Origin of the sequence: Enterobacter sp. HK169, from assembly GCF_001719105.1 — a bacterium.
GTDB lineage: Bacteria > Pseudomonadota > Gammaproteobacteria > Enterobacterales > Enterobacteriaceae > Enterobacter > Enterobacter asburiae_B.
Genome location: NZ_CP017087.1, coordinates 1,768,693 through 1,882,277, shown reverse-complemented (window position 1 = coordinate 1,882,277; position 113,585 = coordinate 1,768,693). Strand labels below are relative to the sequence as shown.

General features: G+C 53.5%; 107 protein-coding genes, 1 tRNA gene, 3 rRNA genes, 1 other RNA gene, 1 pseudogene and 1 other annotated feature (2 of these 114 only partly in view). Of the genes and pseudogenes, 62 read left to right on the top strand and 51 right to left on the bottom strand.

What is annotated here, in order from left to right:
* Positions 1-371 carry the 3' portion of a hypothetical protein gene (locus tag EnteroDNA1_RS08895; protein ID WP_223226960.1) on the top strand. 85 nt of this gene lie to the left of the window's left edge, so only the last 371 of its 456 coding nucleotides appear in the window; the start codon falls outside the window, past its left edge; the stop codon is at positions 369-371.
* Positions 372-450: 79 nt separating this feature from the next.
* Here the strand turns inward: EnteroDNA1_RS08895 and EnteroDNA1_RS08890 are convergent, their stop codons facing one another.
* From EnteroDNA1_RS08890 to EnteroDNA1_RS08835, 13 genes are all read right to left on the bottom strand, one after another.
* On the bottom strand, positions 451-825 hold the full coding sequence (locus EnteroDNA1_RS08890; protein WP_047058005.1) for a TA system toxin CbtA family protein: 375 nt from the start codon (positions 823-825) through the stop codon (positions 451-453).
* Between the two features lie 38 nt (positions 826-863).
* A complete protein-coding gene (locus tag EnteroDNA1_RS08885; protein ID WP_047058006.1) occupies positions 864-1,223 on the bottom strand; it encodes a type IV toxin-antitoxin system YeeU family antitoxin in 360 nt (119 codons plus the stop codon).
* Positions 1,224-1,245: 22 nt separating this feature from the next.
* Positions 1,246-1,467 carry a DUF987 domain-containing protein gene (locus tag EnteroDNA1_RS08880; RefSeq protein ID WP_032938028.1) on the bottom strand — a complete coding sequence of 74 codons (222 nt, stop codon included), beginning with the start codon at positions 1,465-1,467 and terminating at the stop codon, positions 1,246-1,248.
* A 13-nt stretch (positions 1,468-1,480) separates the two neighbouring features.
* Positions 1,481-1,963 carry a RadC family protein gene (gene radC / locus EnteroDNA1_RS08875; protein ID WP_047058008.1) on the bottom strand — a complete coding sequence of 161 codons (483 nt, stop codon included), beginning with the start codon at positions 1,961-1,963 and terminating at the stop codon, positions 1,481-1,483.
* 89 nt (positions 1,964-2,052) lie between these two features.
* The gene (locus tag EnteroDNA1_RS22570) at positions 2,053-2,193 is read right to left on the bottom strand and encodes a hypothetical protein (protein ID WP_226863590.1); all 141 of its coding nucleotides are present in this window, start codon (positions 2,191-2,193) and stop codon (positions 2,053-2,055) included.
* A gap of 10 nt (positions 2,194-2,203) precedes the next feature.
* Positions 2,204-2,683, bottom strand: a complete 480-nt coding sequence (locus tag EnteroDNA1_RS08870) for an antirestriction protein (protein WP_075206252.1) — start codon at positions 2,681-2,683, stop codon at positions 2,204-2,206.
* Positions 2,684-2,762: 79 nt separating this feature from the next.
* Positions 2,763-3,584: a DUF932 domain-containing protein gene (locus EnteroDNA1_RS08865; protein ID WP_069303200.1), complete on the bottom strand. Its 822-nt coding sequence runs from the start codon at positions 3,582-3,584 to the stop codon at positions 2,763-2,765.
* Positions 3,585-3,690: 106 nt separating this feature from the next.
* Positions 3,691-3,903 carry a hypothetical protein gene (locus EnteroDNA1_RS08860; RefSeq protein WP_047058010.1) on the bottom strand — a complete coding sequence of 71 codons (213 nt, stop codon included), beginning with the start codon at positions 3,901-3,903 and terminating at the stop codon, positions 3,691-3,693.
* 84 nt (positions 3,904-3,987) lie between these two features.
* Entirely contained in the window at positions 3,988-4,347 is a 360-nt protein-coding gene (locus EnteroDNA1_RS08855; protein ID WP_004136901.1) for a hypothetical protein, read from the bottom strand.
* Between the two features lie 54 nt (positions 4,348-4,401).
* The gene (locus tag EnteroDNA1_RS08850) at positions 4,402-4,866 is read right to left on the bottom strand and encodes a hypothetical protein (protein WP_004114621.1); all 465 of its coding nucleotides are present in this window, start codon (positions 4,864-4,866) and stop codon (positions 4,402-4,404) included.
* 277 nt (positions 4,867-5,143) lie between these two features.
* A complete protein-coding gene (locus EnteroDNA1_RS08845; RefSeq protein WP_224232852.1) occupies positions 5,144-6,364 on the bottom strand; it encodes a hypothetical protein in 1,221 nt (406 codons plus the stop codon).
* A 302-nt stretch (positions 6,365-6,666) separates the two neighbouring features.
* Positions 6,667-8,277: a YfjI family protein gene (locus tag EnteroDNA1_RS08840; protein WP_069303199.1), complete on the bottom strand. Its 1,611-nt coding sequence runs from the start codon at positions 8,275-8,277 to the stop codon at positions 6,667-6,669.
* A gap of 227 nt (positions 8,278-8,504) precedes the next feature.
* Positions 8,505-8,714, bottom strand: a complete 210-nt coding sequence (locus EnteroDNA1_RS08835) for a helix-turn-helix transcriptional regulator (RefSeq protein ID WP_032755279.1) — start codon at positions 8,712-8,714, stop codon at positions 8,505-8,507.
* Between the two features lie 277 nt (positions 8,715-8,991).
* On the opposite strand from EnteroDNA1_RS08835, the gene EnteroDNA1_RS08830 reads away from it, so the two are divergent.
* The 4 genes from EnteroDNA1_RS08830 (at position 8,992) to EnteroDNA1_RS08815 (ending at position 16,503) form a co-directional block, all read left to right on the top strand.
* Positions 8,992-9,753, top strand: coding sequence for a hypothetical protein (locus EnteroDNA1_RS08830; RefSeq protein WP_047058027.1), 762 nt, complete (start codon positions 8,992-8,994; stop codon positions 9,751-9,753).
* Positions 9,754-10,678: 925 nt separating this feature from the next.
* Positions 10,679-12,988 carry a tellurite resistance TerB family protein gene (locus EnteroDNA1_RS08825; protein WP_047058028.1) on the top strand — a complete coding sequence of 770 codons (2,310 nt, stop codon included), beginning with the start codon at positions 10,679-10,681 and terminating at the stop codon, positions 12,986-12,988.
* 3 nt (positions 12,989-12,991) lie between these two features.
* Positions 12,992-14,308: an ATP-binding protein gene (locus tag EnteroDNA1_RS08820; RefSeq protein ID WP_047058012.1), complete on the top strand. Its 1,317-nt coding sequence runs from the start codon at positions 12,992-12,994 to the stop codon at positions 14,306-14,308.
* A complete protein-coding gene (locus tag EnteroDNA1_RS08815) occupies positions 14,305-16,503 on the top strand; it encodes a DEAD/DEAH box helicase (protein ID WP_069303198.1) in 2,199 nt (732 codons plus the stop codon). The genes EnteroDNA1_RS08820 and EnteroDNA1_RS08815 overlap by 4 nt, the downstream gene beginning before the upstream one ends.
* 240 nt (positions 16,504-16,743) lie before the next feature.
* On the opposite strand, the pseudogene EnteroDNA1_RS22560 reads toward EnteroDNA1_RS08815, so the two are convergent.
* A pseudogene (locus EnteroDNA1_RS22560) lies at positions 16,744-17,103 on the bottom strand (integrase); the annotation flags it as partial.
* 508 nt (positions 17,104-17,611) lie between these two features.
* Here EnteroDNA1_RS22560 and EnteroDNA1_RS08810 point away from each other — a divergent pair.
* A complete protein-coding gene (locus tag EnteroDNA1_RS08810; RefSeq protein WP_005131814.1) occupies positions 17,612-18,061 on the top strand; it encodes a carboxymuconolactone decarboxylase family protein in 450 nt (149 codons plus the stop codon).
* A gap of 245 nt (positions 18,062-18,306) precedes the next feature.
* Here the strand turns inward: EnteroDNA1_RS08810 and EnteroDNA1_RS08805 are convergent, their stop codons facing one another.
* Genes EnteroDNA1_RS08805 through EnteroDNA1_RS08795 form a run of 3 tightly spaced genes read right to left on the bottom strand, consistent with a single transcriptional unit; the run spans position 18,307 to position 19,843 of the window.
* Complete coding sequence (locus EnteroDNA1_RS08805) at positions 18,307-18,786, bottom strand: carboxymuconolactone decarboxylase family protein (RefSeq protein WP_005131815.1); 480 nt, start codon at positions 18,784-18,786, stop codon at positions 18,307-18,309.
* A 15-nt stretch (positions 18,787-18,801) separates the two neighbouring features.
* Positions 18,802-19,410, bottom strand: coding sequence for an FMN-dependent NADH-azoreductase (locus tag EnteroDNA1_RS08800; RefSeq protein WP_231926991.1), 609 nt, complete (start codon positions 19,408-19,410; stop codon positions 18,802-18,804).
* Between the two features lie 7 nt (positions 19,411-19,417).
* Positions 19,418-19,843, bottom strand: a complete 426-nt coding sequence (locus EnteroDNA1_RS08795; protein WP_069303196.1) for a GNAT family N-acetyltransferase — start codon at positions 19,841-19,843, stop codon at positions 19,418-19,420.
* A 109-nt stretch (positions 19,844-19,952) separates the two neighbouring features.
* On the opposite strand from EnteroDNA1_RS08795, the gene pdxR reads away from it, so the two are divergent.
* On the top strand, positions 19,953-21,332 hold the full coding sequence (gene pdxR, locus EnteroDNA1_RS08790) for a MocR-like pyridoxine biosynthesis transcription factor PdxR (RefSeq protein ID WP_047058016.1): 1,380 nt from the start codon (positions 19,953-19,955) through the stop codon (positions 21,330-21,332).
* 253 nt (positions 21,333-21,585) lie between these two features.
* Here the strand turns inward: pdxR and EnteroDNA1_RS08785 are convergent, their stop codons facing one another.
* Both EnteroDNA1_RS08785 and EnteroDNA1_RS08780 read right to left on the bottom strand, forming a co-directional pair.
* Positions 21,586-22,614: an HlyD family secretion protein gene (locus tag EnteroDNA1_RS08785; RefSeq protein ID WP_020688231.1), complete on the bottom strand. Its 1,029-nt coding sequence runs from the start codon at positions 22,612-22,614 to the stop codon at positions 21,586-21,588.
* A gap of 18 nt (positions 22,615-22,632) precedes the next feature.
* The gene (locus tag EnteroDNA1_RS08780) at positions 22,633-24,216 is read right to left on the bottom strand and encodes an MFS transporter (RefSeq protein WP_047058017.1); all 1,584 of its coding nucleotides are present in this window, start codon (positions 24,214-24,216) and stop codon (positions 22,633-22,635) included.
* Positions 24,217-24,366: 150 nt separating this feature from the next.
* Here EnteroDNA1_RS08780 and EnteroDNA1_RS08775 point away from each other — a divergent pair, with 150 nt between their 5' ends.
* The gene (locus tag EnteroDNA1_RS08775; protein ID WP_020688229.1) at positions 24,367-25,152 is read left to right on the top strand and encodes an IclR family transcriptional regulator; all 786 of its coding nucleotides are present in this window, start codon (positions 24,367-24,369) and stop codon (positions 25,150-25,152) included.
* 574 nt (positions 25,153-25,726) lie between these two features.
* Here EnteroDNA1_RS08775 and EnteroDNA1_RS08765 read toward each other — a convergent pair.
* The 4 genes from EnteroDNA1_RS08765 to smpB all read right to left on the bottom strand — a co-directional run bounded on the left by EnteroDNA1_RS08765 (position 25,727) and on the right by smpB (position 31,876).
* Complete coding sequence (locus EnteroDNA1_RS08765) at positions 25,727-29,356, bottom strand: DEAD/DEAH box helicase (RefSeq protein ID WP_069303195.1); 3,630 nt, start codon at positions 29,354-29,356, stop codon at positions 25,727-25,729.
* Positions 29,357-29,494: 138 nt separating this feature from the next.
* A complete protein-coding gene (locus tag EnteroDNA1_RS08760; RefSeq protein WP_069303194.1) occupies positions 29,495-30,736 on the bottom strand; it encodes an integrase domain-containing protein in 1,242 nt (413 codons plus the stop codon).
* Positions 30,737-30,940: 204 nt separating this feature from the next.
* Positions 30,941-31,304, bottom strand: a transfer-messenger RNA (tmRNA) gene (ssrA, locus tag EnteroDNA1_RS08755).
* 89 nt (positions 31,305-31,393) lie between these two features.
* Positions 31,394-31,876 carry an SsrA-binding protein SmpB gene (smpB, locus tag EnteroDNA1_RS08750; protein ID WP_008502505.1) on the bottom strand — a complete coding sequence of 161 codons (483 nt, stop codon included), beginning with the start codon at positions 31,874-31,876 and terminating at the stop codon, positions 31,394-31,396.
* A gap of 156 nt (positions 31,877-32,032) precedes the next feature.
* Between smpB and EnteroDNA1_RS08745 the strand changes: the two genes are divergently transcribed.
* Both EnteroDNA1_RS08745 and EnteroDNA1_RS08740 read left to right on the top strand, forming a co-directional pair.
* Positions 32,033-32,470: a type II toxin-antitoxin system RatA family toxin gene (locus EnteroDNA1_RS08745; protein ID WP_024908332.1), complete on the top strand. Its 438-nt coding sequence runs from the start codon at positions 32,033-32,035 to the stop codon at positions 32,468-32,470.
* Positions 32,460-32,747, top strand: coding sequence for an RnfH family protein (locus EnteroDNA1_RS08740; RefSeq protein WP_064673557.1), 288 nt, complete (start codon positions 32,460-32,462; stop codon positions 32,745-32,747). Before EnteroDNA1_RS08745 ends, EnteroDNA1_RS08740 begins: the two co-directional genes overlap by 11 nt.
* Positions 32,748-32,850: 103 nt before the next feature.
* On the opposite strand, the gene bamE is transcribed toward EnteroDNA1_RS08740, so the two are convergent.
* From bamE to nadK, 3 genes are all read right to left on the bottom strand, one after another.
* Positions 32,851-33,189 (bottom strand): outer membrane protein assembly factor BamE, encoded by a 339-nt coding sequence (bamE, locus tag EnteroDNA1_RS08735; RefSeq protein WP_008502502.1) that lies wholly within the window; start codon positions 33,187-33,189, stop codon positions 32,851-32,853.
* A 138-nt stretch (positions 33,190-33,327) separates the two neighbouring features.
* Complete coding sequence (recN, locus tag EnteroDNA1_RS08730; protein ID WP_064673558.1) at positions 33,328-34,989, bottom strand: DNA repair protein RecN; 1,662 nt, start codon at positions 34,987-34,989, stop codon at positions 33,328-33,330.
* 85 nt (positions 34,990-35,074) lie between these two features.
* Positions 35,075-35,953 carry an NAD(+) kinase gene (gene nadK / locus EnteroDNA1_RS08725; protein ID WP_008502500.1) on the bottom strand — a complete coding sequence of 293 codons (879 nt, stop codon included), beginning with the start codon at positions 35,951-35,953 and terminating at the stop codon, positions 35,075-35,077.
* A gap of 122 nt (positions 35,954-36,075) precedes the next feature.
* Here nadK and grpE point away from each other — a divergent pair, with 122 nt between their 5' ends.
* Positions 36,076-36,669 (top strand): nucleotide exchange factor GrpE, encoded by a 594-nt coding sequence (gene grpE / locus EnteroDNA1_RS08715; protein ID WP_069303193.1) that lies wholly within the window; start codon positions 36,076-36,078, stop codon positions 36,667-36,669.
* 51 nt (positions 36,670-36,720) lie between these two features.
* Here grpE and EnteroDNA1_RS08710 read toward each other — a convergent pair whose 3' ends face one another.
* Together EnteroDNA1_RS08710 and EnteroDNA1_RS08705 are read right to left on the bottom strand one after the other, a co-directional pair.
* Positions 36,721-38,007 (bottom strand): HlyC/CorC family transporter, encoded by a 1,287-nt coding sequence (locus EnteroDNA1_RS08710; protein ID WP_025759264.1) that lies wholly within the window; start codon positions 38,005-38,007, stop codon positions 36,721-36,723.
* 19 nt (positions 38,008-38,026) lie between these two features.
* Positions 38,027-38,818 (bottom strand): cytochrome C assembly family protein, encoded by a 792-nt coding sequence (locus EnteroDNA1_RS08705; RefSeq protein ID WP_014884879.1) that lies wholly within the window; start codon positions 38,816-38,818, stop codon positions 38,027-38,029.
* A 166-nt stretch (positions 38,819-38,984) separates the two neighbouring features.
* Here EnteroDNA1_RS08705 and ffh point away from each other — a divergent pair, with 166 nt between their 5' ends.
* From ffh to EnteroDNA1_RS08670, 7 genes are all read left to right on the top strand, one after another.
* Positions 38,985-40,346, top strand: a complete 1,362-nt coding sequence (gene ffh / locus EnteroDNA1_RS08700) for a signal recognition particle protein (RefSeq protein WP_064673559.1) — start codon at positions 38,985-38,987, stop codon at positions 40,344-40,346.
* A gap of 116 nt (positions 40,347-40,462) precedes the next feature.
* Positions 40,463-40,711, top strand: a complete 249-nt coding sequence (rpsP, locus tag EnteroDNA1_RS08695; RefSeq protein WP_003863133.1) for a 30S ribosomal protein S16 — start codon at positions 40,463-40,465, stop codon at positions 40,709-40,711.
* A 15-nt stretch (positions 40,712-40,726) separates the two neighbouring features.
* The gene (gene rimM / locus EnteroDNA1_RS08690; RefSeq protein WP_029741020.1) at positions 40,727-41,266 is read left to right on the top strand and encodes a ribosome maturation factor RimM; all 540 of its coding nucleotides are present in this window, start codon (positions 40,727-40,729) and stop codon (positions 41,264-41,266) included.
* Positions 41,267-41,297: 31 nt separating this feature from the next.
* Positions 41,298-42,065 (top strand): tRNA (guanosine(37)-N1)-methyltransferase TrmD, encoded by a 768-nt coding sequence (trmD, locus tag EnteroDNA1_RS08685; protein ID WP_014832949.1) that lies wholly within the window; start codon positions 41,298-41,300, stop codon positions 42,063-42,065.
* A gap of 43 nt (positions 42,066-42,108) precedes the next feature.
* Entirely contained in the window at positions 42,109-42,456 is a 348-nt protein-coding gene (gene rplS / locus EnteroDNA1_RS08680; RefSeq protein WP_002914145.1) for a 50S ribosomal protein L19, read from the top strand.
* 132 nt (positions 42,457-42,588) lie between these two features.
* Positions 42,589-42,993 carry a DUF2946 domain-containing protein gene (locus tag EnteroDNA1_RS08675; RefSeq protein WP_064673560.1) on the top strand — a complete coding sequence of 135 codons (405 nt, stop codon included), beginning with the start codon at positions 42,589-42,591 and terminating at the stop codon, positions 42,991-42,993.
* Between the two features lie 38 nt (positions 42,994-43,031).
* Positions 43,032-44,402 (top strand): PepSY-associated TM helix domain-containing protein, encoded by a 1,371-nt coding sequence (locus EnteroDNA1_RS08670; protein WP_064673561.1) that lies wholly within the window; start codon positions 43,032-43,034, stop codon positions 44,400-44,402.
* Positions 44,403-44,404: 2 nt separating this feature from the next.
* Here EnteroDNA1_RS08670 and EnteroDNA1_RS08665 read toward each other — a convergent pair whose 3' ends face one another.
* The 4 genes from EnteroDNA1_RS08665 to EnteroDNA1_RS08650 form a co-directional block, all read right to left on the bottom strand.
* Complete coding sequence (locus EnteroDNA1_RS08665; protein WP_029741023.1) at positions 44,405-44,890, bottom strand: OmpA family protein; 486 nt, start codon at positions 44,888-44,890, stop codon at positions 44,405-44,407.
* Positions 44,891-44,902: 12 nt separating this feature from the next.
* Positions 44,903-46,123, bottom strand: coding sequence for a diguanylate cyclase DgcN (gene dgcN / locus EnteroDNA1_RS08660; protein ID WP_029741024.1), 1,221 nt, complete (start codon positions 46,121-46,123; stop codon positions 44,903-44,905).
* Entirely contained in the window at positions 46,116-46,652 is a 537-nt protein-coding gene (locus EnteroDNA1_RS08655) for a YfiR family protein (RefSeq protein WP_197506920.1), read from the bottom strand. The genes dgcN and EnteroDNA1_RS08655 overlap by 8 nt, the downstream gene beginning before the upstream one ends.
* Positions 46,653-46,804: 152 nt before the next feature.
* Positions 46,805-47,179 (bottom strand): DUF2799 domain-containing protein, encoded by a 375-nt coding sequence (locus EnteroDNA1_RS08650; protein ID WP_064673562.1) that lies wholly within the window; start codon positions 47,177-47,179, stop codon positions 46,805-46,807.
* Positions 47,180-47,393: 214 nt separating this feature from the next.
* Here EnteroDNA1_RS08650 and aroF point away from each other — a divergent pair, with 214 nt between their 5' ends.
* The 3 genes from aroF to EnteroDNA1_RS08635 are packed head-to-tail and all read left to right on the top strand — an operon-like array spanning position 47,394 to position 50,529.
* The gene (gene aroF, locus EnteroDNA1_RS08645) at positions 47,394-48,464 is read left to right on the top strand and encodes a 3-deoxy-7-phosphoheptulonate synthase AroF (protein ID WP_033146251.1); all 1,071 of its coding nucleotides are present in this window, start codon (positions 47,394-47,396) and stop codon (positions 48,462-48,464) included.
* Positions 48,465-48,474: 10 nt separating this feature from the next.
* Positions 48,475-49,596 (top strand): bifunctional chorismate mutase/prephenate dehydrogenase, encoded by a 1,122-nt coding sequence (tyrA, locus tag EnteroDNA1_RS08640; protein ID WP_069303191.1) that lies wholly within the window; start codon positions 48,475-48,477, stop codon positions 49,594-49,596.
* Between the two features lie 60 nt (positions 49,597-49,656).
* Positions 49,657-50,529, top strand: a complete 873-nt coding sequence (locus EnteroDNA1_RS08635; protein WP_064673563.1) for an SMP-30/gluconolactonase/LRE family protein — start codon at positions 49,657-49,659, stop codon at positions 50,527-50,529.
* Here the strand turns inward: EnteroDNA1_RS08635 and pheA are convergent.
* The 4 genes from pheA to bamD all read right to left on the bottom strand — a co-directional run bounded on the left by pheA (position 50,526) and on the right by bamD (position 53,300).
* Complete coding sequence (gene pheA / locus EnteroDNA1_RS08630) at positions 50,526-51,686, bottom strand: bifunctional chorismate mutase/prephenate dehydratase (protein ID WP_069303190.1); 1,161 nt, start codon at positions 51,684-51,686, stop codon at positions 50,526-50,528. The genes EnteroDNA1_RS08635 and pheA overlap by 4 nt on opposite strands.
* A 30-nt stretch (positions 51,687-51,716) precedes the next feature.
* Positions 51,717-51,842 (bottom strand) — a sequence feature (Phe leader region).
* Positions 51,794-51,841 (bottom strand): pheA operon leader peptide PheL, encoded by a 48-nt coding sequence (gene pheL, locus EnteroDNA1_RS22335; RefSeq protein WP_100249759.1) that lies wholly within the window; start codon positions 51,839-51,841, stop codon positions 51,794-51,796. (Overlaps the previous feature by 48 nt.)
* 110 nt (positions 51,843-51,952) lie before the next feature.
* Positions 51,953-52,294, bottom strand: coding sequence for a ribosome-associated translation inhibitor RaiA (raiA, locus tag EnteroDNA1_RS08625; protein WP_003863162.1), 342 nt, complete (start codon positions 52,292-52,294; stop codon positions 51,953-51,955).
* Positions 52,295-52,562: 268 nt separating this feature from the next.
* Entirely contained in the window at positions 52,563-53,300 is a 738-nt protein-coding gene (gene bamD / locus EnteroDNA1_RS08620) for an outer membrane protein assembly factor BamD (protein WP_023308867.1), read from the bottom strand.
* Positions 53,301-53,431: 131 nt separating this feature from the next.
* On the opposite strand from bamD, the gene rluD reads away from it, so the two are divergent.
* From rluD to EnteroDNA1_RS08575, 8 genes are all read left to right on the top strand, one after another.
* Positions 53,432-54,412 carry a 23S rRNA pseudouridine(1911/1915/1917) synthase RluD gene (gene rluD, locus EnteroDNA1_RS08615; protein WP_033146247.1) on the top strand — a complete coding sequence of 327 codons (981 nt, stop codon included), beginning with the start codon at positions 53,432-53,434 and terminating at the stop codon, positions 54,410-54,412.
* Positions 54,409-55,140, top strand: a complete 732-nt coding sequence (yfiH, locus tag EnteroDNA1_RS08610; RefSeq protein ID WP_069303189.1) for a purine nucleoside phosphorylase YfiH — start codon at positions 54,409-54,411, stop codon at positions 55,138-55,140. Before rluD ends, yfiH begins: the two co-directional genes overlap by 4 nt.
* 129 nt (positions 55,141-55,269) lie before the next feature.
* Positions 55,270-57,843, top strand: a complete 2,574-nt coding sequence (gene clpB, locus EnteroDNA1_RS08605) for an ATP-dependent chaperone ClpB (protein ID WP_023308864.1) — start codon at positions 55,270-55,272, stop codon at positions 57,841-57,843.
* A 428-nt stretch (positions 57,844-58,271) separates the two neighbouring features.
* Positions 58,272-59,811, top strand: a 16S ribosomal RNA gene (locus EnteroDNA1_RS08595).
* Between the two features lie 85 nt (positions 59,812-59,896).
* A tRNA-Glu gene (locus EnteroDNA1_RS08590) sits at positions 59,897-59,972 on the top strand.
* 183 nt (positions 59,973-60,155) lie between these two features.
* Positions 60,156-63,060, top strand: a 23S ribosomal RNA gene (locus EnteroDNA1_RS08585).
* A 67-nt stretch (positions 63,061-63,127) separates the two neighbouring features.
* Positions 63,128-63,243: ribosomal RNA gene (gene rrf, locus EnteroDNA1_RS08580) — 5S ribosomal RNA — on the top strand.
* The 16S, 23S and 5S rRNA genes sit together here with 1 tRNA gene alongside, the layout of an rRNA operon.
* Positions 63,244-63,452: 209 nt before the next feature.
* Entirely contained in the window at positions 63,453-64,748 is a 1,296-nt protein-coding gene (locus EnteroDNA1_RS08575) for an MFS transporter (RefSeq protein WP_029741120.1), read from the top strand.
* On the opposite strand, the gene EnteroDNA1_RS08570 is transcribed toward EnteroDNA1_RS08575, so the two are convergent.
* From EnteroDNA1_RS08570 to trxC, 5 genes are all read right to left on the bottom strand, one after another.
* Positions 64,745-65,068: a YfiM family lipoprotein gene (locus tag EnteroDNA1_RS08570; protein WP_033146245.1), complete on the bottom strand. Its 324-nt coding sequence runs from the start codon at positions 65,066-65,068 to the stop codon at positions 64,745-64,747. The genes EnteroDNA1_RS08575 and EnteroDNA1_RS08570 overlap by 4 nt on opposite strands.
* Before the next feature lie 44 nt (positions 65,069-65,112).
* On the bottom strand, positions 65,113-66,468 hold the full coding sequence (pssA, locus tag EnteroDNA1_RS08565) for a CDP-diacylglycerol--serine O-phosphatidyltransferase (RefSeq protein ID WP_023333068.1): 1,356 nt from the start codon (positions 66,466-66,468) through the stop codon (positions 65,113-65,115).
* Positions 66,469-66,578: 110 nt separating this feature from the next.
* Positions 66,579-69,242: a bifunctional acetate--CoA ligase family protein/GNAT family N-acetyltransferase gene (locus tag EnteroDNA1_RS08560; protein WP_069303188.1), complete on the bottom strand. Its 2,664-nt coding sequence runs from the start codon at positions 69,240-69,242 to the stop codon at positions 66,579-66,581.
* Positions 69,243-69,277: 35 nt separating this feature from the next.
* Complete coding sequence (locus tag EnteroDNA1_RS08555; protein ID WP_069303187.1) at positions 69,278-69,976, bottom strand: tRNA-uridine aminocarboxypropyltransferase; 699 nt, start codon at positions 69,974-69,976, stop codon at positions 69,278-69,280.
* 69 nt (positions 69,977-70,045) lie between these two features.
* A complete protein-coding gene (gene trxC, locus EnteroDNA1_RS08550; protein ID WP_023308858.1) occupies positions 70,046-70,465 on the bottom strand; it encodes a thioredoxin TrxC in 420 nt (139 codons plus the stop codon).
* 204 nt (positions 70,466-70,669) lie between these two features.
* Between trxC and EnteroDNA1_RS08545 the strand changes: the two genes are divergently transcribed.
* The gene (locus EnteroDNA1_RS08545) at positions 70,670-71,800 is read left to right on the top strand and encodes a tRNA/rRNA methyltransferase (protein ID WP_029741125.1); all 1,131 of its coding nucleotides are present in this window, start codon (positions 70,670-70,672) and stop codon (positions 71,798-71,800) included.
* 48 nt (positions 71,801-71,848) lie between these two features.
* Here EnteroDNA1_RS08545 and ung read toward each other — a convergent pair whose 3' ends face one another.
* The gene (gene ung, locus EnteroDNA1_RS08540; RefSeq protein ID WP_023308856.1) at positions 71,849-72,538 is read right to left on the bottom strand and encodes a uracil-DNA glycosylase; all 690 of its coding nucleotides are present in this window, start codon (positions 72,536-72,538) and stop codon (positions 71,849-71,851) included.
* A gap of 314 nt (positions 72,539-72,852) precedes the next feature.
* On the opposite strand from ung, the gene grcA reads away from it, so the two are divergent.
* Positions 72,853-73,236 (top strand): autonomous glycyl radical cofactor GrcA, encoded by a 384-nt coding sequence (gene grcA, locus EnteroDNA1_RS08535; RefSeq protein WP_029741127.1) that lies wholly within the window; start codon positions 72,853-72,855, stop codon positions 73,234-73,236.
* 49 nt (positions 73,237-73,285) lie between these two features.
* On the opposite strand, the gene srmB is transcribed toward grcA, so the two are convergent.
* Positions 73,286-74,614 carry an ATP-dependent RNA helicase SrmB gene (gene srmB / locus EnteroDNA1_RS08530; protein WP_023308854.1) on the bottom strand — a complete coding sequence of 443 codons (1,329 nt, stop codon included), beginning with the start codon at positions 74,612-74,614 and terminating at the stop codon, positions 73,286-73,288.
* A gap of 132 nt (positions 74,615-74,746) precedes the next feature.
* Between srmB and trmN the strand changes: the two genes are divergently transcribed.
* The gene (gene trmN, locus EnteroDNA1_RS08525; RefSeq protein ID WP_033146241.1) at positions 74,747-75,484 is read left to right on the top strand and encodes a tRNA(1)(Val) (adenine(37)-N(6))-methyltransferase TrmN; all 738 of its coding nucleotides are present in this window, start codon (positions 74,747-74,749) and stop codon (positions 75,482-75,484) included.
* On the opposite strand, the gene nadB is transcribed toward trmN, so the two are convergent.
* A complete protein-coding gene (gene nadB, locus EnteroDNA1_RS08520) occupies positions 75,469-77,088 on the bottom strand; it encodes an L-aspartate oxidase (RefSeq protein ID WP_033146240.1) in 1,620 nt (539 codons plus the stop codon). The genes trmN and nadB overlap by 16 nt on opposite strands.
* Positions 77,089-77,428: 340 nt before the next feature.
* On the opposite strand from nadB, the gene rseD reads away from it, so the two are divergent.
* The 12 genes from rseD (at position 77,429) to acpS (ending at position 86,887) form a co-directional block, all read left to right on the top strand.
* Positions 77,429-77,515, top strand: a complete 87-nt coding sequence (gene rseD / locus EnteroDNA1_RS22690; RefSeq protein ID WP_223862639.1) for a rpoE leader peptide RseD — start codon at positions 77,429-77,431, stop codon at positions 77,513-77,515.
* Positions 77,512-78,087 (top strand): RNA polymerase sigma factor RpoE, encoded by a 576-nt coding sequence (rpoE, locus tag EnteroDNA1_RS08515; protein WP_006176728.1) that lies wholly within the window; start codon positions 77,512-77,514, stop codon positions 78,085-78,087. The genes rseD and rpoE overlap by 4 nt, the downstream gene beginning before the upstream one ends.
* Positions 78,088-78,118: 31 nt before the next feature.
* Positions 78,119-78,769 carry an anti-sigma-E factor RseA gene (gene rseA / locus EnteroDNA1_RS08510; RefSeq protein ID WP_008502186.1) on the top strand — a complete coding sequence of 217 codons (651 nt, stop codon included), beginning with the start codon at positions 78,119-78,121 and terminating at the stop codon, positions 78,767-78,769.
* Positions 78,769-79,722, top strand: a complete 954-nt coding sequence (gene rseB, locus EnteroDNA1_RS08505) for a sigma-E factor regulatory protein RseB (RefSeq protein ID WP_033146239.1) — start codon at positions 78,769-78,771, stop codon at positions 79,720-79,722. Before rseA ends, rseB begins: the two co-directional genes overlap by 1 nt.
* On the top strand, positions 79,719-80,195 hold the full coding sequence (rseC, locus tag EnteroDNA1_RS08500) for a SoxR-reducing system protein RseC (protein ID WP_023308850.1): 477 nt from the start codon (positions 79,719-79,721) through the stop codon (positions 80,193-80,195). The genes rseB and rseC overlap by 4 nt, the downstream gene beginning before the upstream one ends.
* A gap of 185 nt (positions 80,196-80,380) precedes the next feature.
* Positions 80,381-82,180 carry a translation elongation factor 4 gene (gene lepA, locus EnteroDNA1_RS08495; protein WP_032659499.1) on the top strand — a complete coding sequence of 600 codons (1,800 nt, stop codon included), beginning with the start codon at positions 80,381-80,383 and terminating at the stop codon, positions 82,178-82,180.
* A gap of 15 nt (positions 82,181-82,195) precedes the next feature.
* Positions 82,196-83,170 carry a signal peptidase I gene (gene lepB / locus EnteroDNA1_RS08490; RefSeq protein ID WP_069303186.1) on the top strand — a complete coding sequence of 325 codons (975 nt, stop codon included), beginning with the start codon at positions 82,196-82,198 and terminating at the stop codon, positions 83,168-83,170.
* Between the two features lie 222 nt (positions 83,171-83,392).
* The gene (rnc, locus tag EnteroDNA1_RS08485) at positions 83,393-84,073 is read left to right on the top strand and encodes a ribonuclease III (RefSeq protein ID WP_003860711.1); all 681 of its coding nucleotides are present in this window, start codon (positions 83,393-83,395) and stop codon (positions 84,071-84,073) included.
* A complete protein-coding gene (gene era / locus EnteroDNA1_RS08480) occupies positions 84,070-84,975 on the top strand; it encodes a GTPase Era (RefSeq protein WP_006176722.1) in 906 nt (301 codons plus the stop codon). Before rnc ends, era begins: the two co-directional genes overlap by 4 nt.
* 17 nt (positions 84,976-84,992) lie before the next feature.
* Entirely contained in the window at positions 84,993-85,700 is a 708-nt protein-coding gene (recO, locus tag EnteroDNA1_RS08475; RefSeq protein WP_039263761.1) for a DNA repair protein RecO, read from the top strand.
* A gap of 75 nt (positions 85,701-85,775) precedes the next feature.
* Entirely contained in the window at positions 85,776-86,507 is a 732-nt protein-coding gene (pdxJ, locus tag EnteroDNA1_RS08470; protein ID WP_032659491.1) for a pyridoxine 5'-phosphate synthase, read from the top strand.
* Positions 86,507-86,887 (top strand): holo-ACP synthase, encoded by a 381-nt coding sequence (gene acpS / locus EnteroDNA1_RS08465; RefSeq protein ID WP_023294331.1) that lies wholly within the window; start codon positions 86,507-86,509, stop codon positions 86,885-86,887. The genes pdxJ and acpS overlap by 1 nt, the downstream gene beginning before the upstream one ends.
* Here acpS and EnteroDNA1_RS08460 read toward each other — a convergent pair.
* Entirely contained in the window at positions 86,884-87,144 is a 261-nt protein-coding gene (locus EnteroDNA1_RS08460; RefSeq protein WP_008502177.1) for a YfhL family 4Fe-4S dicluster ferredoxin, read from the bottom strand. The two genes, acpS and EnteroDNA1_RS08460, sit on opposite strands and share 4 nt — an antisense overlap.
* Positions 87,145-87,190: 46 nt before the next feature.
* A complete protein-coding gene (locus EnteroDNA1_RS08455; protein WP_023333056.1) occupies positions 87,191-88,039 on the bottom strand; it encodes a MurR/RpiR family transcriptional regulator in 849 nt (282 codons plus the stop codon).
* A gap of 117 nt (positions 88,040-88,156) precedes the next feature.
* On the opposite strand from EnteroDNA1_RS08455, the gene murQ reads away from it, so the two are divergent.
* The 4 genes from murQ to tadA are packed head-to-tail and all read left to right on the top strand — an operon-like array spanning position 88,157 to position 91,626.
* Positions 88,157-89,050 (top strand): N-acetylmuramic acid 6-phosphate etherase, encoded by an 894-nt coding sequence (gene murQ, locus EnteroDNA1_RS08450; RefSeq protein ID WP_069303185.1) that lies wholly within the window; start codon positions 88,157-88,159, stop codon positions 89,048-89,050.
* An 11-nt stretch (positions 89,051-89,061) separates the two neighbouring features.
* A complete protein-coding gene (locus EnteroDNA1_RS08445) occupies positions 89,062-90,423 on the top strand; it encodes a PTS transporter subunit EIIC (protein ID WP_069303184.1) in 1,362 nt (453 codons plus the stop codon).
* A 3-nt stretch (positions 90,424-90,426) separates the two neighbouring features.
* Positions 90,427-91,062 (top strand): phosphatidylglycerophosphatase C, encoded by a 636-nt coding sequence (gene yfhb, locus EnteroDNA1_RS08440; protein ID WP_039263757.1) that lies wholly within the window; start codon positions 90,427-90,429, stop codon positions 91,060-91,062.
* 24 nt (positions 91,063-91,086) lie between these two features.
* Complete coding sequence (gene tadA / locus EnteroDNA1_RS08435) at positions 91,087-91,626, top strand: tRNA adenosine(34) deaminase TadA (RefSeq protein ID WP_069303183.1); 540 nt, start codon at positions 91,087-91,089, stop codon at positions 91,624-91,626.
* Here tadA and mltF read toward each other — a convergent pair.
* Positions 91,514-93,064: a membrane-bound lytic murein transglycosylase MltF gene (gene mltF / locus EnteroDNA1_RS08430; RefSeq protein WP_069303182.1), complete on the bottom strand. Its 1,551-nt coding sequence runs from the start codon at positions 93,062-93,064 to the stop codon at positions 91,514-91,516. The genes tadA and mltF overlap by 113 nt on opposite strands.
* A 267-nt stretch (positions 93,065-93,331) precedes the next feature.
* Here mltF and purL point away from each other — a divergent pair, with 267 nt between their 5' ends.
* From purL to glnB, 5 genes are all read left to right on the top strand, one after another.
* Positions 93,332-97,219, top strand: coding sequence for a phosphoribosylformylglycinamidine synthase (gene purL, locus EnteroDNA1_RS08425; RefSeq protein WP_033146232.1), 3,888 nt, complete (start codon positions 93,332-93,334; stop codon positions 97,217-97,219).
* A gap of 534 nt (positions 97,220-97,753) precedes the next feature.
* The gene (gene qseE, locus EnteroDNA1_RS08420) at positions 97,754-99,181 is read left to right on the top strand and encodes a two component system sensor histidine kinase QseE/GlrK (RefSeq protein WP_069303181.1); all 1,428 of its coding nucleotides are present in this window, start codon (positions 97,754-97,756) and stop codon (positions 99,179-99,181) included.
* A gap of 1 nt (position 99,182) precedes the next feature.
* Positions 99,183-99,920 (top strand): two-component system QseEF-associated lipoprotein QseG, encoded by a 738-nt coding sequence (gene qseG / locus EnteroDNA1_RS08415; protein WP_033146230.1) that lies wholly within the window; start codon positions 99,183-99,185, stop codon positions 99,918-99,920.
* Entirely contained in the window at positions 99,907-101,244 is a 1,338-nt protein-coding gene (glrR, locus tag EnteroDNA1_RS08410; protein ID WP_023308835.1) for a two-component system response regulator GlrR, read from the top strand. The genes qseG and glrR overlap by 14 nt, the downstream gene beginning before the upstream one ends.
* Before the next feature lie 65 nt (positions 101,245-101,309).
* Complete coding sequence (gene glnB, locus EnteroDNA1_RS08405) at positions 101,310-101,648, top strand: nitrogen regulatory protein P-II (protein ID WP_003860685.1); 339 nt, start codon at positions 101,310-101,312, stop codon at positions 101,646-101,648.
* 78 nt (positions 101,649-101,726) lie between these two features.
* Here glnB and hmpA read toward each other — a convergent pair whose 3' ends face one another.
* Positions 101,727-102,917 carry an NO-inducible flavohemoprotein gene (gene hmpA, locus EnteroDNA1_RS08400; RefSeq protein WP_069303180.1) on the bottom strand — a complete coding sequence of 397 codons (1,191 nt, stop codon included), beginning with the start codon at positions 102,915-102,917 and terminating at the stop codon, positions 101,727-101,729.
* A gap of 304 nt (positions 102,918-103,221) precedes the next feature.
* On the opposite strand from hmpA, the gene glyA reads away from it, so the two are divergent.
* Positions 103,222-104,475: a serine hydroxymethyltransferase gene (glyA, locus tag EnteroDNA1_RS08395; RefSeq protein ID WP_008502165.1), complete on the top strand. Its 1,254-nt coding sequence runs from the start codon at positions 103,222-103,224 to the stop codon at positions 104,473-104,475.
* Positions 104,476-104,529: 54 nt separating this feature from the next.
* On the opposite strand, the gene EnteroDNA1_RS08390 is transcribed toward glyA, so the two are convergent.
* The gene (locus EnteroDNA1_RS08390; RefSeq protein ID WP_029741147.1) at positions 104,530-104,952 is read right to left on the bottom strand and encodes a DoxX family protein; all 423 of its coding nucleotides are present in this window, start codon (positions 104,950-104,952) and stop codon (positions 104,530-104,532) included.
* A gap of 173 nt (positions 104,953-105,125) precedes the next feature.
* On the opposite strand from EnteroDNA1_RS08390, the gene EnteroDNA1_RS08385 reads away from it, so the two are divergent.
* Positions 105,126-106,271 (top strand): 3-phenylpropionate MFS transporter, encoded by a 1,146-nt coding sequence (locus EnteroDNA1_RS08385; protein ID WP_069303179.1) that lies wholly within the window; start codon positions 105,126-105,128, stop codon positions 106,269-106,271.
* Here the strand turns inward: EnteroDNA1_RS08385 and csiE are convergent.
* Positions 106,266-107,543 carry a stationary phase inducible protein CsiE gene (csiE, locus tag EnteroDNA1_RS08380; protein ID WP_047173875.1) on the bottom strand — a complete coding sequence of 426 codons (1,278 nt, stop codon included), beginning with the start codon at positions 107,541-107,543 and terminating at the stop codon, positions 106,266-106,268. The two genes, EnteroDNA1_RS08385 and csiE, sit on opposite strands and share 6 nt — an antisense overlap.
* Positions 107,544-107,668: 125 nt before the next feature.
* Between csiE and EnteroDNA1_RS08375 the strand changes: the two genes are divergently transcribed.
* Complete coding sequence (locus EnteroDNA1_RS08375) at positions 107,669-108,307, top strand: DUF1007 family protein (RefSeq protein WP_033146226.1); 639 nt, start codon at positions 107,669-107,671, stop codon at positions 108,305-108,307.
* Positions 108,298-109,278 carry a nickel/cobalt transporter gene (locus EnteroDNA1_RS08370; RefSeq protein ID WP_069303178.1) on the top strand — a complete coding sequence of 327 codons (981 nt, stop codon included), beginning with the start codon at positions 108,298-108,300 and terminating at the stop codon, positions 109,276-109,278. Before EnteroDNA1_RS08375 ends, EnteroDNA1_RS08370 begins: the two co-directional genes overlap by 10 nt.
* 40 nt (positions 109,279-109,318) lie before the next feature.
* Here the strand turns inward: EnteroDNA1_RS08370 and suhB are convergent, their stop codons facing one another.
* Entirely contained in the window at positions 109,319-110,122 is an 804-nt protein-coding gene (suhB, locus tag EnteroDNA1_RS08365; protein ID WP_023308828.1) for an inositol-1-monophosphatase, read from the bottom strand.
* 131 nt (positions 110,123-110,253) lie between these two features.
* Between suhB and trmJ the strand changes: the two genes are divergently transcribed.
* The 5 genes from trmJ to iscA form a co-directional block, all read left to right on the top strand.
* Positions 110,254-110,979 carry a tRNA (cytosine(32)/uridine(32)-2'-O)-methyltransferase TrmJ gene (gene trmJ, locus EnteroDNA1_RS08360; protein ID WP_033146224.1) on the top strand — a complete coding sequence of 242 codons (726 nt, stop codon included), beginning with the start codon at positions 110,254-110,256 and terminating at the stop codon, positions 110,977-110,979.
* 215 nt (positions 110,980-111,194) lie between these two features.
* Positions 111,195-111,686 (top strand): Fe-S cluster assembly transcriptional regulator IscR, encoded by a 492-nt coding sequence (gene iscR / locus EnteroDNA1_RS08355; protein WP_023308826.1) that lies wholly within the window; start codon positions 111,195-111,197, stop codon positions 111,684-111,686.
* 117 nt (positions 111,687-111,803) lie between these two features.
* Complete coding sequence (iscS, locus tag EnteroDNA1_RS08350) at positions 111,804-113,018, top strand: cysteine desulfurase (protein WP_008502157.1); 1,215 nt, start codon at positions 111,804-111,806, stop codon at positions 113,016-113,018.
* Positions 113,019-113,042: 24 nt separating this feature from the next.
* On the top strand, positions 113,043-113,429 hold the full coding sequence (gene iscU, locus EnteroDNA1_RS08345; RefSeq protein WP_003860661.1) for a Fe-S cluster assembly scaffold IscU: 387 nt from the start codon (positions 113,043-113,045) through the stop codon (positions 113,427-113,429).
* A gap of 13 nt (positions 113,430-113,442) precedes the next feature.
* Positions 113,443-113,585, top strand: the 5' portion of a protein-coding gene (iscA, locus tag EnteroDNA1_RS08340) for an iron-sulfur cluster assembly protein IscA (RefSeq protein WP_003860659.1). Its footprint extends 181 nt past the window's final position; only the first 143 of its 324 coding nucleotides appear in the window; its start codon is at positions 113,443-113,445; the stop codon falls past the right edge of the window.

Here is a 113,585-nt window from a genome sequence, read left to right as displayed (position 1 = left end):
AACACTGGTATGATAAAGGCGGTGACCTCACCCGACGGACCCGACGGTTTATGCTGCGGGAATGCCTGTGGATAGCCGCACATTACCGGGACACTGAAACGGTACTCACCCGACAGTTTCGCCTGCTGGCCGTGTTACTGTATCTGGGCGGTTATTTTCCGAAAGGAAATGTCGACGGTATGCTCCCGGAGAAATGTTTCATTTTACTGAACGCCCCGGAATTAAGCCCCATCCTGACAGACGATACGGCCCCTGATGTTCTGGCGGCGTCCTGCCACACCCTCTTCTACCTCAGACGGATATCTCCGTTAAGGTGTTACCACCATACGCGCTGTCTGAGCGAACATCTTTTTCAACTAATGGAGATCTGATAAAAGCGCCAGTCTTTGTACTGGTACCTGAGGGGCTGATCGCTGACGGTGTTGGCGTCAACGATCAGGGCTAACGTCATTATTTCCCTCCGCTGAATCTGCCACCTGTGATGTCAGTAACGGTTTTATATCCCTTGCGGGTCATCAGCCCGGTAGCCTTCCGGTCTCGGAGCATATCAAGGCTGCCGATAAACGGAGACTGCTCTTTCACGCTGAAGCCGTGACGGTCAGTACGCACCAGGTCGTACTTTTCCACGATAAAATTCACAGCGTCACACAGTGAGATTCCCGCATCAATGTGTTTCTGGATCATACTGTCGTTGCCAAACGGTGTGTCGTTGAGGGTAAGGCCGTAGTGTTGCTCCAGCAGATACTCCAGTAATTTTTGCCAGATTTTGACTGATGACAGACGTGACGATGCCGCCCTTTGAGGGGGCAGGGATTGTATTTGCATGGTTTGCTCTCTTTTGACGAAGGAAAAGCGTCCGGGGTTTATGCGGTTGTTGCAGACGCCGGATAAATTACGATATACAAATAGCCACAGGAACCGAGCGTATCGGCCTTACATATCAGCCCTTTTGCATGGAGCGTGATGCAGCGCTGAATGCGGGGCATGAGTTCGCTGCTGGTCAGCATGAGCTCCATCTGCTTCATCAGTAACGGAAATGCCTGGTCCAGATGGCGTAAATCTGAGTCATTAAATGTCCCGGTGGTGCTGGCGCGGTCAGCAAGGTAATGCAGGCGGTTACCCTCCTGTACCAGCCGGGCACCAAAACATGGCGTGACGTTGCGTCTGAGGCCCCACCAGGGTTCCGCGATGTTATGGTTGATTACACGGGTTGCTTTCTGCATGTAAGTACTCCTTAACGGTGAGTTAATTCAGGGTGACGCTGCGCAGGATCACATACGGACCGTTGCGGTCCTGTCGACGTTCAGCAAACACGGCCAGTACACCCCGGATATCCTGCACTTCCCTGCCGTAGTAATGGCAGATACTGCCGGACCACTTATATTTCCCGGTACAGAAGCGAAACAGCCGGGACTCAGAATGCTGGCGGTATATCGCCATTGCCTGACGTTTGCTGATGATTTTCATCGTTATTCTCTCCCTAAAGCCAGCCACGCTCGGCAAACGAGACGATGTCCATGCCTCCCACTACCAGGTGGTCCAGCAGACAGATATCCACGAGTTTAAGTGCCTGCTTCAGATGGTCAGTAAGCAATCTGTCGGCATGGCTGGGTTCGGCATAACCTGACGGATGATTGTGTGAAAGCACGATGGCAGCCGCGTTGTATTTCAGTGCTGCCTTTATCACTTCACGGGGATGTACCTGCGTATGGTTGATGGTGCCGGTGAAGAGCGTTTCATGGGCAATAAGACGATGCTGGTTATCGAGGAAGAGCACCATGAATACTTCACGCTCCAGTGTGGCGAGCTGCAGGCGAAGCCAGTCGCGAACTGCATGGCTGGAGGTAAATGCCTCGCCGGGCTCGCGTAACTGGCGTTCCAGCAGGGTCAGAGCGCGTCTGATGGTGCGCTGCGCGGTGGGAGATATTCCCCCGCTGTCAGGGGGACACGTGGTGATATTCATTTGCTTTTCCTGTCTGTTGACGCGTTGGGAGGAGATGTGTTGTACAGTTTTTCGGCAACGACGAACTCGTCGTGCAGGGATTCAAACCATCACCAGATATGGAAGAGAGGGGTACCCGTCAGGAAATGCAGGAAGGGTTCGTCGGTCACAAGGTCACCGTCCTCATCCCTGACCGTTGTATTCCTCAGCGTATCCCACAGGGCATTAAGGTGAGACAGTTCATACGGCATGGCGGGATGCTCAGTCGATAATGCGCATGATGGCGCTGCATTCTGCGTGGTTCAGCGCATAGTCACGCAGACGCCAGTAATGTTCCGTCATGGAGTCGCATTCCGTGCGGCAAGCGTGATGACTGTAAGCGATAAGACAGACTGCAATCCCTGCAGCTTCGGCGCTCATGTCTGAGGCGTTGCCGTTCATGGCGTTGAACAGCGACCAGAAGACATCGTTGTCCGTTTCCGGAACCATGAAGGCCCCGCCGTTGCTGAGAGTATAAAAATTCCAGACACCGCCGCTGTAGTCAGCGCAGAACCGATCCATCCAAGCAAAGACCTGCGGTTCAAGGGTTATCCACTGCGGGATGTTGCCAAAGTGCTGCGGCCAGAACTCCACACGCTGTTCGTCTGGTACGGGCGCGGCTGTCAGAGCATGTGCAGAACCGTTATCGTCAGCCTGCAGAGGTAGCTGATTTTTATCGTTAATATTAATCATGTCGGTCATGTTAATTTTTCCTTATGCATGGAGATGTTGAATGGAAGACTCGGGCCGGGGATTGATTTCGGTGGCGGGGCGCGGGTTATTACCCGCCCAACAGGCCCATCATGTTTTCGGCCATCACCCAGATCGCACGGTTTAACTTAACGTCGCCATCAATCCCGTTTACTGCGCGGGTATGGGTACGTTTACCCTGCGCGGTACGGCCACTTAGCCCGCCTTTCAGCAGGTTTTCCTGAATGCGCTGGTAGGTAGTCCACAGGTCATCGCTCTCGTCCTGCCAGCGGCGAGGTGCAAGGATTTGCGATTCAGTCACTGGCTGGTACTCTTCCCCAAAACGGTAGGCCAGCGCCGCTTTAGCAAGTGCATGCTGTGCTGGTGACGGGAGTTGCAGGGACTGCATAGCGTCACGTTTCTCTTCCACCCGGTCAAAGACGCTGAGCACCTCATAGGCACCCTCAATCACCTTCCCGACGACATCCCCCCTGTGTGGCACGCGGATCTCGCCAAACGACTGTCCGCAGACGAGCGAATTAGTGCAGACACTTCGGAATATCCCCGGCAGTAACTGAAAACTCGACGCGCCATCGTGCGAATTCAGAATGATGATTTCCGGCACCTGCTGACCGTTTATCTGACCGGCACGACGCAGGCGCAGCATATGCTTTGTATGTTCCCGTCGGCTCTGGTCGCGCACTCGTGACTGACAGGCAAAGAATGGCCGGAACCCTTCGCGTTTAAGGTTCTCCAGCAGGGTGATCGTGGGTATGTAGGTGTACTTTTCGCTTCTGGAGTCGTGCTTGTCTTCCCCAAAGATGCTGGGGACATGCTGCATCAGTTCTTCGTGGGTTAAGGGACGGTCACGGCGAATCTGGTTCACCCGACCAAAACGGCTGGCTAATCGCATAGTTGATTCCTCATCTGGTTAATCTGAAGGCATAAAAGCAAAAGCCCCTGCTCCGTGAGGAGGCAGGGGCTGGATGTGTTGTTCTCAATGAACGGATAGGGCGGGATTACAGCGTATCCAGAATCTTCAGTATCTGCGCCATCAGGGCGGAGATAAGTGCAGTGACCAGCAACGTGACCGCTTCCCGGGCTGTATCAATGCAGTCGTCATCGTAACCGGCCTGACGAAAGCGGATTTCAATATACTGCCGGGCATGATGTCCGCCGCACCAGGTCAGCGCCTGGCTCAGGGCGGTCACCAGCATTTTCAGAAAGGTCATAGGATTTACTCTGGACTGCGCAGCGGCAGCCCGTTGGTCATGTGGCATTTTTTAGGTTGGGAAACGTTAATCAGGGGCGGGGACTCAGTGGTAAGTGTAACGCCATCCCCCCTTATCAGTAGTGACGACGACTTCTGAAGCCACGCAGTTATTATAAAAACTCACGCTGACGGACTGCCCGTAACGCAGGGTGGCAGGCAAAATAGTTTCTTTATTACTGGAGTACAGATATTTCTGGTTGGCAATGCGACAGTTTCCCCGGTTCACGTCAATATTTTCGACTTTCACGGTGTTATCCAGTGCAGTGACCACGACCGTGACGTAGCGTGTTCCGGCAGGGTGAACCTGATTACTGGTCTCCACTTTGATGGATGGCGTTGGCTCTGCCAGCGCCAGGGCTGATAGTGCAAACAGTGCGGGCACCAGCATGTGTTTAAATTTCATAAACTGTTCCTTTTAAAAATAACGTAATCAACAGGTATTAAATTCAGATGCAGGCTAGAGTGCATCTTTACCCACGCAGCCGTGGGTCCCGAATACTGGCAATACCTTTGCTGCCCCAGCCAGCGTGAATGTGGCATCCTTAACACCGTCTCCGGTTACTGAGACCTGTTTGCCATTACGTAGCTGAGCCCAGGCCAGCGCCAGGTTATTACCGCCCACTCGACTGCCAGATTCGCTGATGTCGATGGGGGCTCCACCGTCGATACTGACCTGAAGGCTTTTATCTTCATCCATACTGACCTGATGCCCGCTGGCGTCAGTGAATATGACCGTGGCCGGTTGCGAGCCGTAATCCTCACAGGTCAGAGACAGTTGCGATTGACTTTCCCCATTGATAACAAACTCTGATACTCCTTGGCCCCAGCCCCGGGTCCAGGTGGTTTGATTACCGAAGGCCATTGCCACTGCCGGTACCAGCGCACAGGTCAGTAGTAAAGGGTGAATCATTTTTCTGTTCATTTTTGTGCACCTCTGGTTTTCGTAAAACGCTACCCGGAAAGGGTATCTGCATGATTTTTAGTAGAAGACAGACAGTCATAAGCATCCCGTTGGGATTTTATAGCTGCAAAAAAGAAGGGGATAACGATGAAATTCGATCGAACCGATCGACAAAATTGATCGTGGTTCAGTAAATATATTTACCGTAAACCTCGCCCGAGTTTATCGATGGTCCGGTTTCACTTCAGAAGGGTGATATATATCTGAGATTTTATTGAACACAGGCTGAGGAAATGCATCACTGAGGCGGTATGGCGCAGACACCGTCCTCTGTGACAGGAGGAACACTAAAAAAGCGGTTATAGAAGAGATTACAGGCTCTGTGGTCGCTAGTGTCAATGTGAAAATATTTTGCCATGTACTGGCTGAGTATATGCTGAAATTCGTCGTAGATTTGTTGAGACCCCCGCTTGTGCTTCACCCTGATTTCATCAACTAAACGATAACATTGCTCCAGCAGGCGGTCGCCGTCGCCGTTCAGCAACGCATGAAACGCGGCAACGGCAAATAATTCATTCGCAGGCCCGGCATTAAGCCAGATGCTGACTTCGGTACAAACCAGCGTTTCCCATAGTGACATCAAATTCAGGCGTAAGGCTTCCTCTTTTAACAGACGGGTTAGTGGAGGAAATGCGTAAATATCAGTGTCAAATAGCCTGCGTGACAGACTTAAATCAGCAAAGGCAAGATGCTTAACTCCGTACAATGCTTCCTGTACAGCATCTGAACCGTATTTATCCGTTAACGCTTTCAGTAAGGTCGATTTAACCGGTTGAGGTGTTTCCATTGCTTTTATGCCACTCAGCACTCCTGACTGACAGCAGGGGATAAAATCCTTCATCATCCGGTTTATAGCAGCAGGTGCGATGATAATGTTTCTGGCGATATTTGCACCGCCCTTAGAGTTAGGGTAAATGTGGCATAGCTCAAGATCCAGCCAGGGGATTAACCTTTTTGGCGTATCAGCAACTCTGTGCCCGTTCAGCGTATTATACGTTTTCTGGTGGTCAGCTTTGCGCTGATATAACCGAATGAGGTCTGCAATATCCGTCGGACCGGTGATACTCCCCAGTCCAAGGGAATTATTTTTTAGCATAGCTTCCACATTGAGCCAGTAAGAGTGCTTAACCAGTCTTATAATAGCATCGTCATCGATTAACCTCCGGGCTTTATCCCGATGTTCCTTACAACAATAAAACTGATTGCGGGTTTCAGATATACTGATACCACAGGCGGGATACTGGCATATTAATGCTGCTCTTTCCGTTCGTCTGGCTGCATTTAACTGTCTGCCCTGATAATGTGCCTGGCATAGCCGTAATATCCGTTCGGCGGGTGAATGGCCGATCTGTGCCATGCAGTTATTTCTTTTACATACGGCCATAATTAAACTCTTATTTAATGTGGTAATATCTTTGCTTTTATTGTTAATAATAATGATGCTATTTTTATATGTCATTAAATATATTTATTGATCAATATTAATTAAATGTTAATGTATTTGTCTCAAATGAGTAAGAAATACACTAGCAAAACACATTGTGTTAAATTACATGTTTTGATGGCTGTTAATGGTTCATATCCACAGAGCTTTCCACCAGTCGTCATTATCTGTTTTTTAGCACTGTATTCTGAGAAAACCCCGCGCGGATTGCGACCAGTCACGACTGGCGCGGGGTTTTTGCCTCTGTGGCTGTTTTTCGAAGACATTTAACCGGTTTACGCTCTGGCCATTCGGGTCTCTGTAGTGAGGTGTCCCGATTAATATTCCAGCCTGTTAAAGTCAAAGTATTCAAAACCATACCTACCAGTAACATTCTCTGGCGATGCAATAATCGGATTATGTCCGTTCTCCAGGAATGCCGGTGGAATACACCATGAGTGGCGATCTTCCTGGGAAGGCATGGCAATATACACCGCAGAATGACGGCCCGGACGAATAAAACAAATCAGACCCAGTGCGATTAACTGCTCCAGAACAGATTGTGATTTACTGGCGTCACGCAACCGATTCGGGCCGTTCCGGTTTACCTCATTTTTCCTGAATGGATATCCCTTATCATCGAGAAATTTCTCCTTAAGCCACCTGAACATCTCGTAAACGTCTTCCATAAATGCATTCCGTTCAGAAGAAGGGAAAAAAAGCCTTTCCGCTTCTTCAAGATGCCATTCCACAATGTTGAAGGCGGCCTGGATTACCCCCCGCGAAATACATAAACTCTCAGGTGAATACATATATGTCAGGATGGCCGCAACCCTGAGGGCATTCGCCCCCGCTTTGGCTGCAATTTCACTGATATGTTCCATCTGTTGTCCGGGGGCTGCTTTACGGCTGAGCTCTGACTGTTTTTCTGCCCAGTAAGCGGTCGCATCATCAGATAACCTGAGCGTTTGTTTCTGCGAGTCGTTACTATAAAAACGCACCTTCTGCTTATCAAGTAACTGGTTAATTTTCTGGTGGAATACATTTAATGCTTCATCAGACTGAGCGTGACCTGTATTGGTGCGGCGACGACCCAGCGTGCTGATGGTATTGATGTAAAGAAACCGTGACAGAAAACCACTTCCCTTGCTGAGTTCACCGTGGTTGCGGCAGTAATTTTCAAAGACCGGAGGCTGAACCATTAATGCCAGGGTCAGACAGGCATTGATATCGTACTCTTCGCCGCCCGGGCGGTGGTATTCATAGGTCTCCCCGTCCCAGGCTTTATTCAGTAAACCGAGGTTGTTTTTCAGATACCCTTTAAAAAAGGTAATTGCCTCATCTGAGACCACCCCGGCTTCAGAGTACCGGCTCAGACCTTCCAGGAGCGCCTTTGCGGTGGTGTCATCATAAAGCATCGCCAGACGGGCTGGAGGCTGCTGCCGGGTTTCTGCATGCTCATCTAACAGCCGTTCTTCTTCCATCCCCTCATAACCGTTTTTGATGGCAGTGTACAGATTACTGGTCAGTGCTTTCTGGTGTATTTTCCAGATATTGTCAGCACGCAGGTGCGTCTTCATCAGACTGTCGTGCTGCTGCTTCATTTGCTCAGAGAACCGGTAAAAAGGTTTCATCACTTTTTTGCTGATACTGGTCTTACCTTCTCCTGAGACCGCCAGCGTCAGTAGATACAGTGCACAGTGCATCGGATCCGATGAGTGTGGTGGTACCACCTCAATATGAGCCTGACAGGCGAGGGAAGCGGCTGCCAGTACGGCCCCCGCTATCAGTTCCGCCGGGATACCCGTCTCGTTATAAAGAGCATCAATGACATCCCGCATCACCGGCGGGAACGCGAAGACAGGGTAACCCTCCGGGGTTCTGTTTTGTACGGGAATATAAGGCTCCGGCATTTTCGGAATGACAGTGTATGGCAGTAAATTCTGCATGTAATATTCTCCTTGGTTACTGTTTTCAGTAACGGGTTAGTTGTGAATATAATAAAATAGCCAAGCGTCAAAATTTATTTAAAGTAATAATCTTACCCAATAAATAATCGCATTCTGTTTCCTTGCAACTGGCAAAAATATGTCGCAGCGAGCGCATATTTAAATCAGAGACGTTGTTATATAACCTGCGTATCCTCCTTTAATTTTTACCAATACTATCTCATCGCTTATGATGGCTGCTGGCGTTCCAGCAGCCATGCATCTAGCTCTGACTCAAGCCAGCCGACGGACTGCATACCCAGCCTGCGCTGTTTCGGGAAGGTCGGGTCGTAACGCGGTGACTTCGGGTTAATCCAGTCATAGATGGTTGAGCGGGCGATGCCAGTTTTGTTAACAACGGCGCGTATGCGCAGTATCCTGATACCTTGTACAGACATATCTGTTAATTCCCCCTGTTCTTTCGATATGGACGCAATTGTATGGTGCCGGAACAGGTAATGGCACCCGCCTGGTGGCTGTAGCAAAAAAGGCATTTTATAACAACGAGATAGGGTTTTTTTTAGGGTTTTTTTCCATTTTTTGTTGGTGACAGAATGTTTTTTTTTCGAAAATGGTGTCGGAAGCGTCTGGCTAAGGGCAAGAATGAGTCGTTCCAGGTGTCAGGCAAGGAAATTTACTGGAGTATAGAAATTGTCATTCAAAAAGAGGGACTTCATGGCTGATTTAGACAGGGATTTTACCCCTGATGAGTTACTCATCGTATTTCGTAAAAAGAGGAAAGCGTTACGTTTTCATCTCGGGGTCAGACAGAAACATATCGCCAGGCAATGGCTGAATAAAGATACTGAAATTGTTATCGTGCTACAAACAGGGAGACAAACGAAGGATGAAGATTTAGCGCGGCGACTTGCTGATGAGCACGGAGAGAAAAAATGGCGGCGTTATCTGAAAATTTTCAGTCTTTCAGAATGGATGATAAAGGGGATCAGGAACGATATGTCTAAGGCTGAACAATACTGGGAGCAGGGAACATCGGCTCTCGAATCTGATCCAGATCATGCGGTGCAATTAATGCTGAGGGCTATCGCGTTGTTGGATCGCGGTCTGAAACGCAGTGAATCCGCAGCAGGTAAAAGAATCAAGGAACGGCATAAACTCAATTCTGCTTATGGCGGAAAGGTCAAAGCGACACGTTTTGATGGCGTTAAAGACGAAGTGATAAAACACCTGGAAGCGCAACCTGAGGGCTGGGAAACTAAAACCGATGCCATCAACGCAATTATTAAAGCGTTAAGGCCCTATATTGAGGAGCATGGATGGCCTTCCGCACAGGATAAAAACGACTCACGGGACGCGGCAATGGTGGAGGCAAGCCAGAGCAAGTTGTTGGCTGAATGGTCAGTCAAAGACAAAAGAGTGAAGGCGGCGTTCGCGAAGGCAGTACAAAAACGTATCGGGGTGTCGCAAAATCGATAGTCCGGTACCTTGAGAGCGCTACGTGATTCAATGTGACTGCCTTTTCTCAGATGTGGCTGTGCAGAAGAGCATAGAGCTGATAATAAGACGATACGAGCTCCCCTGAACATCATCATCTTTTTAGCGATACTGACAGGGTTGATAGCGATACAACTTTTTAATGAGTAATCTGTCGGGAGTACCTTGCACTTTTTAATGGTATGCCGGATCACACTGTCCAATCTGGCAATGGTATTCGTCGTGTAAAACCGCCTCTGCCGCTGGTACCCCAGATCATGGGTTAATGCTTTGTAGTCCTTCTAAGATACGAGCCGCAGGCTATTACGCACCATGTGAATGATACAGAACTTAATCCGCTCTCCGGATAAACTGCATTAATGGCGTCAGAGATGCTCTTCAGCTCATCAACGTAGGTGATGAGGATATCTTAACTTCGGCACAACTCAGCTCATAGCTTAATTAGTTGATAAAAATCAGCGTGGGGCCCCTCGCTATATCTGCTCATAGATCAGGTTTGACTTGACGCAGCTATTACACAAAACTAAACCAGCTACTCTTAAAATCCGAGAATGTACAGTCTCTAACGGCTTTCCAATAGTTACCGAAATTCTCAACGACTAGGTAAATGTCATCATACAGCGGTCAGTTCTGCATCCGAAGTATATTTGCTCGTATGTTAACCTAGCATTAGTACAACATCATTCTTAGGCGAATGGCCCAGCAGGCTTTTTACTCCTTAAAAATTCACTTCTGGTTAAGTAAATCATTCAATGATTTTTGTCATTTAAATCAATTGGTTAATTTTAATTGCGATTTGCTTTTAACCCTAGCGATTTAGACGTATTATTTTGAGATTAATCCACTTGCCATGAATTCCCTACCACATTTCAAATGTGAATGGAGAATGATTTTAAGGTTATATATCATGGAGTTATTGAGGTTTTTGGCGGCGATTTTAGTAATTTACTTGTTGTTTTTTAGAAAGAAAAAACGTAAATCTCCAAAGTCTTATGCTTCAAGCCCCGTGAAGGCACCGCCAAAAGAATGGCTCGCTGACATCAAGAAAAAAGAGGCGGTTGTGCGAAACGATGATAGTGAAGACGATAACCTTGCAACTTTTACATTGAGCGGTGGCCGGGGTGTTGAACTTCGGGTGACAACCAATCATTACCGGAACACCTCAAAGTCAGCAGGTGCACTAGCTCAATGGGTACTTCCGGGTGAGATGATAACTGTAGCTGGTGTAGCAATTAGCGGTGGCCACATATACTTGGGGCAACGTATGAAGCCCTCCGGTCAGGAATCAGGCGGCTATTATGACGATGGAAATGAGGCATCATTAATTGATGACACATGTAAGATAAAACCTACTTCTTATCTTTACGAGGACAGTTCATTAGGATACTGGCCCAGGTTTTCCTCTCTTTCCCCAGAAGCACGCGGTGCGTATGTCAGTTGGCTCGCCAGCGATAGGTCTGATCCATCGTGTCCTATCGGCTATGTTTTTATCTACCTCTACGGCCTGGAAAGAAAAGCGCTCATAGATTCCATTGACCCAAAATTCCCTGATGCTGAGTTCCGTAATCTGTTCAAAGAAGTCGCTCGGTTAAGAGCCGTATTCATTGAGAACCGCTCATTCCGTGGATATTCGGCCCAGTTACTCGAAGCCATGTCTATTCTGCGCCCGAACATGGGCTTAGCCACTGAGCTCGATAGCAATTCAGGTTTCAGCAACAGCATGCAATTTAAGCTGGCTCTGGCAAAAACTGTACATGAAGGAGTTCCTGTATCAGCTGAACTGGCGTTGAACTGGGTAATAAACCACACCGAGTATTCGCTGCGTACCCCGGCTCGCCGCTGTGCTAAAGAGTTTGCTGCGCTTTTCAAACGGCGTTACACCCTCAAATATGGTGAAGGAATGGTCGTTAAGGCGAATAAAACGCGCCTAAGGTTAGATTACACACCAGCAAGTCCTAGTTTGCGAGGTGTTCGACTCCCTGTTCCCGACCTGCCTGATCCAAGTGCGTTGAAGAGCCCTGTCCAGAAAATTATGGCTCTTGCCGAAATATGTACGGATGAACTTGATGCTTATAGTCGCTACCTTGGTAGGAAAGGTAAGTCAGTCAATGATACGGCTGCAATTATGTTGCTCCCTTCAGAGATCGTTAATGAAAGCGCAGAAAAAATATTAAGCTCATTCAAACGCTGGGCTGATGAGGCGATCCTCGTCAAGGAGGGGTTAGTCTCAGTTGCTGACTTTTGGGCACATATGAATGCCAGTTGCCCCAATAAGATCAATAAAAAAGAGGCCGATTTGATGCAGGCCTTTGCTCTGAAGATGGGTTACGGTCTGGCACCTGACCCGTATTATCACCATGTGAAGGCGGATGTTGATGGGACACTTGTTCTATTCCCTGCCGCCGAAGGTGGACGCTTCTCACCTTCTTCTGAATTTATCTCAGCAGTAATGACGCTCAGATTAGGGGCGATGGTCGCCTTGATTGACGATTCTCTTGATCAAGCTGAACAGAAAGTGCTTGAGAATGCCATCAACAACAATACTGGCTTCACCGATGATGAAAAACGCTCTCTACATGCGTATTTAACGTGGCAACTTCATACCCCAGCCAATATGACAGGAATGAAAAGCAGGATTGAGTTGATGGGGGCCGCGGAAAAAGCTGCTGTGGGTAAAGTTATCGTTAGTGTTGCCTGTTCGGATAGGACAATAGCGCCTGCCGAAATCAAACAGCTTGAGAAGATTTATTCAAGTTTGGGGCTGGATCCCTCATCTGTCTCGAGCAATATCCATCAGCATTCCGCAACTGAACATGATCTCGTCTCGTCTATACCAACTGATCAGCCAGCAGTAGGGTTCACACTGGATGCTAATGTACTTGCCCGCCACGAATCTGCCACGGATGATGTTCGTAAATTGCTGAACACAATTTTCACCGAAGAAGAACCGGAAGAGCCAGAAAGCGCTCCAGCCTCATTAACGGAGGCGGGGGGGCTAGACTCCGCACATAGCCAGCTTTATCGCAGTTTGCTGGAGAAAGAACAGTGGTCCCGGAAAGAGGCGACAGAATTGTGCGGAAATTTGAATTTGATGCTCGGCGGTGCGCTTGAGGTGATTAATGACTGGTCCTATGCGGAGGTTGATGCTCCGGTACTGGACGATGCCGATGATGATATCTGGGTTGACCTGGAAATTGCCAAAGAATTAGAGGGATAGTGAATGTCTGTAACACGTATAAGAGTGAAAGAACGCGACGCTATTATTCAGTCACTTAAGTCAGGTGTAACGCCAAGGATAGGCATTCAGCATATCCAGGTTGGCCGCGTGAATGAGATCACCGCTCTCCACCAGGATATTGAGAGGATTGCTGACGGTGGTGCAAGCTTCAGACTTATCATCGGTGAATATGGTTCTGGTAAAACGTTCTTTCTGAGTGTTGTGCGCTCTATTGCGCTAGAGAAGAAGCTGGTGTCAATCAGTGCAGACCTTTCTCCTGACAGGCGCATTCACTCATCGGGAGGTCAGGCTCGTAATCTCTATTCTGAGCTTATGAAAAACATGTCCACCAGAAACAAGCCGGATGGTAATGCGTTACTTAGCGTTGTTGAAAGATTCGTTACGGAGGCAAGGAAGGAAGCTGACACGAACGGCTCCGAGGTTTCATCAGTTATTCATAAACGCCTGGCAGCACTATCAGATATGGTCGGCGGATATGACTTTGCGAAGGTCATTGATGCATTCTGGCGCGGGCATGAGCAGGATAACGAAACACTAAAATCCAATGCTATTCGCTGGTTGCGGGGAGAGTACACCACTAAAACTGATGCCCGTAACGATCTCGACGTTCGGACTATTATCTCAGACGCTTCATTCTATGACTCTTTGAAGCTGATGAGCCTTTTTGTCCGCCAGGCAGGCTATGCCGGTCTTTTGGTCAGCCTCGACGAAATGGTGAACCTCTTTAAACTGAATAATACGCAAGCAAGAACAGCGAACTACGAACAGATTTTGCGGATCCTGAATGACTGCCTGCAAGGCTCAGCCGAGAATATTGGTTTTATCCTCGGGGGGACGCCAGAGTTCCTTTTCGATCCTCGCAAAGGTCTTTACAGCTATGAGGCGCTCCAATCACGTCTGGCGGAAAATCGGTTCGCGCAAAAAGCAGGAGTGATTGACTACTCGTCTCCCACTTTGCATCTTGCCAGCCTCACCCCTGAGGAACTGTATATTTTACTGAGAAATCTTCTTCATGTTTATGCAGGCGGAGATCCAGAGAATTATCTGGTTCCAGATGAGGCACTGACTGGATTTCTGCATCACTGTAGTAAAACCATTGGAGACGCTTACTTCCGTACCCCCCGTAATACCATAAAAGGTTTCCTGGACATGCTGGCCGTGCTGGAACAAAACAGAACGATGAACTGGCAAACACTAATCGAGGGTGTGGCGATTGAAGAGGACAGGCCCAGCGAAATGGATGACGCCATTATAGAGGAAAGCGATGACGACGACGGACTGGCTAACTTCAAATTATGAGCAGTGCCTATGATAGTCTCGATCCCCGCGTCCGCAAGTGGGTTTACAAGCAGGGGTGGTCTACATTAAGGCCCTTGCAGGAGAGTTCTATCCCGGCAATTTTAGCCCGTGATCGAGACGTGCTAATCAGTGCAGGCACAGCAGCGGGTAAAACAGAGGCTTTCTTTCTTCCTGCCTGTTCGGCAGTTGCAGATCTCACTAATGGATTTGGCATCGTCTATATCAGTCCGTTGAAGGCATTGATTAACGATCAGTACCGTCGTCTTGAGAGCCTTGGAGATGCATTGGAAATGCCAGTGACTCCTTGGCACGGGGATGTACCACAAAGCAAAAAGAAGAAGGCTCGGACAAACCCTGCTGGCATTTTACTGATTACACCTGAGTCACTTGAGTCTTTGCTCATAAATTCAATGGGCTGGCTCAAACAGGCGTTTTCGTCAGTCGCATACATCGTTATTGATGAGTTTCATGCTTTCATTGGCTCAGAGCGTGGTGTACAGCTGCTTTCTCTGCTTAATAGAATTGACCATGTGCTAGGACGCCAGTTAAATCCAGTTCCCCGTATCGCGTTGAGTGCCACGCTGGGAGAGCTGGAAAAAGTGCCAGAACTATTGCGCCCGGATAAGAGATTACCTTGTGAAACGGTAACAGACAGTAATAGCACAGCCACACTACAGGTTCAGGTTAAAGGTTATCTTGAGCGGGTGCCCGAAAAAGGAGAAGAGCTCCAGAGCTCTGCCGAACAGCTCGTCTGCGCGGATATTTTCAGGCTCTGCCGTGGCAATTCCCACTTGGTCTTTGCTAACAGTCGAAAGCGTACTGAAAGCATAGCGGCAACACTGAGCGACATGTGTGAGGCAAATGTCGTTCCTAACGAATTCTTTCCTCATCATGGTTCCCTGGCCAGGGAGTTACGTGAGACGCTTGAAGCCCGACTGCAGAAAGGGAATTTGCCCACAACCGCTGTTTGTACAATGACGCTAGAGCTGGGTATTGATATTGGTAAGGTGCAGTCGGTCATACAAGTTACACCTCCGCATTCTGTTTCCAGTCTGCGTCAGCGTATGGGACGTTCTGGGCGACGCGACTCCCCATCAGTTCTAAGAATGCTAATTACAGAAAATGAGCTCACTGTGACTAGCAGTATCGTTGACCACCTACGGCTGCATTTGGTCCAGTCGATGGCAATGATCAGATTGATGATCTCTAAACAATGGTTTGAGCCTGCCGATTCCCAGCAGATGCATTACTCCACGCTGCTACACCAGATTCTTGCTATTACCGCGCAATGGGGCGGAGTTCGTGCCGATCAACTCTGGTCACAGCTATGTCAAACAGGCCCATTCCGTAATGTGGATATAGGCGATTTCAAAAGCCTGCTTAAACATATGGGGGCATGTGGCCTGCTCACTCAACTCGCTAGTGGAGAAATGGTTGTTGGGGCTGAGGGAGAGAAACTGACTAACCATTATACGTTTTATGCCGTGTTCAACACACCAGAAGAGTTCCGCATTGTCACCGGAAACAGAACCCTTGGAACAGTGCCTGTGGACTCCCCACTGCTACCAGATCAACACATCATCTTCGGTGGGCGGCGCTGGAGAGTGACAGAGATCGAGACAGAGAAAAAAGTTATCTATGTAGAGGCGACCAAAGGCGGTCAGCCACCACAATTTAGTGGGGGGGGAATGTCTGTTCATGATGCCGTTCGTCAGGAAATGCTCGCTATCTATAGGGAAGGTGATTACCGCATAGCAATTGGTAGCAAGAGAGTAGATTATGCCGATTCTGCCGCCAGAAGCCTATTTGCGGAAGGCAGTCGTAACTTCCAGAGTTATAACCTGCAAAATGAGTATTTTCTTACGAGCGGCCAATACTGTTACATCCTCCCATGGATGGGAGATAAGGTTGTCAATACGATTACAGCCTTGCTCATACGTTGTGGCTTTAAAGCTAATTCATTGGCTGGAGTTATAGAAATTGACGGCTCAAGTATCACTTCTGTTCAACAGGCCCTTAAAGGCCTGCTGCTGTCAGGCTTGCCCTCAGCGTTTGATCTTGCTGTAAATGTTCCAGAAAAGTACTTAGATAAATATGATGAATATTTACCAGAGTTTCTGCTTGCGAAAGGATTTGGGGAAAAAGCGTATGACATTGAAGGCGCGTGTACCTGGCTGAAAGAACATCTTCAGTAAACTGGTTACATAAAAAGGGGGAGATGTTCCCCTTAAGCTTTAGGCCGATTGATGATATCAATTTTTGCTCTTGGCTCGGATCTGCCAGAAATCGAGGTCATAAGGTCTGCTTTGAGCGAACAGCGGAAGTTCGTAATTTATTCCACATCTGTTGACGCGTGTTAATAAACAGGGAGCAGGTCAACCAAGCTTTTCTACCCACCTATTAAAGATTCGGTTGTATTTTCGAGTTGATATTTACTGATTAGTTCTGGCCCGAGACCGGAACAAGAAGTCTTTACTGTGCAAATTGCCAAGCTTTATCAATGCAGCAACTATTTCTCTTGTTCCTTTGGTGGTCTCAAATTGCGCAGGACTACAGGTTTTCTGTTGCAATACCGTTGCTCTGCTTGAAACCAAGCTACCATCTGCCACATCAGATACTTTGCGTTTGACCAGATCAGAATCTCGAAGCTTACTGTCCAAGGTCATATTGAACAGAGCTAGATCGCGCCTTTTACCTTCCAATTCAAGCCGGATTCGGACCCTCCAGATATGAGATATCTGAACTGGTCTTTTTTGGCCTACGATACTGCCTATGTTCCACGATGAAGTGTTCATACTCAAATCTACTGTAATATGGGAGATTCGAGTATGATTGTCCCTTATGAGCGAGAGGTGGACGTACAGAACGAATTACATTACATATGAATTAAACATTTCTTCCCGGGGAACGTCGATTGTCGTTTGGGATAGCTAGGCTTTAGCCTGCTGGTAATCGTCAGTTCAGCCAGAAGAAAGAGTGTTCCGACAATGTATCCTGCACCTTTTTTATCATTATGATGAAGGCCTTCACCAAGTCACATTCTCAGGTGCCATTTCTGCATAAAGACTAAAACTGGCCATTCAAACAATCATCATTGTTGAATCAAAGTTAAACCCATACTAATTTCATGGCATTTCATTTTTATCATGTCCTATCCGTTTTGCTCTCCTTTGTGTCTTTTTTACATGTCAATTTTGATTATGATGACTTAACACTGAAGTATCCATCAGTAACCCTTCTGAAGAAGGTTAGGTATATTTCCGTAGATAAATCAATCAACTATCACTTTCTAAAGGAAAACACATGAAACGTCCAAATTGGTTCCAGGTATCTGCAGAAGGTTCAAAAGCACTGGGAACGCTGCATCATTTTGCCACAACAGGAACAAATCTCCCGGAAGAGTTAATACATTTGGTTTTTTTAAGAGTATCTCAGATTAATGGCTGCGCGCATTGTATTGATATTCACACCCGCGATCTTATGAAGTGTGGCATGTCAGTAGAGAAAATAGTTCTGATTCCCGTATGGGAGGAAGCTACATATTTATTCTCGGATCTGGAGCAAGCGGCACTGGCATGGGCTGAAGAAGTTACCCGAGTAAGTGAGACACATGCCTCGGATGAAGCGTATTCTGCAGCGCTTTCAGTATTTGGTGAAAAAGATTTGGTCGATCTGACCATCGTTATTGCAACAATGAATGCACTTAATCGTATGGGCGTCAGCTTTCGAATGAAGCCGCTGGCCAAGGCATAAATTACCATTCGTTTTCTTCTCGCGATTGGTTACTCATTTCCTCCAAAGTAAAAACCGCCGCAAGGCGGTTTTTACTTTTTTAACAGCTAGCGATGAATATAATCGATCTTAATATTCTTTTAAGCATGTATAATATTAGGTTAAAAATACACTATGAATACTATTTGTGGGTGATTATTACAACATATGTAAGCTAATAATAAAAAATAAAGCCGCCAACAAGAAGTGTTGTTGGCGGACATTTATTAATGTAATTCAGCACGATCCAGACCGTAAGCGCTATCCATCGATCCTGGTGACATCTGTGATAAAATCTGGAGACGATTCCAGGCGTTGATTACAGCAATGGTGAAAGTTAACTCTGATACTTCCACTTCAGAGAAATGTTCGCGTAATTCGCTGTAAAGCGCTTCGCTTACACCATTATCACCAATGCGTGTCAACGCTTCAGTCAGTGCCAGAGCAGCTTTCTCTTTGGCGCTGAACAGTGGCGATTCCCGCCAGATTGCAACGTGATAAAGACGCAGTTCACGCTCCCCATGCATTTTTGCTTCTTTAACGTGCATATCCAGACAAAACGCACAATGATTCATCTGTGAGGCACGGATATCCACTAAGTGCTTAAGTTTTTTATCCAGCGAGACTTTTCCTAATGCCATAGAGGCATCGGCTAGTGTTTTAGCCAGTGCGGGAATGGTTTTAAAATGATTCACACGTGACGACATATTGTAATCCTCTTTTTAAAATAAACGATCAATGGTTTGCAGTGCATGAGGTAACGCTGTAGTACGAGCGACGGGATCATGCGTACCGTCTAGCCGAATAAATTGCACGTCGGTAATGCCAATATATTCAAGCGCTACGCGAATGTATGGCGTAAACTGGTCATCCGCTACAAATGGACCGTGTGCAAATACGCTGCCGCTGGCGACAACGCAATACACCTTTTTGCCGCTGACGAGCCCTATTTTTTTGCCCTCTGGCGTAAAGGCGAAAGTTCGTCCGGCGCGGGTTATATGATCGAACCAGGCCTTTAACACAGAAGGCAGGCCGAGGTTCCACATCGGTGATGAGATAACCAGCGTGTCACAATCTAAAAGCTGATCTACCAGTTGTTCCGAAGTCTGAATAGCGGTGAGCTGAGCTTCACTGCGTAGGTCTGGTGGGGTAAAAAAACCAGCAATGGTAAATGCATCAAGATGTGGTAGCGGCCTTTTAGCCAGGTCCAGCACTGATTCTTGAAGCCCGGCATGATGCGCGCGTAATTTTTCTACCAGGCGCTCAGACGCCACACGGGATGTCGATCCTGATAAATCCGGGCTGACTTTAATGTGAAGCAGTTTCATCATTTTTTCCTCAAGTGAGATCGCGATAATAATGCAGGCCGAGGGCGGTATATCCGACACGCTGATAAAATGCCTGGGCTCCTGAATTACTAATGGCGGTATCAAGGACCATCTGACCACAACCGTATTCACGTGCGATGACCGCTAAGTGATTCAACAGCGTTGCACCCATCCCCTGACCGCGAGCCTCGTTCACTGTTACCAGATCGTCGACGTAACAGAATTGCCCGTGAATGAAATTTTCGAGCAGTCGATAACCGGCCAGCGCCATTGTTTTGCCATCCTGCTCCAGTCCTGCAAGCCGATAGCCTTGCGCCTGCTGGCGCTGTACCTGGGCGATAAATTGTTTCTCATTCGTTAGTTTGCTGCGTAGCTCCTGCATCAGCGCAAAGCAACGGGCAAGGTCAATGACGGTGTTGTAATGTACAATCTTCATGACGCCTCATAGTGAGTGGCTTAGTTAATAGCCATATCTTAATCTTGTATGTCTTGTTAAAAAGGGTCATTATTCGAATTAATTGATAGGACATTTAAAGGTGCATTTGATGGGGTACAAAGAGATTTATGCCCGCTATCGTCAGCAAATTCAGGACGGCCTTTTGAAACCGGGGGAGCGCGTTCCCTCAATTCGTTCGCTGGCGAGCGAGTTGCAGGTCGCGCGAAAAACGGTGGAAACCGCGTATGAAATTCTTACTGGAGAAGGCTATTTCGTAAGTCTGGGGGCGAAGGGGACCTATATAAATCCGGAGCTCCGGCTGACCTCAACGGTCAGAGAAGACAATTATGTATCGTCTCGTTCACTTGACACGCCGGTTACTGAAAGGAAGGGTGATCTCCGACTCGGCATTCCTGCACTGGATGAATTCCCCCATAAAAAATGGCTGTTGATATCGGGAAAAGCGGCGCGAAGTCTGCGTCCGGAAGAAATGCTCATGCCCCCGGTAGTGGGCTTTAAGCCACTACGTGAGGCCATTGCAAGTTATCTCACTATTTCAAGAGGACTGAATTGCCGACCAGAGCAAATCTTCGTTACCAGCGGCTATCGTGCCAATTTACGGTTTATTCTGTCGGTACTTGCACAACCTGATGATAAAGTGCTGTTTGAAGATCCTGGCTACTTTTATGGTCAGCAATTATTGAAGCGAATGGCATCCAAACTGCACTATATACCTGTTGATAGACAGGGCATGGATGTTGATTATCTTCAGCGCTATCACAACGATGCACGCTTCGCTATCGTTACACCCACTCATCAAAGTCCGCTCGCAGTTAGCCTTTCATTACCGCGTAAGCATCAGTTACTGTCCTGGGCACAGCAAAACAATAGCTGGATAATTGAAGATGATTACGACGGAGAGTTTCACTACACACGCAAAGTAATCCCGGCGTTGAAAAGCCTCGATACGCATGACCGGGTTATTTATACCGGTACATTTAGTAAAACGATAATGCCAGCTATGCGTATCGGATATATGGTAGTGCCACAGGAGACGGTAGCCCGTTTCAGTGAACTGGGTGAAATCCTTGAAACGGGTCTGCCATTACTACCGCAAAAAATCCTTGCACAGTTCCTTAGTGAAGGGCACTTCTACCGGCATATAAAAAAGATGCGTTTACTCTACCAGCAGCGGCGTCGCATGATGCTTGACGCAATTGAAACGACCTTTCCAGGTTTTTTTGAATTTGAGCTTACAGATGGCGGTATGCATATTGTTGCCTTCCTGCAACGTGGCATTGAAGATACTGCATTAGCTGCATTATGGACACAGCACGAGCTTTACGTCCGGCCACTCTCGAGCTGGTATGCGCAGACACGAAAACGTTATGGATTAGTCATTGGATACACCAATATTCGTTCAACCGAGGAGGCGCAGAAAATTTTGCAGCGTGTTAAGGAAAAAACACTGGCACTTATGCAGCATTAAGTATTTTGATAGCCAGGCGTGAAGAATAACCTATTATTTACCAGTATTGTGGACTGAAAAAATTTAGTCGATCACTCTCTGTAAATGAGGGCCGACTAAATATGATCGTGATCGCTCATGCGTTTTTGTAACATGAAGTTAGCTTGGTGTCAGTGCCCTTTATTTCCAACAGGAAATTATGTATAGATAACTGGAACGCCGTTTCTAAGCCAGACATTAAAAAATAGAGCGTTTTTTGAGTATATCTGGAATATTAGCGGATTTTAATTTCAGGAACGGCTGACATCCCGACGCGCAATAATTTTGCATCGGGTTGATTACCATCCAGCACTATTTTCACCGGTAAACGCTGGACGACTTTAGTAAAGTTACCCGTTGCATTGTCTGGCTGGATGGCTGAAAACGTTGCGCCGGTTGCAGGAGCGATACTATCGACATGTCCAGTAAACTTTTTGCCAGGCATGGCATCAATTTTAATTAAGACCTTCTGCCCCTGCTGAACATTTGCCAACTGTGTTTCAAGATAATTGGCAGTGATGTAAGTTTGATGTAGCGGAACCACGGCCAGCAGACGTGTCCCTGCGTTAACGTACGCTCCGAGGCGCACCGAACGCTGGCCTACCATCCCATCGACTGGTGCAACAATATGCGTATAAGAAAGGTTAAGCCTCGCCTGACTGACTTTTGCCTGCGCGACTGCAACATCGGCTTCCGCCTGACGTAATGCAGCCCTCAACACGCCTACCTGTTTCTCTGCTGAGGTCAGAGCAGCTTCGTTCTGACGAACGACTGCGGATGCAGAACGCTGTGTTGAATGGGCTTTTTGTTGATCGTCCGCAGCGACGGTACCTCTTTGATAAAGCTTATTAAAACGTTCAGCATTCTGACTGGCATACTGCGCCGATGCCTGACTGGCTAAAAGGGTCGCTTTTGTCTGAGCAATAATGGATTGTTGCTGCTCCAGTTGTGCAAGGCTGCTCAGGCGTTTTGCATCACTAAGCTGCAAATTAGCTTGCGCCATTTCAAGCGCTATTTTGTAGTCACGGTCATCCAGCGTGGCCAGTGTTTGCCCTGCTTTAACACGTTGGTTATCCGCAACATAGATATTTTTGATATAACCCGATACTTTTGGTGCTACCAGTGTGTAATCCGCATTCACATAGGCATCATTGGTACGGGTATCATTGTTCAGCATTGTCGACCAGACGAAAAATATCATCGTCATCATCAGGATTAATAATGCGCTGAGCAGAGTCGTTCTTCTCGATACCGAAAATTTCATTTAACCACCTCTATTTTGTCATTGCAGGTTGAAAAGTGTCTGGGGCGGCCAGACACGTTTTGGCAACCAGACAGTGAGTAATAACAGAAGGACGGCAAAGCCAGTCATCAGCAGATAGCTATCGGCCAGACTCAGAACAATTGCCTGATGTTTTAATAAGGTGATAAATCCAGCGATGTTCTCGGTGTTGCTGATGCTGCCGTCGTGTAATAAAGGAATGCTGCTGCTGGCCTGCTCGCTGACCGGTGTCGATATCAACCATGGGCGGTTGGCTACGTTATTGACCAGAACATTAGAATGAAATTGCTCTCTGTCATTTATAAACCATTCCACTAAAACGCCAGCTGCGATGCTTGAAAAACCCCGTACGGTATTGAACATAGCAGAGGCATAATGTCCTTCAGGGGGAGCCACAACGCTGGTTGCGCTCATAAGCAACGGTAAAATAATTGACGGTAATCCAATCGCCTGCAGAAGCTGTATTGCCCAGAAATTCTGGCGTGACCAATCGCTGGTTATCTGCATACCCATCAGGCTGGCAGAAATCATCAGAACAATCCCGAAAGCTATCAGCCAGCGACAATCAACCCAGCGCAGACTAAGCAATGCGGCAACAAGCGGGGTGATAATTAACTGCGGGAGCCCAATTATCAAAGCCAGCGGGGCAAACTGCACTGTTCGAAAGCCCTCTACTTTACCAAAGAAATTGGACGGCAAAGCAGAGCCAGCCAGTGCCAGTACCAACACTACAGCGAGCGCCATCAGGCCATATGAAAAGTTACTTCTCTCCAGCATCTGTAATTTGAACAAAGGGAGGGGATGAAACCATTCATTAATCAGGAAAATCGTCAGGCACACGAAGGCGCTGGATAACAGGCCATTAAATAAGGGCGATTCAAACCAGTCCAGACGTCCACCCTGAGTGATGGCGATTATCAAAAACGCCATTCCAGAACAGCCGGTAATCATACCGAACAGGTCGATCTGTTTAAATCGGTCGAGGTGAATCGGGTCCTGCGGCAAACCCCAGCCAATAAAGAGCATCGAAATCAAAATGGCGGGGACCACTTGCCAGAACATGAACATCCAGCTCACATCATCTGTCCAGAATGCCGCCAGTGAAGGGGCCACATTTGGACCAAAAGTCGCAGTCAGAGCATAAGCGCCAAGTCCATAAAGTTTTATCGATGGTGGCAGAAAACGTAGCGCCACAGTCATGAGTAAGGGAGGTAGGGCACCGCTAAACAGGCCCTGTATCGTTCGCAAGAGAATAAACAGCGGCGCATTCGGGAGCAAGGGTAAAAGTATGCCGCAAACCATAAAACCGCCAGCGCAAGTAAGCACGAATTTACGCAGCGAAAAAGTCACAGCAAACCATGGTGCGATCATCATCGCCACTACTTCTGCGGCCTGGTAGGCAGAGGTGAACCAACTGGCTTGATCATAAGTCACGCCAATTCCGGCACGCACATCCGCAAGCGCTATATCTATAACCCGACCATTAAGTCCGGAAGTTAAGGCTGCGATGAGTATCCCCACAAATCCCATTGCAAGGCGCCAGGTAAAGGGGGGCGAAGGTGGAGTAGAACGCTGTGCATTCATACAAAGTTCTCATGCATTATATCGATACGATGTACCACATTATGATACACATGTGACATCTTACATTGCGATAGCGTCCATTGCAATGTGATAATTAATACATGAACTGAGGTAACAGGCTGTCCGTGACCGGACAATAAGGAGCTCTATATGGCCGTAAATGTTTCAAGCTTTGAGGATGAAAAAACCGGCGGGATTCAGGTTATCGCCCGCGCAGCTGCAATTTTGAATGTGCTGGGAAAACACCCTGGCGGCATGAGTCTGGGAGAAATTGCGCAGGAGGTTGCTCTCCCTCGTTCAACGGTGCAGCGTATTGTCGCGGCTTTAGATAGCGCTCAACTTGTGCGTAGCAGCGGGGCCGGTGGCCTGCGTCTGGGACCTGCACTACTCAAACTTATTTCCAGTGTGCACAGCGATGTCGTGGATCTTGTACGTCCCTTCCTAGAGCAACTTTCGGCCAATATTAATGAAACAGTGACCCTGGCACGTGCCAGCGGTACACAGCTGGCAATCATCCACTACGTCGTAGCAACACGGGAATTACGTGTTGTACCTCGTATTGGACTTAATTTGCCGCTCTACAGCACTTCCGGCGGACGTGTGTTACTGGCTATGGAAAGTGATGAAGATGTCCGCATACTGGTAGGCGAAGCCTATGAAGATCTCACCGGAATGACAGTTAAAACTCTTCCACAGCTTCTGGAGCTGATCGCTGATGTTCGTGCCAAAGGGCTGGCTATAGATCTGGGGGAAACTCTTGAGGGTGTCTGCACTATAGCGGTAGCGCTGGACACACTTTTTGGTCGTTTTTCTATCTCATTATTAGTTCCAGCGCCACGTTTCCATAAACATGAAACCTTTTATCGGCAAGAACTCATGCAATGCAAGGAGGCAATAGTTAATGAAATTGGAAGAATAATTTCGGTAGGAGAATAACTAACAACATCAATAATTGTTCTCAACGAAATTTGTTAGGCCGCTTGCACGATCCGGCCTGACCTGCCCCCAGCATTAGATACAACGATCAGTTAGTAATAAGAGTTGACCAGCTTCCCGTTGTTCAACACTAAGCACTGTTAGCTACTTCCGCTTTTGGCACTAAACGGGCTAAAGCAGACTGATTTGATGAGATAAGGGTATAGATGAATTCTCCATACCCTTAAACGATTACTTCCCAGTTGATTTGCTTGGTTTCAGTCCTGGGGTATTGCCGGGTGTATCCTTATTATCACGTCTGCGTTGATCGGGTTTTCCTGTTGATTTTGCGATTGGTTTTGGACCAGGTTTAAGCCCCATAATCATACTCCTTAGCCATGTCCGAGGTTATTCCTCAGTGTGGATATAAGGGGAGCGGTAAGAATTATCAAGCTTGGATGGGCGGTGAAAAGTGACTGCTTGACTATTATGTGAGCAATGTCAGATTTTAACACATAGCGGCCAGCCCATTACTGAAGTTAGCCAAAAATGAGTCGCGATGAGCCCTCAATAATGAGGGCCACCTCGGAGATTGTTAGGCTGATTTCGCCAATTGCCGATGCAGGACCTGAAGGCTAGTTCCCGCCCCTGCCCATGCAGCAGCCGAGCCGACCACATACAGGTTTTGCTTGGCGCGTGAGACGGCTACATTGATTATGTTTGGTGGGCTTGCCGCCCACTGACGTGCCCTTTGCTGACTCGCTTTCGGCGCACCCAGCAACAGGATTACCGTGTCCGCCTCTCGGCCCTGGAACGTGTGGATTGTGCCTACACGATCACGGCACCATTCATCCAGCTTTACGCCGAACGTTCGCAGCAGATCAGTTTCACTGTCGAGACGCCGACGCATGTTCTGCTCTACGATCTTGAATGGTGTGATGATAAATACGTCCGGATTTGTAATGCCCGATGCTGCCAGCTCTTTGAGCATTCGCACAACCGCTTCGCCCTCGTCGGGACACCACTTCGTCTCAGCATCGCCATTGATATCCACCCAGTGAGATCTCCCCAAAGCCGAGCCGATAGATCCGGGTTTTTTAGGCCCGACAGCATGGACCATCTGCCCGGCATAGGCGATGGAGTTAGAAACATCAAACATTGGGTTCTGGCAACGCCTGTGAACGAGCAATGGCAGCCCGACTTCTCGATCACCTACGTCCATGACGAAGGTGGATTTGAAGCGCGATGCCTGATCAGCAAGGGTCTGCGTAGATGCTGCGGGGGCAGACCATTCGACTTGGTCAATGTCAAAGAACTTGCAGATTTCGGCGTTCAGCTTTTCAGGAAGTGAAACTACAGGTGGGATTTGCAACGGGTCACCTACCACGATGGAGCGCTTTGCCCGCATGATAGCTCCAACTGCTGCCTGAGGAACGGCTTGGCCCGCTTCATCTACCAGAAGCCAACCAATGCTCTCTGGTGGCAGATCCCCGAACATCGTCCGAACAGAGGCGAATGTCGTGGACACGGTCGGCACAACCACGAAAAGGCTTGACCAAAGGTCGGGGAGAAGTTCACGGTGAGCGGAAGACTGGAAGGCACCAGCTACCATGCCTGACATCAATAACCCAAGATTGTGTTGCAAGCGGCTGGCCGAAGCATCAATGAACGTTTTATGCACAGTCAGGGCAGCGGCGAAAAGATCCTCCCGCAGGCGATGAACCTCATCGGGAAGCCAGGGTGCAGTGAGGTGGATAGCCTCGTGCTCGCGCTCGAAGAACCTCTCATCAACGACCCTGTCTCCCATACGGTTTCGTGCCTGTGCCTCGGTTGCCTTCAATTTCGAGACAGCCTGACATTTGCTGGAAATTTCCTGGTCGAGTTGCTGTAACTGGGACTCAGTATTGCTCCACTCAGCCCTTGCAAGCTCTAGGGCACCGTCCGTCCCCTGCGCCCGTATGACTGATTGCTGCAAGGTCGCCGAGAGCTTCTGCAGTGTCGATCTCCACGACTTCCAGGCTGCAGTCGCAAACAAACGGGAGAAGAAACCTGGATGGCAAGCAAGATGGCTGTCGAGCATGATCTTGTCCTGCTCGATCTGCGATTTTGCCTTCTCATGCTCTCGTTGGCAGGATTCAGCAGTCTTGTGTGCCTCTTCGACGGCTTCATTCAGACTCGGTCGACGCTGTTCAGCTCTTTGAAGTTCGGTGATCGCTCCCTTGAGCGCCTGGATATCCCGTCGCATCTCTTCGATGCTGGCGATTTCGGCGTCTACCGTCTCCTTAAGTTTAAGAAAGGCGGTTCGCGCTTTCTGCCAGGCCGCAGCAGCATCCGCTTCGTTGGTGCTGGGCCGCTCATTGACAACCACGCTGGGCATCACGCGATCGATGGTTTCGCCAGTTCGCTCGTCCTTGATCTCACGCATGACATTTATGCCGCGAGCTGCTTTCAGGTAGGTAAGGAAACCACCGTCTTCATTCCACCAGAAACCTTGCTGAAACGCGCCTCGGTTGCTGCTCTTGCCGAGAGCTGCAGCGATCAACCCCCAGGTTTCGACAGTGTCGGAGGGGATGTCCCCCTCGGCCTCGGCTTCGAAATAGCCGGCGCGTTTGGGATTCGCAATCAGGTCGCTGATGGACCGGAAGTAGGCGATCTGTTCATGGCGACCATTGGCTACCTTGAGAGGAAGCTCTTTACTGACGTTTTCGACTGCTTTGTTATTGGAGGAGGCTACGACGATCTCATGGCCCTTCAAGGATGCATGTAACTTGTAGAAGTGCAGGAATGCATTGGAACCGAATGCCAGCTTCTCGCCAGTTGTGGAAAAGGCATCCTGCGGTTTGTTGAAGCCGGACATCGCCGTGGCCCGATCGAGAATGCATCCAACGACGATATCCCGGAGAAGAGTGGTCTTTCCGGTTCCCGGAGGCCCATTGACGCCGATGATACCTGGAGCATCATTCAGCTCAGCACGCGCCGCATTCACGGCAGCCTGTTGAAGCAGCACCAGTGGATGGCCACCTTTCGAAGGCCAACGAGCCTGCGGCATGAGCGACGGTGCGACGAACGGCTCAACTGCGGAAATGGGCGATAGCACGTCGATTTTCTGGTCAGGTCTTCCAATTCCCATGTAGCGGCGCAAACCGGTTCCGGCTTTGCCCGTCTCGAGCAATTTGGTTGCTTCACCGAGATCTTCAAGATAGAAGGAATTCAGTAACGAAGGTTCAGGCGGCGCCTTAGCCTTGAAATGATGAAACACCTTAATCGCGAATGTGGGTGGCTCAACCAAATGCTCGGGTACACTGAACTGCGATACAAGCCATTTATAAGCGTTATGAACAACATTCAGATCGATCGGTATGGGTTCTCCATCTTTGTTATGGTGGCGAACCATTCGAACCAGATGCTCGATAATGCGCGGCTCAACATTCGGCCAATTCCCTAAACTCCCAAGCTTCAGATCGAGAGCCGGCTTGAGTGCCCAGGCAAAACTGGACACGGCAACGCCTTTGTCCTCAAGCACAAAGCCTTCTTTGTCGATCAGGATCGAGCCGATGGCCGCTTTCTTACCGTCCGGGCGTGAACGCTCCTCATCCTCGCCAAAAACCTTGACCAGCTCGTCCGTCGCCTTGTCGAGAGCGATGGAGCCGAGGACGACCTCGAAATAAAGCTTATAACTGGGCTTGCTGCGGGCATTTGGTCCCCATGGAACACCTCGCTCCAATAGAGCAACCCTAGAGCGGTCGCCGGTTGCCATATCCTCTGGGCGTTTATAAGCTTGAGGCGACAGTGCTTCGAGGGCTGTCCATGCTGCCAGTATTGCTCGCGCATCATTCGCCTTACCTGATGGAGAAAAAGACGGGATCGGACCAAGGTCGATTTGGTCTTTGTCGAATTGCTCTCGTATGGCAGAGTCTGGGATGGCCTTCAGTTGAAGTTGCTCTTCCGCAGCAGGCGAATTGTGAGGCACAACTCGAGAAGATTGAATGGACACCGAATCGGGATGGTGTGTTGATGGGCTGGAAGCCGATATGGCGACCACGCTGTGGCCGCTAAGTGCAAATAGAGATTGCTCGATTTTAGCCGTCAGCGTCCGCGCCCTGGCAGTGTTGCGAAAGGTCAGCTCGCTCAACAACTGTTCAAGTTCGCTAGCATTGTTGCTGGACTGCTCGAAGATTGCTTCCAGATCGAAGATTGATTTTTGAGCATACTGCCGTGTCTTCATTTATTTCTGCGGCTCCATATCCCTTCAATTAAGAGATATTATGCTAATTAGCTTGATTTCTAAAACTATTAGCTTTCGCTTGAAATATAAATTCTCATCTGGCCCACTACTAAAGTGGGAACTGTCATTAATTATCCGTCATCCCGTTAAACGCTCTCCCCTCATACCTCCCACAATCATACTTCCGCGATCAGCAGCCATAACAAAATCAGCCCACCATTGCATCATCGGTCGCCGTTGCTCAAGGTAATCACTGCGGTTATAAGCGCGACGTACCTCATTTTTGTCAACATGAGCCAGTGCTGCTTCAATGACATCAGGCAGAAATCCTTCCTCATTGAGTGCCGTACTAGCGATAGAACGTAAACCATGTGATACGAGTATGCCTCCTAAGCCAGCACGCTTGAGTGCAGCATTCACTGTCTGGCTGTTCATCGGCTGGGTAGGCTTAATGCGACTGGGAAAGATAAATTCTCGATTACCACTTAACGGCTTCATCATCTCCAGTATCGCGATTGCTTCATCTGACAATGGAACAGTGTGGTCGCGGTTCATTTTCATGCGTGATGCAGGAATCTTCCATTCTCGTGCCTCCGTGTCTATCTCTTCCCAACGAGCCTCAGCCGCTTCGGCAGGGCGGGTTATGGTAAGAAGTTGCCACATGAACAGGCAGCGTGTGGAAAGGCTAATGCTGGCCGTTCGCATCGTCTGCATTAACTGAGGCATCTGATCCGGACGAATACTGGGCATGTTTTTCTTCTGCGGCTTCTCGAATGCCTTGCCAATATTGACACTGGGAACAGCATCAATCAGGCCCGTGTTTTGGGCATAGATCATGACCTCATTGATGCGTTGGCAAAGGCGACGAACAGTTTCCAGTGCACCTCTGGCCTGTACCGGTTGCACGGCCTGAACCAGCATATGAGCTTTGATATCTGTAACGCTGACGTCACCAATCGCTGGAAATACATCTCTTTCAAGAGAGCGCCATATGTCCTCTGCATAGTCCTCGGTAACACTGGCTTTCTTCACATTCCACCAACGTTCTGCCACTAGCTGGAAAGTATTAGTTTTGGCTTCAAGCAAACTACGCAGTTGTTCTTGCTGATGTTCCTGGGGATCGATTTGTTTCACAAGGAGAGAACGGGATTCTGCCCGATAGCTTCGAGCATCGGCAAGCGTAACTGACGGGTAGGGGCCAATGCTCTTTTTCGCTCGCTTCTTGGTCACGGGGCGAATGTAGCGAAATTGCCAGATTTTACTCCCGCTGGATTTGATCAGTAGCTCAAGGCCATCGCCATCATAGAGCACATAGTCCGCTTCCTTGGGTTTGGCAGATTCGATTTCCTTAACGGAGAGAGGTTTGGTTTGTCTTGCCATTGCCAGATTTCCATAGTTTTAGGCACCTCAAAAACAATATAGCTTTATGAGGTGCCTAACAAGGTGCCTAAAAGGTTCGGATTTAATTAGTTCTCTTCGGACTTCGCGGGACAAATTGAGGGCACAAAAAAGCCCGCAGGGCTTGCGCCGTGCGGGCTCTTAGGACTTCATCGGATGACTCTGGTAATCACCGATGGAGAATTTTGGTGGAGCTGGCGGGAGTTGAACCCGCGTCCGAAATTTCTACATCCTCGGTACTACATGCTTAGTTTGTCTTTACATTCGCACGCCAGCTGCGGACAGACACGCCACTAACGAACTAGCCTGATTAGTTTTAACGCTTCAACCCCAGGCAGGGCTTCCACGCGATCTCTTTTGGGTTTGACCTCTCTTTGATCCCCGTCTTAAGAGCGGAAGCTAGGGAGAGAGGGCTCAGAGCAGGTTATTAAGCTGCTAAAGCGTAGTTTTCGTCGTTTGCGACTATTTTTTTGCGGCTTTTAACGAGGCAAACCGCCCCTCGGCATGCACCTTGGGTTTCGCAAATCCCGTCGAATCCAGAATCAGCCCCAATAGTGTTGAACTTAGTATACCAGATTTCACTTCCTGGATACCAGCCCGGAACGCTAACTTATTGAATAGTACAATAAGTGTGCAGAATCAACGTCCTGCGTTTTTCATGATGCGCGCTTTATCAAGCTGCCACTCGCGCTCTTTCAGGTCAGTACGTTTGTCGTGCTGTTTTTTACCCTTCGCGACGCCAACTTTCACTTTGCACCAGGCGTTTTTCCAGTACAGCGACAGGGCGACCACGGTAAAACCTTCACGGTTGATGCGTCCGTAGAGGGATTCCAGCTCACGCTTGTTCAGCAGCAATTTACGCGTGCGCGTTGGGTCACACACGTAGTGTGAGGAGGCGACGGTCAGCGGCGTAAAGTTCGCGCCGAACAGGAAGGCTTCACCATCTTTCAGGATCACGTAGCTATCGCCGATGTTGGCTTTCCCGGCGCGCAGCGATTTTACTTCCCAGCCCTGCAACGCAAGGCCAGCTTCGAATTCTTCTTCAATGAAATACTCGTGGCGAGCACGCTTGTTGAGCGCAATGGTCGCCGAGCCTGGTTTATGTGCTTTTTTCTTCGTCATAAGTGTCGTAAAGCCGTCGGTAATCTGATTTCAAAAAGTCACCTCATTGCGTCCTGTGAGGTCTAACGCGCTATCTTAGCACGAGATGAGGCTTAGCGTTTTTTTAACAGGTGATAAATGTTATTATTTGTCCGTTGTGTGACCATGGGAAATGCTATGCCTCAGATTAGCCGTACTGCGCTTGTGCCTTACAGCGCGGAACAAATGTATCAGTTAGTGAACGACGTTCAGTCTTATCCAGAATTTATTCCGGGGTGCACCGGGAGCCGCGTTCTGGAGTCCGGCCCGACTCAGATGACTGCGGCGGTGGATGTCTCCAAAGCGGGGATCAGCAAGACGTTCACCACCCGCAATACGCTGACCAGCAATCAGAGTATTTTGATGCATCTGGTGGATGGTCCGTTTAAAACCCTGATGGGGGGCTGGAAGTTTACGCCGCTGAGCGCTGACGCCTGTCGCATCGAGTTCCAGCTGGACTTTGAATTTACCAATAAGCTGATTGAGCTGGCGTTTGGCCGCATCTTTAAAGAGCTGGCCTCGAATATGGTTCAGGCGTTCACCACCCGCGCCAAAGAGGTTTACAGTGTCGCATAAGATTGCTGTAGAAGTAGTGTATGCGCTGCCGGAGAAGCAGTATCTGCAGCGCGTGACGCTGGAAGAGGGGGCAACCGTTGAGGTGGCTATCCGCGCGTCCGGCATCCTCGAACTTCGCAGCGATATCGACCTGGCGAAAAATAAGGTCGGGATTTATAGCCGTCCGGTGAAGCTGGGTGATGTGCTGAAAGAGGGCGACCGGGTTGAGATTTATCGCCCGCTGATTGCTGACCCGAAAGAGCTGCGACGTCAGCGCGCGGAGAAATCGGGTAAGTAGCGTGTTTTCCCCTCACCCTGACCCTCTCCCCAAAGGGGCGAGGGGATAAAAGAAAAACAAAAAAGGTGCTCAATGAGCACCTTTTTGCATTTCTGACTTCTGATTATTTGGTCAGGGCAGGCTTGTTGTCGATGTTGGTCAACACACCGGCGCTGCTGAAGGTCAGCGTCAGGGTCTGCTGGGTCGCATCTTCGTGGCCCGGCTTCTGACGGAATACATAGAACCAGGTGTTAGTGCCGAACGGATCGGACATCATCGGGGTTCCCAGTGCATAAGCGACCTGCTGTTGTGTCATCCCCACACGGATTTTGGACACATCGTTAGGGGTAAGGTAGTTCCCCTGGTTGATGTCAGGACGGTAAACCACTTTCTCCAGAGTGGAACAGCCTGCGGTCAACATCAGAAGAACCGCTGCGGCAGCGGTCAGCATTTTACAACGCATAGTGATTTGATTCCTTTTCGGGCCCGAGCAGAACGCGGCTCATATGTAATATGCCGATGATAATAGACCTTGCCCCACTTTGAAACCGGTCTGGCGGCGTTTTTGTTGTTCTGTATGACCCTGAGATCCCGAAAAAGTTTATGCCGCCAGCAGTTCTTTCGCGTTCGCGAGCGTATTGCGGGTGACTTCGCTGCCGCCGAGCAGGCGAGCAAGCTCCTGCAGACGCGCACGTTTATCCAGCGGCTTCATATGCGTTTCGGTCATTTCACCGTCAGTTTCTTTGCTGACGATAAAGTGATGATGACCACAGCCTGCGACCTGCGGCAGGTGGGTGACACACATCACCTGCGTTGATTCGCCTAGCTGGCGCAGCAGTTTACCCACCACCGCCGCCGTTGGGCCGCTGATGCCGACATCCACTTCATCGAAAATCAGCGCCGGGGTTTCCATTTTACGCGCGGTAATCACCTGAATCGCCAGCGCAATACGCGACAGTTCACCGCCGGATGCCACTTTGGAGATAGCCTGCAGCGGCTGCCCCGGGTTGGTGGTGACGCGGAACTCGATGCGGTCCGCACCTTCTGCCGTCAGGTGGTTCTCTTCAAAGCGGACATCAATGGTGAAGATACCGTGCGGCATCGCCAGCGTGTGCATGCTGTCGGTGATGTGCTGGCTTAGCTCCTGGGCGTAATGCTGACGGATTTCATGCAGCTTTTGCGCTGTCGCCAGCGCCTGTTCATGATGCAGGTTCACCGCGAGAGAGAGGGTTTCCTGCGAGCCAGCCTGATCGTCAAGCTGCTGCTGTTCTTCCAGCAGAGACTGATAGAATCCTGGCAGCTCTTCCGGCGTGACGTGGTGCTTGCGCGCCAGTGAAATTTGACGGGAAATGCGCTGCTCCAGCTCAAACAGACGGTTCGGGTCGAGATCCAGACGTTCACAGTAGTGGCGCAGTTCGTCACTGGCTTCGGAGATCTGAATGGCCGCTTCTTCCAGCATATCCAGGACGCCAGAAAGCTTGCTGTCCATGCCAACCAGTTCGGTAATGAGCTGGCGGACGTTATACAGCTGGCTTTGCAGGTTCACGTCTTCGCCGTCCGCCAGCAGGTTGAGCGCATTCTGGCTGGTTGAGAGCAGGTGGCCGCTGTTCGCCAGACGTTTGTACTCTTCGTCGATTTGCTCAAACTCACCCGGCTGTGGGTTGAATTCGTTCAGCTCTTTAAGCTGGTACGCCAGCAGCTCCGCACGTGCGGCGCGCTCCTGGCTTTGCTGCTGGTGCTGGGCGAGCTCGCGGCAGCTCTGATGCCACTGGCGATAGTGCTCCGCCATAAGCTGAGTAAGCGCGTACTCACCCGCATAGCCATCCAGCAGCGCTTTCTGCTGTTCAGGTTTGACGAGTTGCTGGTGCGCGTGCTGACCGTGGATCTGGATAAGCAGCTGGCCGAGTTCGCGAAGCTGGGAGAGCGGAACCGCCGTACCGTTGATAAAGCCACGTGAACGACCGTCGCTGCTGATCACGCGGCGAAGTAAACACTCACGTCCATCTTCAAGCTGGTTCTGTTCCAGCCAGCGCTGGGCGGCAGGGGTGTCTTTCAGGGAGAAACGGGCGCACAGGTCGGCACGGTTTGCGCCCATGCGCACCATGTCGCCCTCTGCGCGGCCACCAAGGCACAAGCCGAGGGCATCAATGGCAATGGATTTACCTGCACCGGTTTCCCCGGTGATCGCCGTCATGCCGCTGTGGAAATCGATCTCAAGCTCACGAACAATGGCAAAGTTGCTGATGGTCAGTTGTGCCAGCATAATTGTTTTCCTGTATGAAAAACCATAACTGTGTTTTCATACAGTATAAACTGGTTTTTTATACAGTAAAGTACTGGATGCAAAATCAGAACAATTTTTTTGACCAGCCAAGCTTCGAGCTTAATGTGTTGAAATAGCTGTAATCTTTCGGGTGAATCAGATTCAGATGGTAATCACACCGACGAATAAGGACATCTTCACCTTCCTGGATCGGCAGCGCTATCTGGCTGTCGCAGCTGATCTCCAGGTCGTTACGGCGGTGCGAGAAGCGCAGACGTATCGTGCTGTCGCCGTTGATGACCAGCGGGCGGGCGGAGAGCGTGTGCGGGAACATCGGCACCAGGGTAATGGCATCCAGCGAGGGCGTCAGGATCGGGCCGCCGGCAGAAAGCGAGTAGGCGGTTGAGCCGGTCGGAGTGGAGATAATCAGCCCGTCGGAACGCTGGGAAAAAGCAAAGATTTCGTCGATATAAACTTCGAATTCAATCATGTGCGCCACTTTCCCGGGGTGAAGAACCACCTCGTTAATCGCGGTGCTGATGCGCTTCTGGCAGTCCTGCTGGCACACCTGCGCTTCCAGTAAAAAGCGTTTCTCACTGATATAGTGGCCTTCCAGCACGTCGGCCAGCTGCTGCTGCGCATTGTCCGGGTCGAGATCGGTTAAAAAGCCGAGATTGCCACGGTTGATGCCGATGACCTTAATGTCATAACGCGCCAGCGTGCGGGCTGCGCCGAGCATGTTGCCGTCGCCGCCCACCACCACGGCGAGATCGGCCTGTTGACCAATTTCCGCCAGCGTGCCGGTTTTGACGCTCTTCAGCTGCAGCTCCTGCGCAATCTGCTGCTCGACCATCACTTCATAGCCTTTGCTACACAACCAGCGATACAACATTTCATGTGTCGTTAGTGCGGTAGGGTGACGCGGATGCCCGACGATCCCAATACACCTGAAATGATTATTCATTTTCTGGAGGTCCTTGTGCCTGATGAATGATGACAATCTGTCTTGTTCCCTTGAATCCCGGAAACTGATCCCCATAATAAGCGAAGTTAGCGAGATGAATGCAGAAAAACGCGGAGAAATTCATGAGTAGTAAAGAACAGAAAACGCCTGAGGGGCAAGCCCCTGAAGAAATTATCACGGAACAGCACGATGAAGTTGAGGCTGTAGAGCCAGACGCATCTGCTGAGCAGGTGGACCCGCGCGATGAAAAAATTGCGAATCTGGAAGCCCAGCTGGTAGAAGCACAGAATCGCGAACGCGATGGTGTTCTGCGCATCAAGGCGGAAATGGAAAACCTGCGTCGTCGTACCGAGCAGGACGTTGAGAAGGCGCATAAATTTGCGCTGGAGAAATTCGTCAACGAACTGCTGCCGGTTATTGATAGCCTCGATCGCGCGCTGGAAGTGGCTGACAAAGCGAATCCGGACAACGCGGCGATGATCGAAGGTATTGAACTGACGCTGAAATCCATGCTCGACGTGGTACGTAAGTTTGGCGTGGAAGTGATTACCGATACCGACGTACCGCTGGATCCAAACGTTCACCAGGCGATTGCAATGGTGGAGTCCGAAGAGGTCGAAGCCGGTAAAGTGCTGGGCGTGATGCAGAAAGGTTACACCCTGAACGGCCGTACCATTCGCGCTGCGATGGTGACCGTGGCGAAAGCGAAAGCGTAATTTGCCATTCGTAGTGCCGGGTGGCGGTTTCGCCTTACCCGGCCTACAGCCTTACTCAGCGATACTTTCGCGCAGGGGTTTTACGGGCAGGACTTTCACCTGCTTAATCATATTGTCCTGCACGTCCAGGATATCAATATCGTACTGCTCAATGCGCACCCGCGTGCCCGCCGCCGGGATCTCTTCCAGCGCTTCCAGAATCATCCCGTTAATCGTGCGAGCCTCATCTTCCGGTAAATGCCAGTTAAAGGCTTTATTGAGTTCGCGAATGTTCGCGCTACCGTCAATCAGCACCGAGCCGTCGTTTTGCGGGGTGACCTCTTCCGCGAGGGAAGGTGACATTGACGTAGTAAAGTCCCCGACAATCTCTTCCAGAATATCTTCGACCGTCACCAGCCCCTGAATGTCGCCGTACTCGTTGACCACCAGGCCGACCTTCTTCTTGTTGCGCTGGAATTTCACCAGCTGCGTGCTGAGCGGGGTTCCTTCCGGCACGTAGTAAATCTCGTCGGCGGCGCGCAGCATCACCTCTTTGGTGAACTCTTTTTTCTCGGTCATCAGACGGTAGGCTTCGCGCACGCGCAGCATGCTGATGGCGTCATCCAGCGAATCGCGATACAGCACAATGCGCCCGTGCGGGGAGTGCGTCAGCTGGCGAACGATGGCTTTCCAGTCGTCATTGATGTCGATACCGACGATTTCGTTACGCGGCACCATGATGTCGTTGACGCTCACCTTTTCCAGATCCAGCACTGACAGGAGCATGTCCTGATTGCGCCGGGAGATCTGCGAGCGGGATTCATTCACGATGGTGCGCAGCTCCTCTTTGCTGAGCGCGCTGCTGATGGTGACATCGGCTTTGATTCCCACCATCCGCATCAGTACGCGCGTTACCATGTTCAGCAGCCAGACCAGGGGCATCATCAGGATCTGCAGCGGTGCCAGCAGGAAGCTGCTCGGGTAGGCGACTTTCTCCGGGTAAAGCGCGGCGATGGTTTTCGGCAGCACTTCGGCAAACACCAGCACCACGAACGTCAGCACGCCGGTGGCAATCGCCACCCCGGCGTTGCCGTACAGGCGCATCCCAACGATGGTGCCGAGGGCGGAGGCCAGAATGTTGACAAGGTTGTTGCCGATGAGCACCAGGCTTATCAGGCGATCCGGCTTGCGAAGCAGTTTTTCAACGCGACGAGCGGCACGGTTACCCTGTTTAGCACGATGACGTAACCGGTAGCGGTTTAAGGTCATCATGCCGGTTTCCGAGCCGGAGAAATAGGCGGAGATGACCACCATGACGATCAGGATAACGATCAGCGTGGTGGTAGAGATGTGTTCCAGGGGGAACTCCTTTTGTTACTTAGCCAGCAAATTGCTGTATGAAGCGGCTGCCAAAATAGGCAAGGGTGAGAATGCCCGCACCCGCGACGTTGAACCAGACCACGCGACGACCGCGCCAGCCTTCATGATAATGGCCCCATAACAGGACAATATAGACAAACCACGCGATGATGGAGAGCACTGCTTTATCGATATTCTCCACGCTAAACAGGTTCTTCATGTAGAACAGGCCCGTGCAGAGCGTCAGCGTCAGCAGCACCACGCCCACCTGGGTGATGTGGAACATCTTACGCTCAATGACCATCAGCGGCGGCATCTCATGGTTAAACGCCAGCTTTTTGTTTTTCAGCTGATAGTCAATCCAGGCGAGCTGCATGGCGTAAAGCGCGGCGATGATCAGCGTCGCGTAGGCAAAGAGCGACAGGCCGATATGCACCAGCATCCCCGGGGTGGCCTCCAGATGCGTAATAAATTCATTAGGCATAAAGGTGGCGAGGGCCAGATTGATCAGCGCGAAGGTATAGACAATCGGCAGCAGCAGCCAGCCGCGATTTTTAGACGCGACGATGGTCATTACCGTACAGATCATCAGGCTGACCAGCGAGCCGACGTTGAGGACGCTCAGGTTTTGCACGCTGCCGTCGCCGGGAATGATGCGTGATTCCAGCGCAAACGCGTGGCTGATCAGTGCGATCACCGCGGAAAGAATAGCCATGCGCCGCCAGCCGCTGTTTTTTTGCAGCAGTCCGGGAACGATCAGCGCGAGGCTGACAGAGTAGGCAACAAGGGCGATCAGTGCGAAAACAGGCATATAGGCATCGACAGTTGTCTTAATAAGAAAGAGAAGCAGTATAACGTTACGTGACGCCTGCTCCAACCGTTGCATAACAACAAAGGCGCCTTCATGTTATACTCCGGCAAAATTCTGTGTATGTGTCGCCCATGGCGGCCCAACGTTTCTACTCAGGCGAGAGACAATGTTTGATAATTTAACCGATCGTTTGTCGCGCACGCTGCGCAACATCAGCGGCCGCGGACGCCTTACTGAAGAGAACATCAAGGAAACGCTGCGCGAAGTGCGCATGGCGCTGCTGGAAGCAGACGTCGCGTTGCCGGTTGTTCGTGATTTTATCAACCGCGTTAAAGAGAAGGCGGTTGGTCATGAAGTTAACAAGAGCCTGACCCCGGGCCAGGAATTCGTCAAAATCGTTCGTAATGAACTGGTTTCGGCGATGGGCGAAGAGAACCAGGTGCTTAACCTGGCGGCTCAGCCGCCGGCCGTGGTGCTGATGGCGGGCCTGCAGGGTGCGGGTAAAACGACCAGCGTCGGTAAGCTGGGTAAATTCCTGCATGAAAAGCACAAGAAGAAAGTGCTGGTGGTTTCTGCGGACGTCTATCGCCCGGCGGCGATCAAACAGCTGGAAACTCTGGCCGAACAGGTCGGCGTAGATTTCTTCCCGTCCGACGTGGCGCAGAAGCCTGTCGACATCGTTAACGCGGCGCTGAAAGAAGCGAAGCTGAAATTCTACGACGTGCTGCTGGTGGATACCGCCGGTCGTCTACACGTTGACGAAGCGATGATGGACGAGATTAAGCAGGTGCATGCCTCTATCAACCCGGTAGAGACCCTGTTCGTTGTCGATGCCATGACCGGTCAGGATGCGGCGAATACCGCGAAAGCGTTTAACGAAGCGCTGCCGCTAACCGGCGTGGTGCTGACTAAAGTGGACGGTGACGCCCGCGGCGGTGCGGCGCTCTCGATTCGTCACATCACCGGTAAGCCGATTAAATTCCTCGGCGTGGGCGAGAAAACTGAAGCGCTCGAGCCGTTCCACCCGGATCGTATTGCCTCCCGTATCCTCGGCATGGGCGACGTGCTGTCGCTGATCGAAGATATCGAGAGCAAGGTTGACCGCGCGCAGGCCGAGAAGCTGGCCAGCAAGCTGAAAAAAGGTGACGGTTTCGATCTTACCGACTTCCTTGAGCAGCTGCGTCAGATGAAAAACATGGGCGGCATGGCCAGCCTGATGGGCAAACTGCCGGGCATGGGCCAGATCCCTGACAACGTGAAAGCGCAGATGGATGACAAGGTGCTGGTGCGTATGGAGGCGATCATTAACTCGATGACGCTGAAAGAGCGCGCTAACCCGGATATCATCAAAGGTTCCCGTAAACGCCGTATCGCAGCCGGTTGCGGCATGCAGGTGCAGGACGTTAACCGTCTTCTTAAACAGTTCGACGACATGCAGCGCATGATGAAGAAAATGAAGAAAGGCGGCATGGCGAAGATGATGCGCGGCATGAAAGGCATGATGCCCCCCGGTTTTCCAGGGCGTTAATCGCTTTTGAGATTGCTTTTTGCCCGAAAATGAGTAAAATTTTCGGGCTTTTAATATGACACCCGGGCTCCGTTCCTCGATGGGGCCCGGTTGTTTTATTCACACAAGAGGATGTTATGGTAACTATTCGTTTAGCTCGTCACGGCGCTAAAAAGCGTCCGTTCTACCAGGTTGTTGTGACTGACAGCCGTAATGCACGCAACGGTCGCTTCATCGAGCGCGTTGGTTTCTTCAACCCACTGGCCGCTGGCGCAGAAGAAGAAACTCGTCTGGATCTGGATCGTATCGCTCACTGGGTTGGCCAGGGCGCTACTGTTTCCGATCGCGTTGCTACGCTGATCAAAGCAGCAAACAAAGCAGCTTAATCTGTCACGGTGGTCATGATGAGCAATAAAGCACCTGTTGAACCGATCGTATTGGGAAAAATGGGTTCTTGCTACGGTATCCGTGGTTGGCTCAGAGTGTTTTCCTCCACTGAAGACGCTGATAGCATTTTTGATTACCAGCCCTGGTTTATCCAGAAAGGCGGTAAGTGGGAAGAGGTCGAGCTGGAAAGCTGGCGTCACCACAATCAGGACATCATCATCAAGCTGAAAGGCGTTGACGATCGTGATGCTGCGAATGCGCTGACTAATTGTGAAATTGTCGTGGATTCGTCGCAGTTGCCACAGCTGGAAGAGGGCGACTACTACTGGAAAGACCTTATGGGTTGCCAGGTAGTCACTACCGAAGGCTACAGCCTGGGGAAAGTCATCGATATGATGGAAACCGGGTCAAATGACGTTCTCGTCATTAAGGCAAACCTGAAAGATGCATTTGGCATCAAGGAGCGGTTGGTTCCGTTCCTCGATGGACAGGTTATCAAGAAAGTCGATCTCACTACTCAAACCATTGAAGTAGATTGGGATCCTGGTTTTTAAATTCTCCGGATAAACGGTAAAAGACGGCGCTATGTGGATTGGCATAATTAGCCTGTTTCCTGAAATGTTCCGCGCGATTACCGATTACGGGGTAACTGGCCGGGCAGTAAAGAATGGCCTGCTGAGCATCCAGAGCTGGAGTCCTCGTGACTTTACTCATGACCGGCACCGTACCGTGGACGATCGTCCTTACGGCGGCGGACCGGGGATGCTAATGATGGTGCAACCCTTACGGGACGCCATTCACACAGCAAAAGCCGCGGCAGGTGAAGGCGCAAAGGTGATTTATCTGTCACCTCAGGGACGCAAGCTTGATCAAGCGGGCGTGAGCGAACTGGCGACGAATCAAAAGCTGATTCTGGTCTGTGGGCGCTACGAAGGAATAGATGAGCGCGTAATTCAAACCGAGATTGACGAAGAATGGTCTATCGGCGATTACGTTCTCAGCGGTGGTGAGTTACCCGCAATGACGCTGATTGACTCCGTCGCCCGGTTCATTCCGGGGGTTCTGGGCCATGAAGCTTCGGCAACGGAAGATTCCTTTGCCGATGGGTTGCTGGACTGTCCACACTATACTCGTCCTGAAGTGTTAGAAGGGATGGAAGTACCGGCGGTGTTACTGTCTGGAAACCATGCCGAGATACGTCGCTGGCGTTTGAAGCAGTCGCTGGGCCGAACCTGGCTTAGAAGACCTGAACTTCTGGAAAACCTGGCTCTGACTGAAGAGCAAGCAAAGTTGCTGGCCGAGTTCAAAACTGAACACGCGCACCAGCAGCATGAACATGATGGGAATGCGTAATACGCTCCCGAATATCAGTTTACCCAGGATAAGAGATTAAATTATGAGCAACATTATTAAGCAACTTGAACAAGAGCAGATGAAGCAGGACGTACCTTCCTTCCGTCCAGGTGACACCGTGGAAGTGAAAGTATGGGTTGTTGAAGGTTCCAAAAAACGTCTGCAGGCATTCGAGGGCGTGGTTATCGCTATTCGTAACCGCGGTCTGCACTCTGCATTCACTGTTCGTAAAATTTCCAACGGCGAAGGCGTTGAGCGTGTCTTCCAGACTCACTCTCCGGTAGTTGACAGCATTGCTGTTAAACGTCGTGGTGCTGTACGTAAAGCTAAACTGTACTACCTGCGTGAGCGTACTGGTAAGTCTGCTCGTATTAAAGAGCGTCTGAACTAAGATTCGCTTAAGCGACATCCTGTTAGAAAGGGCTGGCCGAAAGGCTGGCCCTTTTTTTATCCCTGCGCATTTCTCACGTTAACCCTTTTGTCATAAATCATTTACAATGCTTGCCTCTTGAATGGAGGGGACGTGGATAACGTACTGCATCAGCCTGACCGGAAGCGCGTAGCGGCATTGACCGCGCTGTTTGCGATCCTGCTGATCGTGGTGGCGCCGCTTATCTCCGTCTCCTTGCAGAAAGATCCCATGAGCGCGATGCCGGGCATGCATCATGACATGAGCATGATGTCGATGGACGAGCATCAGGGCGATATGCCGCATACGATGCCTGTCGACCATGCGGAAGCGTGCGGCTACTGCGTGCTGTTAGCGCATGTCCCTGGCGTGATGCTGGCGCTGATCGTCCTGCTCAGCGCGGTATTACAGAGGCTTCGCATTAAGCCGCCGCGCCAGGCGGTCAGCCACTGGCACTTTTTCCCCTGGCTTTACCCTGATACCCGCGCGCCGCCGCGGCAGTCTGCTTTTTCCCTTTAAAACTAAATCGATAACTTTTTGCCTTAAAAAGGAAAAGTATGACTACCTGCACTCCGCGCGCGGCATGGGGAAACCTGCTGCGTCGCCTCCATTTCTACGTCGGGCTTTTTGTTGGTCCGTTTATCTTCTTTGCCGCGCTGACCGGTACGCTGTATGTGGCGACCCCGCAGCTGGAGAATGCGCTCTACCGGCACGCGCTCCACACGGATTCCGTGGGCGTGCCGCAGCCGCTGGCGGAGCAAATCGCCGTGGCGGAAAAAAACGTTGGATCAGATGTGCATTTGCACGCCGTGCGTCCCGGGCTGGCTGAAGGCGAAACCACCCGCGTGATGTTTGCCGACCCGACGCTTGGGCCATCGGAAAACCGGGCTATTTTTATTGATCCGGTAAGCCTGGCGGTGCTGGGAGATATGACGGTATACGGCACCAGCGGGATTTTACCGCTGCGTCAGACCATTGATTACCTGCATACCTCTCTGATGCTGGGCGACGTGGGGCGGCTCTACAGCGAGCTTGCCGCCTCCTGGATGTGGGTTGCCGCGCTGGGCGGTGCTGCCCTGTGGTTTTATACCCGACCCAAACGGCGAATCAATAATCGCTTCCAGAATCGTCGTCGGATGCACGTGACGCTGGGCTGGAGTCTGCTGGGCGGAATGCTGTTGTTCTCAGCAACCGGCCTGACCTGGTCCCAGTGGGCAGGCGGGAATGTTGATAAGCTGCGGGCAGAGATGAACTGGCTCACCCCGCAGGTGAACACGACGCTTTCCGGTCAACAGAAGATCGTGGATGAGCACGCCGAACACCGGGGCCATCACGGCGGCATGATGATGCCGGAAATGGCGATGGATCTGACGCAGTTTGACGGAGTATTAAGCGCGGCGCGTAACGCAGGAATTGATGCCAACAGGCTGGAGATCCGCCCGGCAAAAACGGCGGATAGCGCCTGGACCGTGACGGAAATCGATCGCAGCTGGCCGACTCAGGTGGACGCCGTTGCGGTTGATTCTTCAACGATGCAGATCCTGGACAGAACCCGATTCGAGGATTTCCCGTTAATGGCAAAACTGACCCGCTGGGGCGTGGATTTCCATATGGGGATCTTATTCGGGCTGGTGAATCAGCTGCTGCTGGTGGCGTTCGGCCTCACCCTGTGCGTGCTCATCGTCTGGGGTTACCGGATGTGGTGGATGCGTCGTCCGGCACGGTCGGCCGTGGATCCGGTGCAGACGCTTTGCCAGAGCTGGCTGGCGCTGTCAGGGTGGGGAAGAGGGATTACGGTGATAATCAGCATACTGCTGGGGCTGGCCTTGCCGGTCATGGGCGTGAGTCTGGCGCTGTTTGTTCTGGTGGACTGGCTGCGCTGGCGAGCGGCAACCAGGGTGACGCTCGCCGAATCATCCGCTAAATAACCCTATGGCGTGCTGATCACCACTGCGACGCGGCGGTTTTCAGCGCGCCCTTGCGGGGTACTGTTGCTCGCAACCGGATATTTTTGACCTAACCCCCGCGTGGTGAGATTGCTGCGCGGGATATTTGCACCCTTCGCCCAGGCATCGGCCACGGCATTGGCGCGTTTTAACGACAGCGCTTCGTTGTAGCTTTCTTCACCGTAGTTATCCGTGTGACCGTCCATTCGCGCGTGGTTCAGGCCGGTTTCCGCCAGGCGAGAGGCCATGGACTGGATCTGCGTTTCACTTTCCGGGCGCAGTCTGGCGTCATTTTTATCAAACAGGATGGTGTCCGACATGCCAAGTGACCAGTCACCGTTCAGTTCGTTAAAACCGTAAGACTTCATCGCCGAAATTTGCTCAGGAGTGAATTTGCCTTCCGGGGGCGACTGACAGCCTGCCAGAACCAGTGAGGCCAGAACTATCGGCGCGAAGTAACGTTTTAACATAGTGTATCCTTTCTAACTTGTTGTTTTCGTACGCTGGTTTTTCACCTGATACATGTTGCGGTCAGCCCTCTCCAGTAATGCTTCCACGGAAGCATTTTCCCACGCCAGAGCAAAGCCAATGCTGAGTGACATCGATGCTTTTTGTCCGTTATGAAGATCAAACGGACGGATAAACTGCTGCGATAGCGCAGCACAAATGTGTTGAACCTCGAGCTCAGAGTGTACGCCGTACAGCACCATGGCGAATTCGTCACCGCCAAGGCGGTAAGCCTGGTGACGTTTGTCGCCAAACTCCATCATCCTGCTGGCGACTTCTATCAGCACGCAGTCGCCTGCCGCGTGTCCCCAGGTGTCGTTAATAAACTTAAAATTATCACCGTCAAGGAAGAGCAGGGCCGAGTTTGTTTTAGCTGAAGGGTCGTTCATTAAGGCTGCAATGCTGTTACGAAACGCCGCGCGGTTGGCAAGACCGGTGAGCGGGTCGTGCATGGCGGTTCGCAGCAGCTGGGCGTTTTTCGCCTGAAGCTTCAGTTGCCACTCCTCCATCTCATCCAGAAGGCTGTTGAAGTCCTCACCAAACTGGTGAAACTCTTCGATACGGCCGTCTTTCACCCGGCGGGAGAAGTTGCGATTAGTACGAACGTCATGCACGACGTCAGTGATGTTTTGCAGGGCCGTGACCATCCCATGGTGCAAAGACTGGGTAATAGTGAGCGCGACGACGGTTGCAAAGAGAATGCAGCCGGTCAGAACGGCAAACGACATCCAGATGAAATGGCCGATCAGGCTGTCACGCGCGGTCAGGCGAATTTCGCCGATCGTTGCGCCGTTATGCATGATGGGCTGCGCAACCGGTACGGGGAAAAGCCAGCGGCTGACCAGTGCGCCCAGCGTGTCGTTGTTGTCCTCCGGGTTCCAGGACCAGTAGGCAAACCGCTTTTTATGCGCGTTAATGACCTCGGCCACGGCAAACTGCCCCTGTTTGCCCAGCGCAGCCAGCGTTTCGTTGGCCGCCAGCGAGTCGTTGAACACCAGCGAGGCTTCCAGGCTGTGGCTCATTGTTGCGCCGGTTAATTCGAGATTCTTTTGCGCGTATTGTTTTAACGTCACGACGGAAGCAAAACAGAGCAGCAGCCATATTAACGTCATCGTGATGATGACGCTTATCATGCTGTTTCGCCTCAACGTTCTTTTAAACGTCGGACGTGGCGTTGAAGTGAAATCTTTATCCATGCTGCTTATTCCGTGCAAGCATTAATACATCCGGATTGACTCTTACGCCACTGCGCGTCAATGCATCCAGATTGACGGCGAACCGTACCTGGCCGCGATCGATTATCAGGCAAAAGGCACTGCCAATTACACATTCCGGATTTTGCTCTGAGATTAATAGCAACGCTCTGCCCTGATATTGACTTATTAATTCAATTTGTTTTGCCGGTGATTCAGACCCGAAATAGATCGCATCGCACGTCGCGGCCAGGGCTTCCTGATCGTTACGTACAATAACGGGAGTATAAGGTAACTCGCTATGCCCCTCATCGCCGCTGAGGGCGTGCGTATAGTGCGAAGTGGCGTAGACGCAGAGTTTAGGCTGACCGGAAAGTGACGGCCATCGCGTATAGCTCACGATGCCTGAGACAATCGAGCGTACCGATTTATCCGTTTCCGTAAGCGTGCCTGCCGCCGCAGGGCCCACCATAAGGAACAGCATTATCACCAGAGTGAGTCGGAAAAAAGAGATCAAGAATAAATTTCTCACCAGAATCCGCCACATCGCTCTGGAAATAGATGTCCTTAAGAGTTGCGGGCAGAATACCATTGTTTATCAGGGCCGTCATTATGTCAGAAATAGCATGAGGCCGACCTAAGCTAAATCCTACTGTTGTTTATTTTCCGGTGGATAAAAATAGATTAATTCAGTCTGCTGGAGCGCATACTTTCATCCATCCCTTGCTGCCATGACGCACGCAGTTTTGCCGCGTTTTCGGCTGTATCGCAACTGGCAGGGAAAGATTTGCCTGCTAATCCCCAGGCGTGAATAAACCCTTCTTCGCAGATTTTCTTCTGACCATCAGCATAGCCGCGAAGATATTCACTACGATCAACGTGTGTGTCGTTAAAACTATCGGCCAGGGCCTGGTTATCTTTAACCGGCAGGCCATTCATGGCGTCTTCTTTACCTGCATCAAACCAGGATGGGCTGGTCCAGTCGGGCTGGAAGGTGTAAGGATTGATCTGACAGCCCGTTAAAAACAGCGACAACAGCGCGAGAGCAATTGAACGCATAGCCATTCTCCTTTTTTCTTCAGCATAGCCTGGCTAAAGAAAACCTGTCTGTAATTTAAAGTTTACGTTTTTATTGGCTGATTTTTGCAATAAATTGGTATGTGTAAAGTAATGTGTACGTATTTTGGATTGAAATGTTTACTTTTTATGGTATCGTGGTTTCACCTCATTGAGGAAAACAACTATCGCAAACGAGCTTTACAGGATCGCCATCATGCAAAAAGACGCGCTGAACAACGTACATATCACTGACGAACAGGTGTTAATCACTCCGGATCAACTGAAAGCGGAATTTCCGCTGAGCGTCGCGCAGGAGGCTCAGATCGAGCACTCTCGCCAGACCATTTCTGACATTATCGCCGGCCGCGATCCGCGCCTGCTGGTGGTATGCGGTCCTTGCTCCATTCACGATCCTGAAACCGCCATTGAATATGCTCGTCGATTTAAAGCGTTAGCGGAGGAGGTCAGCGATAGCCTCTATCTGGTGATGCGCGTCTATTTTGAGAAGCCACGTACGACCGTCGGCTGGAAAGGGTTGATTAACGATCCGCACATGGATGGCTCGTTTGATGTGGAAGCAGGCCTGAAGATTGCGCGTCGCCTGCTGGTGGAGCTGGTCAGCATGGGACTGCCGCTGGCAACCGAAGCGCTGGACCCGAACAGCCCGCAGTACCTGGGCGATCTGTTCAGCTGGTCGGCGATTGGCGCGCGTACCACGGAATCGCAAACCCACCGCGAGATGGCGTCTGGCCTGTCAATGCCGGTTGGCTTTAAAAACGGTACCGATGGCAGCCTGGCGACGGCGATCAACGCCATGCGCGCTGCTGCGATGCCGCACCGTTTCGTCGGTATCAACCAGGCGGGTCAGGTCTGCCTCCTGCAAACGCAGGGTAACCCGGACGGCCATGTGATCCTGCGCGGCGGGAAAGCACCTAACTACAGCCCGGCGGACGTGGCGCAGTGTGAAAAAGAGATGGAGCAGGCGGGACTGCGCCCGGCACTGATGGTAGATTGCAGTCATGGTAATTCAAATAAAGATTACCGTCGCCAGCCTGCGGTTGCGGAATCCGTGGTCGCACAGATCAAAGATGGCAACCGTTCGATTATCGGTCTGATGATTGAGAGCAATATTCATGAAGGCAATCAATCATCTGAACAACCGCGTAGCGCAATGAAGCACGGCGTCTCCGTGACGGATGCCTGCATCAGCTGGGAAACCACCGATGCGCTGCTGCGTGAGATCCACAAAGATTTGAAAGGCCAGCTGGCGACGCGTCTGGCTTAAGAGGTTAGTTATGGTTGCTGAATTGACCGCACTGCGCGATCAAATTGATGAAGTGGATAAGGCGCTGCTGGACCTGCTGGCGCGCCGCATGGCGCTGGTTGCCGAAGTCGGTGAGGTGAAAAGCAAATACGGCCTGCCGATTTACGTCCCGGAGCGCGAAGCCTCAATGCTGGCCTCTCGTCGCAAAGAGGCCCAGGCGCTGGGCGTTTCGCCGGATTTAATTGAAGATGTTCTGCGTCGCGTGATGCGGGAATCCTATTCCAGCGAAAACGACAAGGGCTTCAAAACCCTCTGTCCGTCCCTGAGGCCGGTGGTGATTGTCGGCGGGGCAGGACAGATGGGGCGTCTGTTTGAAAAAATGCTGACGCTTTCGGGCTATCAGGTGCGCATTCTGGAAAAAGAGGACTGGGCGCATGCTCCGGAACTCATGAATGATGCCGGGATGGTTATCGTCAGCGTGCCGATCCACGTGACGGAGCAGATCATCGGGAAGCTTCCTGCTTTACCGAAAGATTGTATCCTGGTGGATTTGGCCTCCGTCAAAAATGGTCCGCTGCAGGCGATGCTGGCTGCGCATACGGGCCCGGTGCTGGGTCTGCACCCGATGTTTGGCCCGGACAGCGGCAGCCTGGCTAAGCAGGTGGTGGTTTACTGCGACGGTCGTCAGCCGGAAGCCTATCAGTGGTTCCTGGAACAGATTCAGGTATGGGGCGCGCGATTGCACCGCATCAGCGCGGTCGAGCACGATCAGAACATGGCGTTCATTCAGGCGCTGCGCCACTTTGCGACGTTTGCCTACGGTCTGCATCTGGCGGAAGAGAACGTGCAGCTTGAACAGATTCTGGCGCTCTCTTCGCCTATCTATCGTCTGGAGCTGGCGATGGTCGGGCGCCTGTTTGCTCAGGATCCGCAGCTTTACGCGGACATTATTATGTCCTCCGAGAACAATCTGGCGCTCATCAAGCGCTACTATCAGCGCTTTGGCGAAGCCATTACGCTGCTGGAGCACGGAGACAAGCAGGCGTTTATCGACAGTTTCCGCAAGGTTGAGCACTGGTTTGGCGATTACGCGCAGCGTTTCCAGAGTGAGAGCCGGACGCTGTTGCGCCAGGCAAATGACAGTCGCCAGTAATGCGATGATGTATATACTGAAAGCCAGCAATGCTGGCTTTTTTTATTTTGGGGAACTGTCATGGCCGAACCGCAGCTGCTGTTGAATTACACCGGGCATCTGCCTGAATGCCCGACGTGGAGCGCAGAAGAGCGCGCGCTCTACTGGGCCGATATTCTGGAAGGGGAGATCCACCGCTACCATCTGCCGACGGCAGAACACACCGTACTCTCTTTCCATGAGGAGGTGGGCTGTTTCGCGCTGCGCGAGCAGGGTGGTTTTATCGTTGCGATGCGAACGGGTATCTGGCTGACCGATAAACACGGCCTGCTGCGCCGCAAGGTGTGCGATAACCCCTCTAACCCGCAGCTCGCACGCTTTAACGACGGCGGCACCGATTCTCTGGGACGATTCTACGCGGGCACGTTTTGGGGGCCGGGAGATTATAACGGTGCCCTGCTGATGCGCATCGACAACGACCTGACGCCGAAAGTGATCCAGTGTGATATTCACGGCCACAACGGCTTAGCGTTTAGCCCTGATAATCAATGGATGTTTACTTCAGATACGCCAAACGGCGTTATTTACCGAACGCAGCTTGATGAGAAGGGCGAACCCGGCAGGCGCGAGGTGTTTCGTCAGTTTAAAGAGGGCGAAGGGATACCGGACGGCGCGGCCATGGATGTGGAAGGCTGCTACTGGAGCGCGCTGTTTGGCGGCTGGCGTATTGCGCGTTTTTCTCCGCAAGGGGAGCAGCTGGAAGAATACCGCATGCCGGTGCGTTGCCCGACGATGGTCTGCTTTGGGGGCGATGACATGAAAACGCTGTTTATTACCACCACGCGGGAAAATATGGATGCGGACGAGGTGGCGAAGTATCCGCTCTCCGGCGCCATCTTCACCCTGCCGGTGAACGTGGCAGGGATGAAGAAAAGCCGGTTCATCGAACGTTAAGCCGGGTCAACCGGGACCACGTTTTCGCTCGGATAGCAGCCCAGCACCTTCATGGAACGCGTGATCTCGCCCAGTTCGCGCAGGGCCTTCTGCATGGAAGCAGATTCCAGGTTGGCCTGGATATCGAGGTAGAACATCTCTTCCCACGGGTTACCGTGGATTGGGCGTGATTCCAGCCTGGTCATGATCAGGTTGTGGTTACGCAGCACCAGCAGGGCTTCAACCAGCGCCCCGGCCTGTTGGCCGGTCGCCATCAGCAGCGTGGTTTTGGCCGGCACCTGGTCTGACACATTGATTGCCTTGCGTGCCAGCACCACGAAGCGGGTGATATTTTGCGTCTGGTTCGCCAGGTTGCGTTCCAGCACCTGTAAACCATACAGCGCCCCGCCTGCTTCGCTGCCGAGCGCGGCGACGGTTGGGGTGTTAGCCTGCGCCACTTTTTCCATCGCCGCCGAGGTGCTTTCGGTGTACTCAATTTTCCAGCTCGGATAGCGGTTCAGGAACTGGCTGCACTGCTGGAACGGCTGTGGATGACTGTAAACCGTTTCGATCTTGCTCAGGTCCGTTGAGCCGGCGACCAGCACGCAGTGATCGATTGGGATCGTCAGCTCGCCAACCAGCGACAGGCTGGTGTGCTGCAGCAAATCGTAGACGTCGTTGATGGCGCCGGAGCTGGTGTTTTCAATCGGTACGACGGCGTAATCCGCCTGGCCGGTCTCAACCTGGTTAAAAATGTCGGCAAACTTCGCGCAGCCGCTCTCAATAAATTCTTCGAAATGGCGTGCGGCATACTGACGTGCGGCCAGGTGAGAATAAGACCCCTTCGGACCGAGGAAGGCGATACGCGCAGAGTGTGGATTGGTTTTGTTCAGATGCTGCTGGAGCAGCGCTTGCTGGGTGAGAACGGAGTCTTCGATGATGAGCTGGAACAACCGGGTAATGTAGTGGGCATCGAGGTGATGCGCTTTGCCGAGCTGAATGAGACGTTCCAGCAGATCGCGCTCGCGGTCGATATCGCGTACCGGGCGATGGGAGTCCAGCTTGGCTTTGCCCACTTCAACGGCAAGCGCGCGGCGTTCGGCCAGCAGCGCCAGCAGTTTCTCATCCAGCGCGCTGATTTTTACTCGCAGATCCAGTAACGGGTTTTCCGGTGTCATAGTGTTGCCTGTCTCATTTTATCGTTATCAATAAAAAAGGCCCCCCGGTGTGGGAGGCCTTGTTGTTCGTCTTCGCATTCTTTATCACACGACGAAACGCCTCCCAGTCAGGGGAAGGTAAAAAAGAATGCGAAGAAGAACGGCGTAAGTTTCATAAAGTCATCCTGTGATTGATACCGTTAAAGTACCCGTACTGTTTTCACCCTGTCAATAAAAAACAAAAAACGCGCCCGAAGGCGCGTTGGCGGTACACTCAATTTAAAGGATTACTCTTCTTCAACTTCTTCCGCGAAGCTGGCGTCTTTCACCGATGTTGCGGCGCGACGGGCTTCACCTTTGTGTTGCACTTTATTGAGCTGCCGTTCCAGCTTGTTGATCAAATCGTTAATAGCTGTGTACATATCCTCGTGTTTTGCGCTGGCGACCAGATGGCCGTTTGGAGTATTGATAGTTGCGTCAGCGATGAAACCCTGCGGCTCCTTGGACAGGATGATATGTGGATTAATCAAATGAGTTTGCCATTTATCCAGTTTGGCGAGACGGTCTGCGACGTGCTGGCGGATTGCCGGAGTAATTTCCATTTGTTTACTGGTAATGTTCATTGTCATAAATTTTACCTCTTGTCTTTCCGTCTTGGTGATTCCAGCATACCCGACCTAATGTCAAAATGTGTGATTTAGATCACGTTATTTTGTCGGTTTTTGTCAGGGAATCTTTTTTGTGAGGCAGGGCAGGAAGAGGTGAGATTTACCTTGTCGAAGGCAAAAATTGGGGCCATAGTTGACTGGATGTGTTGAGGCTTAAGCGCTTCAGCGACGCGGTAAAATGAATAAAAAAACGGCAGCCTTCGGGCTGCCGTTTTGCATTGAGGCAATATCAGGTGTTGCTGCTGTTCGCGGCGATGATTTTCGCCACTTTTTCAGCCTGAGCGGTCATCTGCATCTGACGGTAAGCATTTTCCATCAGCTTCAGGCCGTCGCGCGTTGCCTGAGTATCCGGATAATCACGCAGCATACCTTCTACGCGGTTAACCACGGCAACCCATGCGCCACGGCGGGTATAGTATTCCGCTACGGAGTATTCATATTTCGCCAGACGATCTTTCAGGAACACCAGACGTTTGGTCGCGTCGGTCACGTACTGACTGTTCGGATAGCCGCGCACCAGCTTGGAGAAGTCATTGAAGGCATCACGCGCATGCTGCGGGTCACGGTCAGAACGATCCACGCCGAAGAAGCCCTGCAGCGCACTGTCGTCCAGCGCCATGTTGGTGAGGCCGCGCATGTACATCACATAGTCGATGTTAGGATGAGTCGGGTTCAGACGCATGAAACGATCGATAGTTGCCTGAGCCAGCGGCAGGTCGGCATTTTTATAGTATGCGTAGATGAGATCTAACTGTACCTGCTGCGAATATGGACCAAATGGATAGCGATTATCCAACGCTTCCAGTTGCGTTATCGCCTGTTTCCAGTTACCGTCCTGCAACTTTTGTTGTGCAGTCGCATAGATTTCATTCGGCGGATTGTCAGGGACCTGTTCATTTGAACCGGAGCAGCCCACCAAAGCCAGGCTCAACGTGGCCGCTGCCACCAGATATTTCATGCGCGTCATGACGTTTTGACTTTCCTCAAATGTTTGTCCGGGAGAAACTCTGTTCCTGCTCCCGATTAAGACCAGCTACAATAGCACACTATATTAAACGGCAAAGCCGTAAAACCCAACGTTAAACGAAGAAGCAGTTTATGGCACAACGAGTAGAACTCACCGCAACAGTCTCCGAAAATCAGCTCGGTCAACGCTTAGATCAGGCTTTGGCCGAATTGTTCCCTGATTATTCGCGTTCACGCATAAAAGAATGGATCCTTGACCAGCGCGTGCTGGTAAACGGCAAGATCTGGGACAAACCAAAAGAGAAAGTGTTAGGTGGGGAAGCTGTCGCCATCAATGCTGAAATCGAAGAGGAAATCCGCTTCGAGCCGCAGGATATCCCACTGGACATCATCTATGAAGATGATGACATTCTGGTGATCAACAAGCCGCGCGACCTGGTTGTTCATCCGGGCGCGGGGAACCCTGACGGTACGGTACTTAACGCACTTCTCCATTATTATCCGCCGATCGCGGATGTCCCGCGCGCGGGCATCGTGCACCGTCTGGATAAAGACACCACCGGTTTGATGGTGGTGGCGAAGACCGTTCCAGCTCAGACCCGTCTGGTGGAATCGCTGCAGCTGCGCGAAATCACCCGCGAGTATGAAGCGGTAGCCATTGGGCATATGACCTCTGGCGGAACGGTGGAAGAGCCAATCAGCCGTCACCCAACCAAACGTACCCATATGTCGGTGCATCCGATGGGTAAACCGGCGGTGACGCACTATCGCATTATGGAGCACTTCCGTATTCATACGCGCCTGCGTCTGCGTCTGGAAACCGGACGTACTCACCAGATCCGCGTGCATATGGCCCACATTACCCATCCGCTGGTCGGGGATCAGGTATACGGTGGCCGCCCGCGTCCACCTAAAGGCGCATCGGATGAGTTCATCAGCGTATTGCGTAAATTCGATCGTCAGGCGCTGCACGCGACCATGCTGCGTCTTTACCACCCTATCACCGGTATTCAGATGGAGTGGCATGCGCCTATCCCGCAGGATATGGTGGATCTTATCGACGCCATGCGTGCTGATTTCGAAGAACATAAGGATCAAGTGGACTGGTTATGACCAAACTGATTGTCCCGGAGTGGCCATTGCCTGCTGGCGTGGCTGCCTGCAGTTCAACCCGTATTGGCGGTGTTAGCCAGGGCGCGTGGGAGTCTTTGAACCTCGGTGCGCACTGTGGCGACAACCTGGAACATGTTGAAGAGAACCGCAGACGTCTGTTTGCTGCGGGGAACTTGCCGTCGAAACCGGTCTGGCTGGAACAGGTTCATGGTAACGCGGTGCTGAAGTTGACGGGAGAACCCTATGCTTCTAAACGCGCTGATGCCTCTTACAGTAATACTCCGGGAACCGTTTGTGCCGTGATGACCGCCGATTGTCTGCCGGTTCTGTTCTGTAACCGTGCAGGTACCGAGGTGGCTGCAGCACACGCGGGCTGGCGTGGTCTGTGTGAAGGCGTGCTCGAAGAAACTATCGCCTGCTTTAGCGATGAGCCAGCCAATATTATGGCCTGGCTTGGCCCGGCCATTGGTCCTCGCGCTTTCGAAGTGGGGCCAGAGGTTCGCGAAGCCTTTATGGAAAAAGATCCGCAAGCGGTTGAAGCCTTCCTGCCTTCGGGGGATAAATATCTGGCTGATATTTACCAGCTCGCCCGCCAGCGTCTAAATAACGTTGGCGTGATGCAGATCTTCGGCGGCGATCGCTGCACATTCACCGAAAAGGGTGATTTTTTCTCCTATCGTCGCGACAAGACCACGGGGCGTATGGCAAGTTTCATTTGGCTGATATAACCTAAAGAATCAAGACGATCCGGTACGTGCCGTTTTCTTTTCACATAATTCAGGTCATTAACCTTGAATAATTGAGGGATGACCTCATTTAATCTCCAGTAGCAAATTTGACCTGTTATGGGAGGAGTTATGCGTCTGGATCGTCTTACTAATAAATTCCAGCTTGCTCTCGCCGATGCCCAGTCCCTCGCACTGGGGCACGACAACCAGTTTATCGAACCTCTTCATTTAATGAGCGCCTTGCTGAATCAGGAAGGGGGATCGGTACGTCCTTTATTAACGTCCGCTGGCATTAATGCTGGCCAGTTACGCACCGCTATCGATCAGGCGCTGAGCCGTTTACCGCAGGTAGAAGGTACCGGCGGCGACGTTCAGCCGTCTCAGGATTTGGTGCGCGTGCTTAACCTTTGCGACAAGCTGGCGCAAAAACGTGGGGACAACTTTATTTCGTCAGAGCTGTTTGTTCTGGCGGCGCTTGAATCACGCGGTACCTTGACCGACCTGCTGAAATCTGCCGGTGCGACCACCGCCAATGTGACTCAGGCGATTGAGAAAATGCGCGGAGGTGAAAGCGTGAACGATCAGGGAGCCGAAGACCAACGTCAGGCTTTGAAGAAATTTACGGTCGATCTGACCGAGCGTGCTGAACAGGGCAAACTTGATCCGGTTATCGGCCGTGACGAAGAAATCCGCCGTACGATTCAGGTACTGCAGCGTCGTACCAAGAACAACCCGGTGCTGATTGGTGAACCGGGTGTCGGTAAAACCGCCATCGTTGAAGGGCTGGCGCAGCGTATCGTCAACGGCGAAGTGCCGGAAGGCCTGAAAGGCCGCCGCGTACTGGCGCTGGATATGGGCGCGCTGGTGGCCGGTGCGAAATACCGCGGTGAGTTTGAGGAGCGTCTGAAAGGCGTGCTTAACGACCTGGCGAAGCAGGAAGGGAACGTTATCCTGTTTATCGACGAACTGCACACTATGGTCGGTGCCGGTAAAGCGGACGGCGCGATGGATGCCGGGAACATGCTGAAACCTGCGCTGGCGCGCGGTGAACTTCACTGCGTCGGTGCCACCACGCTCGACGAGTACCGTCAGTACATTGAGAAAGATGCTGCGCTGGAACGTCGTTTCCAGAAAGTGTTTGTTGCTGAGCCAAGCGTTGAAGATACCATCGCGATCCTGCGTGGTTTGAAGGAGCGCTATGAACTGCACCACCACGTGCAGATCACTGACCCGGCTATCGTTGCGGCAGCGACGCTTTCACACCGTTACATTGCTGACCGCCAGCTGCCGGATAAAGCGATCGACCTTATTGATGAAGCGGCTTCGAGCATTCGTATGCAGATTGACTCGAAACCGGAAGAGCTGGATAGGCTCGACCGACGCATCATTCAGCTCAAGCTGGAACAGCAGGCGCTGAAGAAAGAGTCTGATGAAGCCAGTAAGAAACGCCTGGATATGCTCAATGAAGAACTGGACGATAAAGAGCGCCAGTATTCTGAGCTGGAAGAAGAGTGGAAAGCCGAGAAAGCATCCCTTTCCGGCACTCAGACCATTAAAGCTGAACTCGAACAGGCCAAAATTGCCATTGAGCAGGCTCGCCGTGTCGGCGATCTGGCGCGGATGTCTGAACTGCAGTACGGCAAAATTCCTGAGCTGGAAAAACAGCTTGAGATAGCGACGCAGTCAGAAGGGAAAACGATGCGTCTGTTACGTAATAAAGTGACGGATGCGGAAATCGCGGAAGTGCTTGCTCGCTGGACCGGTATTCCGGTGGCGCGCATGCTGGAAGGCGAGCGTGAAAAACTGCTGCGCATGGAGCAGGATCTCCACAATCGGGTGATTGGTCAGAACGAAGCGGTTGAGGCGGTTTCCAACGCCATTCGCCGTAGCCGCGCAGGGTTGTCCGATCCAAACCGTCCGATTGGTTCGTTCCTGTTCCTGGGGCCGACGGGGGTCGGTAAAACCGAGCTGTGTAAAGCGCTGGCTAACTTTATGTTCGACAGCGACGATGCGATGGTACGTATCGACATGTCCGAGTTTATGGAAAAACACTCCGTCTCACGTCTGGTCGGCGCGCCTCCGGGATACGTAGGTTATGAAGAAGGGGGGTACCTGACGGAAGCGGTTCGCCGTCGCCCTTATTCCGTCATCCTGCTGGATGAGGTGGAAAAAGCGCACCCTGATGTGTTCAACATCCTGCTTCAGGTGCTGGATGATGGCCGTCTGACCGACGGGCAGGGGAGAACGGTCGACTTCCGTAATACGGTTGTCATCATGACCTCGAACCTGGGTTCCGATTTGATTCAGGAACGTTTCGGTGAACTGGACTATAGCCATATGAAGGATCTGGTGCTCGGTGTCGTGAGCCATAACTTCCGTCCTGAGTTCATCAACCGTATTGATGAAGTGGTGGTATTCCATCCTCTGGGTGAGAAACACATTGCGTCGATTGCGCAGATCCAGCTGCAGCGTCTGTACAAACGTCTGGAAGAGCGTGGATATGAAATTCACATCTCCGACGAGGCCCTGAAGCTGCTGAGCGAGAATGGTTACGATCCGGTGTACGGTGCGCGTCCATTGAAACGTGCTATCCAGCAGCAGATCGAAAACCCGCTGGCGCAGCAGATCCTCTCCGGAGAGCTGATCCCTGGCAAAGTTATCCGTCTGGAAGCCAACGACGATCGCATTGTGGCAGTGCAGTAAGTCACAAAACGCAAAAACGAGCTGCTTGCGGCTCGTTTTTGTTTAAAAACCAGGCGAAAATTGAGGTCTGGAGTATGGTTTGCCTGGAAAGTGAGCAGTTAGTAAATAATTTTCACTTTACCCTTGCAGGTTCGGAATAACTCCCTATAATGCGCCTCCACTGACACGGAACAACGGCACACACGCCGCCGGGTCAGCAGAGAAAAGCGAAATTAATCACTTGACTCTGAAGCGGGAAAGCGTAATATGCACACCCCGCGCCGCTGCGAAAAGCGAAGCGGCACTGCTCTTTAACAATTTATCAGACAATCTGTGTGGGCACTCAAAGTGACATGGATTCTTAACGTCGCAAGACGAAAAATGAATGCCAAGTCTCTGAGTGAACATACGTAATTCATTACGAAGTTTAATTCACGAGCATCAAACTTAAATTGAAGAGTTTGATCATGGCTCAGATTGAACGCTGGCGGCAGGCCTAACACATGCAAGTCGAGCGGTAGCACAGAGAGCTTGCTCTCGGGTGACGAGCGGCGGACGGGTGAGTAATGTCTGGGAAACTGCCTGATGGAGGGGGATAACTACTGGAAACGGTAGCTAATACCGCATAACGTCGCAAGACCAAAGAGGGGGACCTTCGGGCCTCTTGCCATCAGATGTGCCCAGATGGGATTAGCTAGTAGGTGGGGTAACGGCTCACCTAGGCGACGATCCCTAGCTGGTCTGAGAGGATGACCAGCCACACTGGAACTGAGACACGGTCCAGACTCCTACGGGAGGCAGCAGTGGGGAATATTGCACAATGGGCGCAAGCCTGATGCAGCCATGCCGCGTGTATGAAGAAGGCCTTCGGGTTGTAAAGTACTTTCAGCGGGGAGGAAGGTGTTGAGGTTAATAACCTCAGCAATTGACGTTACCCGCAGAAGAAGCACCGGCTAACTCCGTGCCAGCAGCCGCGGTAATACGGAGGGTGCAAGCGTTAATCGGAATTACTGGGCGTAAAGCGCACGCAGGCGGTCTGTCAAGTCGGATGTGAAATCCCCGGGCTCAACCTGGGAACTGCATTCGAAACTGGCAGGCTAGAGTCTTGTAGAGGGGGGTAGAATTCCAGGTGTAGCGGTGAAATGCGTAGAGATCTGGAGGAATACCGGTGGCGAAGGCGGCCCCCTGGACAAAGACTGACGCTCAGGTGCGAAAGCGTGGGGAGCAAACAGGATTAGATACCCTGGTAGTCCACGCCGTAAACGATGTCGACTTGGAGGTTGTGCCCTTGAGGCGTGGCTTCCGGAGCTAACGCGTTAAGTCGACCGCCTGGGGAGTACGGCCGCAAGGTTAAAACTCAAATGAATTGACGGGGGCCCGCACAAGCGGTGGAGCATGTGGTTTAATTCGATGCAACGCGAAGAACCTTACCTACTCTTGACATCCAGAGAACTTTCCAGAGATGGATTGGTGCCTTCGGGAACTCTGAGACAGGTGCTGCATGGCTGTCGTCAGCTCGTGTTGTGAAATGTTGGGTTAAGTCCCGCAACGAGCGCAACCCTTATCCTTTGTTGCCAGCGGTTAGGCCGGGAACTCAAAGGAGACTGCCAGTGATAAACTGGAGGAAGGTGGGGATGACGTCAAGTCATCATGGCCCTTACGAGTAGGGCTACACACGTGCTACAATGGCGCATACAAAGAGAAGCGACCTCGCGAGAGCAAGCGGACCTCATAAAGTGCGTCGTAGTCCGGATTGGAGTCTGCAACTCGACTCCATGAAGTCGGAATCGCTAGTAATCGTAGATCAGAATGCTACGGTGAATACGTTCCCGGGCCTTGTACACACCGCCCGTCACACCATGGGAGTGGGTTGCAAAAGAAGTAGGTAGCTTAACCTTCGGGAGGGCGCTTACCACTTTGTGATTCATGACTGGGGTGAAGTCGTAACAAGGTAACCGTAGGGGAACCTGCGGTTGGATCACCTCCTTACCTTAAAGAACCTGCCTTTGTAGTGTCCACACAGATTGTCTGATGAAAAGTAAATAGCAAGGCGTCTTGCGATTGAGACTTACACGTCCCCTTCGTCTAGAGGCCCAGGACACCGCCCTTTCACGGCGGTAACAGGGGTTCGAATCCCCTAGGGGACGCCACTTGCTGGTTCGTGAGTGAAAGTCACCTGCCGTCATATCTCAAAACTCATCTTCGGGTGACGTTTGAGATATTTGCTCTTTAAAAATCTGGATCAAGCTGAAAATTGAAACGACACACATGTTATGTGTGTTCGAGTCTCTCAAATTTTCGCAATCATGAAGTGAAACATCTTCGGGTTGTGAGGTTAAGCGACTAAGCGTACACGGTGGATGCCCTGGCAGTCAGAGGCGATGAAGGACGTGCTAATCTGCGAAAAGCGCCGGCGAGGTGATATGAACCTTTGACCCGGCGATGTCCGAATGGGGAAACCCAGTGCAATTCGTTGCACTATCGTTAACTGAATACATAGGTTAACGAGGCGAACCGGGGGAACTGAAACATCTAAGTACCCCGAGGAAAAGAAATCAACCGAGATTCCCCCAGTAGCGGCGAGCGAACGGGGAGCAGCCCAGAGTCTGAATCAGCTTGTGTGTTAGTGGAAGCGTCTGGAAAGTCGCACGGTACAGGGTGACAGTCCCGTACACGAAAGCACACAGGTTGTGAACTCGAAGAGTAGGGCGGGACACGTGGTATCCTGTCTGAATATGGGGGGACCATCCTCCAAGGCTAAATACTCCTGACTGACCGATAGTGAACCAGTACCGTGAGGGAAAGGCGAAAAGAACCCCGGCGAGGGGAGTGAAAAAGAACCTGAAACCGTGTACGTACAAGCAGTGGGAGCACCTTCGTGGTGTGACTGCGTACCTTTTGTATAATGGGTCAGCGACTTATATTCTGTAGCAAGGTTAACCGTATAGGGGAGCCGAAGGGAAACCGAGTCTTAACTGGGCGTTAAGTTGCAGGGTATAGACCCGAAACCCGGTGATCTAGCCATGGGCAGGTTGAAGGTTGGGTAACACTAACTGGAGGACCGAACCGACTAATGTTGAAAAATTAGCGGATGACTTGTGGCTGGGGGTGAAAGGCCAATCAAACCGGGAGATAGCTGGTTCTCCCCGAAAGCTATTTAGGTAGCGCCTCGTGAACTCATCTTCGGGGGTAGAGCACTGTTTCGGCTAGGGGGCCATCCCGGCTTACCAACCCGATGCAAACTACGAATACCGAAGAATGTTATCACGGGAGACACACGGCGGGTGCTAACGTCCGTCGTGAAGAGGGAAACAACCCAGACCGCCAGCTAAGGTCCCAAAGTCATGGTTAAGTGGGAAACGATGTGGGAAGGCACAGACAGCCAGGATGTTGGCTTAGAAGCAGCCATCATTTAAAGAAAGCGTAATAGCTCACTGGTCGAGTCGGCCTGCGCGGAAGATGTAACGGGGCTAAACCATGCACCGAAGCTGCGGCAGCGACGCTTATGCGTTGTTGGGTAGGGGAGCGTTCTGTAAGCCGTTGAAGGTGTGCTGTGAGGCATGCTGGAGGTATCAGAAGTGCGAATGCTGACATAAGTAACGATAAAGCGGGTGAAAAGCCCGCTCGCCGGAAGACCAAGGGTTCCTGTCCAACGTTAATCGGGGCAGGGTGAGTCGACCCCTAAGGCGAGGCCGAAAGGCGTAGTCGATGGGAAACAGGTTAATATTCCTGTACTTGGTGTTACTGCGAAGGGGGGACGGAGAAGGCTATGTTAGCCGGGCGACGGTTGTCCCGGTTTAAGCATGTAGGCGGAGGTTCCAGGTAAATCCGGTACCTTTTAACGCTGAGGTGTGATGACGAGGCACTACGGTGCTGAAGTAACAAATGCCCTGCTTCCAGGAAAAGCCTCTAAGCATCAGGTAACACGAAATCGTACCCCAAACCGACACAGGTGGTCAGGTAGAGAATACCAAGGCGCTTGAGAGAACTCGGGTGAAGGAACTAGGCAAAATGGTGCCGTAACTTCGGGAGAAGGCACGCTGATATGTAGGTGAAGCCCCTGCGGGTGGAGCTGAAATCAGTCGAAGATACCAGCTGGCTGCAACTGTTTATTAAAAACACAGCACTGTGCAAACACGAAAGTGGACGTATACGGTGTGACGCCTGCCCGGTGCCGGAAGGTTAATTGATGGGGTTAGCGGCAACGCGAAGCTCTTGATCGAAGCCCCGGTAAACGGCGGCCGTAACTATAACGGTCCTAAGGTAGCGAAATTCCTTGTCGGGTAAGTTCCGACCTGCACGAATGGCGTAATGATGGCCAGGCTGTCTCCACCCGAGACTCAGTGAAATTGAACTCGCTGTGAAGATGCAGTGTACCCGCGGCAAGACGGAAAGACCCCGTGAACCTTTACTATAGCTTGACACTGAACACTGGTCCTTGATGTGTAGGATAGGTGGGAGGCTTTGAAGCGTGGACGCCAGTCTGCGTGGAGCCAACCTTGAAATACCACCCTTTAATGGCTGGTGTTCTAACGTAGACCCGTAATCCGGGTTGCGGACAGTGTCTGGTGGGTAGTTTGACTGGGGCGGTCTCCTCCCAAAGAGTAACGGAGGAGCACGAAGGTTAGCTAATCCTGGTCGGACATCAGGAGGTTAGTGCAATGGCATAAGCTAGCTTGACTGCGAGAGTGACGGCTCGAGCAGGTGCGAAAGCAGGTCATAGTGATCCGGTGGTTCTGAATGGAAGGGCCATCGCTCAACGGATAAAAGGTACTCCGGGGATAACAGGCTGATACCGCCCAAGAGTTCATATCGACGGCGGTGTTTGGCACCTCGATGTCGGCTCATCACATCCTGGGGCTGAAGTAGGTCCCAAGGGTATGGCTGTTCGCCATTTAAAGTGGTACGCGAGCTGGGTTTAGAACGTCGTGAGACAGTTCGGTCCCTATCTGCCGTGGGCGCTGGAGAATTGAGGGGGGCTGCTCCTAGTACGAGAGGACCGGAGTGGACGCATCACTGGTGTTCGGGTTGTCATGCCAATGGCACTGCCCGGTAGCTAAATGCGGAAAAGATAAGTGCTGAAAGCATCTAAGCACGAAACTTGCCCCGAGATGAGTTCTCCCTGACCCTTTAAGGGTCCTGAAGGAACGTTGAAGACTACGACGTTGATAGGTCGGGTGTGTAAGCGCAGCGATGCGTTGAGCTAACCGATACTAATGAACCGTGAGGCTTAACCTTACAACGCCGAAGCTGTTTCGGCGAAGACAGACACGATTTTCAGCCTGATACAGATTAACAGAATTTGCCTGGCGGCTTTAGCGCGGTGGTCCCACCTGACCCCATGCCGAACTCAGAAGTGAAACGCCGTAGCGCCGATGGTAGTGTGGGGTCTCCCCATGTGAGAGTAGGGAACTGCCAGGCATCGATTAGAAGAACCCCGTACCGTAAGGTGCGGGGTTTTTTGCTTTGTGCTTACCCTCTCTGGCCTTTCTCTTAATCCCTTATCCTGCTAATGGAATGTGTGATCCCTGTCGCAATGTCATTTATAACAAAATTATAACATTTCATTTACGAGGTAATTGAGTCTCCTGACTCAATACGCCGCTGTTTATGGCAGGAGCATAATCACAATGACAGAAAGCATTACATCAAACGGGACGCTGGCTAACAGTGATACCCGAAGAAGGGTATGGGCAATCGTCAGCGCCTCTTCAGGGAATCTGGTTGAATGGTTCGACTTTTACGTCTACTCATTCTGTTCACTCTACTTCGCACATATCTTCTTCCCATCCGGCAACACCACAACGCAGCTGCTACAAACGGCGGGGGTATTTGCCGCAGGGTTTTTAATGCGGCCCATCGGGGGCTGGCTGTTTGGCCGCATTGCGGATCGTCGCGGCCGTAAGGCTTCTATGCTGATCTCGGTGTGCATGATGTGCTTTGGTTCTCTGGTGATCGCCTGCTTACCGGGATATGAATCGATTGGCACCTGGGCACCGGCGCTACTTTTACTGGCCCGCTTATTCCAGGGATTATCGGTGGGTGGTGAGTACGGTACCAGCGCGACCTACATGAGTGAGATTGCACTGGAAGGCCGTAAAGGTTTTTACGCCTCATTCCAGTACGTCACGTTGATTGGTGGTCAACTGCTGGCCATCCTTGTGGTGGTGATCCTGCAGCAGATTCTGACGGACGAACAACTTCACGCCTGGGGATGGCGAATTCCTTTCGCGATGGGCGCAGTACTGGCGGTTGTCGCACTTTGGCTGCGCCGTCAGTTAGATGAAACCTCTCAGAAGGAAGTCAGAACGCTTAAGGAGGCGGGAACATTCAAAGGGTTATGGCGTAACCGCAAAGCTTTCCTTATGGTGCTGGGCTTTACTGCGGGCGGCTCTCTCAGTTTCTACACGTTCACCACCTATATGCAGAAGTACCTGGTGAACACCACCGGCATGCACGCAAACGTTGCCAGCGTAGTCATGACCGTGGCGCTGTTTGTCTTTATGCTCATACAACCTATTATCGGTGCGCTCTCGGATAAAATCGGTCGACGTACGTCGATGCTGATTTTTGGCGGCCTGTCGGCATTATGTACCGTACCTATTCTGTCTGCCCTTCAGCATGTGACTTCGCCGTATGCCGCGTTTGCGCTGGTTATGCTGGCGATGGTGATTGTCAGTTTCTATACCTCTATTAGCGGAATACTGAAAGCCGAAATGTTCCCGGCGCAGGTACGTGCTTTAGGGGTAGGGCTCTCTTATGCGGTAGCTAATGCGTTGTTTGGCGGCTCGGCGGAGTACGTTGCGTTGTCGCTTAAATCATGGGGAAGTGAAACGACATTCTTCTGGTACGTAACGATAATGGGCGCACTGGCCTTTATTGTTTCCCTGATGCTGCATCGCAAAGGGAAAGGCATTCGACTTTAATAGCGCGCCATCTGCCACACGGCATAGCCGGTCGTTGCGCCGGCGACATCCCAGGCGAAATCTTTCCAGCTCCAGCCGCTCCCTGCGGGGCGGCTATCCCACAGTTCTTTTGATGCTCCAAGACTGACTGAGAACATCAACCCTATCGCCGCGCTACGATCCCGGCTGTATCCCTGATGCTGCGCATATTCATTGCCGGCTGCGGACAACATCGCGGAAGCGAGGAAATGCTGGGCTTTATCCTGTCCGGACCAGTTATCGTTGGCCATATGGCTACAGCCAGTCAGAAAGAGGACGCTAAGTAACAGAGGAATACGCATCAACGGCTCCATAAAAAAGCCCTGCGGGTGGCAGGGCCTGGACATTACAGAATACGGCTGATAAGTCGGTCGATACGGATACGACGTAAGCGGCGGATAAGCTTGCGGACTTTTACCGGATAATCGGCAATGCTCTGCAGTTCGCGGTAATGATTAACCACAGTGGTATGCGTGCGAATCAGTTCCAGCTCACGTTCACGTTTTGCGGCTAACTCGTGCTGCGGGTCATGGATCAGGATAGCGTTTTCCAGATCCAGTCGCCACGCGCGTGGGTTCAGGTTATTACCGGTCAGCAGCATCCACTCATCGTCGACCCACATTCCTTTCAGATGGTAAGTGTTGTCTTCATCTTTCCAGAGACGCACAACCAGCTGGTCAGTGTTTACGTAATACTGTAAACGGCTCAGGAAACGGCGCAGGTTGATCTCATAGAGATAAGGCAGCGCACCGATGATTTTGAACGGCTGATCTTCAGGAATGAAAAAGTCGTTTGCGGTTTTATCACCAACGATGATTTCCACTTTTTTACCGTCGCGCAGCAGCTGAATGATATTACGCACCAGCACGGCAGGAAGGTTGAAGTACGGCGTACAGATGGTGAGTTTCTGCTCCGCGCACGGCATCAGATGGAATATCGTTTTGTTCAGCAGGCTTGATTTACCGAGCCCTACCAGCGGGGTAACGGATAACTCTTCGTTGTTCGCATCACCCTGGAAATGATAGACCGCATCACGCAGCTCCTGGCGGAAGGCGCGAACATCGTTTTTGATTTCCGGGCTTTTAGGACGCTCAGGATCGTCAAGGCGATTAACACCGCGGCCATGGACCAGATTTTTATCAACCCAGTTAAACATGATATCGGCCATCTGCGGATTACGGATCAGATGGTAGCGGTCGTAGCGATATTTATCGAGCTGATGAAGGTAAACATCATTCAGACTTGCGCCGCTGTAAAGCACGCTGTCATCAATGATGAAGCCCTTGAAATGAAGTACGCCGAGCGCTTCACGGGTATTAACCGGGACGCCATAAACAGGCACATCAACGCCAGGATTTTCCTGCGCCGTGCGGCAATACCAGTCGGCATTGGTGTTTGACGCGGCAGCGCCAATACGGCCACGCTGAGCGCGATGCCAGTCGACCAGCACGCGAACATCGAGTTCCGGGCGCTGACGTTTGGCTTCATAGAGCGCGTTCAGGATCGCGCGCCCGCCTTCATCCTGTTCAAGATAGAGCGCTACAATGCAAATGCGTCGCGTGGCGCTGGCAATCTTTTCCAGAAGCGTCTCCCGAAAATGAGCGGGAGCGTAAAAGAACTCTACATCATCAACTGACTGAGAAATCTTCGGTAGTTGAGCAAGGTGTTGTTGATGTTTATTACGCTTAAATTTTGACAACATCACAGTGCGTTTCTTCTCTGTTCATTGAAGGGTTGTCTGTACCATGCAAACAACATAAGCGGACAATGATACCACCAGTCCCGTCCAAAGTGGGTAACATTTCCAGTAGCTTACTCGCGTTTGTCTGCTGATCTCAGACTGAGGGACAAGGCCACAATACCTTCGTCCAGCTGAATATCAACGTCAAACCCAAGTTTTCGCGCCAGGGTCACCATACCGCGATTGTTAGGCATAGTAATGCCATTGAGGCGTAACAATCCGTGATCTCGCGTATAACTGATGAGTTTTTCCAGCAGCCGTCTGCCCAGACCCAGGCCTTTAAGATCGGAGCGCACCAGCACCGCAAACTCCGCATCCACGTTATCCGGGTCAGAAATCGCACGCGTGACGCCGAGGATCTCATCCCCCTTATCGGAGCGACGAACGGCAACAAACGCCATTTCTCGATCGTAGTCGATCTGGGTCATATTGGCTAAATCATCGTGGGTAAATTCGTTGATTTCGCTAAAATAGCGATAATAAAGATCCTCTTTCGTGACCTGAGAGATAAAGGTCCGCAGCTGGGGCTCATCTTCCGGCAGAATAGGGCGGAACAAGGCGCGTTCCCCATTCTTCATCTCAACCCACTCTTCCAGCTGCAGGGGATACGGGCGGATCGCCAGACGGCTCTCTCTGTCTCCTTCGAATGGCGCGATATCCAGGGTCACGTCCAGCGCCGTAAACTCATTGCCCGAGGCGAGCAGCGGATGAATGTCCAGCCGCTGGATTTCGGCACAATCCACAATCAGGTTAGACACCTGCACCAGGAACTGACTTAACCCGGCAATATCAAGCGGGCGCAGCGCACTCCGGCCACGGATCTTTTTACTTTTAATCGCCTGGATGATCAGATAACGCGCCAGGTTCATATTCAGCGGCGGTAACGCCACCACGGCCTGCTCCTCCGGACGCCACTCAACGCCCCCCTCTCCCAGCATGATGAGCGGGCCGAAGACGGGATCGTGTTCAACCACCACCCGTAATTCCTGAGCCCCTGCACGGTTTGCCATGCTTTGCACCAGCAATCCGTGGATCCTTGCCTGCGGCCAGGCCATTTTGACCCGATCAAAAATGGCATCAGCTGCCTGCTGCACCTCAGTCGCCGTACGCAGGTATAACATAACCCCCTGAACATCAGACTTATGCGGGATATCCGGGGAACGCAGCTTCAGGGCCACCGGATAGCCAATCTGTTCGGCTATATGCACGGCCTCTGCGCTGTCGCTGGCGATCCAGGTCGGCAGGGTTTGCATCCCGTAGCTGCCCAGAATGGGCTGGACCTCATGCGTATCAAGCGAGGTCGCGCCTTCTTCAATGGCCTGCTGCAACAGCCGGTGAACGTCGACGGTGTTCGCCGTCAGATTACCCGGCAAAGCCGGCGTCTCACGCAGCTGTTTCTGGTTGCGGCGATATTCCACCATATGCATAAACGCGGTGATGGTGCCTTCCGGCGTGCGGTAGGTTGGCAGCCCGGCCTCGCTGAACAAGCGCCGTGCCTCCTGAGAGGAAAACTCGCCGCACCAGTTGGTGAGCAGGGTAACGTATTTACCTCGCGGATGGTTGCGCACGGCGTCAATGAGCGCGCGCGCGCTTTCACTGCCCGGCGCGACCGCGCTGGGGGAGTGGATAATCATCAGCGCGTCGAAATCCTGGCTATCCAGCAAAATGGAGATCGCTCTGATGTAGCGGTCGCTGCTGGCGTCATCGCGCAAATCAAGCGGATTGCCGGGCGTCACGCTGGTCGGAAGCGCTTCTTTCAGGCGCTGCAGCGTCTCTTCACTCAGCGTTGCCAGCTTGCCGAAGCGCCGCCACAGCTCGTCCAGCGCGAGCGCTGCAGGGGCCGCACCGTTACTGACAATCATTAGCTTCTCACCGCGCAACGGGCGCATATGGCTTAACGTCTCAACGGCGGAAAAAAGCTCGTGCGTATCCTGTACCCGCAGCAACCCCGCGCGCTGAATGGCGGCGTCCCAGGCGGGATCCATGCCGGAATGCGAATGCAGAAGACGCTGTGCCGCAGGGCTGCGTCCGCTTTTGATCACCAGGATCGGCTTATTGCGCGAAGCGCTTCGCGCAGCCGAGACAAAACGACGCGCGTCGCTGAGGTGCTCAAGATAAAGCAGGATCGCGCTGGTTTTGCCGTCACGCGCCAGAAAATCCAGCAGCTCATCAACGTCGATATCCAGGCTGTCGCCCAGGGCAATGAAGTAGGAGAATCCCATTTCACGCTGCTGCGCCCAGTCGAGGATGGTGTTCGATACCGCAGCCGACTGCGAGATAAACGCCAGTTTGCCTTTGCGGATCGGGACCGGGGAGAAACTGGCATTCAGCCCCTGCCAGGGGGCGAGCAGGCCCAGACTGTTTGGCCCAAGAATGCGCATTTGATAGCGGCTGGCGCAGGCCAGAAGCTCGGCTTTCTGTTCAGGCGGAGACGAGAGAATTATGCAGGTTTTACACCCTTTCTTGCCGAGTGATTCCAGCAGTTCCGGGTTGCGCTTCGCGTTTGTACAGAGTACGGCAAGATCCGGCACGAAGGGCAGGCTTTGTACGTCAGGCCATGCAAGTACCCCCTGAACGGCCTTATAAGACGGCGTGACGGGCATGACGGGGCCATTAAATCCCCCGGCCAGCAGATTGCGCATCATCAGATAGCCAGCACGATCTGGCTTCATTGATGCGCCGATAACGGCAATGGATTTAGGACGAAGTAGCGCTTCTAACCCTCGCTGGCTCATGCAGGCCTCCTGTGAATGCAAGCGACCTGATGATTTTAAACGCTTTCTGGCTCGGGCGCTGTGACGCTGCCCTTATGAACGGTTTTTCCCGCCAGATAGCGCTCCCGGAAACATGAGAAATGTTTGCCCAGGGCACCAGCCGCAGCGGTATCTCCCGCTAAATCCAGAAGCGCAATGGCCACTTCGGCGGTGCAGTATTGCCCGTCAGCATGCGCTTCACGCAGGCGGTAGGCGGAGACGCGGGAAAGATCGACAGAAATCACCGGCAGCGCGTCGAGATACGGGCTTTTGCGAAACATTTTTCGCGCTTCGGTCCAGGTACCGTCCAGCATGATAAACAGCGGTGGTTTACCGGATGGCGGCGTTGAAAGCACCTGGCGCTCTGCGCCTGCATAAGACGCGGGGAAAACGACCATAGGCTGATAGTCGAGGCTGGCCACTAAATCAAGCAGGGCCTGAGGCGGCTCCGTACGGGACCACTGAAACGCGGCGGTATCCGGCAGAATATCGGCGATAAGACGCCCCGTATTGCTGGGTTTCATCGGCTCGGTATCGAACATGACCAGACAAAAACGGCTCTGTGCCGTACTCGGTGCCAGCGTCTCGCACAGACAAACCTTCAGCGGCAGCAGGCAGCGCTGACAGCGGCGAATACGGTTGCCTCGGGCGAGGAACGGTCGGGTGGCGCGCGCAAGGCGTTCGGCGCGTAATTTAAGAACGGCGTTATTAGTCATGGGCGAAATGCAGGAAAAACGCTATTTTCGCAGAGGCGGGAGCGGGGCACAAGACGTGCCCCGTGAATGTTACAGCGACTCGTTTAACCAGCTTTCAAAAGGTGCTTTTGGAACCGCACCGTTGAGCATATCGATCACTTCGCCATTTTTGAAAATCATAATGGTCGGGATGCTGCGAATACGAAAACGTGCGCTCAGTTCGGGTTCGGCTTCGGTATTGACCTTAACGAACCGCATTTTTCCGCTGCGCTCTTCGGCAACATCTTCGAAAATCGGCGCGAAGCTACGGCAAGGGCCGCACCATGGCGCCCAGAAATCAATCACGACAGGAAGATCGTCCTTGAGGAGTTTGTCCAGCGTAGCACCCGTCGCGTTAATGACATCGCCATCAAATAATTCATGGCCACAACGTCCGCATTTCGCACCATCTTCCATCCGATCGTCCGGAATGCGATTAAGAGCCTGACAGTTGGCACATACGGTATTCATAACTAACCTCTGATAGAGCCGTGGGACAGCGTCACAACGCCGATAATGTTTCTAATATGTTACATATTATCAATGAGCCTGTTTGAAACAACAATGCGTTTTATTCAATGAGAACAATAGTCACAGGCTTTTGTACGAAATTATGGCTATGCGCTGGCACATCGGGTAATCTGCGCGCTTCGCGCAGCGCTGGTGGAGAAAAGCATGAACGACGAAATGAAAAACAAAAGCGGCAAGGTCAAAGTGATGTATGTCCGCAGTGATGATGACTCTGATAAACGCACCCAAAATCCGCGTACCGGAAAAGGTGGCGGGCGTCCGGCGTCTTCTCGTGCAGACGGTGGCCGTCGCCCCGCCCGCGATGACAGAAATAACCGCGGTGATGACCGCAAACGTGACGATCGCAAACGCGATGACCGTCCGCGTTCCGACCGCCCACGCAGTGACCGTCCACGCGACGATCGTCCGCGTGATGACTTCTCACGTGATAACGCCTCACCGTGGCGCACCGTTTCTCGCGCCCCTGGCGATGAGACGCCGGAAAAAGCCGATCACGGCGGTATCAGCGGTAAAAGCTTTATCGACCCGGAAGTGCTGCGCCGTCAGCGTGCGGAAGAGACCCGCGTGTATGGCGAGAACGCCTGCCAGGCGCTGTTCCTGAGCCGTCCTGAGTGTATCGTCCGCGCCTGGTTTATCCAGAGCGTGACCCCGCGCTTCAAAGAAGCGCTGCGCTGGATGGCCGCGAACCGTAAAGCCTACCACGTGGTTGATGATGCCGAGCTGACCAAAGCGTCCGGCACTGAACACCACGGCGGCGTCTGCTTCCTGATCAAAAAGCGTAACGGCACGACCGTGCAGCAGTGGGTCAGCCAGGCGGATGCCGATGACTGCGTGCTGGCCCTGGAAGATGTGGGCAACCCGCACAACCTGGGCGCAATGATGCGTAGCTGCGCGCACTTTGGCGTGAAAGGCGTGCTGTTGCAGGATGCCGCGCTGCTGGAATCCGGTGCCGCGATCCGTACTGCGGAAGGCGGAGCCGAGCACGTACAGCCGATCACCGGCGACAGCGTTCTGGACGCACTCGAGCAGTTCCGTAAAGCGGGTTATTCCATCGTGACCACCTCAAGCCATGCCGGTACGCCGCTGTTTAAAGCGACGCTGCCGCGCAAAATGGTGCTGGTATTAGGTCAGGAACGTGATGGTCTGTCTGACGCGGCGCTCTCCAGTGCGGATCTGAGCGTCTCTATCGACGGAACAGGCAATGTGGAAAGTCTGAACGTATCCGTTGCGACCGGCGTACTGCTGGCCGAATGGTGGCGTCAGAACAAGGCATAAGCCATTATGCTTTTTGTATGCCCGGTGAGCCGGGCATACAAACTCAAACTACTCGCTCTCTGCCGGTAATACAGGCATCCAGTCAATCGGCTTTTCGCCACGTTTTTCCAGCCATTCATTCGCCAGAACAAAATGATTACTGCCAAAGAAACCGCGATGCGCAGACAGCGGTGACGGGTGCGGTGCTTTCAGCACGTGATGACGCTGACGGTCAATAATCGCCCCTTTCTTCTGCGCGTGAGAACCCCAGAGTAAAAACACCACCCCTTCACGATGCTCGTTGATAAGGCTGATGACTTTATCGGTAAACGTCTCCCAGCCCAGACTGGCGTGCGAGTGCGCCTGACCCGCCCGTACGGTAAGCACCGTATTCAGCAACAGCACGCCCTGGCGCGCCCAGCTTTCCAGGTAACCGTGGTTTGGCCGGGTAAAACCGGGCACGGTTGCTTCAAGCTCTTTATACATGTTGAGCAGAGAAGGGGGGATAGCCACGCCCGGACGAACGGAAAACGCCAGCCCATGCGCCTGCCCGGGGCCGTGATAGGGATCCTGGCCCAGAATGACCACTTTCACATCGCTCAGTTCGGTGTAGCGAAAGGCGTTGAACACGTCTTTTTGCGGCGGGTAAATCGTCTGTCCGGACTGACGCTCAGCGGCAACGGTGCTGAGCGTATTGATAAAATAAGGCTGCTGCTTTTCTTCTGCCAGCACGTCATGCCAGGTTAAAGGTGTCGTCATCTCGCTCTCCTGCGAATCTCAATCTCTGACTAGCTTACCTGTTTCACCCCGGTGAGCAAAATTACGCGCTGAAATACGTGCTAAGTGGCTAAATTTATTTTGAAAAGATACAGGGTAAGTTGAATTGGCAAGGCTGTTAAATTGATCTAAAACAATAAATTCAAACCACACTCTTTATGTGGTTGGTGCTTTTGTTGATTTAAATCAATAAATCGCCGGGGTGTGAATGTTATATATACACACAAGAAACAATGGTTTTACCAATTGGCCGCGAGAGGCCGACACGAGTTAATGTAGCCTAAGGGAGGCAACACATGATTACAGGTATCCAGATTACTAAAGCTGCAAATGACGATCTGCTCAATTCTTTCTGGCTGCTGGACAGCGAGAAGAACGAAGCGCGCTGCGTCGTTGCGAAAGCGGGTTTTGCTGAAGATGAAATCGTACCGGTAAACAAACTGGGCGAAATCGAATACCGTGAAGTTCCTATGGAAGTGCAGCCGGAAGTGCGCGTGGAAGGTGGTCAGCACCTGAACGTAAACGTGCTGCGCCGCGAAACGCTGATGGATGCCGTTGAGCATCCAGAAAAATACCCACAGCTGACCATCCGCGTGTCTGGCTATGCGGTTCGCTTTAACTCACTGACTCCAGAACAGCAGCGCGACGTTATCGCACGTACCTTTACTGAAAGCCTGTAACGGCTTCAGCAGGGGGGAATAAAAAAGCCGGGGATTTCCCCGGCTTTTTTTACTCTTCAGTTTTCGTCTCTGGTGCGGCAGAGCTTGGCTTACGGCGCTTACCAATGTTTTTGGTATCGCGGTGGCGCTGCTTCACGCGCGGTTTCTCTTTTTCTTTCTCTTTTCTCTCAGCACGTTTTGCGAGCGCTTTCTTGGACGGTTTACCCGTCATCTTTTCACTCGGCGCACGCGTGGTCGGGCGGAGTTCGTCAATAACGCGCGCTTTCAGCGGCTCATCAACATAGCGGCCAATTTTCTGCAGCAGCAGGTAGTCATGCGCTTCGACCAGTGAAATCGCAATCCCTTTGCGGCCCGCGCGGCCGGTACGACCAATACGGTGCAGGTAGGTATCTCCGCTGCGCGGCATATCGAAGTTAATGACGTGGCTGACGTCCGGGATGTCGATCCCGCGTGCGGCAACGTCAGTCGCAACCAGCACGTTAACGCGGCCATCGGTCAGGCGCTTAATGCCTTCGGTACGCTTGATCTGCGCCATCTCGCCTTCAAGATAGCAGTTGTTGATCCCGGCGTTACGCAGCATCTCAGCCAGCTCGTGCACGCGCTCGCGCTTACGCACAAACACGATTGTGCGCAGAGCATCTTCCTGCTTCAGCAGGTGTTTCAGCAATTCGACCTTGTGCTCAAGGTTATCCGCGCGGTAGTACCACTGGTGGATCTTCTTACGCTCACGGGTGGACGGCGTCGCCGAGACTTCCACCGGATCTTCCAGCAGACGCTCTGCGAAGTCTTTGATCGCTTCCCCTTCGAGGGTGGCAGAGAACAGCATCGTCTGGTTACGCCAGCGCGTTTCCCCTGCAATGTGCTCGATATCCTGTGCGAAGCCCATGTCCAGCATGCGGTCGGCTTCGTCGAGGATCAGCGTTTCAACCGCACGGCAGTCGAAATTCTCTTCTTTAATGTACTGCAGCAGGCGGCCCGTCGTCGCAACGACGATGTCCTGGTTTTCGCTGAACACTTCGGCGTGGTTCATGTACGCAACGCCGCCGGTGATGGTGGCGATATCCAGATGAGTATTTGCCGCGAGTTCACGCGCGTGATCGGCAACCTGCATTGCCAGTTCGCGCGTAGGCGTCAGGATCAAAATACGCGGCGGGCCAGATTTTTTACGCGGAAAGTCGAGCAGATGCTGCAACACAGGCAGCAAATAGGCTGCTGTCTTCCCCGTGCCGGTTGGCGCAGAACCGAGCACATCGCGGCCCTCAAGCGCAGGCGGAATGGCCGCTGCCTGAATGGCGGTCGGGCGTGTAAAGCCTTTGCTCTCAAGTGCATTGAGCAGGCTTTCATCGAGTTCAAGTTCGGAAAAAGTCGTTACAGTCATGTTCTACCTCTGTGTGGGGCGCTGATTATAGACGTTACGGCTGTAATCTTCATCTGTTTGTATGGATATCGCTTTTCGGCCACTTCGCTTTCCCCTATGCTACTCCAGTTTCACTTAGAAGGTTGCCCTGACATGTCTCAACTCAAAGCGCAGCTGCGCCGCGATGGTTTTACGTTTAAACAATTTTTTGTCGCTCACGATCGCTGTGCCATGAAGGTTGGTACAGACGGTATTTTACTGGGAGCGTGGGCGCCTGTCGCAGGTGTTAAGCGTATTCTTGATATCGGTACCGGCAGCGGGCTGGTGGCGCTGATGCTGGCGCAGCGTACGGAAGAACATGTCATCATTGATGCCGTCGAACTGGACGCGCAGGCCGCAGAGCAGGCGAGTGACAATATGGCCGAATCCCCCTGGGCAGTCCGAATGAAAGTGGAATGCGCAGACGTGCTCGCCTGGGCGCCTGAACAAACCGCGCGTTACGATCTGATCGTCAGCAACCCTCCCTACTACGAGCCCGGCGTTGAGTGCGGGACACCCGAGCGTGAACAGGCGCGTTATACCGGCTCCCTCGATCATAAAGCGCTGCTCACCAGCGCGGCAGAACTCATCTCCGAAGAGGGTTTTTTCTGTGTGGTCCTGCCAGAGAGTACCGGCAACACGTTCATCGGTATCGCGCAGGAGATCGGCTGGACGTTACGTCTGCGTACCGATATTTCGGATACGGAAGGTCGACTGCCGCACCGCGTACTGCTGGCTCTGTCGCCAAAAGAGGGTGAATGCTTTAATGACCGAATGGTGATCCGTGGGCCAGACCAGCGCTATTCCGAAGATTACACTGCCCTGACCCAGGCGTTTTATCTGTTTATGTAAACCTGCGGGGCGAGTATCGACGGGCCGGATTCAGCAAGCTGATCCGGGTAGTCCAGGGTATAGTGCAGCCCGCGGCTCTCTTTACGCATCATCGCGCAGCGAACAATCAGCTCGGCAACCTGCACCAGATTGCGCAGCTCAAGCAGATTATTGGATACGCGGAAATTAGCATAGTACTCATCAATTTCCTGCTGCAGCATGGTGATGCGGCGCAAGGCGCGTTCCAGGCGTTTCGTGGTGCGCACAATCCCTACGTAGTCCCACATAAACAGCCGTAGTTCATGCCAGTTGTGCTGGATCACGACCAGCTCGTCCGGATTATCCACGCGGCTTTCATCCCAGGCTGGCAGGCGCTCTGTCTCGCGGGCGTAAGGCATGCGCTTCGTAATGTCTTCCGCCGCCGACCAGCCGTACACCAGACACTCAAGCAGCGAGTTAGAGGCCATACGGTTCGCGCCGTGAAGTCCGGTATAGCTGACCTCACCGATAGCATACAGACCGTCTACGTCAGTACGTCCATGATCGTCAACCATTACGCCACCGCAGGTATAGTGGGCCGCTGGCACAATGGGCACCGGGTCGCGCGTTAAATCAATGCCAAGATTGAGCAGCTTTTCATAAATCATCGGGAAATGCTGGCGAATAAACTCTGCTGGCTTATGGCTGATATCGAGATACATGCAGTCTACGCCAAGGCGCTTCATTTCATGATCGATGGCGCGGGCAACGATGTCACGCGGGGCAAGTTCACCCCGGGCGTCAAAGTCGGGCATAAAGCGGGAGCCATCAGGGCGTTTCAGATAAGCGCCTTCACCGCGCAGGGCTTCCGTCAGCAGGAAGTTGCGTGCCTGAGGGTGGAACAAGGCGGTGGGGTGAAACTGATTAAACTCGAGGTTTGCCACCCGACAGCCTGCGCGCCAGGCCATTGCGATACCGTCTCCGGAGGCAATGTCAGGGTTCGTGGTGTACTGATACACCTTGGAGGCGCCGCCCGTCGCCAGTACCACAGCCTTCGCCCGGCAGGTTTCCACCTTCTCTTTATTTCGGTTCCAGACCCAGGCGCCCACCACGCGACGCGTGCCGGGCAGGCCAATCTTGTCAGAGATAATCAGGTCAACGGCATTGCTTCGCTCGAGAACCCGAATATTAGGATGGTTCAGCGCTTTACTGACCAGCGTGGTTTCCACTTCTTTTCCGGTGGCATCCGCTGCGTGCAGGATGCGGCGGTGACTATGGCCGCCTTCGCGAGTCAGGTGGTAGCTCTCTTCACCGTTGGGTTGAACCTGAGTATCGAATAAGACGCCCTGGTCGATGAGCCACTGAACGCAGTGCCGGGCATTGCTGGCGACAAACTCTGCGGCGTGTGCATCCACGATCCCTGCTCCGGCAATGAGCGTATCCTCGACATGGGATGCAATGCTGTCTGTCTCATCAAACACGGCGGCAATGCCGCCCTGGGCATAAAACGTGGAACCTTCACTTATCGGTCCTTTACTCAGAACGATAACGTTTTGATGCTCGGCCAGGCGCAGCGCCAGAGAGAGACCGGCAGCGCCGCTGCCGATGATCAGTACATCACAATGGAGTTCAGGTGTTGTGTTCATGATAGTTGTTTAATTTACTAAACAGTGTTGGGTCAGAATAGCACCTGAATGCGATATATCGCACGTATTTTTTTAGAGGCTGTCGCAATGGCTAAACGCGTAAGCGGAGGTAAACGGAGGGTAAATGAGTGAAATTATTTTGCGAAGCAGATCGTTAGCGTCAGATTTTGTGGTGAAATAAAGCCTGTGTTGCGTTACTCTTCTGGCGGGAAAAAGATGTTTCTTGTCATAAAGTGGTGCGTATCGTGAACAGACTTATAATGAGAGAAAATAAACGGTCTGCGGCGCGATGAACAAAAACAAAGGCGTTACGGAACTTATTGAAGATCAGACACTCTAAATGGTGCTTGCTCAAAGTGCGGTATTTTTAGAGTGGCGTTTCGATAACGCGTGGAATTTAGGTTTGGGGAGACATTACCTCGGATGAGCGAGCAGTTAACGGACCAGGTCCTGGTTGAACGGGTCCAGAAGGGAGATCAGAAAGCCTTTAACCTACTGGTGGTCCGCTACCAGCATAAGGTGGCGAGCCTGGTTTCCCGCTATGTACCATCAGGCGATGTGCCTGATGTGGTGCAAGAGTCTTTTATTAAGGCCTATCGCGCGCTGGATTCTTTCCGGGGAGATAGTGCTTTTTATACCTGGCTGTACCGTATTGCGGTCAATACGGCGAAGAATTATCTGGTCGCTCAGGGCCGTCGTCCGCCTTCAAGTGATGTGGACGCAATCGACGCCGAAAACTTTGAAAGCGGCGGCGCATTGAAAGAAATTTCGAACCCTGAGAACTTAATGTTGTCAGAAGAACTGAGACAAATCGTTTTTCGCACGATCGAGTCGCTCCCGGAAGATTTACGTATGGCAATTACGTTACGGGAGCTGGATGGTCTGAGCTATGAAGAGATAGCCGCGATCATGGATTGTCCGGTCGGCACGGTACGTTCACGAATTTTCCGTGCGCGAGAAGCTATTGATAATAAAGTTCAACCGCTTATCAGGCGTTGACGATAGCGGGATACTGGAAAAGGTATTAGGCATGCAGAAAGAAAAACTTTCCGCTTTAATGGATGGTGAAACGGTGGATAGTGAGCTGCTCAACGAGCTGTCTCATTCACCCGAAATGCAAGAGACCTGGGAGAGTTACCATCTCATCCGTGACACCCTTCGCGGTGACACCGGCGAGGTTCTCCATTTCGATATCTCAGCCCGCGTCATGGCGGCGATCGAGAATGAGCCTGTTCATCAGACCACTCCGCTGATTCCTGAAGCTCAACCCGCGCCTCACCAGTGGCAGAAAATGCCGTTCTGGCAAAAGGTGCGTCCGTGGGCCAGCCAGCTTACCCAAATGGGTGTGGCAGCATGCGTATCGCTTGCAGTTATTGTTGGCGTCCAGCACTATAATACTCAGTCTGAAACTAATCAGCAGCCAGAAGCGCCAGTGTTTAACACACTGCCGATGATGGGCAAAGCCAGCCCGGTAAGCCTGGGCGTACCGGCTGATGCATCCGCCAGCGGCGGTCAGCAACAGCAGGTTCAGGAGCAGCGCCGTCGCATTAATGCGATGTTGCAGGATTACGAGTTGCAGCGTCGTCTGCACTCTGAACAGCTTCAGTTTGAGCAGGCGCAGACCCAGCAAGCTGCTGTGCAGGTGCCCGGAAACCAAACTTTAGGAACGCAATCGCAGTAATGAAGCAACTTTGGTTCGCCATGTCTCTGATGGCGGGTAGCCTGTTCTTCTCTGCCAACGCCTCGGCTGATGTTTCATCCGGGGCGTTGTTGCAGCAAATGAATCTGGCCAGCCAGTCACTCAATTATGAGTTGGCATTTATCAGCATCAATAAGCAGGGCGTCGAGTCGTTACGCTATCGTCATGCCCGTCTTGATAAGCAGCCGCTCGCCCAGCTTTTACAGATGGATGGCCCGCGTCGGGAAGTGGTCCAACGTGGTAATGAAATCAGCTATTTCGAGCCAGGCCTGGAGCCTTTCACGCTGAATGGCGACTATATCGTTGATTCCCTGCCGTCACTCATTTACACCGACTTCAAACGGCTTGCCCCTTACTACGATTTTATTTCGGTAGGGCGTACCCGCATCGCGGACAGACTGTGCGAGGTAATTCGCGTTGTTGCCCGGGACGGAACGCGCTACAGCTATATCGTCTGGATTGATGCCGAAACCAAACTCCCCATGCGTGTTGACCTGCTCGACCGTGACGGTGAAACGCTGGAACAGTTCCGGGTTATCTCCTTCAGCGTGAACAATCAGGTTGGCAACAGCATGCAGAATCTGGCTAAGGCCAGCCTGCCACCGCTGCTTTCTGTTCCTGCCGGGGATTCCGTTAATTTCAACTGGGTACCTGCCTGGATCCCGCAAGGGTTTAGCGAAGTGTCCAGCAGCCGTCGTCAGCTGCCAACGATTGAAACGCCGGTAGAATCGCGCCTCTATTCGGATGGTTTGTTCAGCTTCTCGGTGAATATTAATCGCGCAACGGCAAACAGCGCTGAACAAATGCTGCGTACCGGGCGCCGTACGGTGAGTACAACGGTACGCGATAACGCAGAGATCACCATTGTGGGAGAACTCCCTCCGCAGACGGCGAAGCGCATCTCCGACAGCATTAAATTCAGGGCTGCACAATGATCAAAGAGTGGGCGACGGTTGTCTCCTGGCAAAACGGCATTGCGCTGGTGAGCTGCGATGTTAAAGCCTCATGTAATAGCTGCGCATCCCGCGCCGGCTGCGGCAGCCGCGTGTTGAATAAGCTTGGGCCACAAACATCGCACACGATTTCTGTGCCAAGCGAACAGCCGCTGATGGCGGGACAGAAGGTGGAACTGGGCATCGCGGAAGGCAGCCTGCTCAGCTCCGCTATGCTGGTGTATCTCTCTCCGCTGGTCGGCCTGTTTATCATGGGCGGCCTGTTTCAGATGCTGTTTGGTACCGATGTGGCCGCTATGTGCGGTGCCGCATTGGGTGGCGTGGGGGGATTCTGGCTTGCCAAAGGCCTCTCTCCGACGCTTGCCGCACGCGAGGAGTGGCAGCCTGTCATTCTCAGCGTTGGGCTGGCACCAGACCAGCTTCGTGTTGAAACGCTCTCTTCTGAGGCCCGGTGATCCATCGGGCTTTATCATTTTTTACACCCTAAAACAGAAAACGGCCTTTCTTCACGCTATACCTGCTTCTAAGTGCATTTCCAGGTAGCGAGGATGTAGTGTAGAATGCTGCGTTTTCGCACTGAAAAACGTCAGGCTAAGAACAGCGGCCTCCAGGAATTCGTAAGGCATAATTATTTAACTATATGAAGAACATACGTAACTTTTCGATCATTGCTCACATTGACCACGGTAAGTCGACGCTGTCTGACCGTATTATCCAGATTTGCGGTGGCCTGTCTGATCGTGAAATGGAAGCCCAGGTTCTGGACTCCATGGACCTGGAACGCGAACGCGGTATCACCATTAAAGCGCAGAGCGTTACGCTTGATTACAAAGCGGCTGATGGTGAAACCTATCAACTGAACTTTATCGACACCCCAGGCCACGTTGACTTCTCCTATGAGGTTTCACGCTCGCTCGCGGCCTGTGAAGGCGCGCTGCTGGTGGTGGATGCCGGGCAGGGCGTTGAAGCCCAGACCCTGGCAAACTGCTACACCGCGATGGAAATGGATCTCGAAGTTGTGCCGGTTCTGAACAAGATCGACCTGCCAGCCGCCGATCCTGAGCGCGTAGCGGAAGAGATTGAAGATATTGTCGGCATTGACGCGACCGATGCCGTGCGCTGCTCCGCGAAAACCGGTGTGGGCGTGACCGACGTGCTGGAACGCCTGGTACGTGACATTCCGGCCCCGGAAGGCGATCCGGATGGTCCGCTGCAGGCGCTGATTATCGACTCCTGGTTCGATAACTATCTGGGCGTTGTCTCTCTGGTGCGTATTAAAAACGGCACCATGCGTAAAGGCGACAAAATCAAGGTAATGAGTACCGGACAGGTCTACAACGCAGACCGTCTGGGCATCTTCACGCCAAAACAGGTTGACCGTACCGAGCTGAGATGCGGCGAGGTAGGCTGGCTGGTCTGCGCCATTAAAGACATCCTCGGCGCGCCGGTGGGCGATACCCTGACCGGTGCACGTAACCCGGCAGATAAAGCGCTGCCAGGCTTTAAAAAGGTGAAACCGCAGGTTTACGCGGGTCTGTTCCCGGTCAGCTCTGACGACTACGAAAACTTCCGTGACGCGCTCGGTAAACTGAGCCTGAACGATGCTTCCCTGTTCTACGAGCCAGAAAGCTCAACGGCGCTGGGCTTCGGCTTCCGCTGTGGCTTCCTCGGTCTGCTGCACATGGAGATCATTCAGGAACGTCTGGAGCGTGAATACGATCTGGATCTGATCACCACGGCGCCGACGGTAGTCTATGAAGTTGAAACCACCTCGAAAGAAGTGATCTACGTCGATAGCCCGTCCAAGCTGCCGCCGCTGAACAACATTCAGGAGCTGCGTGAGCCTATTGCAGAGTGTCACATGCTGCTGCCGCAGGAATTCCTGGGGAACGTCATTACGCTGTGTATTGAGAAGCGTGGCGTGCAGACCAACATGGTTTACCACGGTAACCAGGTGGCGCTGACCTATGAGATCCCGATGGCGGAAGTGGTACTCGACTTCTTCGACCGTCTGAAGTCGACCTCCCGTGGCTATGCGTCACTGGATTACAACTTCAAACGCTTCCAGGCCTCCAACATGGTGCGTGTGGACGTGCTGATCAACGGCGAGCGCGTGGATGCGCTGGCGCTGATCACCCACAACGACAATGCGCCGTACCGCGGTCGCGAGCTGGTTGAGAAGATGAAAGATCTGATCCCGCGTCAGCAGTTCGATATCGCGATTCAGGCGGCGATTGGCAACCACATTATCGCGCGTTCAACCGTGAAACAGCTGCGTAAAAACGTTCTGGCGAAGTGCTATGGCGGTGACGTCAGCCGTAAGAAAAAGCTGCTGCAGAAGCAGAAAGAAGGTAAGAAGCGTATGAAGCAGGTCGGTAACGTCGAGCTGCCGCAGGAAGCATTCCTTGCCATCCTTCATGTTGGTAAAGACGGCAAATAACCCTAAGGAGTTGGCATGGCGAACATGTTTGCCCTGATCCTGGTCATTGCTACCCTGGTAACAGGTCTGCTGTGGTGTCTGGATAAGTTTATCTTCGCCCCAAAACGTCGTGAACGTCAGGCTGCCGCTCAGGCAGCCACTGGAGATGGGATTGACGCGAAAACCCTGAAGAAAGTCGGCCCGAAACCGGGCTGGCTGGAAACGGGCGCCTCGGTATTTCCGGTGCTGGCGATTGTGCTGGTGGTACGTTCGTTTATTTACGAGCCGTTCCAAATCCCATCAGGTTCAATGATGCCAACGCTGCTGATTGGTGATTTTATTCTGGTAGAGAAGTTTGCCTACGGCATTAAAGATCCTATCTACCAGAAAACGCTGATCGAAACCGGTCATCCGAAACGTGGCGACATCGTGGTGTTTAAATATCCGGAAGATCCGCGCCTGGACTACATCAAGCGCGCGGTAGGTCTGCCGGGTGATAAAGTCACTTACGATCCGGTTGCGAAAGAAGTCACCGTTCAGCCGGGCTGCAGCTCCGGTACCGCCTGTGAAAACGCGCTGCCAATCACTTACTCAAACGTTGAGCCAAGTGACTTTGTGCAGACCTTTGCCCGTCGTAACGGCGGCGAAGCGACCAGCGGGTTCTTCCAGGTTTCGAAAGGTGAAACCAAAGAGGACGGCATCCGTCTGGTTGAGCGCAAAGAGACGCTGGGCGATGTGACGCACCGAATCCTCACCGTGCCAATCGCGCAGGATCAGCTGGGTATGTACTATCGCCAGCCTGGCCAGCAGCTGGCGAGCTGGATTGTACCGCCAGGACATTACTTCATGATGGGTGACAACCGCGATAACTCTGCGGACAGCCGTTACTGGGGCTTTGTGCCGGAAGCGAATCTGGTCGGTAAAGCCACCGCCATCTGGATGAGTTTTGAGAAGCAGGAAGGCGAATGGCCGACCGGTGTACGCCTGAATCGTATCGGCGGAATCCATTAATTCTCAATAAATGAACGCGTAGCCGCTTTAATTAGCGGCTACGTGAATTATTTCCACGATAAATCTCTTCGAACTAACGACATCCCCTGTCGTTGTGTATAGAATATTCCCCCGAAGTTTAAGGTTGGCCCTGCAAGGGTGCCACGGCACACGAAACCGCGTTGGTTTTCTCAGGTCGGTTTCGTGTGCTGCATTTTTGACGCATTCATTTATTGGTATCGCATGAACCCCATCGTAATTAATCGGCTTCAACGGAAGCTGGGCTACACTTTTCATCATCAGGAGTTGTTGCAACAGGCATTAACCCACCGCAGTGCCAGCAGCAAACATAATGAGCGTCTCGAGTTTTTAGGCGACTCTATTTTAAGTTTCGTGATTGCGAATGCGCTTTATCATCGTTTCCCGCGTGTGGACGAGGGTGATATGAGCCGCATGCGTGCCACGCTGGTTCGGGGTAATACCCTTGCGGAAATCGCGCGCGAATTTGAGCTGGGCGAATGTCTGCGTCTTGGACCGGGTGAACTGAAAAGCGGCGGCTTCCGTCGTGAATCTATTCTTGCCGATACGGTCGAAGCATTAATTGGTGGTGTGTTCCTGGACAGCGATATCCAGACCGTAGAAAAGCTGATCCTGAACTGGTATCAGACCCGTCTGGACGAAATCAGCCCGGGCGATAAACAAAAAGATCCAAAAACGCGTCTGCAGGAATATTTGCAGGGTCGTCATCTGCCGCTGCCGTCTTATCTGGTGGTGCAGGTGCGTGGCGAAGCGCACGATCAGGAATTTACCATCCATTGCCAGGTCAGTGGCCTGAGTGAACCGGTGGTGGGCACAGGTTCAAGCCGTCGTAAGGCTGAACAGGCTGCCGCCGAACAGGCGTTAAAAATGCTGGAGCTGGAATGAGCGAAGAGAAAACCTATTGCGGATTTATTGCCATCGTCGGACGTCCGAACGTTGGCAAATCCACCCTGCTGAATAATCTGCTTGGGCAGAAGATTTCAATCACCTCGCGTAAGGCGCAGACCACGCGTCACCGCATCGTCGGCATCCATACTGAAGGCGCGTATCAGGCGATCTACGTCGATACCCCGGGCCTGCACATGGAAGAGAAGCGTGCCATCAACCGCCTGATGAACAAGGCGGCGAGCAGCTCGATCGGCGACGTAGAGCTGGTGATTTTCGTTGTGGAAGGCACCCGCTGGACGCCGGACGACGAGATGGTGCTGAACAAGCTCCGTGACGGCAAAACGCCGGTTATCCTCGCGGTCAACAAAGTTGATAACGTGCAGGAAAAGGCCGACCTGCTGCCGCATCTGCAGTGGCTCGGTAGCCAGATGAACTTCCTTGATATCGTTCCGCTGTCTGCTGAGACCGGCCTGAACGTGGATACCATCGCGGGCATCGTGCGGAAGCATCTGCCGGAAGCGATTCATCACTTCCCGGAAGACTACATCACCGATCGCTCTCAGCGCTTTATGGCGTCTGAAATCATCCGTGAAAAGCTGATGCGTTTCCTGGGTGCTGAACTGCCTTACTCCGTAACGGTAGAGATCGAGCGTTTCCAGACCAACGAGCGCGGTGGCTACGATATCAACGGCCTGATCCTCGTTGAGCGCGAAGGGCAGAAGAAGATGGTTATCGGCAACAAAGGGGCCAAGATCAAAACCATCGGTATCGAAGCCCGTAAGGACATGATGGAAATGTTCGAAGCGCCGGTTCACCTCGAACTATGGGTGAAAGTGAAATCTGGCTGGGCCGATGATGAGCGTGCTCTGCGCAGCCTCGGTTACGGCGAAGACCAGTAACTTAAGACGACGAGCATATGGATGGATGGCAGCGCGCCTTTGTCCTGCATAGTCGTCCCTGGAGCGAAACCAGCCTCATGCTGGACGTCTTCACGGAAGAGTCGGGCCGCGTGCGCCTTGTTGCGAAAGGCGCACGTTCCAAACGTTCTAATCTGAAAGGCGCCCTACAGCCTTTCACGCCGCTGCTGGTACGCTTTGGTGGGCGAGGGGAAGTGAAAACCCTGCGCAGTGCTGAAGCCGTCTCCCTGGCGCTTCCTCTTTCCGGCATCACGCTCTACAGCGGTCTGTATGTCAACGAACTCATCTCACGCGTTCTTGAACATGAGACCCGCTTCTCTGAACTTTTCTTCGATTATCTGCACTGTATCCAGTCGCTGGCTGGCGCAACCGGCACGCCCGAACCCGCCTTGCGTCGTTTTGAACTGGCGCTGCTGGGCCACCTCGGATACGGCGTAGATTTTCTGCACTGCGCGGGCAGCGGTGATGAGATAGAAGACACTATGACCTACCGCTACCGCGAAGAAAAGGGCTTCATTGCCAGTATCGTGATAGACAACAGCACCTTTACCGGGCGCCAGCTCCGGGCGCTGTATGAGCGCGAGTTTCCCGATCTGGACACCCTGCGCGCAGCAAAACGCTTTACCCGGATTGCCCTCAAGCCGTATCTTGGCGGCAAGCCCTTAAAGAGCCGCGAATTATTCAGGCAGTTTGTGCCGAAACGTTAACGTTTTACCCCTCACCCCAGCCCTCTCCCGGAGGGAGAGGGGGAAGAGAAATGAACCAAAATACCGAGGATTGTCATGGCTGAATTACTGTTAGGCGTCAACATCGACCACATCGCCACGCTGCGTAATGCGCGCGGCACGGCGTATCCCGATCCGGTTCAGGCGGCGTTTATCGCTGAACAGGCTGGCGCTGACGGCATTACCGTTCACCTGCGTGAAGACCGTCGCCATATCACCGATCGCGACGTGCGCATTCTGCGCCAGACGCTGGACACCCGTATGAATCTGGAGATGGCGGTCACCGAAGAGATGCTGGCGATTGCCTGCGAGACCCAACCGCACTTCTGCTGCCTGGTGCCGGAAAAACGCCAGGAAGTAACCACCGAAGGCGGTCTGGACGTGGCCGGTCAGCTCGACAAAATGCGCGATGCCTGCAAGCGCCTGGCGGATGCCGGTATCCTGGTTTCTCTGTTTATCGACGCCGATTTCGCCCAGATTAAAGCGGCGGCCGACGTGGGCGCACCGTATATCGAAATCCACACCGGCTGCTATGCCGATGCCAAAAATGATGCCGAACAGGCCAAAGAGCTGGAGCGTATTGCCAAAGCGGCCACGTATGCCTCAAGCCTGGGACTGAAGGTTAATGCCGGTCACGGCCTGACCTACCACAACGTGAAGGCCATTGCCGCTCTGCCGGAAATGCACGAGCTGAACATCGGCCACGCCATCATTGGCCGTGCGGTGATGAGCGGCCTGAAAGAGGCGGTTTCAGAAATGAAACGCCTGATGCAGGAAGCGCGTCAGTAATGGCCATTCTGGGCTTAGGCACCGATATCGTTGAAATAGCCCGCATTGAAGCGGTGATCGCCCGTAGCGGCGATCGCCTCGCAAGACGCGTGCTGAGCGATAACGAGTGGGCCATCTGGGAAGCCCATCAGCAGCCGGTGCGTTTTCTGGCAAAGCGCTTTGCGGTAAAAGAGGCTGCGGCCAAAGCCTTCGGGACCGGCATTCGTAACGGCCTGGCGTTTAATCAGTTCGAAGTGTTTAACGATGAGCTGGGCAAACCGAGCCTGCGTCTGTGGGGAGAAGCGCAAAAGCTGGCGGAAAAGCTGGGGGTGAATCATATGCACGTGACGATCGCGGATGAACGTCACTATGCCAGCGCGACGGTGATCATCGAAAGTTAAAGTTTGTCCGCGTGGTGCATCAGGACAAACTTATCCCATAGCTGCTCTTCGCTCTCGACGTGGGCCGGATCCTTCAGGATGGTATTCGGGATCGGGCACACTTTCTGGCAGGTCGGCGTTTCATAGTGGCCGATGCATTCCGTGCAGCGGTCGCTGTTAATCTCATAGATGCTGTCGCCCATCGAAATCGCCTGGTTCGGGCATTCGGGCTCGCACATATCGCAATTAATGCATTTTTTGGTAATTAACAGCGCCATCAGGAAATTCTCAGAAACAACACAAACCGGGCGGGCATTATACGCGTCAAACCAGTTTCTTTACCAGTTCTTCGCTGTGACGAATGCGCTCGGGCGCGCGCTCCAGATCCTGCTGCACCAGCGCCATAAACAGCAGGTCCGTCAGCATCATTTGCGCGCTGGTGGACGAGATAGCCGCGCTGCGCGTGGCCTGCTCTTCGGCAATGGTATATAAACAGCGCGTTGCCCGCTGCTGGAGGGCATTCGGCGTAAAACCGGTGATCGCCAGAATTTTACCGCCGACGCGCAGCGCTTCATCAGTTGCCATGTTGATTTCACGGCGCTCGCCGGAGTAGGAGATGGCCAGCAGCAGATCGTCAGGATCCATTGCCTGTACGGTTGCCAGCAGGGCGTGCATATCCTGCTCGACGATGGCGTTAAGCCCAATTTTCGTCAGCTTCCAGCCAAAGTTACGCGCCACAAGTCCGGATGCGCCGATACCGGTCAGAATGATCCTCCGCGCGCCGCGGAGCATCGCCACGCTCTCCAGCAGCTTCTCTTCGGTGTTTACATCGAGCGTCGCGTGCATGGCCGCCACGTTCTCTTTGATCAGCTTTTCGCCGACCAGCCGCATCGGGTCATCGCCGCGGATCTGATTATGCACCGGCATGGACTGCGGGTTGGGGTTGCTCACCAGCGCTTCGCTGATCGCCAGCTTGAGGGCGGGGAACCCCTTAAAGCCAATCTTCTGGGCAAACTTCACCACGCTGGACTGGCTCACGCCGGCTTCACTCGCCAGCTGCTGCGAGCTGAGATGGCGCGCGCGATCGGGTTGAGAAAGCAGAAAATCCGCCAGCTTCTTGTCGCTTTGGGCAAAGCCTGCGTAGCGCTGGCGAATGCGAATTAAACAGTTCATACGGTCTCCTGGCGAAAATGTGATTATCTGCGCAAATACGAATTTTGCTCGCCTGAATGAATTTTATATTCCATTATAGTGTGATTATTATGAATTAAAAATTCTTGAGGTACAAAAATGAATCTTGGCTCACTTGTTTCTGAAACGCGTAACCCGCAAACCATGGATCTGGATGCGCTCTCCACCCTGGAGCTGGTTAACCGCTTTAATCAACAGGATACGCTGGTCGCGCAGGCTGTGAAAGAGACATTACCCGAGGTGGCGAAAGCTGTCGATGCGGCGGCGGAAGCCCTCAAGGCCGGCGGTCGCATTATCTACATGGGGGCGGGCACCAGCGGGCGTCTTGGGGTGCTGGATGCGTCAGAATGTCCGCCCACCTTTGGGGTGCCGCACGGTCTGGTCGTTGGGCTGATTGCCGGTGGACCCGGTGCGCTGCTGAAAGCCGTTGAAGGTGCGGAAGATAACAAACAGCTGGGTGAGGATGATCTAAAGGGGCTGAATCTGACCGCGAAGGATCTGGTGGTCGGGCTGGCGGCATCCGGGCGTACCCCGTACGTCATTGGCGGGCTGGAATACGCCAACCTGACGGGCTGCACGACGGTCGCCATCTCCTGTAACCCTGGCTCACCGATTGCGCAGGTGGCCGCTATTGCTATCTCTCCGGTTGTCGGGCCGGAAGCGCTCACCGGCTCCACGCGCCTGAAATCCGGGACCGCGCAAAAGCTGGTGCTCAATATGATCTCCACCGGCGCGATGGTGAAGTTCGGCAAGGTTTATCAGAACCTGATGGTGGATATGCAGGCCACCAACGTCAAGCTGGTGGACAGAGCCTGCCGCATGGTGATGGAGGCGACAGGCGCAGGCCGTGAAGAGGCAGAAGCGGTACTCAAGCAGACCGATCACGATGTTAAACCGGCCATTCTGATGATCCTGAGCGGGCTGGATGCGGCGGCCGCGAGAGCCAAACTCGATGCGCATAGCGGCTTCTTACGGGCGGCATTAGAAAACTAACAGAGGCGTCTATGGACAAAACAGCAGCGCTCGCCAGCGATATCCTGCAGGGAATCGGTGGGGAAAAAAACATTCAGCGTCTCGAAAACTGCATGACGCGCGTGCGCGTCGAGGTGCATAACGACGACCAACTCGACGTGCCGCGCCTGAAGCAGCTGTCCGGCGTCAGCGGCTACGTTAAACAGGGGCAGCAGCATCAGCTGATCGTCGGGCCGGGGAAAGCGGCGCAGGTTGTTGATGCCATGCGTGCGCTGATGGGCGTAAGCGCGAGCGCGTCGATTGACGATGCGGAGCGCACCAAAGCGCAGGCAAAGGCCAAATACAAAGCCCCCATGAGCGATGCGCTGCGTCAGCTGGCAAACGTCTTTATTCCGCTGATCCCGGCGTTTATTGCCTCCGGCCTGATCACCGGGATCATCAATATCCTCAAGCGACCGGATATTGTGGGGGATTTCGCCACGCAGTATCCGAACCTGCTGGGGATTCTGGGGATCTTCGGCAGCGCTGTTTTCGCCATTATGAACATTCTGGTCGGGGTGAATACCGCGAAGGTGTTTGGCGGATCGCTGGCGATGGGCGGGGTAATGGCGGGCATCTTGTCCAGCCCGCAGCTGGCGCAGATCACGCTGTTTGGCGAGGCGCTCCAGCCCGGGCGCGGCGGGGTGATTGCCGTGCTGCTGGTGGTCATCCTGATGTGCTGGATCGAGAAAAGGCTGCGAGCGGTTCTGCCTGGCTCGATCGAGCTGATTCTCAACCCGCTGTTGACCACGCTGATTACCGGTAGCGTAGCGATTGTGGCCCTCCAGCCGCTAGGCGGATGGATCTCTGAAGCCATCGCTCACGGTGCGTCTCTGGCTATTGACCGCGGCGGGCTGCTGGTTGGCGCTGTGCTGTCAGGTACCTTCCTGCCGCTGGTGCTGACGGGGCTACATCAGGGGCTGGTGCCGATCCACGTCGAGCTGGTGCAGGCGCACGGCTATAACGCGCTGCTGCCTATCCTGTCGATGGCGGGGGTGGGGCAGGTCGGCGCGGCGATTGCCGTACTGATGAAAACCCGCAACGCGCGTCTGAAAAAAATGATTAAAGGCGCGCTCCCGGTCGGACTGCTCGGCATCGGCGAGCCGCTGATTTTCGGCGTTACGCTGCCGCTGGGTAAACCGTTCCTCGCCGCCTGTCTGGGCGGCGCGGTAGGCGGGGCGCTGATCAGCTACTGGAAAGTCGCCACCGTGATCACCTTTGGTCTTTCCGGTTTACCGCTGGCATTAACCATCGTGACCGGAAAAGTGATGCTCTATCTGTTAGGCTATTTAGTAGCGGTGATCGCCGGGTTCCTGTTTACCTGGCTGTTAGGTTTCAACGAACCAGAGGAGTAAGGTTTGGCAAATCACGCGCGTCGCGTTGTCTTTTTCGACCTGGATGGAACGCTGCATCAGCAGGATATGTTTGGTACGTTTATGCGTTACCTGCTGCGGCGTCAGCCTTTGAATGCGCTGCTCGTGCTGCCGCTCTTACCGGTTATCGGGATCGCGCTGCTGGTGAAAGGCCGGGCGGCGCGATGGCCGATGAGTCTGCTGCTGTGGGGATGTACCTTTGGGCACAGCGAAGCGCGGCTTAAGCAGCTCGAAAAGGATTTTGCGCACTGGTTCCGCGGCCACGTCGCCGCCTTTCCGGTGGTGCAGGCGCGCCTGACCAGCTACCTCGACGCGAACGATGCCGACATCTGGCTGATTACCGGCTCCCCGCAGACGCTGGTGGAGCAGGTCTACTTTGATACCCCCTGGCTTCCGCGCGTGAACCTTATCGCCACGCAAATTGCCCGCGGTTACGGCGGCTGGGTGCTGACCCTGCGCTGCCTGGGACATGAAAAAGTGGTCCAGCTGGAAAAACGCATCGGTACGCCGCTGCGCCTGTACAGCGGCTACAGCGACAGCAAGCAGGACAACCCGCTGCTCTATTTTTGCCAGCACCGCTGGCGCGTCACGCCATCAGGCGAACTTCAGCAACTCGAATAGTCTTCTCTAAAACTGGCGTGTATAATGCCGCCCGCTTTTCGACTGGAGTATCAGCCTTTGTCCAACCCTGAACACAATCATGAATACTGGATGCGCCACGCGCTGACGCTGGCTCAACGCGCCTGGGACGAGGGCGAAGTGCCCGTGGGCGCGGTGCTGGTTCATAACAACCAGGTGATTGGCGAAGGGTGGAACCGTCCTATTGGTCGCCACGATCCTACTGCGCATGCCGAAATTATGGCGCTTCGCCAGGGCGGTCTGGTTCTGCAAAACTATCGCCTGCTTGATACCACGCTGTATGTGACGCTGGAGCCGTGCGTGATGTGCTCCGGCGCGATGGTGCACAGCCGGATCGGGACTCTGGTCTTTGGGGCGCGGGATGAAAAAACCGGTGCGGCCGGTTCGCTGATGGACGTGCTGGGTCACCCGGGTATGAACCACCAGGTGAAGACTATCGGTGGGGTGCTTGCACCAGAGTGTTCGGGGCTGTTAAGCGATTTCTTTCGAATGCGCCGTCAGCAGAAAAAGCAGCAAAAGGCAGAACTGAAGCTGTCGGGCGATTAAGCTCGTCCGGCGCTACGACAGGGTAACTTTGAGCCAGCTGTTTGGCCTCCGTCGCCTCTTTCTCTTTCTCCAGCAGATACCCGACCAGGCTAATCTGATATTTACGGATATTTTCCACGTAGGCGTAGGCTTCATGTCCGCGTGCGTAGCCGTATGTCAGCTTGTTATACCATGGCTTCTGGCTCAGCAGCGGCAGGCGCTGCTTAACGTCTGACCAGCTGTCCGGGTTACCTTTCGTTTTTGCCGTCAACGTTCGCGCATCAAGCATATGCGCGTAGCCCATATTATAGGCCGCCAGCGCAAACCAGATCCGCTCTTCTTCCGGCACCGTTTCCGGTACTTTAGCCATCATGTCCTGCAGGTATCGCGCGCCGCCGCTGATGCTCTGTTCGGCATCGGTACGATCGTTCACGCCCAGGCTCAGCGCGGTATTTTTGGTTAACATCATCAAACCGCGTACGCCCGTGGGCGACGTGGCCTGGGTATCCCAGTGGGATTCCTGATACGAAATAGCCGCCAGCAGTTTCCAGTCAATCTCCTGGGCGTATTTTTCGAACAACGGCTGCAGGTCCGGCAGGACGCTGTCTACCGCGCGCAGGAAGCTGCGGGTGTCAACGTAGTCAAAGTCATCGCCGTGCCCGAGGTACTTCTCCTCCAGACGCGCCAGGGTACCGTCTTCATTGATGGTGTTGAAGAAATCAAGCATCGCGGCAGAGAAGGTCTGATCGTCATCAAGCTGGCTAAACCAGGTCACGGGCTGCTCGTCGGTGACGTCCAGCGCCACGGCGATTTCAGGATGAACGCGCTGGAACAGGCTGATCGCGACCGAATCGGCGATGGTGTAAGGCACCTTCTGATCTTTTACCTGCTCCAGCAGCTCCGTCGTGCCGAGTTTCGGATCCACCGTCCAGCTCAGGTCGGGATATTTCTTCTCCTTGAGCTCCCGCAGATCGTCAATCACCACGTGGCCGGGCGCAATCGTCAGCTGCCGATCGTTAATCGTGGACAGCGAGCGCGGGCGCAGGCTCCCGACGCGGTAAACCAGCTGCTGCGAAACGGAGTAGTAGGTCGGGCCTGGCTGGTAGTTCTTACTGCGCTCGCTGTTATACACCAGCCCGGCGGCGAGCATATCGGCATCGTCGTTATCGAGGTCGTCAAAAAGCTGGTTGATATTCTGGCGGACGGTGATTTTAAGCTTCACGCCAAGATAATCGGCGAACTGTTGTGCCAGTTCATAATCCAGGCCAATGATTTTGCCGTTGACGTCGCTGTAAATCAGCGGCGAGTTGAGGGTACTGACGCGCAATTCCCCCCGCTCCTGAATGGCGGCGATACGGTTTTCGGCTTTGCCGAACCAGGGGATGGAAGGCCAGAGGGCCACTGCCAGCAGCAACGTTACAATGCCGATGAGCAGATAATTAATCTTTAATTTTTTCAATTAGTTAATTCTCTGCGACGCCGGTTGCCTCAGTCTGCTGTAGCCATGTTAATCATAAGGTTTGCCATTGAATGAGCGGCATTTTGCGTAAACTTGCGCCACTTGGCAACCAATTAGAGAGACAGGTCACATCTATTGTTAAATCTCTGTGCAAATTTTATTTCGACGCAAACGGTTTCGTCGGCGCTCAGGATTCTCTATAATGACGCCCGTTTTCCCCCCTTGCGCACACTGTAAGCGCCCCGGCGCTTCGAAGACGAGAGACTTATGATGGAAATTCTGCGTGGTTCGCCTGCACTGTCTGCCTTCCGTATCACTAAACTGCTGGCACGTTTTCAGGCGGCCGACCTTCCGGTAAGCAATATTTACGCTGAGTATGTCCATTTTGCTGACCTGAATGCCCCCCTGAATGCAGAGGAGCGCGTACAGCTGGAACGCCTGCTCAAGTATGGTCCAAGCCTGAGCAGCCATACGCCAACCGGCAAACTGATCCTTGCTACGCCTCGTCCGGGCACCATCTCCCCCTGGTCTTCCAAAGCCACCGATATCGCCCACAACTGTGGCCTGAACCAGATTAACCGTCTGGAACGCGGCGTGGCGTACTACGTGGAAGCCTCTACCCTGAGCGACGCGCAGTGGCAGGCGGTTGCGGCTGAACTGCACGATCGCATGATGGAGAGCGTATTTACCTCTCTCGATGACGCGCAGAAGCTTTTCTCTCACCATCAGCCTGCGCCGGTACAGAGCGTAGACCTGCTGGGGCAGGGCCGTCAGGCGCTGATTGACGCCAACCTGCGTCTCGGCCTGGCGCTGGCAGAAGACGAAATCGACTACCTCCAGGATGCGTTTGTTAAGCTCAACCGTAACCCGAACGACATCGAACTCTATATGTTCGCGCAGGCTAACTCTGAGCACTGCCGCCACAAGATTTTCAACGCCGACTGGATTATTGACGGCGAACAGCAGCCGAAGTCGCTGTTCAAAATGATCAAAAACACCATGGAGCAAACCCCTGACCACGTGCTGTCTGCCTATAAAGACAACGCCGCGGTAATGGAAGGTTCCGAGGTGGGCCGCTTCTTCGCCGATCGCGAAGCAGGGCGCTATGACTTCCATCAGGAGCCCGCGCATATCCTGATGAAAGTGGAAACCCACAACCACCCGACGGCGATCTCCCCGTGGCCGGGCGCGGCGACCGGCTCCGGCGGTGAAATCCGTGACGAAGGCGCGACCGGTCGTGGCGCTAAACCTAAAGCGGGTCTGGTCGGTTTCTCCGTCTCCAACCTGCGTATCCCGGGCTTTGAGCAGCCGTGGGAAGAAGATTTCGGCAAGCCAGAGCGCATCGTGACCGCCCTGGATATCATGACCGAAGGCCCGCTGGGCGGCGCGGCGTTTAACAACGAATTTGGTCGTCCGGCGCTGAACGGTTACTTCCGTACCTATGAAGAGAAAGTGGACAGCCACAACGGCGAAGAGCTGCGCGGCTACCACAAGCCGATCATGCTGGCGGGCGGGATCGGCAACATCCGTGCCGATCACGTGCAGAAAGGCGAGATCGTCGTCGGCGCGAAGCTGATCGTACTGGGCGGCCCGGCGATGAACATCGGTCTGGGCGGCGGCGCGGCCTCTTCTATGGCCTCCGGCCAGTCTGATGCGGATCTCGATTTCGCCTCCGTGCAGCGCGACAACCCTGAGATGGAGCGCCGCTGCCAGGAAGTGATCGACCGCTGCTGGCAGCTGGGCGACGCCAACCCGATCCTCTTCATTCACGACGTGGGCGCGGGCGGCCTGTCCAACGCCATGCCGGAGCTGGTGAGCGACGGTGGCCGCGGCGGGCGCTTCAACCTGCGCGATATCCTGAGCGATGAGCCGGGCATGAGCCCGCTGGAAATCTGGTGTAACGAATCCCAGGAGCGCTACGTGCTGGCGGTTGCTGCGGATCAGCTACCGCTTTTTGACGAGCTGTGCCGCCGCGAGCGCGCGCCGTATGCCGTCATCGGTGAAGCGACCGAAGAGCAGCACCTTTCCTTAAGCGACACCCACTTTGACAACCAGCCGATCGATCTGCCGCTCGACGTTCTGCTCGGTAAAACGCCGAAGATGACCCGCGACGTAACCACCCGCAAAGCGGCCGGCAAAGCGCTGGATCGCCAGGGCATCACCGTGGCAGAAGCGGTAAACCGCGTGCTGCACCTGCCTGCTGTGGCAGAGAAAACCTTCCTGGTGACCATCGGCGATCGCACCGTGACCGGTATGGTATCGCGCGATCAGATGGTCGGCCCGTGGCAGATCCCGGTCGCGAACTGCGCCGTGACCACCGCGAGCCTCGACAGCTACTACGGCGAAGCGATGGCTCTCGGCGAACGCACCCCGGTGGCGCTGCTGGACTTCGCTGCCTCTGCCCGTCTGGCGGTCGGTGAAGCGCTGACCAACATCGCCGCAACGCAGATTGGCGATATCAAACGTATCAAGCTTTCCGCAAACTGGATGGCCGCAGCCGGTCACCCTGGCGAAGATGCTGGCCTGTATGAAGCCGTGAAAGCGGTGGGCGAGGAGCTGTGTCCAGCCCTTGGCCTGACCATTCCGGTGGGCAAAGACTCCATGTCGATGAAAACCCGCTGGCAGGAAGGCAACGAGCAGCGCGAGATGACCTCTCCGCTGTCGCTGGTGATCACCGCGTTTGCCCGCGTGGAAGACGTGCGTCACACCGTTACGCCGCAGCTTGCGACCGAAGACAACGCCCTGCTGCTGATTGACCTGGGCAAAGGCCACAACGCGCTGGGTGCTACCGCGCTGGCGCAGGTTTACCGCCAGCTCGGCGATAAGCCAGCCGACGTGCGTGACGTGGCGCAGCTGAAAGGCTTCTACGACGCGATTCAGGCGCTGGTGGCGCAGCGTAAGCTGCTGGCCTACCACGACCGTTCCGACGGTGGCCTGCTGGTGACCCTGGCAGAGATGGCCTTCACCGGCCACTGCGGCGTGGAAGCGAACATTGCGACGCTGGGCGAAGACCGTCTGGCGGCGCTGTTCAACGAAGAGCTGGGCGCCGTGATTCAGGTGCGTGCGGCAGATCGCGACGCGGTTGAAGCGATTCTGGCGAAGCATGGTCTGGCAGACTGCGTGCACTATCTGGGCAAAGCCGTTCAGGGCGACCGCTTCGTCATTGAAGCAGACGGTCACGCCGTGTTCAGCGAAAGCCGCACCACGCTGCGCATGTGGTGGGCAGAAACCACCTGGCAGATGCAGCGCCTGCGTGACAACCCGGAATGTGCCGATCAGGAGCATAACGCGAAAGCGAATGACCAGGATCCAGGCCTGAACGTGAAGCTCTCCTTCGACATCAACGAAGACATCGCCGCGCCGTACATAGCGACGGGTGCGCGTCCAAAAGTGGCCGTGCTGCGCGAGCAGGGCGTCAACTCCCACGTTGAGATGGCGGCCGCCTTCCACCGCGCGGGCTTTGACGCTATCGACGTCCACATGAGCGACCTGCTGGCCGGGCGTACCGGTCTGGAAGATTTCCAGGCGCTGGTGGCGTGCGGCGGCTTCTCCTACGGCGACGTGCTGGGCGCGGGCGAAGGCTGGGCGAAGTCCATCCTGTTCAACAGCCGCGTGCGCGACGAGTTCGAAACCTTCTTCCACCGTCCGCAGACCCTGGCGCTGGGCGTGTGTAACGGCTGCCAGATGATGTCTAACCTGCGCGAGCTGATCCCGGGCAGCGAAGCCTGGCCGCGCTTTGTGCGCAACCAGTCTGACCGCTTCGAGGCGCGCTTCAGCCTGGTGGAAGTGACCCAAAGCCCGTCTCTGCTGCTGCAGGGAATGGTCGGTTCACAGATGCCAATCGCCGTTTCCCACGGTGAAGGACAGGTAGAAGTGCGCGACGCTGCGCATCTGGCTCAGCTGGAGAGCAAAGGCCTGGTAGCGCTGCGCTTTGTCGATAACTTCGGCAAGGTGACGGAAACCTATCCGGCTAACCCGAACGGCTCCGCCAACGGTATTACGGCAGTGACCAGCGAAAGCGGTCGCGCGACCATCATGATGCCGCACCCGGAACGCGTATTCCGTACCGTGAGCAACTCCTGGCACCCGGAAAACTGGGGCGAGGACAGCCCGTGGATGCGTATCTTCCGCAACGCGCGTAAGCAGCTGGGTTAAGTTTTAGCCCCACCCCCTTCCAGGCCCGGTAAGCGAAAGCTCGACCGGGCTTTTTTGTTTGTGTCGCAATTACGCGACAGACCCGCAATATGGCTGTCTCCAAATGGAGACACTTAACTCTTTGATTTATATATGTCAGGTAAGGTTCCCCTTAAGGTGTTGCTGAATAGCGACACTTAGCCTGAAAATCATTCAACCGATAATTAACGTGATAAACGAGTAAAAATCATATATTTCAAACTGTTAATATTTTGTTTTGCATTCTGGCACGGGTGTTGCATAATATTAACCAGTGGCTCATTCACCTTCTTATGTCAGCCCCTTCGGGACGCGCTACATAAACTTCGAATGACGCACAAAAAGGTGCCTGCCGTCCAACTACTGATCATAGCGATGCTTTATCAGGCCCGGGCGAAACGTCGAGTTAGGCACCGCCTCATTCCATGACAAAGCCGGGTTTTTACCCGGCTTTGTTGTATCTGAAGGGCAGACTCAGTTACGCTCTGCGTAAACCCCCATTAAGAGAGTAATGCGTTGAAACGCTGGCCCGTTTTCCCCCGCTCCCTGCGGCAGCTCGTCATGATGGCCTTCCTGCTGATCCTGCTGCCGCTGCTGATCCTTGCCTGGCAGGCGTGGCAAAGCCTGAACGCGCTGAGCGCGCAGGCGGCTTTGACCAACCGTACGACGCTCATCGACGCCAGACGCAGTGAAGCGATGACCAACGCCGCGCTGGAGATGGAGCGCAGCTATCGTCAGTATTGCGTGCTTGACGATCGGACGCTGGAAAAGGTTTATCAGAGTCAGCGTAAACGCTACAGCGAAATGCTGGACGCTCACGCGGGGGTCTTACCTGATGACAAGCTCTATCAGGCGTTACGTCAGGATTTGAACGATCTCGCGCAGCTGCAGTGCAGCAACAGCGGCCCGGATGCCGTTGCCGCCGCGCGCCTCGAAGCTTTTGCCAGCGCCAATACCGAGATGGTGCAGTCTACGCGCGCGGTGATTTTCTCTCGCGGCCAGCAGCTCCAGCAGGAGATTGCCGAGCGTGGCCAGTTTTTCGGCTGGCAGGCGCTGGTGCTGTTCCTGGTGAGCCTCGGGCTGGTACTGCTCTTTACCCGCATGATCATCGGCCCGGTAAAGGGCATTCAGCGTATGATCAACCGCCTGGGGGAGGGGAAATCGCTCGGGGATACGGTAGCCTTTAAAGGTCCCCGCGAGCTGCGATCCGTAGGCCAGCGCATTATCTGGCTGTCCGAGCGCCTGGCGTGGCTCGAATCACAGCGCCATCAGTTCCTGCGCCATATCTCTCATGAGCTTAAAACGCCGCTGGCCAGCATGCGCGAAGGGACGGAGCTGCTGGCGGACGAAGTGGCCGGGCCCCTTACGCCAGAGCAGAAAGAAATTGTTGAGATCCTGGATAACAGCAGCCGCAATCTGCAAAAGCTGATTGAGCAACTGCTGGATTACAACCGCAAGCTGGCTGACGGGGCGGTCGTACTGGAAAACGTTGAAATTGAGCCGCTGGTGGATATGGTGATCTCCGCCCACAGCTTGCCAGCAAGAGCTAAAATGATGCATACCGGCGTTGAGCTGAATGCGCCTGCGTGCCTGGCTGAACCCATGCTGCTGATGAGCGTTCTGGATAATCTTTACTCCAATGCGGTGCACTATGGTACTGAATCCGGTAACATTTATATCCGAAGTAATACGAATGGTTCACGGGTCTTTATTGACGTCGCAAACACCGGCACCCCGATCCCCGATGACGAAAAAACCATGATCTTCGAACCCTTTTTCCAGGGAAGTCATCAGCGGAAAGGCGCGGTTAAAGGAAGTGGTCTGGGCTTGAGCATCGCCCGGGACTGCATTCGACGCATGCAGGGTGAGCTAAACATTGCCGCGGACGAACGTTCAGATGTTTGCTTCCGTATCGAACTGCCCCTGAGCCGGAAAAATCAATAAAATGAATCTATGTCTGGTGAGTATGTCACACGTCTTTTTCCGCGCCGTACGTGCGGTGTTTTCCAGCAAAACGCTTCGCCTGAGCCTGCCCTGTTTATTTCTGGCAGGGTGTGTTTCCCATGCGCCACAAAGTGCCATTAGCGATAAACAGGAAGATAAATGGCCCGATAACCAGCTGGCAGACTTCCTCTCAACCCGCTGTGACGACATCTGGAACCTGTCAGGACATGACGTTGAAAGCAACCCGCTGTTCTGGCTGCGTGGGATAGATTGCGCCCAGCGTCTGGCGCCGGTAGACGCCCGCTCGAAGGCGGCGATGCTGGATGACGACACCTGGCAGGACGCTTTCAAGCGCGGGATTTTACTCGCAGATGCGAAAATCACCCCCGTTGAACGTCGCGTCAATGTGACCCGACTGGACACGTACGTGGTCAATCTTCCCGTGCAGGTACGCCCGGTATACCAGCTCTGGCGCGATGGGCAGACATTACAGCTTCAGCTGTCTGAAGAGCGCTCCCGCTACAGCAAGCTGCAACAGTCAACCGACAGCGAGCTTGATACGCTGCGTCAACAGCAGCAACATTTACGTACGCAGCTGGATACCACGACGCGTAAGCTGGAGAACCTGACGGATATCGAAAGGCAGCTCTCGTCGCGCAAATATCAGCCGGGGAGCTCATCCGCTGCACCGGACAGCGATACGCCGAAACAAGAGGATGTGAAGCATGACGAGCCGTAAACCTGCCCATCTTTTACTGGTGGATGACGATCCCGGTCTGTTAAAGCTGCTGGGGATGCGTCTGGTGAGCGAAGGCTACAGCGTCGTGACCGCTGAAAGCGGGCTGGAAGGGCTCAAGATCCTCAGTCGCGAGAAAATCGATCTGGTGATAAGCGACCTGCGGATGGACGAAATGGATGGCCTGCAGCTGTTCGCGGAGATCCAGAAGCAGCAGCCGGGTATGCCCGTGATTATCCTGACGGCGCACGGGTCGATCCCGGATGCGGTTGCCGCGACGCAGCAGGGGGTCTTCAGCTTCCTGACCAAGCCGGTGGACAAAGACGCGCTGTATAAGGCTATCGACAGCGCGCTGGAACATGCCGCCCCGGCGGGGGATGAAGCGTGGCGGGAGTCCATCGTCACCCGCAGCCCCATTATGCTGCGTCTGCTTGAACAGGCCCGGATGGTGGCGCAGTCCGACGTCAGCGTGCTCATCAACGGCCAGAGCGGAACCGGGAAAGAGATCCTGGCGCAGGCGATCCATAACGCCAGCCCGCGCAGTAAAAACGCCTTTATCGCCATTAACTGCGGCGCGCTTCCGGAACAGCTGCTCGAATCTGAACTGTTTGGACACGCCCGCGGCGCATTCACCGGCGCGGTGAGCAGCCGGGAAGGGCTGTTCCAGGCCGCGGAAGGCGGCACGCTGTTCCTGGACGAGATTGGCGACATGCCCGCACCGCTGCAGGTCAAACTGCTGCGCGTGTTGCAGGAGCGAAAAGTTCGCCCGTTGGGCAGCAACCGCGATATCGATATTAATGTGCGCATTATTTCCGCCACCCACCGCGACTTGCCAAAAGTGATGGCGCGCAACGAGTTTCGCGAAGATCTCTACTACCGTCTGAACGTGGTGAATCTGAAGATCCCGGCGCTGGCGGAGCGCGCGGAAGACATTCCGCTGCTGGCGAACCATCTTTTGCGCCAGGCGGCCGATCGCCATAAACCGTTCGTGCGCGCGTTTTCCACCGACGCGATGAAGCGGCTGATGGCCGCAGGCTGGCCGGGTAACGTGCGCCAGCTGGTGAACGTGATTGAGCAGTGCGTGGCGCTGACCTCCTCACCGGTGATCAGCGATGCGCTGGTGGAGCAGGCGCTGGAAGGGGAAAACACGGCCCTGCCGACGTTTGCGGAAGCGCGGAATCAGTTCGAGCTGAACTATCTGCGCAAGCTATTGCAGATAACCAAAGGCAACGTGACCCACGCGGCGCGCATGGCCGGACGCAACCGCACCGAGTTCTACAAGCTGCTGTCGCGCCACGAGCTGGAAGCAAACGATTTTAAAGAGTAATGCCGTATGATACTGTGAGCAATCGATTACGAGGCAGCTTACAGGCAAGAGTTTAAGGACCCACCATGAAAAAGATTGATGCGATTATTAAACCTTTCAAACTGGATGACGTGCGTGAAGCGCTGGCGGAAGTCGGCATCACCGGGATGACCGTGACGGAAGTGAAAGGTTTTGGTCGTCAGAAGGGCCACACCGAGCTTTACCGTGGCGCAGAGTACATGGTCGACTTTCTGCCGAAAGTAAAAATTGAAATCGTGGTCAGCGACGATATCGTCGATACCTGCGTGGATACCATTATCCGCACCGCGCAGACGGGCAAAATCGGCGACGGTAAAATCTTCGTCTTTGACGTGGCGCGCGTGATCCGTATCCGTACCGGCGAAGAAGACGACGCCGCGATTTAACAATGCCAACGGTTTTGTAGGCCGGGTAAGGTGCAACCACCCGGCGAAAAAAAGCCCCTCGAACGAGGGGCTTTTTCATTACAGCACCTTATGGGGCCCGAAACATTCGTAGTGAATGTTGTCTTTGTTCACACCCAGCTCCACCAGCTGCTTCGCGGCATACTGCATAAACGCCACCGGCCCGCAGACGTAGAACTGCATGTCCGGCGCGCTAAACGCCCCTTCCATCTGGCTTAAATTCATCAGACCTTCGCTGTCAAACCGTGCGGCCGCGCGATCTGCATCCGTTGGCAGGCGATACCAGGCGTGCGCGGTGAAGCGCGGCAGGGACGCCCCGAGCGTTTTCACTTCATCGGCAAAGGCGTGCACGTCGCCGTTTTCCGCAGCGTGGAACCAGTTTACCTGCGCACCGTGGTTGGCTTTCGCCAGCGTATCGAGCATCGCCAGCATTGGCGTTTGGCCGACGCCCGCAGAGATCAGCGTAACCGGGGTATTCGCTTCAACCGCCATGAAGAAATCACCCGCCGGCGCGGCCAGATGGACCACGTCGCCCACGTTAGCTTCGTTGTGTAGCCAGTTGGAGACCTGACCGCCGTCCTCACGCTTCACGGCAATGCGGTAGCCTTTGCCGTTTGGCTTGCGGGTAAGAGAATACTGGCGGATCTCCTGATGCGGGAAGCCTTCAGGCTTCAGCCACACGCCCAGATACTGGCCTGGCTGGTAATCGGCAACCGGCTGTCCGTCCACTGGCTCAAATTCAAAGCTGGTAATCAGCGCGCTGCGCGGCGTTTTCTCGACGATGCGGAAGGCGCGCGTGCCTTCCCAGCCGCCGTTCTTGCTGGCGTTTTCGCTGTAGATCTGCGCTTCGCGGTTGATAAACACGTTTGCCAGCACGCCGTAGGCTTTACCCCACGCGTCCAGCACCTCCTGGCCCGGGCTGAACATCTCGTCCAGCGTCGCCAGCAGGTGGCCACCCACAATGTTGTACTGCTCGGGTTGGATCTGGAAGCTGGTGTGTTTCTGCGCGATTTTTTCCACCGCGGGCAGCAGTGCCGCCAGGTTTTCAATATTGCTGGCGTAGGCCGCGATGGCGTTGAAAAGCGCTTCGCGCTGATCGCCGTTACGCTGGTTGCTCATGTTGAAAATTTCTTTGAGCTCCGGGTTATGCGTGAACATGCGATCGTAGAAATGGGCGGTGAGTTTAGGGCCGGTTTCCACCAGCAGGGGGATGGTGGCTTTAACGGTAGCGATGGTTTGAGCGTCGAGCATGAGCGCATCCTTCTGATGTGACTTTAATGATGTATTTTAAATGCATCTTATAAAAAATACCCCTGCGTTGTAAATGGTTCTTTGCAAGATGAAAAATATGCATCACAAACCTGAAAAGAAATCCGCTGGAAAGGGCGAGAGCTTTATTCCTCAAACCCTTGCGTGGCGCGCAGGAAAACGTTTGCGTAAAATCGTTTGTCAAGACCTGTTATCACAGAACTAATCAGTTATACTGTTGCCCGTCGTCCAACAGGACTGCCTTTTCAGGCCAAAATTTACTTGTTAGCTGAGTCAGGAGATGCGGATGTTAAAGCGTGAAATGAACATTGCCGATTATGATGCCGAACTGTGGCAGGCTATGGAGCAGGAAAAAGTACGTCAGGAAGAGCACATCGAACTGATCGCCTCCGAAAACTACACCAGCCCGCGCGTTATGCAGGCGCAGGGTTCTCAGCTGACTAACAAATATGCTGAAGGTTACCCGGGCAAGCGCTATTACGGCGGTTGCGAGTACGTTGATATCGTTGAGCAGCTGGCTATCGACCGTGCGAAAGAACTCTTTGGCGCTGACTACGCGAACGTGCAGCCACACTCTGGCTCTCAGGCTAACTTCGCGGTCTATACCGCGCTGCTGCAGCCGGGCGATACCGTTCTGGGTATGAATCTGGCGCAGGGCGGCCACCTGACTCACGGCTCCCCGGTTAACTTCTCCGGCAAACTGTACAACATCATCCCTTACGGTATTGATGAGTCCGGTAAAATTGACTACGAAGACATGGCGAAGCAGGCTAAAGAGCACAAACCGAAGATGATCATCGGTGGCTTCTCTGCTTACTCCGGTATCGTTGACTGGGCAAAAATGCGTGAAATCGCAGACAGCATCGGTGCTTACCTGTTCGTCGACATGGCGCACGTTGCGGGTCTGATTGCCGCTGGCGTTTACCCGAACCCGGTTCCACACGCTCACGTTGTGACCACCACCACCCACAAAACCCTGGCGGGTCCACGCGGTGGCCTGATCCTGGCGAAAGGCGGTGACGAAGAGCTGTACAAAAAACTGAACTCCGCTGTATTCCCAAGCGCGCAGGGCGGCCCGCTGATGCACGTTATCGCGGCTAAAGCCGTTGCGCTGAAAGAAGCGATGGAGCCTGAGTTCAAGGTTTATCAGCAGCAGGTTGCTAAGAACGCTAAAGCGATGGTGGAAGTGTTCCTGAACCGTGGCTACAAAGTGGTCTCCGGCGGTACTGAAAACCACCTGTTCCTGCTGGATCTGGTTGATAAGAACCTGACCGGTAAAGAAGCTGACGCAGCCCTGGGCCGCGCCAACATCACCGTGAACAAAAACAGCGTGCCAAACGATCCGAAGAGCCCGTTCGTGACCTCCGGTATCCGTATCGGTTCTCCGGCCGTGACTCGCCGCGGCTTCAAAGAAGCGGAAGTGAAAGAGCTGGCTGGCTGGATGTGTGACGTTCTGGACAACATCAATGACGAAGCGGTTATCGAGCGCGTCAAAGGTAAAGTTCTGGATATCTGCGCACGCTTCCCGGTATACGCATAATTCCTCTGCCTGGCAGAAATAAAAAAGGCCGCGCTTGCGGCCTTTTTTTATGGCTTAACGCCGGTCGAGGGAAATGGCTCCAGGTCCGACAATCGCCAGCAAAATAAAGGCGCCAGCAATACTGACGTTCTTATAGAAGTTAATCATATTCGGCACGACCGCATCACCGGTCATATCCCAGTAATGGTGACCGATAATCGCCGTGCCCAGCGTATAGAATACAAACAGTACCGCGAGCGGGCGGGTGAAAAAGCCCAGCACGATCAGGATGGCAGCAGGGACTTCCATCACCACCGCAATAATGGCCGCCAGCATGGGCATCGGCGTACCCAGCGAGGTCATATATTGTACGGTGCCGCTAAACCCCGTCAGTTTTGGATAACCAAAGATGATAAACAGCACGACAAGTGCGATGCGGCCAATCAGCAGCAGCAGGTGACGTGACTGACCGAAATCGAAATAACGTAGTGAGTTCATGGCAGAAAAACCTCTGCAAGTGGAGTAATTTAAACGTAATACATATTTTCATTCCCTGCCATAAGCCAGACAACTGCACAAGATGTTAATTTTTCGTTAATTTATAGCAGGCTATCTACTTGCTTAATTTTTATATTCTCGCCAGACTATGGCCTCGATTTCGGGAGGGATTCATGGTCTTGCATTCCACGCGCTGGCTGGCGCTCAGTTATTTCACCTATTTCTTTAGCTACGGTATTTTTCTGCCCTTCTGGAGCGTCTGGCTCAAGGGTATCGGCCTGACTCCCGAGACCATCGGTGTCCTGCTGGGGGCCGGGCTGGTGGCGCGTTTCCTCGGCAGCCTGCTGATTGCCCCGCGCGTTAGCGATCCCTCCTTGCTGATCAAGGCCGTGCGTATTCTTGCTCTGCTGACGCTGGTCTTTGTTGCCTGCTTCTGGGTCAGCCACCAGTTTGCCTGGCTGATGGTGGTGATGGTCGGCTTTAACCTGTTCTTCTCACCGCTGGTGCCGCTGACGGATGCCCTGGCGAACACCTGGCAAAAGCAGATCACCATGGACTACGGCCGCGTGCGCCTGTGGGGCTCTATTGCCTTTGTGATTGGTTCCGCGCTGGTGGGCAAACTGGTCAGCCTTTACGATTACCGCGCCATTCTCGCCCTGCTGAGTATCGGTATTGCCTCAATGCTGCTGGGCATGCTGCTGCGTCCGTCGGTGATGCCGCAAGGGGAAAGCCGCCATCAGGAGAGCGCAGGCTGGCCCGCCTGGCGGAGCCTGGTGGCCCAGAGCTGGCGTTTTCTGGCGTGTGTCTGTCTGCTACAGGGAGCGCATGCGGCGTACTATGGGTTCAGCGCCATCTACTGGCAGGGGGCGGGATATTCTGCTTCCGCAGTGGGCTATCTGTGGTCGCTGGGGGTAGTGGCCGAAGTCATTATTTTCGCCCTGAGCAAAAAGCTGTTCCGTCGCTTTGGTGCGCGAGACCTCCTGCTGCTTTCCGCCGTGTGCGGCGTGGCGCGCTGGGGGATTATGGGCTGGACGACCGATCTGCCGTGGCTGATAGTGGCGCAAATTCTTCACTGCGGCACCTTTACCGTGTGCCATCTGGCGGCGATGCGCTATATCGCTGCGCGCGAGGGCGGAGACGTTATTCGTCTGCAGGCCGTCTATTCGGCGGTCGCGATGGGGGGCAGTATCGCGATCATGACGGTCTTTGCAGGATTCCTCTACCAGCACCTGGGGCATGGGGTTTTCTGGGTAATGGCGCTGGTCGCCTTACCCGCCATCGTTGTTCGCCCTAAAGTGACCGCTCGCGCCTCGCTATGATTCCAGCATGGCGCGAATATGTTCTTGCTGCTGCGCGTTCAATGTTTCAACGGCATGTATCAGCGGCGGCGAGAACAGCGGCAGGACGGTAGGGTAGGGGGTGATAACCAGCGCAGCCTCGCGCGGTGCCCCCTCTTTCTGGAAAGCCTGCAGCGTCAGATAGCGAATATTAAGCGGCAGCAGCGTCAGCTCGCGAAGCTGCTGTTCAATCAGATCCTCGCTGGCTTTATCGTCTCCCGTCAGCAGGATCACCTGTTTTTCGTGCAGATCGGTCTCCTGCATCAGCCAGGCGCCGAAAATCACCGCGACAAGACTCATCTCTTCATCAGAAAAACGCAGCCCAAACTCCGCTTCCAGCTCAAACAGCGCTTCCTTTGTGGTGCGTAACAGCCGGGGATAGAGACGATGGATCTCCTCCGGCAGGCTATTGTCGATGCCAATTTCAAACAGCGAGCGGTCCAGCGCCTGAGCCAGATGGATATACAGCTGATCGGTCAGCCCTTGCTCATCGCTGAAGTTCATCCCGGTCTGCGAGCGAAAACGGGCGACCATGCGCACGATGGCCCGGCGCAAGCGCTGATCCTGCTGGTGTTTATCGAGCACCGGATCGGGCGTGCGCAGCATCATAAACAGCAGCGCCAGAAACAGCTGTTCATCCCCGTGCGCTCCCTGCGGCACGCGACGTCTCCAGTGACGCACGATCTCCTGGGCCGTAAAATATTCCCCTCTCGACTGGGTCCAGCTGCGCTGAACGTGAGAAAACTGTGGCGTATTCCCGAGCTGGTGCTGAATAAGACAGTATTGCAGATAGAGCTGTAAAAACTGGACGTCGCGGCATTCAAACTGGCGCTGGAGCTTGCGGGAGCAGAAGCCGATCAGCGCCCGCAGGTTCGCATCGTCGTACAGCGGTCGCGCAATGCCGTGTTGTTTAAGCGCGGTTTTTAATGCGGGGGTAAACTGGTGTGAGACAAACTGCGGGCAAAGCCGCAGCGCCCGGCGCAGCCAGTGCAGCAGGCATAAACGCTGATTCAGGGCTGTGCCTTCAATCCGGTAGCTGCCGTCGTGGTGCGTGACGATGTCCAGCCGGTGATAGCGCTGGATTTCATCGCGCGTCTCGGCTATATCTTGCCGTGCCATCGCGTCGTCCACCCCGTTGGCAGCAATTATGCTCTGTGCGGTGACGGCAGCATCGGGCAGGTAAAGCATCAAAAGCACCTGGCAGCGGCGCTGCGAACTGGAAAGCACAGATGGAATTTCAAGCGTCGTCATCATCTGTCGGGTATCCAGTGTGAATGTTTGATAAGAATAGCTAAAGGATGAGCGCTGAAAAGCGCGCCGGCAGGCCTTTCACTCAGGATTGCTGGGGGACATCACAGAATTTTTGACGTGAGGAATTGATGCAAACAGTTAAACAAAGTGCGATGGCGTTATTTTTGGCGGTTATCAGCTTCACCGCCAGCGCACACCCTCACAGTTTTATTGACCTCCAGACCGAGCTGGTTACCGACGGCACGCAGCTGAGCGGCCTGAAGATGCGCTGGACGATGGATGAAATCACCTCGGCCGATCTGCTCTATGATGCGGGAAACGCGAAGCCCGGCGATGAAATCTGGAAAAAGCTGGCGGCGGAAGTGATGGCCAACGTGCTCGGCCAGCACTACTTCACGGAATTCTGGCACAACGGGCAAAAGGTCAAATTTCTGAACCGGCCAACGGAATACGGGATGACGCGTGACGGGCATCAGGCGGTGCTGACGTTTGTGCTCCCGCTGGCGCATCCGCAGCCGCTGGCGGGGCAAACTTACACGTTTTCCACTTTTGATCCGACCTACTATGTCGATATGCGCTATGACAAAGACGGCGACGTACGATTGCCGGACGCTCTGCAAAAAAACTGCAAAATTGGCGTTCACACCCCGAAACCCAGCGAGGAGACGCTGAACTTTGCGGTCTCGCTTGATAAGGAAGATGCACCGCCTGAGGACATGGAGTTGGGTAAACAGTTCGCGCAGGAGGTAACGTTACAATGTCAGTGATCTCCTCTCCGGTTCGGAAACCGCGCCGCTGGCTGCACCTCTGGCCGCTGGCGCTTTTTCTCCTGCTGGCAGTTTGCGGTTCACTCTGGCTGTGGCAGGCCTGGCCGCAGGTCATGATGAAAAGCATCGTCTGGCAGCGTGAGGTCAACCAGCAGATGAGCGGTCTGCTGAAGGCGGTGGCGGAGAACCCGGCCAAAGCGGGTGGTTCCCTGCTGGCGTTCAGCTTTATCTATGGCGTTCTGCACGCGCTGGGGCCGGGGCACGGCAAAATCGTGATAACGACCTGGCTCGCCACCCATCCGTCGAAGCTGAAATCGAGTATCGGGCTGACGCTGGCCTCCTCGCTGCTTCAGGGCAGCGTGGCGATTGCGCTCGTCGTAGTCGTGCTTTCGCTGTTGCAGCTTCCCGCGCGCCAGCTGCACATGAGCAGTTTCTGGCTGGAGAAGGGGAGCTACGCGCTGGTGGGCGTGCTGGGGCTGATCCTCTGCTGGCGGGCGCTGAAAAAGCTGCGCGTGCTGCTGCAAAAACCGAAATTCAAAACCTTCACGCCGCACCACGTTCATGATGCAAACTGCGGCTGCGGGCATCAGCATTTGCCCACGCAGGAACAATTGCAGAACGGCGACGACTGGCGCGCGCGGCTGATGATTGTTCTTTCGATGGGCATGCGCCCGTGTTCGGGGGCCATCATGGTGCTGCTGTTCAGCAAGGTGATAGGCGTGTTTGGCTGGGGAATGCTCTCCGCGCTGGCGATGGCGGCAGGGACGTCTCTCACCATTTCGTCTTTAGCGCTGCTGGTTCACAGCTTCCGTCAGCTTGCGGTCAGACTCAGCGGCAATAAAACACCGGTGCTGTGGCGGCAGGTAGGGTGGACAACGCTTGCGCTGGCGGGCGGGGTGATTCTGCTGGTTGCGGCGGTGACGATGTGGATGAGCGCGATGCCGGTGGGAAGAGGATTGCGGCCGTTTTAGTTGGGATTCCCTCTCCCACGGGGAGAGGGAATGACCGGGATTAACGCTTCAGCGCATCGCTCAGTTCATCACGCATGTTGGCCAGCATGGCTTTAACAACGCGTGGGTTACCTGCAACGACGTTGCCGGTAGACATATAGTTATGGCCGCCGGTGAAATCACACACGATGGCGCCTGCTTCACGTGCGATCAGCTCGCCCGCAGCAAAGTCCCACGGCTTCAGTGACAGCTCGAAGTAACCGTCAACGCGGCCTGTTGCTACATAAGCCAGATCCAGCGCGGCAGAACCGGTGCGGCGGAAGTCAGCGCATTCGGTAAACAGTTTGCCCAGGATATTCATATAGGTGGTCGCGTGCTGTTTCGCCTTGAACGGGAAACCGGTCGCCAGAATGGTGCCGTCCAGATCGCGTGCGTTGCTGCAGCGCAGACGGTAGCCGTTCAGCTGTGCGCCCTGACCGCGGGTAGCGGTGAACAGTTCGTTACGCATTGGATCGTAAACAACGGCGACTTCAGTACGGCCTTTAATGCGTACTGCGATAGACACAGAGAAGTGTGGCAGGCGTTTGACGAAGTTGGTGGTGCCATCCAGTGGATCGATAACCCATTGAACATCCTGATCGGTACCTTCATGTTCACCGCTTTCTTCGGTGATGATGGTGTGCTGCGGGTAAGATTTGCGGATCGTTTCGATAATAATCGCTTCTGCGGCTTTATCGACGTTAGTCACGAAATCATTGCTGCCTTTCTGGCTGGTTTCTACGGAGTCTGGCGTTTCGTAGTGTTTGGCAATTACATTACCCGCCTTGCGCGCTGCGCGCACGGCGATGGTCAGCATCGGATGCATCGGTCTCTCTCACTGGATGTTAAAGAACAGGAAAATCGGCGCTGAGTATAGCAGTGGGATCGGATTATGTCTCCCGTTTATGATAATATGCCGGAATATTCTTCAGACGCTTAATTCAGACATTAAAAATTATGCTGCAAAACATTCGAATCGTGCTGGTCGAAACATCGCACACCGGCAACATGGGCTCCGTTGCCCGCGCTATGAAAACCATGGGCTTAACGAACCTGTGGCTGGTTAACCCGCTGGTGAAACCTGACTCGCAGGCTATTGCCCTGGCGGCCGGTGCCAGCGACGTGATCGGCAACGCTCAGATCGTCGATACCCTTGACGAAGCGCTGGCCGGCTGCAGCCTCGTTGTTGGCACCAGCGCGCGTTCACGCACGCTGCCGTGGCCGATGCTGGACCCGCGCGAATGCGGCCTGAAAAGCGTCTCAGAAGCGGAACAGGCTCCGGTTGCGCTGGTGTTTGGCCGCGAGCGCGTTGGCCTGACCAACGACGAGCTGCAGAAGTGCCATTATCACGTCGCCATCGCGGCTAACCCGGAATATAGCTCGCTGAACCTGGCGATGGCGGTGCAGGTTATCGCCTATGAGGTGCGTATGGCGTGGCTGGCGACGCAGGAGAAACAGGTAGAGCCTAAAGAAGAAACGGCCTACCCGCTGGTGGACGACCTTGAGCGCTTCTACGGTCACCTGGAGCAGACGCTGCTCTCAACCGGCTTTATTCGTGAAGGCCACCCGGGCCAGGTGATGAACAAGCTGCGCCGCATGTTTACCCGCGCGCGCCCGGAAAGCCAGGAGCTTAACATCCTGCGCGGGATTCTGGCGTCGATTGAGCAGAAGAATAAAGAGTAGTGTCGATTTCCCCTCTCCCCGTGGGAGAGGGCTGGGGTGAGGGCATCAGGCCGCACCGGGATTTTGAAGGCACGGAACGTTAAATACCTGACTAAAACAGTCAAGTAAATAGTTGACCATTTTAGTCAGGAATGTCAGACTTGGCCCTGCTATGCAATACCCCCATTTTACAATAAAAAACCCCGGGCAGGGGCGAGTTTGAGGTTAAGTAAGACATGAGACTGACATCTAAAGGGCGTTATGCCGTGACCGCGATGCTAGACGTTGCGCTCAACTCCGAAGCGGGCCCGGTTCCGTTGGCTGATATTTCTGAACGACAAGGGATCTCCCTCTCTTACCTGGAACAGCTGTTCTCCAGACTGCGTAAAAATGGACTGGTTTCCAGCGTTCGTGGCCCAGGCGGCGGTTATCTGTTGGGTAAAGACGCGGGCAGTATTGCAGTTGGTGAAGTGATTAGCGCAGTTGACGAATCCGTTGACGCGACCCGTTGCCAGGGTAAAGGCGGCTGCCAGGGCGGCGATAAGTGCCTGACCCACGCGCTGTGGCGCGATCTGAGCGACCGTCTCACCGGCTTCCTGAACAACATCACCCTGGGTGAACTGGTCAATAACCAGGAAGTTCTGGATGTCTCTGGTCGTCAGCACGGTCAGGATTCCCAACGCAGCACCCGCGCGCAGGACGCTATCGACGTCAAACTGCGCGCGTAATAAAACGATAAAGATTTCAGAATCAGGCCGGGGCGGTCACGCCCCGCGTACTCGGTCGTACATCCAGCCGGTTGCCTGATTCCTTGCATTGAAGCGATGTACGGAGTTTAAAGAGCAATGAAATTACCGATTTATCTCGATTACTCCGCAACCACGCCGGTGGACCCGCGTGTTGCCGAGAAAATGATGCAGTGTCTGACCCTGGACGGAAACTTTGGTAACCCAGCTTCCCGTTCACACCGTTTTGGCTGGCATGCTGAAGAGGCGGTTGATATCGCCCGTAATCAGATTGCCGACCTGGTGGGTGCCGACCCGCGTGAGATTGTTTTCACCTCCGGTGCGACCGAATCCGACAACCTGGCGATCAAAGGTGCAGCCAACTTTTATCAGAAAAAAGGCAAGCACATCATCACCAGCAAAACCGAACACAAAGCCGTGCTGGATACCTGCCGCCAGCTGGAGCGTGAAGGTTACGAAGTGACTTACCTGGCGCCACAGAGCAACGGGATCATCGACCTGAAAGAGCTCGAAGCGGCCATGCGTGATGACACCATTCTGGTTTCCATCATGCACGTTAACAACGAAATCGGCGTCGTTCAGGACATCGCGACCATCGGCGAAATGTGCCGCGCGCGCGGTATCATCTATCACGTTGACGCGACCCAGAGCGTGGGCAAACTGCCTATCGATCTGAGCCAGCTGAAAGTGGACCTGATGTCCTTCTCCGGCCACAAAATTTATGGCCCGAAAGGGATCGGCGCGCTGTACGTTCGTCGTAAACCGCGTATCCGCATCGAAGCACAGATGCACGGCGGCGGTCACGAGCGCGGCATGCGTTCCGGCACGCTGCCTGTTCACCAGATCGTGGGCATGGGCGAAGCGTACCGCATTGCGAAAGAAGAGATGGAAACCGAGATGGCGCGCCTGCGCACGCTGCGTAACCGTCTGTGGGACGGCGTGAAAGATATGGAAGAAGTGTATCTGAACGGCGATCTCGAGCAGGGCGCTCCGAACATCCTCAACGTCAGCTTCAACTATGTTGAAGGCGAATCGCTGATCATGGCGCTGAAAGATCTGGCAGTCTCTTCCGGTTCTGCCTGTACGTCTGCAAGCCTGGAGCCATCCTACGTGCTGCGCGCGCTGGGCATGACCGACGAGCTGGCGCACAGCTCTATCCGTTTCTCTTTAGGTCGTTTCACTACCGAAGAAGAGATTGACTACACCATCAAGCTGGTTCGCAACTCCATCGGCCGTCTGCGCGACCTTTCTCCACTGTGGGAAATGTTCAAGCAGGGCGTGGATCTGAACAGCATTGAATGGTCACATCACTAATCGGTACATAAGGAGAATTCAATCATGGCATACAGCGAAAAAGTCATCGATCATTACGAAAACCCGCGCAACGTTGGCTCTTTTGACAACAGCGACGAATCTGTCGGCAGCGGTATGGTTGGCGCACCGGCGTGTGGCGACGTGATGAAGTTGCAGATTAAAGTCAACAATGAAGGTATCATTGAAGACGCGCGCTTCAAGACCTACGGCTGTGGTTCTGCTATCGCGTCCAGCTCCCTGGTTACCGAATGGGTGAAGGGCAAGTCTCTGGACGAAGCACAGGCAATCAAGAACACGGATATTGCTGAAGAACTCGAACTGCCACCGGTGAAAATTCACTGTTCAATTCTGGCAGAAGACGCGATCAAAGCCGCCATTGCGGATTACAAAAGCAAACGTGAAGCAAAATAATTGAGGTTTGAGTATGTCGATTACCCTTAGCGACAGCGCTGCCGCGCGAGTAAGCTCTTTTCTGGCGAACCGTGGTAAAGGCTTTGGCCTGCGACTGGGCGTACGTACCTCCGGCTGTTCTGGTATGGCTTACGTACTGGAGTTTGTTGACGAGCC

Coding starts and splice junctions, on each gene's coding strand:
- EnteroDNA1_RS08890 (WP_047058005.1), bottom strand. CDS start 825: ATGCAAATACAATCCCTGCCCCCTCAAAGGGCGGCATCGTCACGTCTG.
- EnteroDNA1_RS08885 (WP_047058006.1), bottom strand. CDS start 1,223: ATGCAGAAAGCAACCCGTGTAATCAACCATAACATCGCGGAACCCTGG.
- EnteroDNA1_RS08880 (WP_032938028.1), bottom strand. CDS start 1,467: ATGAAAATCATCAGCAAACGTCAGGCAATGGCGATATACCGCCAGCAT.
- radC (WP_047058008.1), bottom strand. CDS start 1,963: ATGAATATCACCACGTGTCCCCCTGACAGCGGGGGAATATCTCCCACC.
- EnteroDNA1_RS22570 (WP_226863590.1), bottom strand. CDS start 2,193: ATGCCGTATGAACTGTCTCACCTTAATGCCCTGTGGGATACGCTGAGG.
- EnteroDNA1_RS08870 (WP_075206252.1), bottom strand. CDS start 2,683: ATGACCGACATGATTAATATTAACGATAAAAATCAGCTACCTCTGCAG.
- EnteroDNA1_RS08865 (WP_069303200.1), bottom strand. CDS start 3,584: ATGCGATTAGCCAGCCGTTTTGGTCGGGTGAACCAGATTCGCCGTGAC.
- EnteroDNA1_RS08860 (WP_047058010.1), bottom strand. CDS start 3,903: ATGACCTTTCTGAAAATGCTGGTGACCGCCCTGAGCCAGGCGCTGACC.
- EnteroDNA1_RS08855 (WP_004136901.1), bottom strand. CDS start 4,347: ATGAAATTTAAACACATGCTGGTGCCCGCACTGTTTGCACTATCAGCC.
- EnteroDNA1_RS08850 (WP_004114621.1), bottom strand. CDS start 4,866: ATGAACAGAAAAATGATTCACCCTTTACTACTGACCTGTGCGCTGGTA.
- EnteroDNA1_RS08845 (WP_224232852.1), bottom strand. CDS start 6,364: ATGACATATAAAAATAGCATCATTATTATTAACAATAAAAGCAAAGAT.
- EnteroDNA1_RS08840 (WP_069303199.1), bottom strand. CDS start 8,277: ATGCAGAATTTACTGCCATACACTGTCATTCCGAAAATGCCGGAGCCT.
- EnteroDNA1_RS08835 (WP_032755279.1), bottom strand. CDS start 8,714: ATGTCTGTACAAGGTATCAGGATACTGCGCATACGCGCCGTTGTTAAC.
- EnteroDNA1_RS08830 (WP_047058027.1), top strand. CDS start 8,992: ATGGCTGATTTAGACAGGGATTTTACCCCTGATGAGTTACTCATCGTA.
- EnteroDNA1_RS08825 (WP_047058028.1), top strand. CDS start 10,679: ATGGAGTTATTGAGGTTTTTGGCGGCGATTTTAGTAATTTACTTGTTG.
- EnteroDNA1_RS08820 (WP_047058012.1), top strand. CDS start 12,992: ATGTCTGTAACACGTATAAGAGTGAAAGAACGCGACGCTATTATTCAG.
- EnteroDNA1_RS08815 (WP_069303198.1), top strand. CDS start 14,305: ATGAGCAGTGCCTATGATAGTCTCGATCCCCGCGTCCGCAAGTGGGTT.
- EnteroDNA1_RS08810 (WP_005131814.1), top strand. CDS start 17,612: ATGAAACGTCCAAATTGGTTCCAGGTATCTGCAGAAGGTTCAAAAGCA.
- EnteroDNA1_RS08805 (WP_005131815.1), bottom strand. CDS start 18,786: ATGTCGTCACGTGTGAATCATTTTAAAACCATTCCCGCACTGGCTAAA.
- EnteroDNA1_RS08800 (WP_231926991.1), bottom strand. CDS start 19,410: ATGATGAAACTGCTTCACATTAAAGTCAGCCCGGATTTATCAGGATCG.
- EnteroDNA1_RS08795 (WP_069303196.1), bottom strand. CDS start 19,843: ATGAAGATTGTACATTACAACACCGTCATTGACCTTGCCCGTTGCTTT.
- pdxR (WP_047058016.1), top strand. CDS start 19,953: ATGGGGTACAAAGAGATTTATGCCCGCTATCGTCAGCAAATTCAGGAC.
- EnteroDNA1_RS08785 (WP_020688231.1), bottom strand. CDS start 22,614: ATGAAATTTTCGGTATCGAGAAGAACGACTCTGCTCAGCGCATTATTA.
- EnteroDNA1_RS08780 (WP_047058017.1), bottom strand. CDS start 24,216: ATGAATGCACAGCGTTCTACTCCACCTTCGCCCCCCTTTACCTGGCGC.
- EnteroDNA1_RS08775 (WP_020688229.1), top strand. CDS start 24,367: ATGGCCGTAAATGTTTCAAGCTTTGAGGATGAAAAAACCGGCGGGATT.
- EnteroDNA1_RS08765 (WP_069303195.1), bottom strand. CDS start 29,356: ATGAAGACACGGCAGTATGCTCAAAAATCAATCTTCGATCTGGAAGCA.
- EnteroDNA1_RS08760 (WP_069303194.1), bottom strand. CDS start 30,736: ATGGCAAGACAAACCAAACCTCTCTCCGTTAAGGAAATCGAATCTGCC.
- smpB (WP_008502505.1), bottom strand. CDS start 31,876: ATGACGAAGAAAAAAGCACATAAACCAGGCTCGGCGACCATTGCGCTC.
- EnteroDNA1_RS08745 (WP_024908332.1), top strand. CDS start 32,033: ATGCCTCAGATTAGCCGTACTGCGCTTGTGCCTTACAGCGCGGAACAA.
- bamE (WP_008502502.1), bottom strand. CDS start 33,189: ATGCGTTGTAAAATGCTGACCGCTGCCGCAGCGGTTCTTCTGATGTTG.
- recN (WP_064673558.1), bottom strand. CDS start 34,989: ATGCTGGCACAACTGACCATCAGCAACTTTGCCATTGTTCGTGAGCTT.
- nadK (WP_008502500.1), bottom strand. CDS start 35,953: ATGAATAATCATTTCAGGTGTATTGGGATCGTCGGGCATCCGCGTCAC.
- grpE (WP_069303193.1), top strand. CDS start 36,076: ATGAGTAGTAAAGAACAGAAAACGCCTGAGGGGCAAGCCCCTGAAGAA.
- EnteroDNA1_RS08705 (WP_014884879.1), bottom strand. CDS start 38,818: ATGCCTGTTTTCGCACTGATCGCCCTTGTTGCCTACTCTGTCAGCCTC.
- ffh (WP_064673559.1), top strand. CDS start 38,985: ATGTTTGATAATTTAACCGATCGTTTGTCGCGCACGCTGCGCAACATC.
- rpsP (WP_003863133.1), top strand. CDS start 40,463: ATGGTAACTATTCGTTTAGCTCGTCACGGCGCTAAAAAGCGTCCGTTC.
- rimM (WP_029741020.1), top strand. CDS start 40,727: ATGATGAGCAATAAAGCACCTGTTGAACCGATCGTATTGGGAAAAATG.
- trmD (WP_014832949.1), top strand. CDS start 41,298: ATGTGGATTGGCATAATTAGCCTGTTTCCTGAAATGTTCCGCGCGATT.
- rplS (WP_002914145.1), top strand. CDS start 42,109: ATGAGCAACATTATTAAGCAACTTGAACAAGAGCAGATGAAGCAGGAC.
- EnteroDNA1_RS08670 (WP_064673561.1), top strand. CDS start 43,032: ATGACTACCTGCACTCCGCGCGCGGCATGGGGAAACCTGCTGCGTCGC.
- EnteroDNA1_RS08665 (WP_029741023.1), bottom strand. CDS start 44,890: ATGTTAAAACGTTACTTCGCGCCGATAGTTCTGGCCTCACTGGTTCTG.
- dgcN (WP_029741024.1), bottom strand. CDS start 46,123: ATGGATAAAGATTTCACTTCAACGCCACGTCCGACGTTTAAAAGAACG.
- EnteroDNA1_RS08650 (WP_064673562.1), bottom strand. CDS start 47,179: ATGCGTTCAATTGCTCTCGCGCTGTTGTCGCTGTTTTTAACGGGCTGT.
- aroF (WP_033146251.1), top strand. CDS start 47,394: ATGCAAAAAGACGCGCTGAACAACGTACATATCACTGACGAACAGGTG.
- tyrA (WP_069303191.1), top strand. CDS start 48,475: ATGGTTGCTGAATTGACCGCACTGCGCGATCAAATTGATGAAGTGGAT.
- EnteroDNA1_RS08635 (WP_064673563.1), top strand. CDS start 49,657: ATGGCCGAACCGCAGCTGCTGTTGAATTACACCGGGCATCTGCCTGAA.
- pheA (WP_069303190.1), bottom strand. CDS start 51,686: ATGACACCGGAAAACCCGTTACTGGATCTGCGAGTAAAAATCAGCGCG.
- raiA (WP_003863162.1), bottom strand. CDS start 52,294: ATGACAATGAACATTACCAGTAAACAAATGGAAATTACTCCGGCAATC.
- bamD (WP_023308867.1), bottom strand. CDS start 53,300: ATGACGCGCATGAAATATCTGGTGGCAGCGGCCACGTTGAGCCTGGCT.
- rluD (WP_033146247.1), top strand. CDS start 53,432: ATGGCACAACGAGTAGAACTCACCGCAACAGTCTCCGAAAATCAGCTC.
- yfiH (WP_069303189.1), top strand. CDS start 54,409: ATGACCAAACTGATTGTCCCGGAGTGGCCATTGCCTGCTGGCGTGGCT.
- clpB (WP_023308864.1), top strand. CDS start 55,270: ATGCGTCTGGATCGTCTTACTAATAAATTCCAGCTTGCTCTCGCCGAT.
- EnteroDNA1_RS08575 (WP_029741120.1), top strand. CDS start 63,453: ATGACAGAAAGCATTACATCAAACGGGACGCTGGCTAACAGTGATACC.
- EnteroDNA1_RS08570 (WP_033146245.1), bottom strand. CDS start 65,068: ATGCGTATTCCTCTGTTACTTAGCGTCCTCTTTCTGACTGGCTGTAGC.
- pssA (WP_023333068.1), bottom strand. CDS start 66,468: ATGTTGTCAAAATTTAAGCGTAATAAACATCAACAACACCTTGCTCAA.
- EnteroDNA1_RS08560 (WP_069303188.1), bottom strand. CDS start 69,242: ATGAGCCAGCGAGGGTTAGAAGCGCTACTTCGTCCTAAATCCATTGCC.
- EnteroDNA1_RS08555 (WP_069303187.1), bottom strand. CDS start 69,976: ATGACTAATAACGCCGTTCTTAAATTACGCGCCGAACGCCTTGCGCGC.
- trxC (WP_023308858.1), bottom strand. CDS start 70,465: ATGAATACCGTATGTGCCAACTGTCAGGCTCTTAATCGCATTCCGGAC.
- EnteroDNA1_RS08545 (WP_029741125.1), top strand. CDS start 70,670: ATGAACGACGAAATGAAAAACAAAAGCGGCAAGGTCAAAGTGATGTAT.
- ung (WP_023308856.1), bottom strand. CDS start 72,538: ATGACGACACCTTTAACCTGGCATGACGTGCTGGCAGAAGAAAAGCAG.
- grcA (WP_029741127.1), top strand. CDS start 72,853: ATGATTACAGGTATCCAGATTACTAAAGCTGCAAATGACGATCTGCTC.
- srmB (WP_023308854.1), bottom strand. CDS start 74,614: ATGACTGTAACGACTTTTTCCGAACTTGAACTCGATGAAAGCCTGCTC.
- trmN (WP_033146241.1), top strand. CDS start 74,747: ATGTCTCAACTCAAAGCGCAGCTGCGCCGCGATGGTTTTACGTTTAAA.
- nadB (WP_033146240.1), bottom strand. CDS start 77,088: ATGAACACAACACCTGAACTCCATTGTGATGTACTGATCATCGGCAGC.
- rseD (WP_223862639.1), top strand. CDS start 77,429: ATGGTGCTTGCTCAAAGTGCGGTATTTTTAGAGTGGCGTTTCGATAAC.
- rpoE (WP_006176728.1), top strand. CDS start 77,512: ATGAGCGAGCAGTTAACGGACCAGGTCCTGGTTGAACGGGTCCAGAAG.
- rseA (WP_008502186.1), top strand. CDS start 78,119: ATGCAGAAAGAAAAACTTTCCGCTTTAATGGATGGTGAAACGGTGGAT.
- rseB (WP_033146239.1), top strand. CDS start 78,769: ATGAAGCAACTTTGGTTCGCCATGTCTCTGATGGCGGGTAGCCTGTTC.
- rseC (WP_023308850.1), top strand. CDS start 79,719: ATGATCAAAGAGTGGGCGACGGTTGTCTCCTGGCAAAACGGCATTGCG.
- lepA (WP_032659499.1), top strand. CDS start 80,381: ATGAAGAACATACGTAACTTTTCGATCATTGCTCACATTGACCACGGT.
- lepB (WP_069303186.1), top strand. CDS start 82,196: ATGGCGAACATGTTTGCCCTGATCCTGGTCATTGCTACCCTGGTAACA.
- rnc (WP_003860711.1), top strand. CDS start 83,393: ATGAACCCCATCGTAATTAATCGGCTTCAACGGAAGCTGGGCTACACT.
- era (WP_006176722.1), top strand. CDS start 84,070: ATGAGCGAAGAGAAAACCTATTGCGGATTTATTGCCATCGTCGGACGT.
- recO (WP_039263761.1), top strand. CDS start 84,993: ATGGATGGATGGCAGCGCGCCTTTGTCCTGCATAGTCGTCCCTGGAGC.
- pdxJ (WP_032659491.1), top strand. CDS start 85,776: ATGGCTGAATTACTGTTAGGCGTCAACATCGACCACATCGCCACGCTG.
- acpS (WP_023294331.1), top strand. CDS start 86,507: ATGGCCATTCTGGGCTTAGGCACCGATATCGTTGAAATAGCCCGCATT.
- EnteroDNA1_RS08460 (WP_008502177.1), bottom strand. CDS start 87,144: ATGGCGCTGTTAATTACCAAAAAATGCATTAATTGCGATATGTGCGAG.
- EnteroDNA1_RS08455 (WP_023333056.1), bottom strand. CDS start 88,039: ATGAACTGTTTAATTCGCATTCGCCAGCGCTACGCAGGCTTTGCCCAA.
- murQ (WP_069303185.1), top strand. CDS start 88,157: ATGAATCTTGGCTCACTTGTTTCTGAAACGCGTAACCCGCAAACCATG.
- EnteroDNA1_RS08445 (WP_069303184.1), top strand. CDS start 89,062: ATGGACAAAACAGCAGCGCTCGCCAGCGATATCCTGCAGGGAATCGGT.
- tadA (WP_069303183.1), top strand. CDS start 91,087: ATGCCGCCCGCTTTTCGACTGGAGTATCAGCCTTTGTCCAACCCTGAA.
- purL (WP_033146232.1), top strand. CDS start 93,332: ATGATGGAAATTCTGCGTGGTTCGCCTGCACTGTCTGCCTTCCGTATC.
- qseG (WP_033146230.1), top strand. CDS start 99,183: ATGAATCTATGTCTGGTGAGTATGTCACACGTCTTTTTCCGCGCCGTA.
- glrR (WP_023308835.1), top strand. CDS start 99,907: ATGACGAGCCGTAAACCTGCCCATCTTTTACTGGTGGATGACGATCCC.
- glnB (WP_003860685.1), top strand. CDS start 101,310: ATGAAAAAGATTGATGCGATTATTAAACCTTTCAAACTGGATGACGTG.
- hmpA (WP_069303180.1), bottom strand. CDS start 102,917: ATGCTCGACGCTCAAACCATCGCTACCGTTAAAGCCACCATCCCCCTG.
- glyA (WP_008502165.1), top strand. CDS start 103,222: ATGTTAAAGCGTGAAATGAACATTGCCGATTATGATGCCGAACTGTGG.
- EnteroDNA1_RS08390 (WP_029741147.1), bottom strand. CDS start 104,952: ATGAACTCACTACGTTATTTCGATTTCGGTCAGTCACGTCACCTGCTG.
- EnteroDNA1_RS08385 (WP_069303179.1), top strand. CDS start 105,126: ATGGTCTTGCATTCCACGCGCTGGCTGGCGCTCAGTTATTTCACCTAT.
- csiE (WP_047173875.1), bottom strand. CDS start 107,543: ATGATGACGACGCTTGAAATTCCATCTGTGCTTTCCAGTTCGCAGCGC.
- EnteroDNA1_RS08375 (WP_033146226.1), top strand. CDS start 107,669: ATGCAAACAGTTAAACAAAGTGCGATGGCGTTATTTTTGGCGGTTATC.
- EnteroDNA1_RS08370 (WP_069303178.1), top strand. CDS start 108,298: ATGTCAGTGATCTCCTCTCCGGTTCGGAAACCGCGCCGCTGGCTGCAC.
- suhB (WP_023308828.1), bottom strand. CDS start 110,122: ATGCATCCGATGCTGACCATCGCCGTGCGCGCAGCGCGCAAGGCGGGT.
- trmJ (WP_033146224.1), top strand. CDS start 110,254: ATGCTGCAAAACATTCGAATCGTGCTGGTCGAAACATCGCACACCGGC.
- iscR (WP_023308826.1), top strand. CDS start 111,195: ATGAGACTGACATCTAAAGGGCGTTATGCCGTGACCGCGATGCTAGAC.
- iscS (WP_008502157.1), top strand. CDS start 111,804: ATGAAATTACCGATTTATCTCGATTACTCCGCAACCACGCCGGTGGAC.
- iscU (WP_003860661.1), top strand. CDS start 113,043: ATGGCATACAGCGAAAAAGTCATCGATCATTACGAAAACCCGCGCAAC.